This is a genomic window from Oceanospirillum multiglobuliferum, assembly GCF_900167095.1.
Lineage (GTDB): Bacteria > Pseudomonadota > Gammaproteobacteria > Pseudomonadales > Halomonadaceae > Oceanospirillum > Oceanospirillum multiglobuliferum.
Genome location: NZ_FUXG01000006.1, coordinates 57672 through 161423 on the forward strand (window position 1 = coordinate 57672; position 103752 = coordinate 161423).

Genomic DNA, 103752 nt, shown 5'->3' on the forward strand with positions numbered 1-103752 from the left:
ACTAAAATTGTTTTGCCAAACAGTGCGGGGGCACTAGATCCCACGCACTGTACCAAATTCTTCAGCGCATCAGAGCTGCTGATCATCACCACATCAAACTCAGCCTCTTGCAAGATTTCTCGCTCTGCCGCCAAGAGAGCAGGGCAAACGCGACGATACAAGGGCAGCAGCGTAACTTGAGCGCCTCGGGCGCACAGTTGCTCATGCAAGAGTTCACGGCCAGACTCACCTTTGCAAAGCAGTATCTTCTCACCACTGACCTTTTGCAGCGCAGGCAAATTGAGCATCGCTTCGCTGTTGTCGCCCTCTGTGGGATACACCACGGGCAGACCCCACTGTTCTAAGGCTTTGGCGCTGCCCTGACCCGGTGTCACCCATTGTATGCCAATGGGCGGTTGCGGCCAGTATTGATCCATACGTTCAAGAAACAATTGTGCCGCATTCGGGCTGATACAGATCACCTTGTGGAACAGGTCAAGGTTCAGCATTGTGGTGCGTTGCTCATGACTTTCCGGCAATGATTCAATCGCCAACAGCGGAATCGAAAAGGGCTGCGCACCCGCTTGCTGTAATAGGCTCATCAAAGGTGCAGCTTGGTTTTCTGGGCGAGTGACAATCACCTGCAACGGGCTACCATCCGTTTTGAGCAGCTTGACCGCTGGACTGAGTCTTTCAGACACGTTGATACACTCGGTCTAAAATGGCTTTGGCACCTTGGGCTATCAGCTCTTCTGCCACAGCCACACCCAGCGCTTCAGGGTCTTGAGCACTACCGATCCGTTCAGCACGTAGTAACAGAGTACCGTCAGGCTCGCCCACCAAGGCGCGTAAACGGATATTAGCCCCGTCATCCACCAACTCGGCAAAACCGCCAATCGGCACTTGGCAACCGCCTTCTAGATGACGGTTCATCGCACGCTCTGCACTGACAGTCAGCCAAGTGTCTTCATCACGTAAAGGCGCCAACAGTTTGATGATCTCCTCATCTCCGGCACGGGTTTCAATGCCTAATGCACCTTGACCTACTGCTGGCAGGCTTACTTCCGCTGGCAGTTCTTGACGAATACGGCTGTCCATCTCCATACGTTGCAAGCCAGAGGTCGCCAGAATGATGGCATCAAACTCACCGGCGTCTAATTTCGCCAAACGGGTTTGCACGTTGCCGCGCAGGCTTTTCACCACTAAATCAGGGCGCAGGGCGCGTAGTTGCAGCTCACGGCGCAAACTAGAAGTCCCCACTACAGCGCCTTGCGGCAGCTCATCAAATGCATTGTAGAGGTTCGACACAAACGCATCGGTTGGTGCATGACGCTTGCAAATCACTGGCAGCGCAAAACCCTCTGGCAGATTCATCGGCACATCTTTCATTGAGTGGACTGCGATATCCGCACGGCCTTCCATCATCGCCAACTCAAGCTCCTTCACAAACAAACCTTTGCCGCCAATTTTGGCCAAAGGCGTGTCGAGAATAATGTCACCTTGCGTGCTCATCGGTACCAACTCAACTTTCAGCGCTGGGTGCAGGGCTTCTAAGCGGGCTTGAATATGCTCAGCCTGCCACATGGCAAGTGGGCTTTTACGCGTGGCAATGCGGATGACTTGTTGGCTCATAAGTGGGTAACTCTGCATGAAAAAAGGTGGTTAGGTCAGTGAATTGACCCCTAAAAATGAATGCTTTCGATTCTAGCAGAGCTTGATCTTTTTAGGCACCGCCATAGGTCGGATGAAGGGGATTTGTTTCGTCAGCAAACCGCTCAGATTCAACAGGCTAGAAAAATAAAACATCTGTGCTTTCGCCTGTTTTCTCCATTAAAGCAATCCACCCCTCAAGGGCTTGCTGTTATAATGCCGCAATATTTTAGCTTAGCCATCCAGCCAATAGGCTGACACGCGAGAGGATTTGTCATGTCTGAGAAAGCCAGTACCAACCAGCAATGGGGTGGTCGTTTTAGTGAGCCAACTGATGCGTTTGTTGCACGTTTTACCGCTTCAGTTGATTTTGATCAGCGTATGTATCGCCAAGATATTCAAGGTTCTATTGCCCACGCCACCATGTTGGCCAAAGTTGGGGTGTTAACCGATGACGAGCGTGATCAGATTATTCAGGGTTTGACTGAAATTCGTGACGAGATCGAGCAAGGCCAGTTTGAATGGTCGGTGGCGCTTGAAGATGTTCACATGAACATTGAGGCGCGTTTAACGCAGAAGATCGGTATTACGGGTAAAAAACTGCACACAGGCCGTTCACGTAACGACCAAGTGGCAACCGATATTCGTTTGTACCTGCGTGATGAAGTGGATCATATCTCAGCAGAGCTGACCCGTTTACAACAAGGTTTGTTAGATCTGGCTGAACGCGAAGCCGACACTATTATGCCGGGCTTTACTCACCTGCAAACCGCTCAACCTGTAACCTTTGGCCATCACCTGATGGCATGGTTTGAGATGCTGGTGCGTGACTATGAGCGTCTGCAAGATTGCCGCAAGCGCATCAACATTCTGCCGCTAGGCGCTGCGGCACTGGCGGGCACAACCTATCCGATTGATCGTCATCTGACAGCCGAGCTGTTGGGCTTTGATCGTCCAACTGAGAACTCTTTGGATTCAGTTTCTGATCGTGACTTTGCCATCGAGTTTTCAGCCGCAGCCAGTCTGATCATGATGCACCTGTCGCGCATGTCAGAAGAGTTGGTGCTGTGGACCTCTGCCCAGTTCAACTTTATCAACCTGCCTGACCGCTTCTGTACTGGCTCGTCGATTATGCCGCAGAAGAAAAACCCAGACGTGCCTGAGTTGGTACGTGGTAAAAGCGGTCGTGTTTTTGGTCACCTGTTCTCATTGCTAACGCTGATGAAGTCTCAACCATTGGCATACAACAAAGACAACCAAGAAGACAAAGAGCCGATTTTTGATGTGGTGGATACACTGCAGGGTTCACTGCGTGCCTTTGCCGATATGATTCCGGCGCTACAACCGCGTAAAGAGGTGATGCGTGAGGCTGCATTGCGTGGTTTCTCAACCGCAACTGATTTGGCAGATTACCTTGTGCGTAAAGGCATCCCATTCCGTGACTCCCATGAAATTGTTGGTAAGTCTGTGGGTTATGGCGTGCAAACCGGAAAAGATCTGGGTGAGATGACGTTAGAAGAGCTACAACAGTTCTCAGATGTGATCACCGAAGATGTGTTTGAAGTGTTAACCCTAGAAGGCTCTGTGCGCGCCCGTAACCATATTGGTGGCACCGCGCCAGATCAAGTGCGCGCTGCGGTACAGCGTGGACGTGCGGCGTTGGCACAACTGGCAGCACAGCGCTAATGCAGCGCTTTAACCTGCTAAAAGTGCTGTTGCTGAGTGCCACGGTGGCACTGGTAGCTTGTGGGCAGAAAGGCCCACTCTACCTGCCCGACTCAGCACCCGCCGCCCAACAGGCACAGTGATTGATCCGTATAACAACAGACCCTTATTAATGCCGAGAGCACAGAATCATGGATTTTTTTAATTACCAAGGCCGTTCTTTATACGCCGAAGATGTTGCGGTTACCGCATTGGCTGAACAGTATGGCACCCCGCTTTATGTTTATTCCCGCGCAACCTTAGAGCGCCACTACCGCGCTTATGATGAGGCGTTGGGAGATCACCCGCACCTGATCTGCTATGCGGTAAAAGCCAACTCCAACTTGGCCGTGTTGAATGTATTGGCGCGCTTAGGCGCAGGTTTTGACATTGTATCAATTGGCGAACTTGAGCGCGTTCTGGCTGCGGGAGGCGATGCGGCTAAAGTCATTTTCTCAGGCGTGGGCAAACAAGCGCACGAGATGCGTCGTGCTTTAGAAGTAGGTATCAAGTGCTTTAACGTTGAGTCTGAGGCTGAGCTAGACCGCCTAAACGACGTGGCCGCAGAGATGGGCGTTAAAGCCGCTGTTTCGCTGCGAGTGAATCCTGATGTAGATGCACAAACCCACCCGTATATCTCAACTGGTTTAAAAGAGAACAAGTTTGGTATCGCCATCGACCGTGCAGAAGCGGTGTATCTGAAAGCGGCCAGCTTATCAAACTTAGATGTGCAAGGGGTTGATTGCCATATTGGTTCTCAGCTGACCCAAAGCACGCCTTTCTTAGATGCGCTGGATCGTTTGTTAGACTTGATTGCCCGTTTGGCCGAGCAAGGCGTGCAGATCAAACACCTTGATCTGGGCGGTGGTTTGGGTGTGCGTTACGATCAAGAAACACCACCAGAGCCTAGCGAATATGCCAGCAAAGTATTGGCACGCTTGGGCAATCAGCCTTTAACCTTGATTATGGAGCCGGGACGCTCTATTGCTGCGAATGCGGGGATTCTGGTCACTCGCGTTGAGTACTTGAAGCCGACAGAAGCGAAGAATTTCGCAGTGGTGGATGCGGCGATGAACGATCTGCTACGCCCGTCACTCTATGGTGCATGGCAGGCGATTATTCCAGTAGAGCAGGCCGACGAGTCGGTTAAAACTGAGACCTATGATCTGGTAGGCCCAATCTGTGAAACTGGCGACTTTATCGGTAAGAATCGTGAGCTGGCGCTACAACAGGGTGATCTGTTGGCGGTACGCTCTGCGGGCGCTTACGGTTTTGCCATGTCCTCTAACTACAACAGCCGTAACCGTGCGGCTGAAGTGATGGTGGATGGCGCAGCAAGTCATATCGTGCGTCAGCGTGAAACCTTTGCTCACCAAATTGCGGGTGAAGCGGTACTGCCGGAATAATCTCGGACTCAGCACAGATCAAGGGCGGCTGCGAGCAAAGTGGTCGCCCGAGGAGCGTTCAATGCTACTGAAATTTACCAAAATGCATGGGCTGGGCAACGACTTTATGGTGGTTGATCTGGTCTCTCAGCGCGCCAAACTGTTTCCTGATCAAGTACGCGCATTGGCTGATCGGAACTTTGGCATCGGCTTCGATCAACTCTTAGTTGTAGAAGCACCCAACAATCCTGAGATGGATTTCTGCTATCGTATTTTTAATGCCGATGGCAGCGAAGTGGAGCAATGTGGCAACGGTGCCCGTTGTTTTGCACGTTTTGTTTATGACAAACACCTGACCAACAAACAGATCATTAAAGTGGAAACCGCAGGCGGCAATATCGAACTGCGTTTAACCGAAGATGGTGGTGTGACGGTGGATATGGGCGCGCCTAAGCTGGTGCCAGAACAGATTCCGTTTCAAGCGCCAGAGCAAGCAGACAGCTACAGCCTTGAGGTTGACGGCCAAACCTATCAAATTGGTGCGGTGTCGATGGGCAACCCTCATGCGGTACTGGTGGTGGACGATGTTGACCAAGCGCCTGTTGAGCAGTTAGGGGCGAAGATCGAAGTGCATCCACGCTTTCCGAACCGGGTCAACGTGGGCTTTATGCAGATCATCAGCCGCAGCGAAGTGCGCCTGCGGGTGTTTGAACGGGGCGCTGGGGAAACTTTAGCCTGTGGCACAGGGGCTTGCGCTGCGGTTGTTGCGGGTCGGGTGCAAGGTCTGCTCGATGAGAACGTGCAAGTACACTTGCCCGGTGGCACCTTAAAAATCCATTGGCAGGGTAAAGGACAACCCGTCATGATGACAGGCCCCGCAACCCGTGTTTTTGAAGGACAGATCTATCTATGAGTGATATTCCAGACGATCTTCACAGTGCATCGAGTTTGCTGGGGGAGGGCGCTATTTCCTCTGCTCCCGTGAATGCCAAACAGGTGGCGCGCTATTTGGCGCAAAACCCCCACTTTTTTCAGCAGCATGAGGCGTTACTGCGTCAACTGACGTTGCCACACCCAACAGGTAAGGCGGTGTCGTTGGTTGAACGACAACTGGTGTTGTTACGTGAGCGTTTGGCTGACCGTGAAGATCATCTGGAAGACCTGTTAGACACCGCACGTCATAACGACATGCAACTCAGTCGCACCCGTCGTTTGATCATCGCACTGATGGACAGCCAAGACCTGCATGAACTGGCGGCGACTTTAAATGAGCAGCTCGTGAACAGCTTTGGCACTGAACATACCCGATTAGTGTTACTGGAATCGGCTGCCCAGACCGATTTTGTTAACACGTCAACACTGGTGATCAAGCCTGATTTTGAGTTACTGGTGCTGCTGCAAAACTTGGTCGGACGCAACCGTTCGTTCTGCTCCACCGTAAGCGCCAAGCAGTTAGAGCTGCTGTTTGAACACAGTGTGATTTCAGACGGTTCAGCGGCAGTAGTGCCGCTTAATCGAGGTGGCGTAAAAGGCTATCTGGTGTTGGGCAGTGAAAATCCCCAATATTTCCGTGCAGAGATGGGCACTGAGCTGACCGAATATGTGGCGGATGTCATTGTAAGGCTTCTACCACACCTCTCATCAGGCGCTTCCCCTGTCGTCTGACCAATGACCTCCCCCGAACGGGTGCAACTATTGCGCCCGTTTTTGTAAAACCACCACATCCTGATCGATCAACTCAAGCTGCAACCCGTAATGGTCAGCCATCCACTGGAAACTTTGGTCGGCATAAAAGCTGATATGGGTGGGGTCATTCTTATAATGCCAACCTGAAAAATGCGCTGGCGCAACCAAACGTTTGGTCATCACCCCCAAATAACCTTCGGGTTTTAATAAGCTCAGCAGTTGTTCTATGATCAGATGGGGGGCAGATAGGTGCTCGAACACCTCTGTACTGGTGATAAAGTCATAGGACTCTGTTAACACCTCTGGTTGATTGGCAAAGTAAGGGTCAAAGATCTTCATCTGATAGCCGCGCTCTTGCAACATCACCGAAAGTGTGGGGCCTGGCCCTGAGCCAAAATCTAAGCCTTTAGCCCCTTTGGCGACACGCTGCTGCATCGGCAATGCCATGCGATCTAGAAAGCGACGATAACCCTGATCATTAGGGTCGTTCTCGTGAAAACCATAAAAGGCTTTTTCCTCCTCATGGCTGAGCTGTTCCGCCTTTGCCACGAAGACCAGCGCACAGACGGCACATTGCCAGTAATGACGTTTTGGGTCTTTGAAAAAAAGAGTGGTGGCACTGTGCTGACACAATGGGCACTGAGGAGATAGAGATTGAGAAGACAAGCGCGATAACCTATTACTTAAAGGGTGGCTAAAATAATCAGGGATTCTGGCGTGTTGAATAAATATATCAACTCAATTGCAGCAAAAACCATGCTTCAGGTTGCAGCCCTAATCGCGGTCGTCATCGCTGTAGGTAGCAGCATTGCTTTTCTACACTTCAAAGAAAAGGCCGAAGTACTCTATCTTGCCCAAATAAAACAATATGTTGCTGAACGCAGTGCCAGAGAAAGACAAATATTTGAGCAGGTAGAGTCAAACCTGCATTTAGTAAAAGAACGTTTTTCTGTGCTGCTACAGCGTCCGAAACCACCTGAATATTTGCATAACTTTGAGCGCTACTTTTCTCGTTTAGAGGATGGTTCTTGGCGAAACAAAGCTGAATATTCTAACTGGCATGAGCATGCAGGAGTGTTTATTGATGATGAAACCGTGCTTACCGATGAGCTGAAATATCGTAGTTTACTATTCTTTGATCTGGCACGTCAGTTTGGTGCTGCATGGCATAAACAATCTCCTAACCTTTATTTGATTGGCCAAGAAAATTTTATCTCTGTGTATTGGCCGGAGGTCAGTTGGTCGAATTTTGTCGAGACCGATATCAAATTCATCGAACAACCTTATTACTTTCACCCAAGAGAAAACAACCCTGGGCTAAAGCCACAATGGAGCGAAGTCTATTTTGACCAAGTTTCTAAAAAATGGATGGTCAGCGGTATTGCACCTTTAATGCATGAGGGGCAACAGATCGGCACGGTCGGTCAGGATGTGCTGATCTATGACATAATACAACGCACTTTGAATGAACGTTTTACAGGCGCATTCAACTTTATTTTTTCCCGCAACGGCCACCTCATCGCACATCCCAAACTGATGAGAGAGATCTATGATTCCGGTGGACAGTTTAAAGTCTCTGACTCAGAAGATCAGATGCTAAGGCTTGCATTTGAGCAAGTGCAATATAAGCCCCTAGGGCACTATATTGTTGATATGCCAGAAAGTGACTTTTACCTCGCCATAAGCCATATACCAGAGCCTGACTGGTATATAGTCGCAGCCTATCCAAGACAATCTATCGAAGAGCAAGCCTTTAAAAGCTCTGAATTTGTTTTGCAGATCAGCTTTATTTCACTACTGCTTGAGCTAGCCATCGTTTATCTGCTGTTATCTTGGCAAGTTGGGAAGCCTTTGCGCGAGTTCACTTATGCGATTCACAAAGTAGCCGACGGTGAACGTAATATCTTTTTAGATACGCAACGCAAGGATGAGTTGGGAGGTTTAGCCAAAAGCTTTTTAAGTATGCAGCGAGTGATACAAGATCATGAGCACCTTCTTACCCAAGAGATTCGCCAGAAAGATAAAGCTCAAATAGAAGCTGAACAGGCCCGTGATGCACTTAAAGAAGCCAATGACAAACTTGAGCTTAGAGTACAGCAGCGTACAGAAACTTTACGTGCCACCAATATCGAGCTAGAAACAACTCTTACACAGTTGAAACAAGCTCAGCAGCAATTAGTTGAAGCTGAGAAAATGTCATCTCTTGGCGGCTTGGTAGCAGGGGTTGCCCATGAAATTAATACCCCAATCGGAGTTTGCTTAACTGCTGCTAGTAGTATGCAAGAAGAGCTAAAACGTTTACGCCAGCTTTATCAAAGCAAACAGATGACCGAGCAAGATTTCAACCACTTCCTAGATTACAACACCGATGCTTTAGAGATATTGGTGAGTAATAACCTCAGAGCCTCTAAACTGATCCAAAGCTTTAAACAAGTAGCGGTTGATCAGAGTAGTGAAGAGCGGCGACGCTTCACGCTATGCGCTTATATTCGAGAAATTTTGTTCTCATTGCAGCCCGTACTGAAAAAGTCTCAGCACCGTATCGAAGTAAAAGGTGATGAGCTGATTGAGCTAGAATCCTATCCGGGGGCACTAGCGCAGGTGATCACCAATCTGGTAATGAACGCGGTGATACATGCATTCGAAAAGGTCGACAAGGGCATAATCAAAATAGAGATCAGCTTGTTAGACTCAAACCAGATTCAGCTGGTGTTCAGCGACAACGGCTGCGGAATGAGCAAAGAAGGTGTACAGAAAATATTTGAGCCTTTCTATACCACTAAGCGCGGCGCTGGGGGCAGCGGGCTAGGCTCTCATCTGGTGTATAACTTAGTCACCGGACAGATGAAGGGCTTGATCCGTTGTGAAAGCGAACAAGGCAAAGGCACAACCTTTACGATCACCTTACCGCAGAAGGTATAGGCCGAGGTGGCTCAGCCTATACCTTTTACTCGCTTAACGTAAGGACTCTTCCATCTCTTGCTGCGCTTTGTAGGCGCGAAACTCTTCATACATTGCCCGTTCAGAAGTTGGACTCATCTCCGCTTTGGCGGCATTCATGGCGTTATCAAAAATCGCTTTGGTTTCTTGCTGACCAAAACCGACCATAACGCAGTATTGGTTTTTGTCATTAATCTTGAAGTAGCCGCTTTCCAGCACCTTAGTACCGCGCAGATTTTGTTCTGTGACCTGCTTTGAAACGCTCTCAAATGTAGAACCAGAGGTCATCTCTTGTTCGCTTTCTGTCACACGTTGATAGGTTTTATCCATCGCTTTAATACGTGACTCAATGGATTGGGCGATCATGGCACGGGCGTTGGCGGTGGCGCGTTTCTTATCCAGCGTCATGTTGCCACTGGAGCTGACGCAGGCACTTTCAGCAATGCCATCGGCCACAACAGGTTTATCAATCCATGAGGGGTAAGTCGGTACGGCAACTTGCTCTTCTTCAGGCGTGCTACTGCAAGCACTCAAACCCAATACTAAAACGCTTGTTAAAGCAGCAGTAGACAATAGATGCTTTTTCATAATGAACTCCAAATCCTTGATCTGTCATGGCTCTAATTGCAATCTGTTCAGGGTATCAAAAAAGCCAATCTGCCAACATAAAAAAACCCAGCGTTTGACGGCTGGGCTTTGATCGGTCAATAAAGACTCGGTTAGAACAGTACACGTACACGCAAGGTGTTTTTCACCGAGCGCAGTGCCTGTAGCGCTTGTGCGCTGTACTCTTTATCCACATCCACTACCACATAACCCACTTTCTCGTTGGTTTGCAGGTATTGGCCGATAATGTTCACACCGTTGTCTGACAATACTTTGTTCACATTAGACAATACACCCGGTACGTTTTCGTGCAGGTGCAGTAAACGATGCTTACCAGGGTGAGAAGGCAATGCCACTTCTGGGAAGTTCACTGCGCTGGTGGTGGTGCCGTTGTCACTGTACTTCACCAGCTTCTCAGCCACTTCAATACCTATATTCTCTTGCGCTTCCATCGTTGAACCACCTACGTGAGGGGTCAGGATGACGTTGTCAAAAGCGCGTAGCGGTGAGATGAACTCGTCATCGTTAGAGCGTGGCTCTACTGGGAATACGTCAATTGCCGCGCCCAATAGTTTGCCCGACTCTAAAGTCGCTGCTAAGGCGTCAATATCAACAACAGTGCCGCGTGCCGCGTTGATGAAGATTGAACCTTGTTTCATTTCAGCAAACTGCTCAGGGCCCATCATCCACTTAGTGGCTTCAGTCTCAGGTACGTGCAAAGACACGATATCGGCTCTGTTGAGCAGTTCGTTCATGGTGCCAACTTGAGAGGCATTGCCCAGTGGTAGTTTAGTGATCACATCAAAGTAGATCACTTTCATACCCAGAGATTCGGCTAGTACAGACAGTTGAGAACCGATACTGCCGTAACCAATGATACCCAGCGTTTTACCACGAATTTCGAAAGAATTTTTCGCAGTTTTCTGCCAGCCACCACGGTGACATACCGCGTTTTTCTCAGGCACGCCGCGCAATAACATGATGGACTCAGCCAATACCAACTCTGCAACTGAGCGAGTATTGGAGTAAGGCGCATTAAAGACCACTACACCGCGGATCATGGCCGCTTTCAGGTCAACTTGGTTGGTGCCGATGCAGAAGCAACCCACTGCAACCAGTTTCTCTGCTGCGTCGAAGATCTCTTCTGTCAGTTGAGTGCGCGAACGAATACCAACGAAGTGAGCGTCTTTGATCGACTCTTTTAACTCTGCTTCAGGTAGGGATGCGGTGTGATACTCGATATTGGTGTAACCCGCTGCTTTGAAACTGTCGACGGCAGACTGGTGCACACCTTCCAGTAACAGAATTTTGATCTTGCTCTTATCAAGAGACGTAGTAGCCATTTTGCTGGAATCCTCTAACGGTCACGGCCTGTTGCCGATCTGAGATGTAAGCTGTAGCGAACCATCTATTGTTGTTGGAGATTCACACCGCTTATCAATTCGATAAGCCGATGGGGTAGCCGTGCATCTTTTGCCTAATGGGTGGTTAGGCCGCACAAGCTGATGAATCTAAGGCCAAGTCACAACAGGGGCGCTATGGTAACACAACGAATTGTAATATCCGTTCCAGATTTACTCACTTTAAGATGAATAAGATTCATCAATTAAAGGGGTAAAAATGAAGTAATTTTCAATAAATGGCGTGTTTTTCATGCAAATAAAGCTTAAAAATCAATAAAGTAGACTTTTGTCTAGTGCGCTTTTGGCTTAAAAATTTCTGCCTGAAAATATGGCTTAAGTCTCTGAATTTGAAATTTTTTTACAAAATTTCTCAGGTTGTGTGTCGGTTGTTGAAAGAGACTCTGGCCAAACTTTGTCTTTGGGTAGACGGCCTTTTTGATCAAATAGCAAACCCTCTGCCCGTAAACGGGCTTGTTGTTCAGCACAGTGACCAAAAGTAGAGGCTTTAAATTGGCTATTCACGACCCGATGCCAAGGCAAAGTAGAACCTGCTGGCAGTTGTGCTAAGACTCTCGCCACTTGCCGCGCATGGGTTTCAGGAAGTAGCGCTGCGATACGTCCATAAGTGCTAAACCGCCCTTCGGGGATCTGCGCCACCATACTGGTGATTAAAACCTGCTTAGGTATTGGACTATCGTTCACGATTTCTCCAAAAAATTGTACTAACTTGGCCTATATTAGCAGGTTGAATTGTCGATATTGGCTGCTTATGCGGTATAGTTGCTCTTTTTTCGGGGGGATTTGTATGCTGTTCAATTCTAAACTGCGCCAGCTGTTGGCTGGCTCTGTACTTGCTGCGGCAAGTCTAACGGCTGCGCCATTGGTATTGGCGGCTGAAACCGTCTCTGTAGCGATCACTCAGATTGTAGAACACCCTGCATTGGATGCCATTCGCCAAGGGGTTAAAGATGAGTTAGCCGAGCGTGGTTATGTGGAAGGGCAAAACCTAAAATGGAACTACGAAAGCGCACAAGGCAGCCCTGCAACTGCGGCTCAGATTGCCAAAAAGTTTGCTGGTGATGCCCCTAATGTGATCGTGGCCATCACGACACCTTCTGCACAAACCGCAGTGTCAGCGGCCCGTGGTATTCCGGTGGTGTTCTCTGCGGTAACTGATCCTGTTGGTGCCAAACTGGTTAAAGGGTTAGATCAGCCGACACGCTGGGTAACGGGCACAACCGATATGCTGCCAATGGGCAAACATATGGATCTGGTCAAACAGATTGTACCCAGTGCCAAAACTGTGGGCGTGATCTTTAATCCGGGTGAAGCGAACTCGGTCAGCTCCGTACAACAAGTACATGACCAAGCCCCTGCCCGTGGTTTAAAAGTGGTTGAAGCTGCTGCGACAAAATCAGCCGATGTGTTGGCCGCTGCTCGTTCACTGGTCGGCAAAGTGGATGTGATCTATCTGCCGATCGACAACACCGTCATCTCTGCCCTTGAAGCGGTACTGAAAGTCGCAGAGCAAGCGGATATTCCAGTGATCGCAGGGGACACGGATTCTGTCAACCGTGGTGCAATCGCTGCGGTGGGCTTTAACTACTATCAAGTGGGTCGCCAAACCGGTGTGATGGTGGAACGCATTTTAAAAGGCGAATCCCCTAAAAATATGCCCGTTGAAGGCGTGGAAAAAATGGAGTTATTCCTAAACCCTAAAGCGGCAGAGCGTATGGGTATTACCTTATCTCCTGAACTGCTACAGCAAGCCAAGCAGATTGTTGACTAAACCCAGCCTAAACTTTGTGAGTGACGATCTGCGATTACCGTAGATTGTCCTTACACAGATCAACCCGATGACTGAAGTGAAATCATAGTGAGTGCAATAGCCTTTTTTGGTGCCATCGAATCTGGACTGCTGTTTGGTCTAGTGGCGTTTGGGGTGTTTATCGCCTTTCGCATCTTGGACTTTCCCGACCTGACCGTAGACGGTAGTTTCCCCCTTGGCGCTGCGGTAGCCGCGACTCTAATTGTATTGGGTTGGAATCCTTGGTTGGCCACTGCAATGGCCATTGCGGCAGGGTTTGCCGCGGGCGCACTCACCGCATGGTTGAACGTACGTTTGCAGATTATGAACTTGCTGGCGTCTATTCTGACGATGATAGCGCTTTACTCCATCAACCTACGCATTATGGGTAAACCCAACGTAGCCTTGTTAGGTGATGAAACCATCTTTACCCCGATGGACAACTGGGATCTACCTTATTATCTGTCAGCCCCGTTGCTGATCAGCGCGGTTGTATTGGTGGTGTTTGTTTTGCTGGTGCGCTTTATGACCTCTGAAACAGGTCTTGCCATGCGCGCCACCGGAGTGAACAGCAAAATGGCACGGGCGAACGGTATTCACACGGGGCGTTTAACCATTTTGGGCGTAGCACTGGCCAATGGTTTGGTTGGGTTAGCGGGTGCATTATTTGCCCAAAGCCAAGGCACGGCAGATGTGACGATGGGCGTAGGCACCATCGTCGTTGGCTTGGCAGCGGTGATTGGCGGCGAGGCAATTTTGTCGACTCGTACTATCGCCCGTTGGATTTTTGCCTGTTTAATTGGCGCAGTGTTATACCGCTTAGTAATCGCTTTAGCTCTGAATGCCGATTGGATTGGCCTAAAAGCGCAAGACCTTAACCTGATTACCGCCGTGTTAGTGACCTTAGCGATTGTGGCACCCAAGATGAAACAAAACTTATCTAAACGCCGCCGAGGTGCCCAATGATTCAAGTTGAACAGCTACACCTCACCTTTGGCGCAGGTACACCACTGGAAAATCACGCCCTTCGAGGGATAAACCTGAGTATTCCAGAAGGCCAGTTTGTTACTGTTATTGGGAGTAATGGCGCAGGTAAATCCACCTTCCTAAACTCGTTGGCGGGGGAGGTGATTGCAGACCAAGGCCAGATCTTTATCGATGAACAAGATGTAACCCTCTGGCCAACTAACAAGCGTGCGGGATTAGTGGCGCGGGTGTTTCAAGATCCCCTCGCGGGCACCTGCGAAGCGCTGAGCATTGAAGAGAACATGGCGCTGGCGCTGAAACGTGGGCAAAGCCGAGGCTTGAGTCGTTCCATTCGTAGCGAATATCGAGAATTATTCCGCGAGCGTCTCAGTCGTTTGGGTTTAGGTCTAGAACAGCGCTTGGGTGATCGCATGGGACTGCTGTCTGGCGGTCAACGTCAAGCAGTCAGCTTGCTAATGGCCACCCTACAGCCGATGAAAATTTTGCTACTAGATGAGCATACCGCTGCTCTTGATCCTAAAACAGCTGCCTTTGTTTTAGAGCTCACCCGCAGCATTATCGAAGAACAAAATCTAACGGCACTGATGGTGACACACTCTATGCGCCAAGCCTTAGACGTGGGCGATAGAACCCTGATGTTGCACGAAGGCAATATCGCGTTTGACGTGCAAGGCGACGAACGGAAAGGGCTAGACGTGCCGGACTTACTTGCGCTGTTCTCGCGCAACAAAGGCGAAGAGTTGAGTGACGACAGCTTGTTGCTTGGTTAATCACGAATAGATGAAATGCAGTATGTGCCTGTGACTATTAGGTTGATTGGCTTATTTTGAGCCAATCATCACCTTGATTAAATATTTTCAATTGAGTCCTCAAAATCACCTTGTTATTTTAAAACAAAGTCACTTAGTATAACCCATCACCTTTTTACGTTATAAGCCACTATATAGGCTCTCTACGAGAGAATAAAACTATGTTTTTTATGCCAAAACCTAACTTTTCTACTGCTTATCTATGGCGACCAGCACTACGCTGTGTAGCTGTAGCGTTATGGTATTGGCGATAAAACCTGAGTCATTGGTAACTCTTGAAAGGTCGCTCACTGTAGCGGCCTTTTTTATTAGGGCTGCTGCATTTTCAATGCTCGATAAGGAAATAAGAAATGTCTGTCCCTATAGCTTATGGATTAACGGTTTTAATCTGGTCAACGACACCACTTGCGATTGTGATTAGCAATGAGTCTTTACCACCGCTCATGGCGGCTTTTCTACGTATGGGGATTGCCGCACTGGCAGGTTTGGTTTTACTGCGCGTGATGCGCCTGCCGCTACATTGGCGCTGGCCGCAATTGCGTGCTTATTTAGCATCGGTTGTCGGGGTGTTTGGCGCCATGGGTGCGACTTATCTTGCCGCACAATGGATTCCATCGGGGCTAATCTCAGTTCTATTTGGTTTAACCACCATTATGACAGGCGCTTTAGGACACTTCTTTTTGCCTTCTGGAAAAATGAGTGTAAAACAGTGGCTTGCAGCACTCATGGGTGTAGGTGGACTAGCGGTAGTATTCACTGATCAACTGGTGATTACAGGGCAAGGTATTTACGGCATTTTGTTAGCATTATTCGCGGTATTACTATTTAGCATCAGTAATATTTTAATGAAGCACTTTGGTAATAATCTGCACCCATTACAGCAAACCGTTGGTACTTTAATCTGTTCTCTACCGCTTTATGCTCTTAGCATATTGTTGACGGGCACAACGCTGTACTGGGAAAACGTGGGCAGTCATAGCATTGCTGCCGTGCTTTACCTTGCGATATTAGGTTCACTGGTTGGCTTTATTGCCTACTTCCATTTAATTGCAAAACTACCCCCTGCAATTGTGGCGCTTATTACCCTAATTACTCCGGTAATGGCGCTATTTTTGGGTAGCCAGCTTTATGGTGAAACCGTGACCGCTGAAATGCTGATAGGCGCAGGCATTATTTTATTGAGCCTGCTGTTTTTCATGAGCGATCACTTTTTGCGCTTATGGAAAGAGTATTCAGCTGGTCGGAAGCTCACAAACCTAAATCCCTAGACCTGCTGTTAGTTTAAGTTTGAGCCTGTTTCAGGCTCAAACAACTTTCAAAAAAATAGTTAACTATTCAGTGCAGCGCGCAATTCGGCAATTACAAGTTGTGTATTTGGTTTCACTCCGCGCCAAATTTGAAAGGCTTCTGCGGCTTGCTCGACTAACATCCCCAAACCATCAATGGCTTGAACCGCACCATGCGCCACTGCCCAACGGTTGAATACGGTTTGCGCTTTGCCATACATCATGTCGTAACAAGCGGCACCTTGCGCCAACAGTTGATCCGGTAAAGGTGGCAGCTCTCCCGCAAGACTGGCAGCCGTACCGTTGATGACCAAATCAAACTGTTGGCCTTCTAGCTCATCAAAACCACAGGCGCTGATTGAGCCAAACTCAGCAAAGAGTGGCACCAGCTCCTGTGCTTTGCTGAGGGTACGGTTGGCGATCACCAGTTGCGCGGGATGCTCGGCCAAGATCGGTTCAATCACCCCTCGCACCGCGCCCCCAGCACCTAAAATTAAGATGCGTTTGTCTTTTAAGCTGAGGTTGTGGTTGTGGATAAGATCACGCACTAGGCCGATACCATCGGTTGTGTCGCCATGTACCACACCCTGCGCATCTTGCCATAGGGTATTCACCGCACCCGCCCGCTGCGCACGCGGAGTCAGTTGTTCTGCCAATGCAAAAGCCTCTTGCTTGAAGGGAACGGTGACATTCGCGCCACGCCCCTGCTGCTGCAAAAACTGCTGAAAACTCTCGGCAAATTGATCCACAGGCGCCAACAAAGCTTCATACGTCAGCGCTTGCTGAGTTTGTTCGGCAAAGCGCTGATGAATGGCGGGTGATTTACTATGGGCAATGGGATTGCCAAACACGGCATAACGGTCGGTCATCATCAGGCTCCTCGGTGGTGCGGTTACAAATCAGGGTGTGGATAACATAACGTGGAGGTTAATCGGCACAAATCTCCGCCACCAGCGGCGTAAGCTGTGCAATCAGCTGTTCGGGCTGTTGATAAAATTGTTCATGGGGTAGCTTTTGATAACGCCCACGATATTTTATCGCTAAGGTTGGATAACCTTGGCCTTCGGCGGCGGTCAGCATGTTGTGGCCTTGGAAGAATAAGCTTTCAGTTTCAGCACTCCAGTTTTCAGGCTGAGCCAGTAATGCCGCTAAAGATTGCGGATCATCCAGTAAGCCCTCTGCGGCACCGAGTAATACCTCAGGCTCAGTCAAGGTAAAGCCTTCAACGTAGTGTTGATGCTGTAAACGTTTGATCAAGTCTAAGGTTTTGTTCATGTCGCCCTGTAAGATCAGCTCGCGAATCGCAAGAGCGGCAGGACGAGAGTCTAGGGCGCTATCCGGTTGTTGAATCAGTGCCTTGAAACCATCACCAAACGGCTGCCCCGTGAGCTGCTCGATACGCTGACAAGCCGACAAGATATGCTCCCGAAAGCGAGGCCCTAACACCCGTGATTCTGGCATTAAGCCCCCCACATAGACTTGCCATTGTATCTGGTCGCCAAAAGCGTTTCGCATCTGGTCGATGATGGGTGCAGCGGCATAACACCAACCACACAGCGGGTCCATAATATAGGCGATCTGTACTTGAGCCATTGCGAGCCTCATACCAAAAAATTAATTCATTAAACCGCGTTAAACCCATTCACGATGGGGTAAAAATTTGTCATACAGCTCTGCCTCTGCGCTGCCAGACTCTGGCTGATACGCATAATCCCAGTGCACAACAGGTGGCAATGACATCAAAATCGACTCGGTACGGCCACCGGACTGCAAGCCAAACAGCGTGCCACGGTCAAACACCAAATTGAACTCCACATAACGACCACGACGGTAGCATTGGAATTTTTTCTCACGCTCACCAAAGGCGGTATCTTTGCGACGATTCACAATCGGTTGATAAGCCGACACATAGCTGTCGCCCACCGCACGGATAAACTCAAAGCAGCGCTCAAAGCCCCACTCGTTTAAATCATCAAAGAACAGGCCACCCACACCACGGGCTTCATCACGGTGTTTAAGATAGAAATACTCGTCACACCATTTTTTGTAACGCGGATACACTTCAGCACCAAAAGGCTCACAGGTGGCTTTGGCCACTTGGTGCCAGTCGATGCAGTCTTGTTCAAAACCGTAATAAGGGGTTAGGTCATAGCCACCCCCCACCCACCACACTGGAGCTTCGCCCTCTTTTTCAGCGACGAAAATGCGTACATTCATATGAGAGGTGGGCACATAAGGGTTATTGGGGTGCATCACCAGTGACACGCCAGCAGCTTGGAAGCTGCGACCTGCTAACTCTGGACGTACCGCGGTGGCGCTGGCTGGCAGTTGTCCACCAAACACATGGGAGAAGTTCACGCCCCCTTTTTCAAACACGGCACCGTTGGTGATCAAGCGTGTTCGGCCACCCCCGCCCTGCTCACGCTGCCAACTGTCTTCCACAAAATTTGCCTGACCATCTTCAGCAGCCAACGCTGCACAGATGCGATCTTGTAAGTCCAGCAGGTAGCGTTTTACCGCATCAAAATCCACTGTGTTCATTATTCGCTCCAGCTGTAGGCGAGAAAAAGCATCTATGACATCGCCTGAAAAAGTTGCGGCAAATACTAGGTTTTATTCAGGCCAGTGACAATGTTTTGATCAGGATGAGCGGCGTAAGAAAGGAGGGACTACTGAGCCAACAGCCCCTTAAGACGGTTATCAGGTGATTGGTGAAGGGGGGAGAGATCCTATTATGGTCGGATCACGTCACCGGTCAGCAGGTTGCGAATGGTGCTGGGTTGCGCAAGACCACCCAGTTCACCTGAGAGCACATAATCAAGCTGGTCAGGAAAATAACGTGCAATATCGGCTTCTGACAGCGCGGGCGGTTCTCCCGCAGGATTGGCAGAGGTGGAGATAATAGGGCCACCAAAAGCCTGACACAAAGCTTGCACCAGAGGATGTGCGGTCACTCGAATCGCCACAAGGGGATGCTGACCTTTCACCAAAGCAGGCACACGTTCAGAAGGCGGTACTAACCAAGTGTTCGGCCCCGGCCAAGTGTCGGCCAAGCGCTGCTGCTGTTCGGGGTTTAAAGGCGCAATCAGGTCTTGTACTTGAGAAAAGTCGGCGGCAATCAGAATCACCCCTTTATTGGGATGACGTGCCTTTATATTGAGCAATCGCTGCATTGCTTCCGCATTAAAAGGATCGCAACCTACTCCCCAAACCGCCTCAGTTGGATAAGCGATTACGCCGCCCTGTTGCAGGGATTGCACCGCGTGCTGAATGGAATCGTTTAACATTGGCTCTCTTCTGTCATGCTGATCAACGCTCTGCCTTGAGCCTGTGTGCTGTCAAATCCGCTCGGACGTTACCCAAGCCCGTTTTAAGATGCAAGGTGTAAGGAAAAGTTCAGTGGTAATGATTTCTAGGACTTGAATTGAAGATCATCTATGACCATCCAACTTTTATACTACAAAAGCCATTTGCTCATTTTTCTTGCATTCTCTCTTGAGAGGGACAGATGACCTATCCAGTTTCTCGATATCATTAAGCAAGTTAATTAAAGACCTACCAACTGCATAAGCTAAATTAACAGGAACCGCATTACCTATTTGCTTGTATTGAGCAGTAAGTGGGCCAGAAAACATCCAATCATCAGGGAACGTCTGAATTCTTGCATACTCTCTTACTGTGAGTGGCCGCGTTTCCTCTGGGTGACATCTTTCTGTTTGCTTCTGTGCAGGAGCACAAGTCAATGTAAGACTAGGTTCATCCCATGACAACCGCCTTGCCATTCCTGTTTTCCCTCCTCCTAGAAAATAGCTTTTCTTCATATACTCCCTTTGTAAATCATCAGGAAGGTCTCGCCAATATCCACCTTGAGGTACGTTAGAAAGAATTTCAGCTTTTCTTTGAGGATAAGTTTGGCCTGCTGACTTAGGGACATCGGTATCAAATAGATCACCTTTCTTTAGCGCATCCCGCATAGTCATTATTCTTGTGAACGGAGACGGCCAATTGAACTTCACAAAAGGTGCTAAATCTTTTCGAATACCTATCAAAAACAGCCTTTCTCTTTTTTGAGGGACTTGATAGAAAACAGCCTTGAGAACTCTAGGGTCGACAAGCTCATAGCCTATTTCATCTATAACATTGATGATAGATTCAAGTGTTTTACCATTTTCATGTTTGAGCAAACCTCGAACATTTTCAGCAATAATTACTTTTGGATTGGTTTCTTTTACTGCTCTAGCAAATTCAAAGAAGAGAGTACCGCGAGTATCCTCAAAACCTAGTTTTTTACCTGCATAAGAAAAAGCTTGGCAGGGGAAGCCTCCCGATAAAATATCAATCTTGTCTTTATATTCTGTAAAGTCAACATTCGTGATATCGCCTTCTACAACATTCCATTTTGGGCGATTATTGCGCAAGGTATTGCAAGCATGCTTATCAAACTCATTCAACAATACAGATTCAAATCCTGCCTTTTCCATACCAAGTGCTAATCCTCCTGCTCCTGCAAAAAGCTCAACCAATTTATACTTTCTCATTGCTTCTATTGAAGCTTCATCGTCCCATTTACTGTTAAATAAAACTTGAGCTTGTTCAAAACGCTCAATCTGTGATCGATGGTATACGCGATAGTTATTATCGGGATGCCTTTGCGGAACAAGAGTTCCGTTACTGTCCCAACGTCTTAAAGTCTCTTTAGAAATACTCAATATATCAGCCACTTGAGCTATAGAGTAATAATCAGGAATCATTTGCATACTGCCTTAAACATTGGTCATGGTTACAACTGTATGCAAAATCATATTTTCTGTCAAACCTTATTCATGGTTACTTATTGACTTAATTTCATCTGTTGCTGCTAACGCCTTGATGACATCATCAAACTCTTTACTAAAATCAGTTTCTGTGGCAACAGAAGCTATAGCCGCAAGTAAATCATCATAGAAGTTAAAATCACCTGTTAAGCGATGCCAAAAATCTTGACCTATATACACAGGGTAGTGGTAGTTTTTCGTTATTTTTTTATAGAAATTACTAAGATCATCAGGCTTTCCATAAATCACACCAACTATTAAATCCTGATGAGCTATACGAAGGTTATTCGTTCTTGATAGATGAATAACATCAGTAAAATGACCAGCTATAGTTTCGACATCATCCTTATTAATTGTGTTTGGCCCAGATTTTAATTGGCAGTATTTTCTATACCCATCTGTCTGATCAATAAATTCGATATCAATACCATTGGTCGTACTGCCAAACGTGCCTAGAACGTCACTCGTAAACTTTTGAATACCTGTGCCGAAAATCGTTGTAACTGAAGTACCTAAAACCCTAGGATATAACAACGCTTTAGCAATACTCTCTGGACTAGAGTTACCTGTCAAAAAATTGGCCAGATATACAGCCGTAAAATGGTTAATATTAAACTCTTTCGGATTTATAAGTTTCTCTGTATTTGCTATATGAGACTTAGCAAAACTATCTTTAAACCATTCCTTTGCATCCAAAAGAATTTTGTTCTTATCCAACATATTAATCATCCATAGTTAAATTTGTGCACTTTATCTGAAAATAATAGATAGTTAAATCCTAACTAAAACCAACTATTACCTCCTGATAAATTAAAGCATACTACTATTGCTTAAGTCGTTCACTGTAACTGATAACCCGTTGCCTTTTGCTGAATCACTCCTTGTAGCTCTAACAGCATCAGTTGCTGGCTAACGAAAGCTGCATCTAAGTTGGTGGCAAGAATAACAGTGTCCACACTGACTGCGCCTTCAAAGATCGCCTGCACGATTTGATACTGTTCTGGCGTCGCGAAGCGGCTTGGGTCAGGCTGCTGTGTTTTTTGTTTTTGTGCAGTTGCCTCGCCTAAAGCGGCAGTAGAAACGGCTGACTCGGATAGCAACGACAGCTGTTGACGCTTAGGAGTACTGGCTTTGGCTGTACTGCGGTTGTAGGTCGGTAGTTGCTGATCAATTTGTAACCAGTGCTGTAACTCTTCATGAATATCCATAATGGTTTCGGTCAGTTTTGCACCTTGTTTAATCAGTTGATGGCAGCCTTTGTTTTGCGCTTGATGAATAGAGCCGGGAATGGCGAATACTTCTCGCCCTTGCTCACTGGCCAAACGGGCACTGATTAAAGAGCCGCTTTTCAGTGCGGCTTCCACTACCAAAACCCCCACACTTAAACCGCTGACGATACGATTGCGACGCGGAAAGTGTGCCGCTTTAGGCGCAGTACCCAAAGGATACTCACTGATCAATAAGCCCTGCTCGGTAATGTGCTGAGCTAATCGGCTGTTTTTTGCGGGATAGATTTGATCTAAACCTGTCCCTAAAACAGCGATGGTATGACCTTGTGCATTCAACGCACCTTGATGAGCAGCGGCATCTATACCTTCAGCCAAGCCGCTGGTGATGGTCCAACCCAGTTCGGCCAACGCGCCAGCAAACTGGCTGGCATCGTTAAGCCCCATTGCTGTGGCATGACGCGCCCCCACTATGGCGATTTGCGGTTGTGATAACAGTGAGACATGACCCGCACCTTGCAACACAATGGGCGGATCTCCAATTTGAGTCAGCCAATCAGGGTAGTGCGCGCTGCCATAAGCAATCAGATGACGTTGTGGCTGCTCTAGCCAAAGTAAGAGCCGATCTCTTTCTGGCCAAGGGCAAGTGAGCGGCTGTTCAACTTGCTGTTGCAGCTTTTTAATATCCCCTAAGCGCGGGACGCGGGACAATAGGCTGAGCAGATCCGGCCAAAAATTCTTATCTGCCAAATCACACTGTTCCAGCACTTGCTGAAAGCGAACTGGGCCAAAGCCTGAAAGCTGCTGTAGGGCGAAGAGGCGCAATTGTTGTTCTAGGCTGTTGTGCATAAAAGGACTCCTTGTCCGCTGGGCTTATCCGTTAAGCTTGATTGCTATCAAGAAGATTACTCAGGGGAGATCAGCCAATCACCCACGGTAATAGGTTTACTGGCTTCTAGCACCAAGGCATAGCTGATCTGTTTAAAGGTGCGAAATACCATTACCGTGCCCGTTACTTCTGTAGGTAGTACTAGGTTTTCTTGTGTGTGTTCATCTTTAACGGGGATACGCTGCTGTTCAATTTTCAAGATATTACCCGGCACTAAACGCTGTAGTTTTCCTGCACTTAAGGCGATTACGCTGTTTTTACCGCCGTAACTCATCCCGCCCATAATGGAAACAATTTCAGCCTTTATCTGCCGAGAGGGGGCTTGTGGGTAGAAGGTTGCAGGGGTATTACCTTTGTCATTCAGAGTCAGTATATCGTTATTGCGAATCTCTTCTCTGGCTTGTAATACGCGCATGGCGGCAATACCTTCCGCAGCTTGAAAAGACTCTAACTGCGCGGCACCAATATATTGCATCTCAACGCCTAACCACTGTGTTGAGTTTTTTTGTTGAGACGTTGTTTTATATTCTTGCTGGCTGCGATAGATCAAATAACGACTACCCAGCTGTACGGATGTTAAACCTCGAACATAAACGAGGTTGCCAGTCCCCACCACCAAACGGTCATCCTCTGCACCCACCACATAAGCACTGGCCGCTAGCTCTTCTGGGCTGAATACTTGATGGCTTTCAATAAATGCGTCTATTTTTTGCTGGGGAATAGGTGGAATGGCTTGGCGCAATCCTGACACTCGCATACCGGGAGATAATTTAACCACGCCGCCTTCACCTTCTACTTGTAAGCGTGCTGTGCCCTTATCATCAAAGATCAGTCGCAGTTCATCACCGGGATAAATTTTGTCGGGATCAATAATCTGAGGGTTCTCATGCCATAGCTGCGGCCACAACCAAGGTTCGTTTAAAAAACGATTGGCTAAATCCCATAAGGTATCACCCGTTTGCACAAGATAGCGTTCAGGGGCATCTGCTTTTATGGTTAAAGACTGAGCATGTAGCGGTAACGCCACCATTGATAAAAGTGCCAGCAGCCCAACCAATGGTCGGCATTGTGCGAAATACTGAGCAAAGAAGCGCGGAATCATCGCGATATTTATCCCTAAACAAAGAAAACTAAGGCTAAGCACTCATGCAGCGTTTTTCTGCGGAAAATACCTAAATACTTTTGTTCAGGGGCTTAAAAACACCAGAGCTGTACCGATTGATGGACACAGAGTTGCATCTGAACATTGCCCCTATGGAACCTCCCCCCTACAATACCAGTCAAATTTTTTAGAACCCAGTTTTTTGAACTGAATTCTATTCGCTTAGAACCCGTACTTGATCGGTTAAAATAGATAGGGCAGCACGATGGCACTCCTTGAAATCCTTGAGTTTCCAGACTCACGCCTACGCACGGTAGCAAAACCCGTTGCGGAGGTTAACGACGACGTCCGTAAGATCGTCGATAACATGCTTGAAACGATGTACCACGCCCAAGGAATCGGTCTGGCTGCCACTCAGGTGAACATTCATCGCCGTATTGTGGTGATTGACGTGTCTGAAGATCGTAACCAACCGATGGTATTGATCAATCCTGAATACGTCCCTTTAGATAACGAACGAGAAATGATGTCAGAGGGCTGCTTGTCAGTGCCTGAGTACAACGCTGAAGTAGAGCGTGCACTACGTGTACGTTTGACCGCTCTGGATCGTGACGGAAAAGAGTACAGCTTAGAGGCCAACGATCTGCTGGCGCACTGTATTCAACATGAATGTGATCACCTGCAAGGCAAGCTATTCGTCGATTATCTATCGAGCATGAAGCGTGACCGTGTACGCAAACTGATGGAAAAGCGCCAGCGTGAATTGGCACAAGACCGTTAGTTTTTAATGTTTGTCTGCTCAGGCCAGCCTCATGCTGGCCTGAACTGTTTATGGAGCTTGAGATGTCTGCTACCACTAAGGCTGCCCCTTTGCGTATTATTTTTGCCGGAACCCCTGAGTTTGCGGCTCGCTCGTTAGAAGCCCTGTTGACCACTGAACATGAAGTGATCGCCGTATACAGTCAGCCCGATCGCCCAGCTGGCCGAGGACAAAAGCTGACACCAAGCCCCGTTAAAGTATTGGCAGAACAGCACAATATTCCAGTTTATCAGCCAGTGACTTTGCGTGATGCTGAAGCGCAGCAGCAGTTGGCGGATCTGAAAGCCGACCTGATGGTCGTAGTGGCCTATGGATTGATTCTGCCGCAAGTGGTGTTGGACACCCCGCGTTTAGGCTGCATCAACGTACATGGCTCTTTATTACCGCGCTGGCGTGGTGCGGCGCCCATTCAACGGGCGATCTATTTTGGCGATGCCGAGACTGGCATCACCATTATGCAGATGGAAGCCGGCTTAGATACAGGGCCTATGCTGCTGAAAACGCAGCTTGAGATTACCGCAACTGACACCGCTGAAACCTTACACGACAAACTGGCCCTGCAAGGGGGAGAAGCCCTAAAGCAAGCGGTTGATGCTTTATCACTGGGCACACTGGTAGCAGAAGTACAAGATGACAGTCTGAGCAACTACGCTGAAAAGCTCTCAAAAGCCGAAGGCGAATTGGACTGGAACCAAAGTGCCATACAATTGGATCGAGTGGTACGCGCCTTTAATCCTTGGCCTGTGGCTTGGACACTATTCAACGGCCAGCCGTTGCGTATTTGGCAAGCACAACCTGAAGCCACTCAATCTGACCTACCTGTAGGCACCGTGATCAGCAGCGACAAAACAGGGGTATTGGTGGCCTGCGGTGAAGGGGCTTTACGTTTAAAAACCCTGCAACTGCCAGGCAAAAAAGCCCTTGCGGTGGCCGATATTCTGAACAGTCGTAAAGATTTATTCATCAGCGCTGAAACCCGTTTCGGTCAATAAGGATTAAGCATGTCCAACCCCAATGTGCGTGTGGCGGCGGTGAAAGCCTTATTGCCTGTCGTTAACCAACAAGAGTCATTGTCTGGCACCCTGCCCGATCAACTGGATCAAGTGGCCGATCAAGATCGCGGCCTACTGCAAGAGCTGTGCTTTGGTACGTTACGCTGGTTGACGCGTTTAGAAGGTTTGCGCAATCAACTGATCACCAAACCTTTTAAAAGCAAAGACCGTGATATCGATTTGCTATTGTTGGTGGGGTTGTATCAACTGATCTATACCCGAATTCCCGCTCACGCGGCCATTAATGAAACCGTGCAAGGCGCAGTCACCCTGAAAAAAGACTGGGCCAAAGGCGTGTTAAATGGTTGTTTGCGCCGTTATCAACGGGAGTCAGAACCACTGACTGAGCATTTAAATCGCTCAGACGCGGCTCGATTGGCACACCCCAATTGGCTATTACAGCAACTTCAACAAGACTGGCCGGAACAATGGCAAGCGGTGGCTGAGGCTAATAATCAGCACCCACCGATGACCTTGCGGATCAACCGCAGCCAACAAAACAGAGATCAGTATTTAGCCGCCCTGAAGGCACAGGGCATCGAAGCAAAAGCCTCCGTCTATGCCGATGACGCTATCCTATTAGACAAAGCCTGTGATGTGACGCAACTGGCAGGCTTTACCAAAGGTCATGTCAGCGTGCAAGACGAAGCCGCACAACTGGCTGCCGATCTACTGCAGCTAGAGGCAGGGATGCGGGTGTTAGACGCCTGTGCCGCACCCGGTGGAAAAACCGCACACATGTTAGAGCGTGAGTCTAGTTTGTCAGTGGTGGCGGTCGACAGTGAAGCCAATCGTCTCAAACGGGTTGAGGAAAACTTTCAGCGTTTGCAGCTAAGTGCTGAACTGCACTGTTCTGATATTACCGATCTGGACAACTGGTGGGATGGCCAGCTTTTTGATCGCATCTTACTGGACGCCCCTTGCTCGGCCACAGGCGTGATTCGTCGTCATCCTGATATCAAATGGCTGCGCCGTAAAGCGGATATTCCCGCATTAGCTGCGCTGCAACAAAAGATGCTGCAACTGCTTTGGAAAACGCTTAAACCCAACGGCATCATGGTTTATGCTACCTGCTCTGTTTTATCCCTAGAAAATAAAAGGAATATCGAAACCTTTTTGGCTGAATCTAACGCCCAATTGATCGGGCCAAAGCAAGTGCCTTGGGGAATTGATACTGGATATGGACAGCAGCTGTTACCTCAAACTCAGGGACATGACGGTTTCTTTTATGCCGTGCTACAAAAGCCTGCTGCTTGATGAGGCCGCTGAGACACATTACCGCTGAGACAATGCGATGAAAATCATTATTCTAGGTGCGGGCCAAGTGGGCGGCACCTTGGCTGAAAACTTGGCCATTGAAGAAAACGACATTACCGTGGTGGATACCAACGGTGCCCGTTTAAGGGAGTTACAAAACCGCTTTGATATCCGCACCGTGCAAGGTAAAGGCTCTTATCCCAACGTGCTGCGTCAAGCGGGTGGTGAAGATTGCGACATGCTGATTGCAGTCACCAACAGTGACGAGGTGAACATGATCGCCTGTCAGATCGCATTTACCATGTTTCGTACCCCAACCAAAATTGCCCGTGTGCGCTCGAATGCTTATTCAGGTCGTAAAGGCTTATTTGGTGCAGAAGCAATCCCTATTGATGTGTTGATCAGCCCCGAGCAAGTGGTGACCAATCATGTGAAACGCCTGATTGAGTACCCAGGTGCATTACAGGTGCTCGATTTTGCAGGCGGGGTGGCTCAGTTGGTGGCGGTTCGGGCTTATTATGGCGGTCCCTTAGTTGGGCAAGAGTTAGGTTATCTGCGCCAACATATGCCGAACGTAGACACCCGCGTAGCGGCGATTTATCGTCGTAATCGTCCGATTATTCCGCAAGGTAATACCGTTATCGAAGCGGATGACGAGGTGTTTTTTATCGCGGCCCGTCACAATATTAAGGCGGTGATGAGTGAGCTGCGTAAGGTCGACCATCAGTACAAGCGTATTATGATTGCTGGCGGCGGTAACATCGGCGAACGCTTGGCCGAAGCACTTGAGCATGAATACCAAGTAAAAATTTTGGAATACAGCCTGCCACGCTGCCAAGAGCTGTCTGAACAATTGGATCGCACCATTGTGTTACACGGCAGCGCCACCAATAAAGACCTGTTGGTTGAAGAGAATATCGACGAAGTGGATATTTTCTGCGCGCTGACCAACGATGATGAAGTGAACATCATGTCGTCGATGCTGGCCAAACGTTTGGGCGCTAATAAAGTACTGACCCTTATCAACAACGCCGCTTATGTGGATCTGGTACAGGGCGGTGAAATTGATATCGCCATCTCCCCTCAGATGGCCACCATCGGCAGCTTGCTGACCCACGTGCGACGCGGTGACATTGTAAACGTGCACTCCTTACGCCGTGGCGCGGCAGAGGCCATCGAGGCTATTGCCCATGGGGATGAGCGCAGCTCTAAGGTGGTAGGTAAAACCATCGAAGAGATTGACCTGCCAGAGGGCAGCACTATTGGTGCCATTGTCCGTAATGGTGAGGTGATCATCGCCCATGATGATGTTGTCGTGCAACAGGATGATCACGTCATTATGTTCTTGGTTGATAAGCGTAAGATTCGTGAAGTTGAGCGTTTATTCCAAGTCGGCTTGACCTTCTTCTAATGGCTTTTGCCGCTTATTCGCTAACCGCTTTTGGGCAGATCATACTGATATGAATATTGTCACCACCATGCGAATTTTGGGGATCTTGCTGATGCTGTTCAGCATCACCATGATGCCCTCTATTCTAATCTCTGCACTTTATAAAGACGGTGCGCATGTCGCTTTTATTACGGGTATGGCGATCACCTTTATCACAGGCTTCGTCACTTGGTTGCCCGTTCGCAATGTGCGTAAGGAGCTGCGCACCCGCGATGGCTTCTTAGTCGTGGTACTGTTCTGGACGGTACTAGGCTTGTTCGGTGCCACGCCTTTATTCTTGGCAGAGCACCCTGCTCTGAGCTTTACCGACGCTGTTTTTGAGTCGGTATCAGGCTTAAGCACTACGGGAGCTACGGTGATCGTAGGTTTAGATAGCCTGCCCGAATCCATCCTTTTCTACCGACAGTTGCTGCAATGGTTGGGAGGAATGGGGATCATCGTATTAGCGGTAGCGATTCTGCCAATGCTGGGTATCGGGGGGATGCAGCTGTATCGAGCAGAAACCCCAGGGCCGGTTAAAGACAATAAGCTAACCCCTCGTATCACCGAGACAGCAAAAGCGCTTTGGTATATTTACCTATCGCTGACGGTTACCTGTGCCCTAGCCTATTGGTTTGCGGGTATGTCCGGCTTTGATGCCATCTCCCACAGTTTCGCAACAGTTGCCATTGGTGGTTTCTCCACCCACGATGCCAGCATCGGTTATTTTAACAGCCCCGCCATCGAGTTAATTGCCGTAGCCTTTATGTTGATCTCTGCCGTGAACTTTTCCCTACACTTTTTGGCTTGGCGTGAACGCTCAATACGCCATTATCTTCACGATCCAGAGTTCCGATTCTTTATCTTTTTGATCAGTACAACGGTGCTGGGTACTATCGCCGTTCTTTGGCTGACACAGACCTACGACATCGGTATTGCCATACGTCACGGCCTATTTGAAGTGGTGTCGGTGGCCACCACCACAGGTTTTGGCGTAGCCGACTTTTCGCAATGGCCAAGCGTTTTACCTTTTACACTTTTCTTAGCTGCTTTCGTGGGCGGCTGCGCAGGCTCTACGGGCGGTGGTATGAAAGTGATACGTATCTTGCTGATTTTGAAGCAAGGGGTACGTGAGATTAAACGTTTGGTTCACCCCAGTGCCATTATTCCCGTCAAACTGGGTGGCCGCAGTGTACCCGATCGAGTCATTGAGGCCGTTTGGGGCTTTTTCTCGGTTTACCTGATGCTGTTTGTGGCCATGTTGATCGGCTTGTTGGCCACCGGTTTAGATCAAGTAACGGCTTGGTCGGCGGTGGGATCAGCCCTTAACAACCTAGGCCCTGGATTAGGCGAGGTAGCAGCACACTATGGCAACATTCCAGACGTGGCTAAATGGATTCTAATTGTGGCAATGCTATTAGGACGCCTAGAAATTTTTACCTTGCTGGTACTGTTCACACCTATGTTCTGGCGGCGGTAACTCGCAAAAAAAACGCTGCAGGATAAGCAGCGTTTTTTACTTTAGGATACAGCAGGGCAAAATATAGACTAAGGATAAGGATCTTTACCTTCATTTGGTCGAGACTTAAAACGCTTATACTCCCACTGATACTGCTCAGGGGCTATAGCCACCAACTGTTCCACCATGCGATTCATCGCAGAAACGGCCTCTCTTTCATCTGCGCTATAAATAAAACTGTCGGCAGGAATGAGGTGTATCTCAAAACCTTCACCATTGGGTAAACGTTTGGCAAAACCTGCAACTACTTGCGCACCTGTTTTAGCAATTAAGCGCGTCACAAGCTTAGGCGACAATGCTTCTACTCCCATGAAAGGAGCAAATACCCCACCTGAGCGGTCATCAGGTTCTTGATCAGGCAGCACTCCTACCACGTCCCCCTGCTGGAGTTTTCTCAATAGTTGGGCTACACCTTTCAAGTTCGCTGGCACCATTTGCATATCCAGTCGACTACGCCCTTTGGTAATAATCTGATCCAACTCAGCAATTTTAGGTACAGCATACATTGCTGTCATTGGATAGTTAGCACTCATGAAAAGCCCAAATAACTCCCAGTTACCTAGGTGAGGCCCGAGCACAATAACGCCTTTCCCCTGCTGGTGTGCCATTTCCAAATGTTCTAAACCATATACTGTTTTAATAGAGCCTAAAACTTCTTTTACATCTGCCTGCCAACACCAACCAAACTCAAAACCAGTTCGCAGTGTTTCCTGTAAGCTAGTTGTGATCAACTGCTTTTTATCTTTGCTATTGAGCAAGGGATAACATAAATCAACATTAATTTTTGTCACTTCAACGCTACGCCCACCAAAGCGATAAAGAAGACGTCCTAACCAACTACCCATTTTATAAAGTCGACTTAAAGGTTGGCGAGCACAGAATGCCAACAGCTTCAATGTGAAAGTGTTTTTCAATTGCTGTTTCATTGGTTTAGTTTGCTGGCTCATTGACAACCTGTTTCTGCATACTATTTTTAATCAGCTGGAATTGTTTCTCCAATGCACCACGATTGTTGGATACAACCTGTAATGCGCGCTGCCCTAGATCTGTAATTTGAGCAGGATCTTGCCAAAGCCCAATAAGCTCATCGGCCAACGCATCAGCATTATCACAACGAATAAGCGCTTGCTCTTGATCAAACATCTCCGCAACATCTGCAAAGTTAAATAGATGAATACCTGAAAGTACCGGCTTACCTAAGCACGCAGGCTCTAATAAATTGTGCCCTCCGATAGGCATCATACTACCGCCCACAAAGGCAATATCAGCACAAGCGTACATCAGCATCAGTTCACCCATGGAGTCGACAAGATAAACGCTATCTTGTTCTGAAAGCACTTGGTTGCTTGAACGACGTACAAAAGGTAACTCTGCACTTTCAACTAGATGAGCGACAGCATCAAATCGCTGAGGATGACGAGGCACTATAATCAACACGGCATTAGGGTATTGCTCTAACACTTTTTTGTGGGCAAAAATAATTTTTTCGTCTTCACCATTATGTGTACTACCCGCCACCCAAACAGGACGCTCACCAAACTGTTCTGCACGAACAATCTTGGCGCTTTCAAGTAGACCTCTTTCAGGCGCAACATCGAATTTGATACTACCTGTTACTTTTACTCTGTCTGAAGGGACACCCAGATCAATAAAACCTTGGGCATCTTTAAGGGATTTGGCCGCTACGGCACTGATGCCTGCTAAAGCAGTTTCCAACACAGATTGCAATTTACGGTAGCTCTGTAAAGATTTATCTGACAAACGGCCATTGGCAATCACAAAAGGAATTTCACGCTCCTGGCAGCCGTAGATAAAATTAGGCCAAAGCTCAGTCTCCATAAAAATAGCAACTTTAGGTTTCAAGCGATCTAAAAAGCGAGCCGCAACCCAAGGTAGATCCAAAGGTAACATCAGTTGCACCCCTTTACCTTTTAAGGCTTTACGGGCTTGTCTTGCACCTGTTGCTGTCACTGTTGTGACCACCAATAGATGATCTTCAAACTCTTTCTGTAAGCGCGTAATGAGTGGTGTCGCGGCAATCACTTCACCAACAGAGGCTGCATGTAGCCAGATCACAGGTTTAATAGGTAAGCTTGGTGTATAACCCAAACGCTCAGAGAAATTATTTAACTCTGTTGTTTCTTTGCTGACCTTCCAGAGCAATACTGGGGATAACAAGGTGATTAGCGCATTGTAGATACCGCGTGTAATTTTCATTGCATCACTTCTATTCTTATTTTTTGATCGGCCTGAAGGCGTTCTATTTGTTGTAATACATCTGCGGTGCTCACAACCGCCATCGCTTCTTCAAAACGTACGCGTTGCCCCCACTTCACTTCATCAGAGGTTTTATTCATAAACTGCTGTAATGCTTTCGGGTAACAATCTACCACATAGTCACGCCATAAATAGGGCCCCGCTCGGCGAGGGTTAGTGGTGGCAAATATACCAATAACAGGCACCCCCACCGCATTGGCGATATGTACAGGGCCCGAGTCTGGCGCTACCACAAACTGAGCATTTTGAATCACCGCCAGTAAGCCTTTAACCGAGGTTTTACCTACCAGATCTAAAACAGGACTTTTCACACGCGCCATAATCCCTGCGGCATAAGCCAACTCTTGTTCGGTTGGCCCACCCGTTAAAATGCAGGGCTGTTGATACTTTTCATAAAACTGATCAATCAGTTCTGCATAACCTTCTATTGTCCAGCTGCGAAAATTTCGCGCCCTTTGTGTCGAACAAGGTGATAAGACCCAGTAGCTTGAAGCTCCTGCTAGGCCTAAGCCTGAAAAATCACAGTGACGTGCAGCCTCTTGTTTGGCTGCTTCTGGAATAGGAATCTCCCAGCATAATTCCGCAGGGTTTAAGGGTTCAGGTAATGGCACTCCCAAAGCCCTTGGAAAATCCATAAAGCTTTCCAATACATGATCTTGCGCTCTAGGTGCAAGCTGCTGATCTGTAAATAACCACTGCCAGTCTTTAGCACGCCCTTTGTCATAACCTAAACGCAGGTCTGCTTTCAAACCAAGTGACAGCAAAGAACCACGAAGGGCTTGCTGCATATGCAACAGCACATCAAAACGACTGTGCTTCAGTTGAGACCAGATCGCACGCATCCCCTTAAGGCCTGTTTTTTTGTCATACACAACAAACTCGACCCCAGACAATCCTAAAAGTAGACTGTGCTCCGCCTTTCCAGTGATCCAAGTAATTTTGGTTTCCGGCCAGTGCTGCTGAATAGCCCTGACCGCAGGTACTAAATTGCAGACGTCACCCAAGGCGGACAAACGTAAGATACAGATATGTTTTGGTGGATTGGTTAAAGGCAGCCTCATGGATATTCAACTTTACTCCAAAAATAAGCATCACATTCTATATGATGCTGAGCAGGTCCCACAAATCACAGAACAGTGGTTTGTGCCTGATTGGTGGCAAAAAGAGGCTCAAGTCTCAGAACCTTCCGGTGGGCGAGGACAGGCTTTTTTCATTCATCGCCATAATCCTCAAAGCGATCTGGTCTTGCGCCATTATCGCAGGGGTGGCTTGGCAGCAAAAATCAGTGCCGATTACTATCTGTTTTCAGGTCTCGAAAAGAGTCGAGCATGGCAAGAGTTTAAGCTGACCCAACAGCTATTTGAATCAGGCTTACCTGTTCCTAGGCCTATTGCCGCACATATTCAACGTGTTGGTTTATTTTATCAGGCTGACCTGCTCACCGAACGCTTACCAGACACTCAACCATTTGCCCGTTACTTGAATGACCATAATGAACTCGATGATCAACAACGGCAGCACCTTTGGCAACAGGTAGGAAAAACCATCGCTCTCTTTCATCGTGCAGGTTTAAATCATAGTGATCTGAATGCCAATAATATTCTAGTGAACACCCTCCAGCAGGTTTGGCTGATCGACTTTGATCGCTGCCAGCTACAACCCCCTAGCCCACAATGGCAGCGGAAAAATCTTGCTCGCTTACAGCGTTCGATTCTAAAACTCAGCCAAAAAAGTGAACTTCCCACAGCACTATGGGCTAAATTAGAGGCTGCATATCAATCTTAACAGTGTCATTTCGTGCAGATAATTAATCGTTTCTTAAGTGTTGATCAGTTAGTATTCAAGCTCATATTTTCGGGCTTGCTTCTTTCACTATTCATTAGAAATGATGTATTTATGCTTAAAAAACTCTCTCTTTTGCTAGTATCTCTTTGCTTATCAACAAGCTTATGGGCAGGCGAAAGCTTTTCATCTGATCTAAGCAAAGGTTACAGCAACTTTTACAACCAAGATAACCTGCCTTGGTTAGGTGCTACTTATCTGGCAGGCGGTATCTTAGCGAATACTTCGTTGGATCGTGATATCCAAGATGAATACAACCGCCGTTTCCACTCTCAAGCAACAGATGACTTTGCCGCCATCGCTAAAAAGACTGGTGATCAAAGCACTGCATTCGTCTTTCTAGGTATTGCTGCGCTCAACCGTTTGGCTTGTAATCAAAACTGTGGAGCTGTTGCTGAGTGGGGAGATCGTACCGCTCAAGCGCTTTTAGTAGGTTTACCTGCGGTTTGGGGTTCTCAGATGTTACTGGGTGGCAATCGTCCACATCGCGGTAAATCTGATTGGACGCCTTTGCAGTTTGATACCTTTAATGGTGTCAGCGGCCATGCCTTTACAGGTGCAGTGCCCTTTCTGACCGCCGCAGCGATGACCGATAATACCTATGCCAAAGGGATGTTTTATGGACTATCGACTCTCACAGCCTGGTCAAGACTGAACGACCAAAAGCACTATTTTTCACAAATTATGATGGGCTGGCTATTCGCAGCCAAAGTGACAGGGGCGGTGAATATGGACATTGGTTCAAATCAAGCCATGTTACTGCCTTATGCCGATGACAAAACCGTAGCTTTAACCTTTATCCAACCATTCTAATCCTCTAGCTCCCCTTTACTGCTTAAGCTATTAGCACGTTACAACGATAGGCCATGAGATTGACTCATGGCCTATAACGCTATTTTTGATTAGCGACTTCAGCCAAGCATCCTCGATAATAGCGGCTCACCTTTTAAGAAAAAGAGCGTCCCATGTCCCCTCTACGCAACATTCCCTCCGCAAGTCTTTGGCTGATTATCAGCGGCTGTGTGCTACTGATGCTCTCTTTTGGCCTGCGTTCCAGTTTTGGTCTGTTTATGCAGCCTATTCACGACGCCAATGGTTGGGGGCGTGATGTGATCGGTTTCGCTTTGGCGATCCAGAATCTGTCATGGGGACTTGTCTCTGTATTGGCAGGAGGGTTGGCTGATCGTTTTGGTAATATCAAAGTCATTCTGGCCGGAGCTGCACTCTACGCCCTTGGTATCTGGATGACCGCTGGTGTATCTGAAATATGGGCACTGAACCTAGGCCCAGGCCTACTGGTCGGCGCAGGTGTTGCGGGTACCGCTTTTGGCATTGTGCTACCTGCCATGGTCAAAGCAGTGGCAGTAGAACAGCGCCAGCTGGTATTGGGTATTGGAACCGCTGCAGGCTCAATGGGACAGTTTCTGTTGGTGCCCATCGTACAACAGCTGATCGAAGCCTTTGGTTGGATAGGTGCCTTAAATGCGATGGCACTCATGGCGTTGGGAATGGCGGCCTTGGCCATGCCTTTGGCGGCGCGTCATGTGAGCAATACCACAGCCAGTACCAATCAACAGCCCGAGCAAAATTTCTATGAGACCTTTTGCACTGCGCGCGGGCATCTGTCGTATTGGTTTTTAACCTTAGGTTTTTTTGTCTGCGGTTTTCATGTTGCGTTTATCACGGTACATATGCCTGCTTTCTTAACAGGCGCGGGTTTTGATCCCAGTATTGCCGCATGGTCAATCAGTCTGATCGGCCTTTGTAATATCGCAGGCTCTCTTTTATCAGGAGCACTATCAAGCCGCTGGCCCATGCGTCATGTTTTGATTGCAATCTATGCGGGGCGCGCCATCGCAATCACCCTGTTTATGTTACTCCCCCTCACACTGACCAGTGTTTTGCTGTTCAGTTGTAGTATGGGGTTACTCTGGTTGGCAACCGTGCCGCCCACCTCTGGTTTAGTGGCCACCATGTTTGGCACCCGCTACATGGCCACGCTATATGGCATCGTATTTCTCAGCCATCAAGTGGGCAGCTTCAGCGGCGTATGGCTGGGCGGCTGGTTATTTGAAAATATGGGCAGTTATGATGGGCTCTGGTGGAGCGGTGTTGCGCTTAGTCTGGTTGCGATGTTGCTGCACTGGCCGATCAAAGAGCAATCGGCCTTTGCTGCACAGCGTCAACCCCAATCCGCTTAAGAACAACGGGAATGACACAGATCCGGCATAGGGTCCATGAATCACGCAATAATCATGATCAATCGGGCTAAATCATCAAAATTAGCCCTCTCTTTCCGCAAAGACTCTACATAGTGCCGTCCACAGCAGGTATACTCGCTGGTTTCTGAATTCATTAGCTCATTGATGGTGGCTAACTGATGAACCAATCAACGCCAGACGTAAAAACTTTTCAGGGTCTGATTCTGACCCTGCAACAATATTGGGCTGAAAAAGGTTGCGTAATTTTGCAACCTTTGGACATGGAAGTGGGCGCGGGTACATTCCACCCAGCTACTTTCTTGCGTGCTATCGGGCCAGAAACTTGGAACACGGCTTACGTACAGCCGTCACGCCGCCCAACCGATGGCCGTTATGGTGAAAACCCTAACCGCCTGCAACACTACTACCAATTTCAAGTAGCTATGAAACCAGCCCCTGCCAATATTCAGGAGCTGTATCTGGATTCTTTGCGCCTGATGGGCATTAACCCAGAAGTGCATGATATTCGCTTTGTCGAAGACAACTGGGAATCTCCAACACTGGGCGCTTGGGGTCTAGGTTGGGAAGTTTGGCTGAATGGTATGGAAGTGACGCAGTTCACTTACTTCCAACAGGCCGGCGGTATTGAGTGCTACCCTGTTACCGGTGAAATCACTTACGGTCTTGAGCGTATCGCCATGTACCTGCAAGGGGTTGATAGCGTTTACGACCTGACTTGGGCGATTGGCCCGAATGGTGAGCGCGTCTCTTATGGTGATGTGTTCCACCAGAACGAAGTGGAAATGTCCGCATTCAACTTTGAACATGCTGATGTTGAGATGTTGTTCAAAAACTTTGATCACTACCAAACACAGTGCTCAAAGCTGCTAGAAGCCAACTTACCACTACCTGCTTACGAGATGGTACTGAAAGCCTCACACACCTTTAACTTACTGGATGCTCGTCACGCGATCTCTGTGACCGAACGCCAACGTTATATTCTGTGTGTACGTACTATGGCGCGTGACGTAGCCAATGCCTACTTCAACGCACGTAAAGCCTTAGGCTTCCCTCTGGCGCCAGAGGCGTTACGTGAAGAAGTTTTGGCTCAGTATAAAGAGGAAGAGGCATAAGATGGCTGAAGTCCGTGATTTTTTAGTTGAGCTGGGTGCTGAAGAGCTACCGCCAACCGCATTAAAACGTCTAGCCGACGCCTTTGCTGAAGGCATTCGTACTGGCTTAGAAAAAGCTGACATCCCTTTTGCTGAAGTTAAAGCGATGGCCAGCCCACGCCGTTTGGCTGTGTTGGTAAAGGATTTGGCAGTTGCCCAGCCAGATCGTGAGATCCAACGTAAAGGCCCTGCGCTACAAGCGGCTTATGACGCTGACGGTAATCCCACCAAAGCGGCTGAAGGTTTTGCTCGCTCTTGTGGCGCAGAGTTTAGCCAGTTAGAAAAACTGGAAACCGACAAAGGCAGTTGGCTGATTTTCAACACCATTGAAAAAGGTACTGAAACCGCCCAACTGTTGCCAGAGCTGATCAACAAGTCCGTGAACCAACTACCTGTACCTAAGCGTATGCGCTGGGGTTCTAGCCGTATTGAGTTCTCTCGTCCTGTACATTGGTTGGTGATGCTGTTCGGTTCTGAAGTGATCGACTGCGAAGTGCTAGGCTTGAAATCAGGTCGCAGTACGATGGGTCACCGCTATCACCACAACCAAGCCATTGAGCTAGCATCGACTGCAGACTATGTCCCTGCGCTAGAAAAAGCCTTTGTCTTGGTGGATATGGCACAGCGCCGTGAAGCGATTCGGGCACAAGTACTGGCAGAAGCTGAAAAGCTATCCGCAACTGCCGTAATCGACGAAGACCTGTTAGATGAAGTCAACGGCTTGGTTGAATGGCCTGTCGCCTTGACCGGAACCTTTGAAGAGCGCTTCTTAGAAGTGCCGTCAGAGTGTCTGATCTCATCTATGAAAGCAAACCAAAAGTATTTCCACCTGCTGGATGCGAATGGCAAGCTGAAACCGAACTTTATCACCATCTGCAACATCATCAGCCAAGATCCGGCTCAGGTGATTGCAGGTAATGAAAAAGTGATCCGTCCACGTTTAGCCGATGCTGCGTTTTTCTTCACCACCGACAAGAAGAAGACACTGGCAGACCGTATCGACTCGCTGAAAACCGTACTGTTCCAACAACAATTGGGGTCGGTTTACGCTAAGAGCCAGCGTGTCAGTGCCATTGCTCAGTACATTGCTGAACAGATCGGCGGTGATCAGGCGTTAGCCGCTCGTGCAGCAGATTTGAGCAAGTGCGATTTGGTCAGTGAAATGGTACTGGAGTTCCCTGAACTGCAAGGCATCATGGGTTACCACTACGCCTTGAACGACGGCGAAAATGCAGAAGTCGCACAAGCCCTGAACGAGCAATATATGCCGCGTTTTGCGGGTGATGAGCTGCCTGCAACCAAAACCGGTATGGCATTGGCATTGGCCGACCGTATCGACACCCTGACGGGTATTTTTGGTATTGGCCAACGCCCAACAGGGGACAAAGATCCATTTGCCCTACGTCGCGCTACTATTGGTGCATTGAGCATTCTAGTCAACAATCAGCTAGACCTTGACCTGAAAGCCTTGATCGCCTTGAGCATCGCTCAACATGGCGAACTGCCAAAAGCAGACGGCCTTGCAGATGATGTTTTGAACTACATGCTGGATCGTTTCCGTGCGTGGTATCAAACAGAAGGTATCCCTGCGGAGATTTTCCTAGCCGTTCGTGCGCGCCCAATCAGCAACGCCTATGACTTTGACCGTCGTGTGAAAGCCGTAGCTGCTTTTAAACAGTTGCCAGAAGCCGATGCCCTAGCTGCTGCCAATAAGCGCGTGAACAACATCCTAAGCAAGCAAAACTACCAAGGTGGCAACAGTGTGAACGAAGCACTGTTGAGCATTGAGGCAGAGAAAACCTTAGCCGCTCAAGTAGCTGCCAAACAGGTTGAGCTAGCACCATTGTTTGCTGCGGCAGATTACCAAGCTGCATTAAACAGCTTGGCAAGCTTACGCGGTGCTGTGGATAGCTTCTTTGATGATGTGATGGTGATGGCCGACGATGAGCAGGTTAAGAACAACCGCCTAGCTCTGTTAGCCTCTCTCAGCAGCTTATTCATGGAAGTGGCGGATATCGCCCAATTACAGCAGTAAGTTAGACCGCGTACAAACCCTGACAACAGAGTTACAGTAAAGCTTCAAAACTGTCACTGTGTTTTCAAATCAAAGAGCCGTATCATTACGGCTCTTTTTTTTACCCACTCACCTCAAACAGTACAACAGCACTCTAATGAACAAACTGGTTATTCTAGATCGAGACGGCGTGATCAACTTGGACTCCGATGCATTTGTAAAAAATGCCGACGAGTGGATCGAAATCCCTAGCAGTATCAGCGCCATTGCACGCTTATACAAAGCAGGCTATCAAATAGCCGTGGCCACCAACCAATCAGGGCTAGGAAGAGGCTATTTCAGCGCTGAAGATTTAGAGGCGATGCATGAGAAGATGGTTCGCTTAGTTGAGGCTGAAGGGGGGCAGTTTGCCAGCATTCGCTTTTGCCCGCACCATCCAGAAGCGGGCTGTGATTGTCGCAAACCGCTTTCAGGTTTGTTAGACCAGATTAAAGCTGAACTGAGCCTAGATAACTTTGATGGTGCCTATATGGTGGGTGATAGCCTACGAGACCTACAGGCAGGTGAAGGTAGAGGCTGTAAGGCAGTTCTGGTTAAAACGGGTAAAGGTGAAAAAACCTTAGCTAAAAACGAAGGCTTAGAGAACGCTTTAGTCTTTGAGAACCTTGCAGAGTTTACCGATTGGTTATTAGATCAAGCACAAAACGCTTAAGCATCATGCTTGTGTTTCACGTGAAACATTAAGTTGAAGATGCTTTTAAAGTTAAAAAAAATGCGCCTTGGTTTTATCACCAAGGCGCATTTTTCGTTTATAGCAGGTACAAACTTAAACGTCTAAGTTCGCCACTGTCAGAGCATTGGTTTCAATAAAGTCACGACGCGGCTCTACATCATCACCCATCAATGTGGTGAAGATCTGGTCGGCTGCAATCGCATCCTCAATGGTCACGCGCAACATACGACGAGACTCTTGATTCATGGTGGTTTCCCACAGCTGATCAGGGTTCATCTCGCCTAGACCTTTATAGCGCTGAATCGAGAAGCCTCGCTTCGCTTCATTTACCAACCAATCTAATACATCAGTAAAGTGTGCTACTTCTTTCTTACGCTCACCGCGCTGAATAAAGGCACCCTCTTCCAATAGGCCATCAAGATTACGAGCCAGTTTCGCTATCGCTTTATAGTCTTGAGATTTGAAGAAGTCTAAAGCAAAACGGTATTCAGTTGGCACGCCATGGGCAACTACCGTCACTTCTGGTAGATAAACACTGCGCTCTTGATCTAATACAACACGCCATTCAAAGCGCATCGCAGGGTGACGACCTGCACCCACTTCCAAGACAGATTGCAACTGATCAACCCAAGCTTGCACTTGATTTTGATCGGTTAATCCAGCCTCGTCCATCACAGGCATATCAATCAGCTGCTGCATAATAGTCACAGGATAAACGCGATTCAGACGCTGAATACGGCGCTGTACATCACGAAAATCTGATACCAACTGGCCTAAGCTTTCACCACCAATACCCGGTGCCTCAGGATTCACATAGAGTGCTGCACCATCTAAGGCTGTTTGCGTGAGATATTCGTCTAGAGCTGGCTCATCTTTTAAATACTGCTCATGCTTACCACGTTTAATTTTGTACAACGGTGGCTGTGCAATAAAGATATGACCGCGCTCAATCAACTCTGGCATCTGACGGAAGAAGAAGGTCAACAGCAGAGTACGGATGTGCGAACCATCCACATCAGCATCGGTCATGATGATGATGGAGTGATAACGCAACTTATCAGGATTGAACTCTTCACGACCAATGCCACAACCCATTGCAGTGATCAACGTGCCCACTTCCGCAGAGGACAACATCTTGTCAAAGCGCGCTTTCTCAACGTTTAGAATTTTACCTTTCAAAGGCAAAATTGCTTGGGTTTTGCGGTCACGGCCTTGCTTGGCAGAACCACCCGCAGAGTCACCCTCCACTAGGTAGAGTTCTGAAAGCGCAGGATCTTTCTCTTGGCAATCCGCCAGCTTACCCGGTAAGCCTGCAATATCTAACGCACCTTTACGACGGGTCATCTCACGGGCTTTACGTGCAGCTTCACGGGCGCGAGCCGCATCAATCATCTTATTGACGATTGCCTTAGCTTCATTCGGATTCTCTAGCAGATGGTCAGCAAATAAACGGCCCATCTCCTGTTCAACAGCCGATTTCACTTCTGAAGAAACCAACTTGTCTTTGGTTTGCGAAGAGAATTTAGGATCAGGTACTTTAACCGACACAATTGCGGTTAAACCTTCACGGGCATCATCACCTGTGGTGCTGACTTTCTCTTTTTTGTTTTTCGCTTCTTGCTCAATATAGCTGTTCAAAGTACGGGTTAATGCCGCACGGAAACCAGCCAAGTGAGTACCGCCATCACGCTGCGGAATATTGTTGGTGAAGCAAAAAATATTTTCTTGGTAAGTGTCATTCCACTGCAAAGCCACTTCAACACCCACGCCATCTTCCCGCTGTGCATTAAAGTGGAATACGGTATTCAGCGCAGTTTTATTTTGATTGAGATACTCAACAAATGCGCGCAGACCACCTTCATATTTGAAGTTGTCAGTACGACCAGAGCGCTCATCTAACAGCGTAATACTGACACCAGAGTTTAAAAACGACAGTTCACGCAAACGCTTGGCAAGAATATCGTAGTGGAACTCAATATTGGTGAAGGTTTCAGGAGAGGGACGAAAACGCGCTTCTGTACCCGTTTTGGTAGTTTCACCAATAATTTTTAAAGGCTCTTGTGGTACACCGTGACGATAGACCTGCTCATGCACCTTACCGTTACGCCAGATAGTCAGCGTCAACTCTTCTGACAGGGCGTTTACAACTGAAACCCCTACGCCGTGCAAACCACCCGACACTTTATAGGTGTTATCATCGAACTTACCGCCTGCGTGCAGTACGGTCATGATCACTTCTGCGGCTGATACCCCTTCCTCTTCATGGATATCAACAGGAATACCACGCCCATCATCTGAAACCGTTACCGACTCGTCTGGGTGAATCGTCACTTTAATATCGCTACAGTGTCCTGCTAAGGCTTCGTCGATGGAGTTATCGACTAGCTCAAACACCATGTGGTGTAAGCCACTGCCATCATCCGTATCGCCGATATACATCCCGGGACGCTTACGAACCGCATCTAGACCTTTTAAAACCTTAATGCTGGATGAATCGTATGATTGTTCGCTCATATCCTGTTCCTGTTTGTCACGACCTGTGTGTAGGCGTCACCTTGCCATGTTCCACGTGAAACAGGCTTAAAGGTGTGTGCTCTGACCAACATTCGGCTAAAGCGTCCTGATCCACACTGGTGATAAAAACCTGGCACTGCATCTTTTCCAGCACCCGGCATAAATATTTGCGGTGTTCTAAATCCAGTTCTGCGGGTAAATCATCCACTAGATAAACGCACTGTTTACCCGTGAGCTTTTGCAACAATTTACCTTGTGCCAGAAGTAGAGCGCATACCACTAATTTTTGCTGGCCTCGGGAGAGTACATCAACCGCCAGCAATTTATTAACTCTGATCCGAAGATCTGCCCGATGCGGGCCTGCCTGAGTAAACCCCAGCGCTAAATCTCGCGAACGGTTATCTTGCAAAGCGCTTAAGCAATCGGTCTGTCGATCCCAGCCCCGATAATAGCTGACACTGATTACATCGGAAAATGTCAGCTCGGCCAAGGTTTGCTCAAACTCAGGTATTAACTTTTCAACATAGGCTTGGCGAAGTTGGTCAATCTGCTCAGCGTAGCTCGCTAGGGCTTGATCCCAAATATCCAGTTGTTGAACGGCATGCATTTTACCATATTTCAGTAACTTATTCCGTTGTTTCAGTGCTTTTTGACTGGCTTGCCATAAGGAAAAAAACTGGGGTTCCACGTGAAACACACCCCAGTCTAAAAACTGTCGACGTACTTTAGGCGAGCCTTCAAGTAACTGAAAAGAATCAGAGTTAATAAGTTGAACAGGCAGCAACTCTGCTAGCTGCGCCGCAGATCGCGCCTGCTGACCTGAGATACGAATCTGTTGCTCGTTATCTTTATTTCTAGAGATACCAATAGGCACTATGGGTTGCAGCTGCGCCAGCGGATTAAACACCTCTGCAAACAAGGTGTAATGGGCTTGATCAAACTGAATAATGGCAGAGGTGCGACTGGCGCGAAATGAGCGACCAACGGATAAAACGCTGATCGCCTCTAGTACAGAAGTTTTGCCAGCACCATTATCGCCCGTCAGTAAATTCACCCCTGTGTTGGGTTTAATTTTGACACCAGAAAGGTTTCTGAATTGCGAAATATCTAAACGACGTAGGGTCATGGCAAAACTCAGAGGAGGCGCTGGTGAGCAGCCCTGATCAAATGGGATTCATAAGGATCACAACAGGCAACCATTGCAATGAAAGGGGTATCCACTGTCCTAGCACTAGCAGCTTTGACCAATTAATCCTTAGCTAAAAAAGACTCATGATAAGACACTTCACCCTGAGGCACATCACCTTGAATCACTAAAGCTTGAAAATACTCAGCAGGTACGCCTGAAAGCATGAGTCCCTCTTTAGGAGAAAATCCAAAGCGGTGATAGTAGCAAGGATCACCGAGTAACACGCAACCATACGCCCCTATTTGGTCTAGCGCTTGAATAGCCGCCTCCATGAGCTTTGACCCGATACCTTTATTTTGACAGTTTGGGAGAACAGAGAGTGGGCCTAAACCATACCAGTGATCTGAGCCATCAGAAATCACAACGGGAGATAGCGCAACATGACCAACGATATACCCGTTATCTTCCGCAATAAGAGAGACTGACAAAGCATTCGAGTTGCGAAGCGCTCTAACAATAAACTGTTCCGTATGATCCGTGTGTGGAGCTTCAAGAAATGCCGCAACAGTCAGCTCATCAATGCATTGAGCATCCTCAGGTTGTTCTGGTCTGATTTTGATATGCATTCTGAATGCTCCTAGTCGTTAAATATGATTAAGACTTTCCCATGTACATCTTTTTAGCCTCAATGGCACCATCAAGCCTCCGGTGAATCAAAGACACTGTAGATAAGATATCAAGTGCATCCTGTTCATCAATCTTCCAAATTATTTTCGGCATATGCGCTGTAGTATTTCTAAAGGTACCAAAGACTCCTTTGAGTAAGTTACAAAAGCCCTTCTGCTCACTTTGTTGGCTTTCTGTTTCAAGTGAACTCAATGCCAAGTGCGGTACTTTACCTTTAAAAGAAAAAGCCTCATCAACCAGTGCGGCTCCATCAAGCGTTAGGCCTGTTTTCTTTCGAATTTTATCCGCAATACTTTTAGTCGCTTCGAAAACTGCATGAAAGTAATTATCGACTAATAGCTCTTCCTTGCAGAACATGAGTACGTCTGAATGCACCTTTCTTACCAAGAGATTATTTTTTAGCTTTGTCGCACGCTCTGCCGCCTCAGATAAAGTACTGACCTTAGATACCTCTCGGACAACTCCATCTTCTTCAAGCTCCAAACCCTCAAAGCAGAGTACCTTATTAAGTTTCTGCCGAGTGACTTCAAACCAAGCGTGATTATCAAAATATCTTGCAGGCAGCATTACATGTTGGACGAATCCAATAACGTTATTTGCACAACGATCAGCTTCCTGTTTCATTCTAAGCGAGTCGTAGAGGCGTCGCCATTTTGTAGAGCTTAGGCAAGGATCGTCTATATCACACGCATCAAGAAATGTGGTTATTTCACTGCCAGTGATACCTTCGGACGTATCCCCTAAAATCTTAGATAACGACTCAATAGACCCCAGATTTAGCTTTGGTATAGGCACGAATCAATCCTTAACTCTAATATTATTACTAAACGGCAATAAAATAGCTGGCTAAAACAAAAATGAATGAGTAATAGCTAACCTTTTCAGCCACAGCTTTCATAATTCATTGATGTCTTAAATAAAAAAAAGGGCACCCATTCAATACGCTTGACCAATCAAAACGTAACACTGGATGCCCTCTTTGTTCTTAAAATAGCAGAGCGTCTACAAACGCATAGGCATCACGACATAGAGTGAATCACCCTTTTCACCAAACTCTTCTACCAACGCACTGCTATTCGGATCGGATACTGTAAGCTGTACTTGTTCGTTGCTCAGTACATCTAATACATCAATCATGTAGGTCACGTTGAAACCAATCTCTAACGCGGCACCCTGATACTCAATGCTGATATTTTCTTCAGCTTCTTCTTGCTCAGGGTTATTGGCCGTCACTTGTAAGTTGCCGTCACTTAAAGTCAAACGAACGCCACGGTATTTTTCATTGGAAAGAATAGAGGCACGGTGTAACACTTCACGCAGTTGTAAACGGTTGGTCACAATGACTTTATTACCGTTGCGTGGAATGACGCGTTCATATTCTGGAAACTTACCATCGACCAATTTCGAGGTGAAAATATAGTCTCCGGTTTTAATGCGGATGTGATTGCTACCTAACACCACCTGTACAGGGGTGTCGGAGTCATCAAACAAACGACCTAAGCCCACAATACCTTTGTGCGGTACGATGGCGCGAATAGTACTGGCAGATTCATGGGCTAGTGGCAAAGAGCAAGTCGCTAGGCGGTGCCCATCAGTGGCAACGCTACGTAACAAACCCGGTGAAAGCTCTAATAGCATACCGTTCAGATAATAACGTACATCTTGCTGCGCCATGGCAAATGCCGTGCGATCCAGTAGACGTTTAAACTGCCCCTGAGTCAGACTGAATGATAAATCTTGCTGGCTTTCTTCTACTTTAGGGAATTCTGCTGCGGGTAAGGTGGCTAATGAGAAACGGCTTCGACCTGCACGGATATGCACTTTTTGATCTTGAACCGAAAACTCAATCTGACTTTGATCAGGTAGTGATTTACAGATATCAAACAGTTTACGGGCAGGTACGGTGATTGCGCCTGCGGTTTCAATCTGTTCCAGTGCAAGGTGGCTGACAATCTCTACTTCTAAATCAGTACCTGTTAACGATAAACCTTGCTGATCTGCTACCACTAAAACATTGGATAAAACAGGTAAGGTTTGGCGACGTTCCACTACGCCATTCAAAAGCTGTAATGGACGTAATAAAGCCTCACGGGAGATAGAGAATTTCATGTGTTAATAATTCCGTAAACAGGTAACAAATTTCGTTTATAGGGTCACGCGTGAAGCGATCAATCAGCTGGTTAATGCCCGCAGTAGATTTTTATAATCTTCTCTAATTTCAGCATTCTCTTCCTGCAACTCTTTTACTTTTCGACAAGCGTGTAGCACTGTGGTGTGATCACGACCGCCAAAGGCATCTCCAATCTCTGGCAAGCTGTGATTCGTCAACTCTTTAGCCAGTGCCATCGCTACTTGTCGAGGCCTTGCCACCGAGCGGCTACGACGCTTTGAAAGCAGATCGGGTAGTTTGATGCTGTAATACTCGGCAACAGTACGCTGAATATTGTCGATACCCACTTGTTTATCTTGCACCGCAAATAAGTCACGCAGCGATTCACGAATAAACTCGGTGGTGATCGGTTGACCACGGAAGTGAGAATCTGCGATAACTTTTTTCAAAGCCCCCTCTAACTCTCGTACGTTAGAGCGCACTTTTTGGGCAATAAAGAAAGCGGCATCATCGGGTAATAATACCCGCGCTTGATCGGCTTTTTTCTTCAAAATAGCCACACGGGTTTCAAGCTCTGGTGGATCAATGGCAACAGTTAAGCCCCAACCAAAACGAGATTTTAAACGCTCTTCCATGCCGCTAATCTCTTTAGGGTAGCGGTCACTGGTTAGAATCATCTGCTGACCACCCTCAAGCAAGGCATTAAAGGTGTGGAAAAACTCTTCTTGTGAGCGTTCTTTACCCGCAAAAAACTGAATATCATCAATCAGTAAGGCATCTACGCTGCGATAAAGGCGCTTAAAGTCGTTAATCGCATTCAGTTGTAGTGCTTTTACCATATCGGCAACAAAGCGTTCAGAGTGCAAATACATCACTTTAGCATTTGGGTTTTGCTGTACGAGATAATTACCGACAGCATGCATTAAGTGCGTTTTACCCAAGCCCACACCACCATATAAAAAGAGAGGGTTATAGGCACCACCAGGGTTTTCAGCCACTTGTCGAGAGGCCGCACGTGCTAGCTGGTTTGATTTACCCTCAACAAAGGTTTCAAACGTGAAGTTGGAGTTTAAAGCGCGCTGATGTTTTAAAGCGCCATCAACCTGTACATTACGAGGTTCTGATTTGCCAGAATGAGTAATAATTGCAGGTGCATGGGTGATATGTACTTCAGGCTGTTCTATTACCCTTTCTTCAACTAACTCGCCTTGTTGTTCATTCTGATTTGAAGCTTGGTATTCAGGTTCAGAGATAAAATTCGGTTTTGGGGATGCTGTACGCACAATTACCCCTGGCGGAGTTACCGAGCGATTTAATACCTGTGGATTAGAAGCAGAACGTTTGCTGCCTATCTCTAGAATAAGTTGTGGTGGTTGCTGATTGCTCAGCTCATTTAGCAACTCTGCAATTCTAGTCAAATATTTATCTGACACCCACTGCAAAACAAACCGGTTCGGCGCCAACAGCTTTAAGCTTTGGCCTTCAGTCTCAACCTGAAGTGGCCGAATCCAAGTATTAAACTGTTGTGATGGTAGTTCATCTTGCAGATAGCCCAAACATTTCTGCCATAGAGTTACAGACACAGCACATCCCCGAAGAAAAAAGCAAAGACAGCATTTTAGCCCTTCACCCTTAAGTTATCCACATCCAGCCTGAGATTTATCGTTTTTTTGCTTAATTTTTACTGTGGATAACTAGGTCGTCCAGTCCAGTTGAACTACCCTTCAATTTCAGTGCATAATTTGCCCTGTGTATAAACTGCTTTTTTGTCCACAGCAGTTGCTCAGCAATCTGACAGTCTTATGGCAATTCATCCGATTATTTATACAATGCTGAAGAGCTTATTAATACTAGGCTCATTACACTTATCCACAGAATTAAGCTTATCCAATAAACATAACATCTATTATCTCTTTTTATATATTTAAGATCTTATTTCTTTTATTTATCTGTGGGTATAAGTTTGTCGATTGACCATTTCTGCTCAAAAATTTGATAGGTTTCTTCGTTGATCAAAAAAGCACCATTTCCAGTTATTTCACTTATTCACACCCTTTTTTCGAAGAATGGTTTGAAGTCTTGCAATTTATTCTCTAGAATTCCGCCCCTGATCTAAGACTAGGCGCACTTTCTGCGCCATTTCGTAAGTGAAAGTGTGGGATAAACAGTCATGAAAAGAACTTTTCAACCTAGCGTTCTAAAACGCAAACGTAATCACGGTTTCCGTGCTCGTATGGCAACAAAGAACGGTCGTAAGCTAATTGCACGTCGTCGTGCACGTGGTCGCGCTCGTCTTTCTGCTTAATAACTGGCTAGCTTAGGCTTAATGACCAGTTACGGGTTTCCTCGGCAGGTACGTTTGTTATCTGCTGGGGATTACCGATCCGTTTTTGACGACGCCCAGATCAAAGTACATGGTCGTTGTTTTCTGATTCTTGCTAGACCCAATGCCCTCCCTCATGCTCGTATCGGTTTAGTACTCGCGAAGAAAAATCTTCGTCGTGCGGTTGATCGTAATCGTATTCGTCGCCTAACCCGTGAAGCTTTCAGATTAAATCAGCATCAATTACCTGCACTTGATATCGTCTTGCTGACCAAAAAAGGTTTAGCAGAGGTCAGTTCAGAAGATTATGTTGAGCAACTGACTTACGCCTGGAAGCGTTTAGAGAAGCTAAGTCGCAAGTTTCAGACCAGTCATTCTGCTGAAAGCCAGACCAAAGACTAAGTAATAAAGACAAATCAACCGCTTATTTGGCAATATTTGCCAAGGTACGGGTTGCCACTTTGCTTATCCGCCCTCAAAATAGCATCTCTTTTTTTAACACGAATCCGGTAAGAGCATACCCATGGACGTGAAACGTTTAATTCTGATCGTCTCGCTGGCTTTAGTGTCTTATCTGATGGTGGTTCAATGGAATCAGGACTATGGTCCACAGGCAAATGCACCTGTGGCACAAAATGTTCTGCCTTCATCAGCACCTTCAGCCAATGGCACAGTATCCAGCGATGACATCCCAAAAAATGCAGTCGCCACTGAAGCAACCGAAAACACAGTAGTCAGCAAAAGTCTGATTGAAGTGCGTACAGATGTTTTAGATCTGCGTATTGATCCTAAAGGCGGTGATGTTGTTTATGCCGCACTGCCAGAACATAAATACCATGCTGATGTAGCTGATGTGCCTTTTGTTCTTCTGGAGCAAAATGCGAATCGAGTGTATGTGGCGCAAAGTGGTTTAGCAGGTACTAACGGCCCTGATGCCTCTAAACAAGGTCGTCCAGTTTATAGTGCTGATAAAACACTGTTTGAACTGGCGCAAGGACAAGATGAATTAAATGTTGATCTTGTTTTTGTACAAGACAGCGGTGCAGAGATTACTAAGCGTTTTACTTTCCAACGCGGCCAATATGCGGTGAAGGTCAGCTACCTGATCAACAACAAAGGCAGCGAGGTATGGAAAGGTTATCTTTTTGCTCAGCTCAAACGTGATAACACCCCTGATCCATCACAAAGTGAAGGTATGGGTATGCAGTCTTATCTGGGGGCTGCATTCTCTTCAACAGAAGAGAACTATGAAAAAATCACCTTTGATAATATTCAGGAAAAGCAGTACCGCCGTGAAACGATTGGTGGTTGGGCTGCTATTATCCAACACTACTTTGTCAGTGCTTGGGTACCTGAACAAGATAGCAAACAAGTGTTCAGTACCCGTGCTAACGCCCAACACCAAAATATTGTGGGCTTTACCAGCGGTGAAACCCTTGTACAGCCGGGTGAACAAGCAACAGTTTCAGCCAAGCTTTTTGTGGGGCCTAAATATAAAGATCAACTGGAAGCGACTGCACCACACCTTGAGTTAACTGTTGACTTCGGTTGGCTGTGGTTTATCGCACAACCTTTGTTCCTGCTGTTGGATCTGATTCATGGCTTTGTGGGCAACTGGGGTTGGTCGATTATCTTCTTGACCGTATTGGTGAAAGCCTCTTTCTTCCACCTGTCAGCTTCTTCTTATCGCTCAATGGCCAATATGCGCCGTGTGGGCCCAGAGCTACAACGCATGAAAGAGCGTTATGGTGATGATCGTCAGAAGATGTCTCAGGCGATGATGGAGCTGTACAAGAAAGAGAAGATCAACCCGATTGGTGGCTGTTTACCTATTCTGATCCAGATGCCCGTGTTTATCGCACTGTACTGGATGTTGATGGAAAGTGTTGAACTGCGCCATGCGCCATTTATGTTGTGGATCACTGACTTGTCAATGAAGGATCCTTACTTCGTGCTACCAATCATCATGGGCGCGTCGATGTTTGTTCAGCAACTGTTGAACCCAACACCGCCGGACCCAATGCAGGCTAAGCTGATGAAAGCACTGCCGCTGGTGTTCACGGTATTCTTCTTATGGTTCCCGTCTGGTCTGGTGATCTACTGGATTGTGAACAACGTGTTGTCGATTGCACAGCAGTACGTGATCACTAAAAACATTGAGAAAAATGCTGGGCCGATCAAGTCCTAACGGATCATTGGCCTAACAAAAAGCCCCTGCGGGGGCTTTTTGCGTTTTAACAGAAGCGACTATTATTTATTCAACTCACTCAGACCTTTTTCAGCCTAAGCAGGAGCCGACCATGACCAGTACTGATCTCGACACCATTGCAGCACAAGCCACCCCGACAGGTCGTGGCGGTGTCGGTATTGTGCGAGTGTCAGGCACAAAAGCCGCTGAAGTGGCTCGACAGATATTAGGCCATCTCCCTAAAGCTCGTTATGCCCACTATGGCCCTTTCTACGATGAAGAACAGAATGGCAGTAAGCCGGTTTTGGATGAGGGGATTGCGCTCTATTTTCCTGGCCCGAACTCCTTTACGGGTGAAGATGTTTTAGAGCTGCAAGGTCACGGTGGCCCAGTCATTATTGATCTATTACTGAAGCGGGTTTTAGCCTGCGGTGTGCGTATGGCGCGTCCAGGCGAGTTTTCAGAGCGCGCATTTCTGAACGATAAACTCGATTTGGCACAGGCTGAGGCCATTGCTGATCTGATCGACAGCGTGTCAGAACAAGCCGCGCGTAATGCTGTGCGCTCTTTGCAGGGCGAGTTTTCTAAACAAGTGCATCAACTGGTGGATCAACTTACCCACTTGCGCATCTATGTTGAGGCTGCAATCGATTTCCCAGAGGAGGAGATCGACTTTCTGGCCGATGGCAAAGTGCTGAATGACTTGGAACAGATTCAGCAACAGCTGAGTGCAGTGAGACAAAACGCCAGCCAAGGTGCCCTGATGCAAGAAGGGATGACCGTAGTGATTGCAGGTCGTCCTAACGCGGGTAAGTCGAGCTTATTGAACGCCCTTTCAGGTCGAGATAGCGCCATCGTCACCGATATAGCTGGTACAACCCGTGATGTGTTGCGTGAACATATCCACATCGACGGGATGCCACTGCATATTATTGATACCGCAGGTCTACGGGAAACCCCTGATCAGGTGGAACAGATCGGTGTACAGCGGGCATGGGATGAAATAAACAAAGCAGACCGTGTATTGCTCATGGTCGACAGCACCACAACCGAGGCCACAGATCCTCATCTCATTTGGCCTGACTTTGTTGATCGTTTGCCGCCTTCTGCGCGGATCAGCGTGATTCGTAATAAAATCGACCAAAGCCAAGAGCAAGCAGGTATTGATTTATCCACATCCACTCCCGTGGTTCGGCTTTGTGCGAAATCTGGGCTGGGTGTGGATAACCTAAAACAGCACCTTAAACAGGTGATGGGTTATACCGGAGGCACCGAAGGGGGCTTCAGTGCCCGCCGCCGACATATTGATGCCTTAGACCAAGCGGAAGAGTACCTCAACAACGGCCATTACCAACTGATGACAATGGGGGCGGGTGAGCTATTAGCAGAAGATCTGCGCATGGCACAAACTGCATTAGGCGAGATTACCGGACAGATCAGTGCTGATGATCTGCTAGGCAAGATTTTTGGCTCGTTCTGTATCGGTAAATGATGCCATCATTGGGATGTGGATAACATAAATATGAGATTTAGCGCACCAGTCACTGCGGCATTTTGGATGATAGGGGCACTGCTGTCGTTTATGGCAATGGCGGTGTCTGGTCGAGAGCTTTCAGCAGACTACACCACTTTCCAAATTCTATTTTTTCGCAGTGTTATCGGTGTGGTGCTGATCGGTATTTTGGTGGCACACAGTGGCGTTCATCTACTGAAAACCCAGCATCTCACACGGCATTGGTTGCGCAACATTGCTCACTTTGGCGGGCAGTATGGCTGGTTTTATGGTTTGGCTTATCTCTCCTTGGCTGAGGTGATTGCCATTGAGTTTACTACCCCGATCTGGACCGCTTTGTTTGCATTTTTTCTTTTAGGTGAAAAACTATCCACAGCTCGAATCACCGCTTTGGTTTTGGGCGTAATTGGCCTGTTACTGATCTTAAGACCTTCAACGGAGGCGCTTAACCCTGCGGCCTTGGCGGTATTAGCTGGTGCGCTTGGCTATGCCTTTTCTTATATTCAGACCAAATCCCTATCAGGCACTGATGCACCATTGACCATTTTATTTTATATGACGTTGATGCAGTTACCTTTTGGTTTAGTTCCAAGTTTGATGGACTGGAAAAGCCCCTCATGGGCGATGATGCCGTGGATACTCTTGGTAGGAATCACCGCCATGAGTGCACATTATTGTATGACCCGTGCGTTTAAACTGGCAGACGCCACCGTTGTCGTACCAATGGATTTTATGCGTTTGCCGTTGATTATGGTGGTGGGTTATCTGCTCTACCAAGAGTCGGTGGACATTTGGCTTTTGGCGGGCGCATTGCTGATGCTTGTGGGTAACTTAATCAATGTGCGTGCTGAGCAGAAAAAATTAAACAGTTGAGGCATTTTTCACCGCCTCAACTGCGAGGGAATCAAACCACTGCTAGAGTAACCGTTGCTTTTGCTACTAACGACCACTCGGTTTCTGGACTCTCTTCCTGTGGTAAGGCAAATAGCATCGATTCCGCAATAATCAGGGTGTTACCCGGTTTTAATACAGCGGATTGGCAGATTAAGCGCCGTCCTGAAGCGGGGCGTAGTAGGTTAATTTTAAACTCTGCGGTGAGCACTCTTTTACCTTCGGCAATCAAGGTTACGCCAGCGGCGCCTGCGGTATGATCACAAAGAGTCGCTTGTACACCCGCATGCACAAAACCGTCTTGTTGTTGGTGATCCTCCCGAATATCTAAACTGCTGTAGCACAATCCCGGGCTAATCTGTTGAGCTTTTAGGCCTAGCTGCTGAATAAAAGGCGCACTGGTGAGTACACGCTGTACTTCGACAACGTAGTCAGGGTTCTTCGGTTGAAAATTGCCAAAGGGTTGCATAGGTTTCCATCTCTTATTGTTGTTTTGCTTTTGATACTAAACCGCTTTGGTGTGTTAAACAGCCGAGTTGTGTGAATGGTCAGTTCTGTTCAATTTTTACCTTCGGGCTTTGATCAATATATTACGTGGGCTAAGTTGTTTATCACAAAAGGTTGAGAGTTCCACGTGAAACCCAGCTTCTTCCAGTACTAAAGCTCGATCTAACACCAGCCAAAGTTCTAGAGGGCGTCTGAATATATGTTGTACTAGCTCCATTCTACGCACTTGTTTTACTCGAATAGCACCCGCTTGTAATGCTTGTTCAAGCTTTGCTTTATCCACAACCTGATTAATCTTACGATTATGAAGAGCCCAAGTAGTAAACTCGCTAAAGTCTCCAGTTAGTAGTTTTTTGGGCAGCGTCGGCAACGGCATATACTGATTACTTTGAAGTAAAATCCTTTGTAGTTCGTCAAACGCCATGCGCCAGTGCAGCTCAGTATCTCTTAATTTGCTGATTCTATTGCCGCCTGTGACGGTTTCTTGCAAAGGGAGCTTTAAATCCTGTTTGCTGAGTTGAAGGGCAGAGTGTTGGGCTGCTTTTGATAAGGCTTGATAGGGTTCGTCTTGAGTGAGGTGATAACAGCATGGGCTAATTAGCAAACTTTCTATGTTGCTATGCACACTGTGTTGAATCAGAGTGTTATGCAGATCGCCGCAGGCATGCAGCGCCACCGCGCATTGATTGTGTTGCAGTAAATGCGCCGCATCATCCGAAAATGCATCTCCATGTATCAAACGTTGCGGCAGTTGCCAGTGATCGGCTTGTTGTTGGCCTTGCTCGCAAAGCTGCGCTTGCCATTCAAGGCTTTGTACTTTGCCCTTACCTTGAAAAGCCAATAATCGGCCAAGATGGCCTTTACCTGCACACCACTCTAATAGGGTATCTGTTTTGGGCACTTGTTGGGCAAACTGCTGAATTTGCTGCCATTTACGACCAGGAATACCTTGGGATAAACGCTTCTCTTCAGAATTTTCTGTTTGAGCTAGCAGAGGTTGAACGGTTAACTCAGTCAGTGAAACTAGATTTGGCGCATCTGGCAGCCAAGGGCTTAACCACTCTGCTAGTTGAGTAATGGGCTGTTGATAAAATGCTTGTAAGGCATCATCACCGAGCGCCAGCAGAGCCTCTGTTAACTCAGGGTGCTGAATCTTCCAGCCGATGTGGCGGTGATGAAAAGGTTGGAGCTGCCAATAGTGTTGATATTGCCAAAGTAGATCATCGATTTGTTGGAAGCGATCTAAAAGTACAGACATGGATGAGACATCACAATGAAGGGCTAAAACTGAATTATATCCACCTAGGTGCCACAAATAAGCTAATCTTTGAGAGGCGGTAGGATGTTACAACTAGAATCTAGGCAATTTAGCGTTTATTTACGAAACAAAATTGGATTTTATTGTCATTTACAGGCACAATGCTTGCCCCTCAGGGTAGAAGACAACTGCTTTTTCCGATTCTGTTCATGAATCTGCTCGGTGAAGAGCCCTTACGCACAGTGCGTCCCTGCCACACGGGATTAGGCTATAACAGCCTGAATGGAACCCTATATTTTGTATTGAAAGCCGTTCTTTATGGTTTCGGTAAGCAATGGATGAGATGTCTAGGGTTCCGTCATTTGAATATACTCCAACGACTCAGGTAACCCTTGAATGTCATCAGAAGAAATCGTACCTAGCTTTGAAGAGTTAGGTCTTCCTGCATCACTTGTTAAAAGTGTGAAGGACCTTGGCTATGAATCTCCATCTCCTATTCAAGCAGCCAGTATTCCGGTACTGCTAAATGGCGATAGTTTATTAGGCCAAGCACAAACAGGTACTGGTAAAACAGCTGCTTTTGCGCTGCCGCTATTGGCACGTATTGATATCAAACAGAAAAGCCCTCAAGTTTTGGTGTTAACACCAACGCGTGAACTGGCAATCCAAGTGGCTGAAGCTTTCCAAAGCTATGCCCGTGATATACCAGGCTTCCACGTACTGCCTATTTATGGCGGTCACAGCATGACACTTCAGTTAAAACAACTGAGCCGTGGACCACAAGTGATTGTGGGTACTCCGGGTCGTGTGATGGATCACTTGCGTCGTGAATCTCTCAATACCGCCACCATCAAAGCGATCGTTTTAGACGAAGCGGACGAAATGCTGAAGATGGGCTTTATTGATGATGTGGATTGGATTTTAGAAAAAGTCCCACATCCTCGTCAGGTTGCATTGTTCTCTGCGACGATGCCGGATGAGATCCGTAAAGTGGCGCGTCGTCACCTGCAAGGTGCACAAGAGATTCGCATTGCGGCTAAAACTTCAACCGTTGATACCATCAGCCAGCGTTACTGGATGGTGAGTGGCGTTCATAAAATGGACGCGCTGACTCGTATCATGGAAACCGAGCCTTTTGATGCGGCGATTATTTTCGTACGTACCAAAACAGCAACGGTTGAGTTGGCTGAGAAGTTAGAAGCGCGTGGTTACAGTGCTTCTGCTTTAAATGGCGACATGAACCAAGCCCTACGTGAGCGTACCGTTAATCAGCTTAAAAATCGTAAGCTGGATATCGTGATTGCAACAGACGTTGCGGCGCGTGGTTTAGATGTTGAGCGTATTACTCACGTAATTAACTACGACATTCCATACGATACAGAAGCTTATGTACACCGTATTGGCCGTACTGGCCGTGCAGGTCGTACAGGTGAAGCGATTCTGTTCGTGACACCACGTGAGCGTGGCCTGTTACGTGCCATTGAGCGCGCAACCCGTCAAGAAATTACCCGTATGGATCTGCCTACCCGTGAAATGGTAGCAGAGCAGCGAGTTAAACAGTTTAAAGAAAGTGTAGTTGAGATGATTGGCAGCGTTGGCGCTGACATGGATTTCTTCCGCAACATGGTACAAGAGTTAGCCAAAGAAAATGAGCTAAGCCTTGAAGATGTTGCTGCTGCACTGGCTTGGAAGGTTCAGAAGAAACGTCCATTGATTCTGCCGCCTGAAGAGATTGCCCCACGTCGTGAGCGCGATGACCGTCGTGATGACCGTTCAGACCGTGGTGGTGAGCGCGGGGGCGAACGTCGTCCTCGTCGTGAGCGCCCAACAGATGTGAACTTCGTTCGCTATCGTATCGAAGTAGGCCGTAATGAAGGCCTACAACCGGGTGATATCGTTGGCGCTATCGCAAACGAAGCCGGTATTGAAAGTAAGTATATCGGTAACATTCGTTTATACGACCAATTCAGTACGGTTGAACTGCCAGAAGGTATGCCTGCAGATGTGATGAATCATCTGCAAAAAACCCGTGTACGTCAGGTGCCGATGAATATCAGCATTGACAATGGTCCTGAGCAACCACGTGAGCAACGCCCACGCGGTGGAGACCGTCCTCGTGGTGACAAGCCGCGCGGTGATCGTCCAAGAGGCGACCGCCCTCGTGGTGATAGGCCTCGTGGAGACCGTCCTCGCTCTGATAAGCCTCGTGGAGAGCGTCCGCCTAAAGCGGATTAATCCCAGCAGGCTTTAAAAAAAACACCTCGCTGTTTTTTACAGCGAGGTTTTTTTACGCCTATCATTTCTATACTTCCTCTCTTGCTATGAATCTTCCTGCCTCTCCTAGTGCACCTGATTTACTCTCTTATCTTCAGGTTTTTTCTTTGAAAATGCGTCATGACTATTTTTGACCCGAAATTTTCACTTAATTTAAGAAAAATTTTCAATAAAATCAGTTGGTATAACAGCCGTATAATCTTAGCTAAAGGCTATGCATAACTTGGGCTTTATTTGCACTGTGTATAAGTCATGCCTTTATGCACAGCCTTTACCCTGCTTCTCCTAAGTTTTGTTACGGGTAGTTCAATGGGTTAGCCACAACTTGAAAGGTGTCTATAATCATGCTTTGAAGCAGTTATCCACACTTTTTATCCACACCATTAATAACAACAATATTTATCTTTAATAAAGATTATTAATTTAATTGTTATTGTTAGCCCTGTGTAAAAAATCTTCATGTTGGCAAGAAGTCTGCTACTTCTCATTTCAGACACTAGGTATATACTTGTGTCCTTTTTGCATGAACGGTTTGAAAGAGGTGTACTGTGGATTATCCAACCCGCTTTGATGTCATTGTGATTGGTGGAGGACACGCGGGAACGGAAGCTGCGCTAGCATCAGCCAGAATGGGCTGTCCGACGCTGTTACTGACTCATAACATTGAGACCCTAGGTCAAATGTCTTGTAACCCTGCCATTGGCGGTATTGGCAAAAGTCATCTGGTGAAAGAAATTGACGCCCTAGGTGGCGCAATGGCGCTGGCGACAGACAAAGGCGGTATCCAATTCCGTACACTGAATGGCCGAAAAGGCCCAGCGGTTCGTGCGACTCGCGCACAAGCAGATCGTATTTTGTACAAAGCCGCTATTCGACATATTCTGGAAAACCAAGACAATCTGACGATTTTCCAACAAGCGGCTGATGATCTCATTATGGAAGGCGATACCGTTGCGGGTGTGGTTACGCAATCTGGTATCCGTTTTCACAGCAAAACGGTTGTCTTAACCGCAGGCACATTCTTAGGCGGTGTGATCCACATCGGCTTGCAGCAACACTCCGGTGGCCGAGCAGGTGACCCTCCCTCAATCGCCTTGGCCAATCGGTTACGTGAGATGCCATTTCGTGTCGGTCGTTTAAAAACGGGCACACCACCACGTATTGATGCCAAAACGGTTGATTTTTCAGTGATGGAAGCGCAGCCGGGTGATACGCCCACACCTGTAATGTCGTTTATGGGCAAACTGGAAGATCATCCACGTCAGATCAATTGCTACATCACTCATACCAATGAGCGCACTCACGATATTATCCGTGCAGGGCTTGATCGCTCGCCAATGTATACCGGTGTGATTGAGGGCATTGGCCCACGTTATTGCCCATCCATTGAGGATAAAATCCATCGTTTTGCGGATAAAGACTCCCATCAGGTCTTTATTGAGCCTGAAGGCTTAACCACGCACGAACTCTATCCAAATGGTGTTTCAACCAGTTTGCCTTTTGATGTGCAGCTGAATTTGATCCGCTCTATTCGGGGTATGGAAAATGCTCATATTCTGCGTCCGGGTTATGCCATTGAATACGATTACTTTAATCCACAGGATCTGAAACACACGCTGGAAACTAAATTTGTCCACAACCTGTTTTTTGCAGGCCAAATTAATGGCACAACAGGTTATGAAGAAGCGGGTGCACAGGGCTTGTTAGCAGGTTTGAATGCGGGCTTACGTGCACAAGGCAAAGAGGGTTGGTATCCACGTCGCGATGAAGCCTATATCGGCGTATTGGTCGATGACCTCATCACACTAGGTACAAGTGAACCTTATCGAATGTTCACTAGTCGTGCGGAATACCGTTTGATTCTGCGTGAGGATAACGCTGATTTACGTTTGACGGAAAAAGGACGCGAGTTGGGTCTGATTGATGATCTACGTTGGGCGGCATTCTCTCGTAAGAAAGAGCAAATTGAAGCGGAAACCGCACGTTTGGCTAGCACTTGGATTCAGGCTGGCTCAGCTCAAGCACAACAGGTTGTGGATAAAACAGGTCATGTGATCTCTCGTGAGTACAGCTTGATGGATCTGTTGAAGCGTCCTGAGTTGGAATATCAAGATGTAGCCTCACTGAAAGGTGAAGCAGTATCTGATCCACAAGTTGCAGAACAAGTGCAAATTCAGGTGAAATACGCAGGGTATATCACCCGTCAGCAGGAAGAGATCGACAAACTGCGTCGCCATGAAAACACTAAGCTACCGGACGATTTAGATTATGCGCACATTGATGGCATGTCGAATGAGATCCGACAAAAGCTCAGTCAGGCGCGTCCTGAAACCTTGGCGGCAGCCGGGCGTATTCCAGGGGTCACACCCGCAGCAGTTTCGTTACTGCTGATTCATATTAAAAAACGTGCAATGGCCAAAGCTGCCGAAGTATAAGGAATCAACTGATGTTAGAGCGGCAGCTTGCCCAAGGCATTGAACAAATGGGTTTATCCGTTACTGTAGCGCAACAGGCACTACTGATGGATTATCTACGACTGATGGAAAAGTGGAATAAAGCGATTAATCTTACCGCAGTGCGCGATCCGGCAGAGATGGTAACAAAACACCTCTTAGACAGCCTAAGTATTCTGCCTTATGTGCAAGCTGAACGCTGTATTGATGTTGGCTCAGGTGGTGGCTTGCCGGGTATTCCCCTTGCAATTGTACGTCCAGACTTAGCTGTGACATTACTTGACAGTAATGGCAAGAAAAGCCGTTTTCAGTTTCAGGCGGCGACAGCGTTAAAGCTGAACAATATCACAGTTGTGAATAAGCGTGTTGAACAGTTCCTGCCCGAACAGTTATTTGATCAGATCATCAGCCGAGCTTTTAGCTCGATTGAAGATATGGTGCATTGGACAGAACATTTAGGTACTAAAGATGCACAGTGGTTAGCCATGAAAGGGGTTTATCCTGAGGCTGAACTGACTGCACTACCTGCTAGCCTAACTTGTTCAGCTGTGCATCACCTTGCTGTACCAGGCTCTGATGGTGAGCGTCATTTGGTGGTATTAGAACGAGCGGTGGCTCATTAAGGATTTTGTCATGGCCAAAATATTAGCAGTAACCAATCAGAAAGGGGGGGTGGGTAAAACCACAACCTGCGTAAACTTGGCGGCATCCCTTGTTGCCACTAAGCGTCGAGTGCTGTTAATTGATTTAGATCCACAAGGCAATGCCACAATGGGTAGCGGTGTGGATAAGAATAGCTGTGAATACTCTGTTTGTGATTTATTGCTAGGAGAGGCAGAGTTTCAGCAGGTCTGTGTTACAACAGACCCTGCAGGTTATGATCTACTGCCTGCTAATGCAGATCTCACCACTGCCGAAGTGCAGTTACTACAGCACCCTAACGGCAAGTTCAGTTTAAAGACCACGCTGTCACAATTATCAGAGCAATATGAGTACATATTGATTGACTGCCCACCTTCACTCAATATGCTGACGGTCAATGCATTGACTGCTGCGCAAGGGGTTGTGATACCGGTACAGTGTGAATACTATGCGCTAGAGGGGCTATCATCACTGATACAAACCATCGAGCAGATTAAAGAAACAGTGAACCCAACGCTTAAGATCGAAGGGTTAATTCGTACCATGTACGATCCACGCAATAGTTTAACTCGCGATGTCTCTCAGCAGTTACTCAGCCACTTTGGCGATAAAGTATACAACACTGTGATTCCACGTAATGTTCGCTTAGCTGAAGCGCCTAGCCATGGCTTACCTGTACTTATTTATGATGAAAAGTCTAAAGGTAGTCTTGCTTATTTGGCTTTAGCAGGGGAAATGATTCGTAAAACAGCGACTTCCGAAGCAGTGTAATCAGTCTTTAGGCTGATTTTATCCAATAGCGAAATCATGAATACTCAGCAAACTCCAAGCTTTGCTGAGGCTGTCTTTAAATTGACAATCCAATAGCAAAATTTTGGGAGCACCCATGTCGGTAAAGAAACGGGGTTTAGGACGCGGATTAGATGCGTTATTAGGTACAAGTAAAACTACAGAGCTGAATGCTGGCGCAGTGGTACCTATCGCATTAGAGAAGGCTTCTTCAATCCCAAATAATGCTGACAATTTAAGTCTTGATAATACACAAGACACGAGCGCTCAAAATGCAAAGCCTAAAGATGGCGAGATGAAATATCTGCCTGTTGAGTTTCTACGTCGTGGTCGTTATCAGCCTAGGCGAGATATGGACCCAGAGGCATTAGAAGATTTAGCTAGCTCAATTCGTGTTCAAGGCATCATGCAACCGATAGTGGTACGGATGATTGAGCAAGACCAATTTGAGATCATTGCAGGTGAGCGGCGTTGGCGTGCAGCTCAGTTAGCAGAGCTAGAGCAAGTACCCGTAATTATTCGTGAAGTTGCTGATGACGCAGCTATTGCTATGGCGTTAATTGAAAATATTCAGCGGGAAAATTTAAACCCGGTTGAAGAGGCTTTTGCGCTTCAGCGCTTACAGCAAGAGTTTGAGCTAACCCAGCAACAAGTAGCTGATGCTGTTGGTAAATCACGTTCAACGGTGACTAATCTGTTGCGGCTGTTGGCGCTGCCAGATGATGTACGCAGAATGTTAGAGTATGGCGATATTGAGATGGGGCATGCAAGGGCTCTACTGGCTTTAGACAGTGAAGCTCAGAGCGAGGCTGCACGGCAAGTAGCTGCAAGAGGCATGTCTGTACGCCAAACAGAAGCTTTTGTGAAAAAAGTTCAGCAACCTTCTGCAGAAAAAGCAGAAAAGAGCGAACTAAAATACAATCCTGATATCGAACACCTGCAAAAAAAATTAGGTGCTTGTTTAGGGGCTTCGGTTGAAATACGTCATCATCCGAAAGGCAAGGGTAAATTGATTATCAGTTATACCAATCTAGACGAGTTAGATGGGATTTTATCTCACATTCGTTGAATCTAATTTTATCTGGGCGCAGAACATATTGTATTTCAACACTTATCTATTGGTCTTATATCAATGTTTGAGTGAGTAATTCAGTTGAATGGGGCAGGCATTGCCCCTATAATCCTGCGGTCACATTTTGTCTGGTATGGCGATTAGATTTTAATTGATCAAATTGCTAATCTGGATCAACGCAGTTCAGGAGCGAAGATGGGCGCCAAAAGCGCACAGTTAAAACGACCCAAAGTTATTCGAGTTGTGGGATTACAGGTCATCGTCGCTATTGTGGTTTCAGTGTTGTGCTGGGGCTTTCTGGACAGCGTTGCAGCCTACTCTGCGCTATTGGGCGGGTTGGTTTGTGCAATGCCGAATTTATATTTCGCCTGGAAAGCGTTTAGCTACCAAGGTGCTCAGGCCGCAAGAGAGATCGTGCGGTCTTTTTATAAAGCGGAAGCCGTGAAGTTTGGTTTAACGGCCGTATTATTTGCCTTAGTGTTTGCATTAGTACGCCCCTTAAACCCAATTTCTTTCTTTTTAACTTATGCAGTGGTTCAAGCGATGCACTGGTTGGCACCGATGGTGTTGAAACGCTAGTGCAAAGTAGCAAGCCACAATGGAAAATTCGAGGAAGACTATGGCAGGCGCTAATCCAACACCTTCCGAGTACATACAACACCACCTTCAAAACTTAACTTTTGGTATGCATCCTGAAAACGGCTTGGGCTTTGCTCATGGCGCTAAGGAAGCGGCTGAAATGGGTTTCTGGGCGATTCATGTAGATACTCTAGGTTGGTCGATCTTTTTAGGTTTAATTTTCATCACGTTATTCCGTTCGGCAGCTAAGAAAGCTACCACGGGCGTACCGGGTGGACTGCAAAACTTTGTTGAAATTCTGGTTGAATTCGTTGATCAGAGTGTAAAGGATACTTTCCACGGTCGTAGTAGTCTGATTGCGCCTTTGGCGTTGACGATTTTCGTGTGGATATTCCTAATGAACCTGATGGATTTGGTTCCGGTTGATTTCTTACCTGCGCTATTTATGGCATTAGGCGTTGATTATATGAAGGTTGTACCTACAACTGACGTAAACGCAACGCTGGGTATGTCGCTATCGGTCTTCTGCCTAATCATCTTCTATAGCATTAAGGTGAAAGGCGTAGGCGGATTCGTTGGTGAGCTGACTTTACAGCCTTTCGGTAAGTGGATGATGCCTTTCAACTTCCTGCTGGAAGGTGTAGGTCTGATTGCAAAACCGATTTCTCTTGCACTGCGTCTATTCGGTAACTTATACGCAGGTGAGCTGATCTTCATCCTGATCGCAATTATGCCGTTCTGGGTTCAGTGGGCGCTTTCTGTGCCTTGGGCTATCTTCCACATTCTGGTAATCGTTCTGCAAGCATTCATCTTCATGATGTTGACAATTGTTTACCTGAGTATGGCGTGCGAAGATCACTAAGATTTTGCTTTAACTTTAAAACCTTAAACTGAAATTTAATTTCTTAAACTTCAACTTGAGAAAAACTGGGAGAAAAAAATGGAACAAGTACTGGGTTTAACCGCCGTTGCTGTTGCTCTGCTAATCGGTCTAGGTGCTCTAGGTACCGCGATTGGTTTTGGTCTGCTAGGTGGTAAATTCCTGGAGGGCGCTGCTCGTCAACCAGAAATGGTTCCAATGCTGCAGGTTAAAATGTTCATCGTTGCAGGTCTTCTTGACGCCGTAACAATGATCGGCGTTGGTATCGCACTGTTCTTCACCTTTGCGAATCCATTCGTAGCTCAACTTGCTGGTTAATCATTAAGCTGGTTTTTTTAACCCTTAATAGATCAACACTGGAAAGCAAGGGGTGATGGCGTGAATCTGAACTTAACACTGGTAGGACAAGCCATCTCGTTTGCGATCTTTGTCTGGTTCTGCATGAAGTATGTTTGGCCTCCGGTAACGGAAGCAATGCATGCTCGCCAGAAAAAGATTGCGGATGGTTTGGACGCTGCAAGTCGTGCAACACGTGACCTTGAATTAGCTCGTGAAAAAGCGGGTCAACAGTTACGTGAAGGCAAAGAACAAGCAGCTCTAATTATTGAGCAAGCTAACAAGCGTGCTAACCAAATCGTTGAAGAAGCGAAAGAGAACGCACGTTCTGAAGGCGCGCGCTTACTTGCTGCTGCTCAGGCAGAAGTCGAGCAAGAAGTTAACCGTGCTAAAGAAGAACTTCGTGCACAAGTTGCTAGCTTAGCGCTAGCGGGTGCAGAACGTGTTCTTGGCGCATCAATTGATGAAAAAGCACACGCTGAGCTTGTAGAGAAACTCGCGGCTGAGCTTTAAGCGAGGTGACCTATGGCTGAACTAAGCACCGTTGCCAGACCTTATGCAAAAGCTGCGTTTGAGTATGCTTTTAGCCAAGGTCAATTGGCCGAATGGTCTAACATGCTGAGTCTTGCGGCAACTGCCGTATCAGACAAAGCCGTTCAGAATGTACTGAGTAATCCAGGTATTTCTCAACAGCAAAAAGCAGAGGTGGTTTTAGACATCTGTGCTGCTGTGATGAATGAAAATGGTAAGAACTTTGTCCAGACGCTGAGCGAAGTTGGCCGTTTGTCTTTGTTCCCTCAAATTGCAGCGCAATTTGAAGTTTTAAAAGCGGAACAAGAAAAGACGGTTGAGGTGGAAATTTTCTCCGCCTATGAGCTGACGAATGAACAGCAGACCAAGTTGGCACAAGCTCTGCAAAAACGTCTGAATCGTGAAATTAAAATCCAGACTCAGGTCGACAAAAGCCTGATTGGCGGTGTTTTGATCCATGCTGGTGACACCGTAATTGACGGTTCAGTGCGTGGAAAGCTTGCAAAACTGGCCGAGGCAATGAATTCCTGAGTTTGAGGGACATGGCATGCAGCAACTGAATCCATCTGAGATCAGCGAAATTATCAAGAAGCGCATCACTAGTACTGATGTTTCTTCTGAAGCCCGCACACAGGGCACAATTGTAAGCGTATCTGACGGTATCGTGACGATTCATGGTCTGGCTGACGTGATGTACGGGGAAATGATTGAATTCCCAGGTAACATCTACGGTATGGCGATGAACCTTGAGCGTGATGCTGTTGGTGCTGTAGTGCTAGGTGACTACCTACCACTACAGGAAGGCATGACTGCTAAATGTACAGGTCGCATTCTGGAAGTTCCAGTGGGTCCTGAACTGAAAGGTCGTGTTGTAGACGCATTAGGTAACCCAATCGACGGTAAAGGCCCAATCGACGCGAAAGAAACTGACGCGGTTGAGAAGGTTGCTCCGGGCGTACTGTGGCGTAAATCGGTAGATCAACCAGTACAGACTGGTTATAAAGCGATTGATGCGATGGTACCAGTAGGTCGTGGTCAGCGTGAGCTGATTATCGGTGACCGTCAGATCGGTAAAACCGCAATTGCAATTGACGCAATTATTAACCAGAAAAACACAGGTATTACTTGTGTTTATGTGGCGATTGGTCAGAAGCAATCAACGATTGCTAACGTAGTACGTAAGCTAGAAGAGCATGGCGCAATGAACCACACTATCGTGGTTAACGCAGGTGCATCTGATCCTGCATCTATGCAGTTCTTGGCGCCGTACTCCGGTTGTACAATGGGTGAATACTTCCGTGACCGCGGTGAAGACGCTCTAATCATCTATGATGATTTGACTAAACAAGCATGGGCATATCGTCAGATTTCCCTGTTGTTGCGTCGTCCACCAGGACGTGAAGCATACCCAGGTGACGTGTTCTATTTACACTCACGTTTGCTAGAACGTGCCTCTCGCGTAAGCGAAGAGTACGTTGAGAAGTTTACCGAAGGTAAAGTGACAGGTAAGACTGGTTCTCTAACCGCTCTACCTATCATTGAAACTCAGGGCGGCGACGTATCTGCATTCGTACCAACCAACGTAATTTCGATTACAGACGGTCAGATTTTCGTAGAAACAAGTGCATTCAACGCAGGTATCCGTCCTGCAATGAACGCTGGTATCTCGGTATCTCGTGTTGGTGGTGCTGCGCAGACTAAGATCATTAAGAAACTGGGTGGCGGTATTCGTCTAGCTCTTGCTCAATATCGTGAGCTGGCAGCATTCTCTCAGTTTGCTTCTGATCTTGACGAAGCAACTCGTAAGCAGCTTGAGCATGGTCAGCGCGTTACTGAGCTGATGAAGCAAAAGCAGTACTCTCCAATGTCTATCGCTGAGATGGGTATTGTTCTGTACGCTGCTAACGAAGGTTTCCTGGATGATGTTCCGGTAAACAAGATTGGTGACTTTGAAGCAGCGCTGCTGTCTTTCATGAACAGTGAAAAAGCAGAGCTGATGACCAAGATCAATCAGACAGGCAACTACAACGACGAAATCGAAGCTGGCTTTAAAGCAGGTATTGAGCAGTTCAAAGCTACTCAGACTTGGTAAGCCGTTTACCCGCAGCTTAGCTGCGGGTAGGCTCTGCCCAGAGTCGTTTTTTGAATAAGGCATGATGCTATGGCAGTCGGAAAAGAGATTAAAAACCAGATCGCGAGCATCGGTAACACGCGCAAGATTACTAGCGCGATGGAGATGGTTGCCGCGAGCAAGATGCGCCGTGCGCAAGATCGCATGGCCGCCAGCCAGCCTTATGCCAATCAGATTCGTAAAGTTGTAGGTCATATTGCCAATGCAACGCCTGAGTATCGTCATCATTATTTAGATGACCGCGATGTTAAACGTGTAGGTTACGTTGTTGTTGCGTCTGACCGTGGTTTGTGTGGTGGCTTGAACGTGAACATGTTCAAAGCATTACTGAAAAACATGGCAGAGTGGCGTGCTAAAGGTGCAGAGTTCAAGTTCTGCGCTATCGGCAGTAAAGCTGTAGGTTTCTTCCGTTCCAATGGTGGTCAGGTTCTGGCCTCAAAAACTGGTCTGGGGGATGCACCTGTAGCTAGCGATCTGATTGGTAGTGTCAAGGTGGTACTTGATGCGTATGACGCCGGTGAGTTGGATCGTGTTTATGTGGTGTATAACCAATTCGTAAATACGATGACCCAAAAACCCGTTGTACAGCAATTGCTGCCTTTACAGGCTGAAGATAAAACCGGCCCCGATCACTGGGACTACTTGTATGAGCCAGATGCAAAAGAGCTTCTGGACAAGTTACTGGTACGTTATGTGGAGTCACAAACTTACCAAGCAGTGGTCGAGAACAATGCTTGTGAGCAGTCCGCGCGTATGTTGGCGATGAAAAACGCCACCGATAACGCAGGTGATCTGATTAAGAGTCTACAGTTGATTTACAACAAGGCTCGTCAGGCTGCGATTACGCAGGAAATTTCTGAGATCGTGAGCGGTGCATCTGCGGTTTAATACGCAGGCACAAGCATGCAGGGTTCAATTGCAGGTTTAAGAGGAACCAAAATGAGTAGCGGACGTCTCGTTCAGATTATCGGTGCTGTAATCGACGTGGAATTCCCACGTGATTCAGTACCCAAAGTATACGACGCGCTGAGGGTGACCAACACCGAAATTACTCTGGAAGTTCAGCAACAGCTGGGTGACGGTGTGGTGCGTACCATCGCGATGGGCTCGACAGAGGGTCTGAAGCGTGGTCTTGAAGCAGTCAATACAAACTCTCCGATTTCTGTACCTGTAGGTACTGAAACTCTGGGTCGCATTATGGACGTTCTGGGTCGCCCAATCGACGAAAAAGGTCCGATTGGCGAGCAAGAGCGTATGCCTATCCACCGTTCTGCTCCAACTTATGCAGAGCAGTCAAACAGCACTGAGCTGCTAGAAACTGGTATTAAGGTTATTGACCTTGTTTGCCCGTTTGCTAAAGGTGGTAAAGTAGGTCTGTTCGGTGGTGCGGGTGTAGGTAAAACTGTAAACATGATGGAGCTGATCCGTAACATCGCGATCGAGCACTCAGGTTTCTCAGTATTTGCTGGTGTAGGTGAGCGTACTCGTGAGGGTAACGACTTCTACCACGAAATGTCAGAATCAAATGTACTGGACAAAGTATCTCTAGTATATGGTCAGATGAATGAGCCACCAGGTAACCGTCTACGTGTTGCTTTGACTGGTCTGACTATGGCTGAGAAGTTCCGTGACGAAGGTCGTGACGTACTGTTCTTCGTAGACAACATCTATCGTTATACACTGGCTGGTACTGAAGTATCAGCACTGCTAGGTCGTATGCCTTCTGCAGTAGGTTATCAGCCTACACTTGCGGAAGAGATGGGTGTACTACAAGAGCGTATTACGTCGACTAAAGTGGGCTCTATTACTTCTATCCAAGCGGTATACGTACCTGCGGATGACTTAACTGACCCATCTCCAGCGACTACGTTCTCGCACTTGGATGCAACCGTTGTATTGTCTCGTGATATCGCTTCTTTGGGTATTTACCCTGCGGTAGATCCTCTGGACTCAACTTCTCGTCAGTTGGATCCACTGGTGATCGGTCAAGAGCACTATGATGTTGCACGTGGTGTACAAGGTACTCTGCAGCGTTATAAAGAGCTGAAAGATATTATTGCGATTTTAGGTATGGACGAGCTGTCTGATGAAGATAAGCAAACTGTATCTCGTGCACGTAAAATTCAGCGTTTCTTGTCGCAGCCATTCTTCGTAGCTGAAATCTTTACTGGTTCTCCTGGTAAATACGTTTCACTGAAGGACACTATCCGTGGTTTCCAAGGCATTCTGAACGGTGAGTTTGATAACCTACCAGAGCAGGCCTTCTACATGGTAGGTGGTATCGACGAAGCTGTAGAAAAAGCTGGCAAGATGTAATCTAGCTTTTTCCGGAAGTAAATGAGGCAAAACCATGGCTATGACCGTCCACTGCGATATCGTAAGTGCCGAGGAGTCAATTTACTCCGGCCGTGTGGAGCTGGTTGTTGCCGCCGGTGTGCTGGGTGACTTGGGTATTGCCCCAGGTCACGCACCATTACTGTCGGAATTACAACCGGGCCCTGTCCGGATTATTAAGCAGAATGGCGAAGAAGAGATCTTCTTTGTGTCAGGCGGTTTTATCGAAGTTCAACCGAACTTGGTAACCTTGTTGGCTGATTCTGCTGTTCGTGCAAAAGAGATTGATGAAGCGCAAGCTGCGCAAGCAAAAGCTGAAGCTGAGCGTTTGTTGGTAAATCAATCCTCTGAGTTCGAGTACTCTAAAGCAGCAGCAGAGCTTGCTCAGGCTGCAGCTCGCTTACGCACAGTACAGCAACTGCGTCGTAAGTTAGGTGCATAACGCACCGCTGTAAAAAGGCGGCTTATTATTAAGCCGCCTTTTTTTTGTCTGAAATTTGGGAATAGGCAAGAAAATAGATGATTACAGATATTGTTATTTTAGCTGCTGGACAAGGCACCAGAATGCGTTCAGCTAAACCAAAGGTTTTACACCCAATCGCAGGTAAACCTATGGTGCAGCATGTTCTTGATCAAGTTCAGACAATTCCAAACACTCGAATCCATTTGGTTGTGGGTCATGGTGCCGAGCAGGTACAGTCCGCTTTGCAAGGTTATGATATCAATTATGTTTATCAGCATGAGCAACTTGGAACCGGTCATGCTGTTGCACAAGCACTGCCGTTTTTAACAGAAAATAGCCGAGTGTTAATTCTATACGGTGATGTGCCTTTAACGCCTGCTGCTTTGATGGCTACTCTTCTAGAGCCCGTAAGTGAACAAAGCATGTCGTTGTTGACTGTCACTCTGAATAATCCACAAGGTTACGGTCGCATTGTTCGCCAAAACGGTAACATTGCTGCAATTGTTGAACAAAAAGATGCTTCTACAGAGCAATTGGCTATTACAGAAGTGAATACAGGCATAATGGCAGTAAGCCAAGTCTTATTAGCCAAATGGTTGCCTCAATTATCCAGCAATAATGCCCAAGGTGAATATTATCTGACGGATATTATTGCAATGGCTGCAGCCGAAGGTGTTGTGATTCAGGGTTTTCAGCCTGAATATGAACAACAAGTACAGGGTGTGAATAACCGGGTTCAACAAGCTGAGCTAGAGCGTTGGTATCAATTACAACAAGCGCATGAGTTGATGTTAGCAGGTGTGACTTTAGCTGACCCTAATCGTGTTGATATCCGTGGGCAGGTTCAGATTGGTAGTGACTGTAATATTGATATTAATGTGATTTTTGAGGGCACAGTCGTGTTGGGAGACCGAGTAAGTGTCGGCCCTAACTGTGTCCTGAAGAATTGTACCATTGCGTCAGGTACGAGTATTGAAGCCAATAGCCTGATTGATCAGTCAATTATTGCAGAAAACTGTCAAATAGGTCCTTTTGCGCGCCTCAGACCGCAGACTGAGCTTTTAGCAGGGGCTAAAATTGGTAACTTTGTTGAGACCAAGAAAAGTACTATTGGTGTAGGTGCAAAAGTGAATCATCTCACCTATATTGGCGATGCTGATATTGGTGCAAAGGCAAATATTGGTGCAGGCACTATTACTTGTAATTATGATGGTGTTAATAAATTTAAGACCGTGATTGGTGCCGGTGCATTTATTGGCTCCAACAGCTCGTTAGTTGCCCCTGTGACGATTGGTGAAGGGGCAGTGATTGGTGCAGGTTCTACAATTTCAAAAAATGTTGATGCCAACGCTTTGGCGGTAGGGCGTGCGCGCCAAATCAGTAAAGCTGACTGGAAAAAATAACTCGATTTAGGAGAGTACAAACTATGTGTGGCATCGTCGGAGCAGTAGCTGCAAGGCCTGTGACCGCCATTCTATTGGAGGGCTTACGTCGTTTAGAGTATCGCGGATATGACTCTGCAGGTTTGGCTGTTTTTGATGGTGAGCAACTTCAGCGTTTACGTCGCATAGGCAAAGTGAATATTTTAGCTGAGGCAGAGCAGCAAGCGCCTCTTAAAGGTGTTATGGGAATTGCTCATACGCGTTGGGCTACACATGGTAAGCCTACAGAATACAACGCACACCCCCATATGTCTGGTGATAAATTAGCGGTAGTACATAATGGTATTATCGAGAACTTTGAGCCGTTAAAGGCTGCTTTGATAGCAGATGGTTTTGAGTTTACATCTGATACTGATACTGAAGTTATTGCTCACTTGATTGCGCAGGCTTTGCGCGTCAAGAATGACCTTCAAACTGCATTTCTAAGTACAGTCTCACAGCTAGAAGGTGCTTTTGCACTGGGCGTCGTACATACGGATTATCCGAATCAAATTTTGGCTTCTCGCAAGGGTAGTCCGTTGGTTTTAGGGGTCGGTATGGGAGAGAACTTTATCGCCTCTGACCAAATGGCTTTACTGCAAGTAACCGACCGTTTCATCTACTTAGAAGAGGGTGATTTTGCTCAAGTTACAGCAGATGTAATTACCATATGGGATAAAAATCTCGATAAGGTTGAGCGAGAAATTAAGGTTTTCGAGCATGGCCTTTCAGTTGCTGAAAAAGGTGAGTTTCGCCACTTTATGCTGAAAGAGATTTATGAACAGCCTGAGGTGGTTAAAGCAACCTTACAAGGTCGTATTTCGGCAACTAAGTTATTGGAACAGGCCTTTGGCAATGGCGCTAGTGCTATTTTTGATCAAACTAAGCAAGTGCAAATTATCGCCTGTGGTACTAGCTATCATGCGGGTATGATTGCTAAGTATTGGTTAGAAGATATCGCGGGTATTCCTTGTGCGGTAGAAGTCGCTAGTGAATATCGTTATCGCAAGCATGTAGTGCCTGAAAACACCCTATTCCTAACGATCTCCCAGTCCGGTGAGACCGCCGACACTTTGGCTGCACTGCGAGAGGTGCAAGATAAGGTCTTAGCCAGTTTAACAATTTGCAATGTACCAGGTAGTTCTCTGGTGCGGGAGTCAGACTTGTCGCTGATGACCAATGCAGGGCCAGAAATCGGTGTTGCTTCAACCAAGGCGTTTACAACACAGCTTGTCGCATTGCTTCTATTCACTTTAGCACTGGCACGTCGCTCTGGTTTATCTGAGGCTAGAGAGGCAGAAATTGTGGGTGCTTTGCATCAACTGCCAGAGTTACTGCTGGCAGCTGTCAAACTGGATGCAAGTATTGAAAGCTTGTCACGAGCTTTTGCGGAAAAGAACCACACACTATTTCTAGGCAGAGGTCCACTCTATCCTGTTGCAATGGAAGGTGCGTTAAAACTAAAAGAGATCTCTTATATTCACGCAGAAGCTTATCCTGCGGGTGAACTGAAGCACGGCCCGTTAGCGCTGGTTGATAAAGACATGCCAGTAGTTGCAGTAGCACCTAACAATGCATTGTTAGACAAGCTCAAAGCAAATCTACAGGAGGTGAAAGCCCGTGGCGGTGAGCTGTTTGTGTTTGCAGGTGCTGATCATATTAAACCTGAAGAAGGTTTAAGAGTAGAACAGATGCCGGATGTACCAGAGATTTTAGAACCAATTGTTTACACCGTACCGCTACAGCTATTGAGCTATCATGTTGCAGTGTTGAAAGGCACAGATGTTGATCAGCCAAGAAACTTAGCAAAATCAGTTACGGTTGAGTAGTTACTAAATGATAGAAGGCTGCTAGATAGCGGCCTTCTATGATGGCTGGCCTAAATTAATAATGTTACAAGATCTCTACTACAGCGCAAAAAGCGATGTAGCTAAAATATAGAAGAGTAGCTGTTTGAGAGCAGCCCTACCTGCTAGGTTGTGTGACCTAGGTGTTTTTAATTTTCAATATCAAAGTCGGAGTAGTCATCCAGCGACTTAATTAACTGCTTCTCTTCAAAGTGTTTCTCTATGCCTCGCCGAGCTTCCAAATGCTTTAGAGCCTCACTCTTTTTGCGCTCTTGGTGCTGCTCAACTTCAATATTCATGAAAATATCAAAGATCTGCTCTTTCACTTGTTCTGTGGATGGGTTGTTTTTCATGACAGCTTACCCCTCAGTGCTTGAGGTTTGGAATCAAATATAAAACCTACCAGAGTTTAATATAGCCTGTATGAAAATCATGTGACAAGGCTTAGCCGATAAACTCTTCAATAAAAAATGACGCTTTTAGACAGATATAGGTAAAATAAAGAGATATTCGACTTTGGTAACCAGTGGTAAACCGGTGAAAGAAAACATTCTCGAAAAGATTCGTCACTCTAAAACGCAGTTCCGACGCTCAGAGCAAAAAGTGGCTGATTATGTGTTGAGCTACGCAAAAGAAGTGATTCATATGCGTATCGTTGATCTAGCAACAGAAGCTAATGTCAGCGAGCCTACGGTTGTGCGTTTCTGCCGTGCTTTAGGTTGTGATGGTTTTCAAGACTTTAAGTTGCGCTTGGCACAAGTATTGGCGAAAGAAACCCGCTTTGCACAGTTCTCTATGAATGAAGATGACTCTGTTGGTGATTTTACCAATAGTATTTTTGATACTACGGCCAGTGCATTGCTAGCGGTGAAGAATCGTATTGATGTTGAAATGCTACAACGGGCGATTAGAGTGTTAAGCATCTCTCAGCGTGTTGAGTTTTTTGGTTTTGGTGCGTCTGGTGCGGTGGCAACAGATGCACAGCATAAGTTTTTCCGTCTGCAAATGTCGACAGCAGCTTACTCAGATCCGCACATGCAGAATATGTCAGCCGTTACTTTATCTGATACCGATGTGGTGGTGGCAATATCTCAAACTGGCCGGACTAAAGCCCTGATGCAAAGTATTCAATTGGTACGTGAAGCAGGCGCTCATGTCATTGCACTTTGCCCAAGCGGTTCTCCTCTTGCGGAAATGGCAACGATACCGCTCTATATTGATGTGCCGGAAGATACTGAAATTTATACTCCAATGACCTCTCGCATTGCGCATTTAGTGGTTATTGATGTACTGGCCGTAGGTGTCGCGAAAATGCGAGGTCCTAGGCTGGCAGAACATCTGAAGGCAGTAAAACGCAGTTTACATTCTTTAAGAATGCCTGAAGGTTGATATAAAGCTTACCAAGAGTTAGCACAACTAACTCTTGGTAAAACAGCTTAAGCGTTATAGCGTTCAACCAGTTCAAAGAAGGTCTGTGCAGGTACTGGCGGGCTGATTAAAAAACCTTGAGCATAATCACAGTGTTGATACTTTAAGAAATCAAGCTGTGCTCTAGTTTCCACTCCCTCTGCAACAATTTTCATATCAAGATTATGTCCCAAAGCGATAATTGCTTTCGTCAGCGTTGCTTGTTGAGGGTCTGCGCTGGTGACTTCTTTCAAGAAACTGCGGTCTATTTTTAGGATATCTAAGGGAAAACGCTGTAAATAGCTGAGAGAAGAGTAACCTGTGCCAAAATCATCAATGGCAAGGGTAACGCCTAGGGCTTTAATCTGTTCTAGAATCTCCACAGTTCGTTCTGGGTCTTCAATTAAAGAGCTTTCAGTTAGCTCTAGTTCGATCAAATGGGCGGGTACCTTATGTGCTTTTATCGTATCACCAATAAATGAAACTAGATCATTATGTAGCAACTGTTGAGCCGATAGGTTGACCGATACTTTGATGGATAAACCTTTGTTGAGCCAAGCACTAATCTGTTGGCAGGACTGCACGAACACTTGTTCACCTACCGCAGATATTAAGCCTGTTTCTTCTGCAATAGGGATAAATGAACCAGGGGATACTAAGCCTGATTCTGGGTGGTTCCAGCGTACAAGGGCTTCTGCCTCGTAGATTTTATTTTCTTTTAAGCAAACTTTTGGTTGGTAATATACGCATAGCTCATCTCGTTGTAGTGCTTTGCGTAGATCATTCTCCATTTTTAGGCGCTCAAGTGAGCCAGTTTGCATCTCTTCTGAATAGAACTCGAAACCTGCGCCTCCAAGTTGTTTAACCTTATTCCGTGCTAGGTCAGCTTGGTTAACTAAGATGTTTAAGCCTCGGGTATGCTTTGGAAATAGGCTGATGCCTATGCTACTTGAGACGATAAGCTCATGTTCTTCAATCATGAATGGAGTGTGTATTGTCGCAGCAACTTGCTCTGCAAGGGTGCTCACCTGATCAATATTGGTGTATTGATCAAAAATTAGGGCGAACTCATCAGCCCCTAAGCGTGCGATGGTGTCTACATTATGAATATGAGTGGTGAGACGTTCGGCAAGCTCTTGTAATAGCTGGTCGCCTACGTCGTGCCCTAATGTGTTGTTGATAGCTTTAAAGCGGTCAATATCGACTAACAGAAGTGCGACATTGGTTTTGTTCAGTCGTGCTTGGCTGATAGCGATATGAAGCCGGTCTTTGAATAGATTACGGTTTGCAACCCCTGTTAACTCATCATAGTTGGCAAGGTAACTGAGCTTTTCTTCCGCTTTCTTGCGTTGCGTAAGGTCTGTAAACATGCCCACAAAGTGAGAGTGCCCAGCTTGTTGCGATAGTACCCTATATATTTTCAACCATTCGGGAAAGCTTTCACCATTTTTTCGCTTTTCAATCAGCTCACCTTCCCAAACGCCAAACTGCATCAGCTGTTCTTTTATCTGGATGTTGAGCTTTAAATCCTGTCTCCACAGAGGGCTGTTCTCAAAGTGAATACCTAGCAACTCATCACTTTGATAGCCTGTAATCTGACATAGTGCTTGGTTTAAAGTCGTGATTGTGAAGTTTTCATCCAGAATAAAAATGGCTTCATTGGAGCTTTCAAAAGCTTGCCAGACCAGTTTGAGTTTTTCATCTTTTAGAAACTGTTCTGTAATATCCCTGCGTGTACCTATCATCTTCAAGGCTATTTGTGACTTTTGATCACGCTCTATAACGCGCCCAGTATCTTCTAGCCAGCGCCATTGCCCCGATTTGTGTTGAATACGAAACTGTACTTTGAACTGGTCGGTAATGCCTTTTAAGTTATCCACAAGGGCAGAGCGTAGGATTGGATAGTCTTGAGGGTGTACTAAAGGCTTTAAGTGTCCCATAAAGTGGGGCATTTCATCGAATGAGTAACCGAAAAGCTGTTCGAAATGAGAGTGGAAAATCTCATCGGTTTGCAGGTTCCACTCCCATAAACCCAGTTCACTGGCTTCAACGGCCTTGCTATAACGTAGGCGGCTGCGCTCTAGCTCTAAGCCTGCAATATGCTGACGGTTAATCGCTTCTTGCAGCTGCTGGTTGCTGGTGCTGAGTGCTTGAGTACGTTCAACAACTTGCTGCTCTAGTAATACCTGTGCTTGTTGCAATTTGTGCTCTGCCGCCGTGCGAATGGCGACTTCATCTGCAAGTTGTGCATTCAGTTTTTGACTCTGTGCTTGTGCTTCTTGCATTTGCGTAAGTAAAAACTGGTTTTTAACTTTTGCAGTCAAAGAGTCGACTAAGAATCGTTGGTTACGCCATGCACCGTATAATAAGAAGCAGAGAAAAATGGCAATGATATAAGGCGATATTAAAGGGTGCTCAAGCTGTGCTTGATTGAGTAGTAGCGGTAAAAAAGCAGGTAAAATAAAGGCAAGGTAAGTGGTTAAAACCGCTGAAAAAACGGCAGTGGCATAGATTGCAAGCCCTGTCATACAAATGATTACTGCAGACTCATGCAGCAAGCTTTCCGGAGTAAGTGTACTGACTAACACTCCCCAGCAGCTGCCCACTAATAATCCTCCCAGTGAAAATAGATGTTTCCAGCGCGATAAATTCTCGCAGGATGTTTGCTGTACAAATGCTTTGTTCAGATGAATACCGCCATAAGTTAAACCTGCATAAACTAGCAGCCACAGCAGTAACAAAGGTTGAGCTTGGTAAGTCCAAAGCAAAGTGCAGCAAACCAGCGCGCAAGCCATGCCCAGCTGGTAGTAAGTCGTGGAATCTCGATACAGTAAGGTGATCTTTTCAGCCTGTAATGACTGAGCTATCGTTTTTGTGTCGTCGATAGCTATTTGTGCGGCTGATCCCGATGAATTGGGTTGGGTCATATCAGATATAGACTCAAAATAGTGTTGTTATTGTTAGAGTACTCTATTTGGAGGCCTACCATAGCAGATGCTTGTCAGACTAAGAACAGCTAGGAGACAGTTTTCAGTAACATATTATGATAGAGTTTCGCCTCAGTCTTACAGCGCAATAGTTGGAAAATGATGGACGTTACACACCTGATTGACTCTCTTAATGATGCCCAGCGTGAAGCGGTTACCGCACCTTCACAGCACTTGCTTGTACTGGCAGGGGCTGGCAGCGGCAAAACTCGTGTTTTAGTCCACCGTATTGGCTGGTTAATTCAAGTTGAACATTGTTCACCGCATAGCATTATGGCCGTGACCTTTACCAATAAAGCAGCAGCAGAAATGCGAGCGCGGTTAGAGGCTCTACTTGGGTTACCCATGCGCCAATTTTGGGTAGGTACCTTTCATGGTATTGCCCATCGCTTATTACGGACACACTGGAAAGATGCACGTTTGCCAGAGCACTTTCAAATTTTAGACTCTGATGATCAGTTGCGTCTAATCAAACGCCTAATGAAAGATCACAATATTGATGATGAGCGCTGGCCCGCTAGGCAAGTGCAGGGCTATATCAATGGTCAGAAAGATGAAGGTCGCCGAGCCACCTACTTCACTGATACGGGTGACCCTTATCTTCGAGTGATGAATCAGCTTTATAGCCTGTATGAAGAGCACTGCCAGCGCCTTGGTCTTGTGGATTTTGGTGAGCTTCTACTACGTGCCCATGAACTATTACGTGATAATCCCCTGCTATTACGCCACTACCAAGAGCGTTTCCGTCATATTTTAGTAGATGAGTTTCAAGACACTAATACAGTGCAGTATGCATGGCTGCGTCTGCTGACTAGTGGCGATAATATCCTGACCGTTGTGGGCGATGACGATCAGTCGATTTATGGCTGGCGAGGTGCGAAGGTTGAAAATATCCATCAGTTCAACCGAGACTTTTCTGGCAGCAAGATGGTGCGCTTGGAGCAGAACTATCGCTCGACCAAAACCATTCTTGATGCGGCTAACGGCCTGATTGCCAACAATTATGACCGCTTAGGTAAAGCGTTATGGACAGAGGGCGACTCAGGTGAGCCGATCTCCCTTTATGCAGGGTTCAATGAGCAAGATGAGGCTCGCTTTATCGTCGATAGTATCAAACGCTGGGTACAAGAGGGTAATGCCCGTAGTCAAGCGGCTGTTTTATATCGCTCTAATGCACAGTCTCGGGTGTTAGAAGAAGCCCTCATACGTTCAGGTATGCCTTATCGCATTTATGGCGGTCAGCGCTTTTATGAGCGTTTAGAGATTAAAAATGCTTTGGCTTATTTACGCTTGATACTGAACCGAAATGATGATGCTGCGGTCGAACGAGTGATTAACACGCCGACACGTGGCATCGGTGCCAAAACCTTAGACTTGATGCGAGAGCTGGCGCGCAATGAAGGCTGCTCCTTATGGGAGGCTGCGGTTCACAGTATCAATAATAAGCTCCTGACCGCTCGTGCTGTAGGTGCGCTAATGGGTTTTATGAGTTTGATTGACGAGCTTGAAGATCAAGCCCATGAACTCCCACTGTATGAACTGGTAGATCATGTGATTGAGCGTTCAGGTCTGATTCCTTTTCATCAACAAGAGAAAGGCGAAAAGGGCCAAGCACGAGTAGAAAACTTAGAAGAGCTTGTCACCGCTGCCCGCAGCTATAATCCAGAGCCTCAAACTGAAACCGGATTTGAGGATGAGGACGAAGGGGTTGATACCGCCAGTTTGCTACAAAGCTTTTTGGCTGAAGCGGCACTGGACGCAGGCGAACAACAAGCAGATGAGTATGAAGATGCTGTGCAGCTGATGACATTGCACTCTGCAAAAGGCTTAGAGTTTCCACTGGTATTTTTAGCTGGCGTTGAAGAGGGATTATTCCCGCATAAAATGTCGATGGAAGATCCGAGCCGGTTACAAGAAGAGCGGAGGCTTTGTTATGTAGGGGTAACCCGTGCAATGCAAAAACTCTATATCACTTATGCAGAGATGCGTCGCTTGCATGGTAAAGAAACCTACAACAGCCCTTCGCGTTTTGTGCGTGAAATTCCAGCAGAGTTAGTGGAAGAAGTGCGCCTGAGAGGCCAAGTTTCAAGACCTGTTAGCAGCAGCTACAACCGTCAGCCGAGCCGTTGGGCACAAACTGAACCTGTTGATAGTGGCGATGGAGTAGTCTTAATGGTGGGGCAAAGAGTACAACATGCTGTTTTTGGTGAGGGTGTTGTACTAAATTATGAGGGTCAAGGGCCAAAAGCCCGTATTCAGGTGGCCTTCGAGTCTGAAGGTGAGAAGTGGTTGATGGCAGGTTTTGCTAAACTTGAAGCGCTGTAAAAAATGCTTCACAGGCAGATTTGTTTATCAGCAAGCAAGATAGTGTATGCGCTCTAAAAATCTGATAGTGTCAGACGCGGATAGACATCAAGCGATTAAAATACAACAAGAAATATACGCAACAGGAGCTACCTAGCATGAAGCGTCGTGAATTTGTAACCGCCCTAGGGCTTGGTGCCGCAGGTGCCGTACTAGCAGGTTGTACTGGTTCTGAGTCTGGTGCAGAAAAGCAGCAGGCAACAGTTAAGCAAGAAGCGATTAAATGGAAAATGGTCACCACTTGGCCAAAGAATTTCCCAGGGTTGGGTACAGCTGCTAATAGTTTGGCTGAAAAAATCACCAAAATGAGTGGTGGTCGTTTAGAAGTTAAAGTGTTTGGTGCAGGTGAGTTAGTTCCTGCATTTGGTGTCTTTGATGCTGTATCTAGTGGTACTGCACAAATGGGACATGGCGCTTCTTATTACTGGAAAGGTAAAGCCGCAGCTGCACAATTCTTTGCTGCCGTACCTTTTGGCTTGAACGCGCAAGAGATCTCTAGCTGGATCTATTACGGCGGTGGTATCGAACTGTGGAAAGAGGTGTATGCGCCCTTTGGTTTGATCCCAACAGCTGTAGGTAATACAGGCGTACAGATGGCGGGTTGGTTCAACAAAGAGATCAACTCGATGAAAGACCTGCAAGGTCTGAAAATGCGTATTCCAGGCCTAGGCGGTGAAGTAATCAACCGTGCAGGCGGTACAGCGGTAAGTCTGCCGGGTTCTGAGTTGTTCACAGCACTTCAAACTGGTGCGATTGATGCAACAGAGTGGGTTGGCCCTTATAACGACAAAGCCTTTGGCCTTTATAAAGCCGCGAAATACTATTATTACCCAGGTTGGCATGAGCCAGGTACTGTTCTAGAAGGCATGATTAACCAGAAAGCCTTCGAAGCGCTGCCTGCTGATCTGCAAGACATCGTGATGGTGGCCACGCGCGCAGCAAACCAAGACATGATGGATGAACTGACTTACCGCAACGCTTTGGCATTGAAAGAGTTGGTTACCGATCATGGCACTGAGTTGCGTAAGCTGCCTGATGAAGTGTTCAGTAAACTACGTAGTTTGTCTGACGAAGTGGTATTTGATGAAGCGAAGAAAGACGATCTAACCCGTCGTATCTATGACTCGTTCATGAACTTCCGCAGCTTGGCAGATGAGTATCAGAAAATTTCTGAATACGCTTATCTGCATGGTCGTATTCAAACGGGCGCATAACATTATTGAATAGGCAATAAAGTAAAAGAGAGGTCAGTCGACCTCTCTTTTTTAGCTTTCAGAACTGATTTCTAGCGAGCTTCTGATTTGCTTCACTTCACTTTAAGGCTAGTAGTCAGTGGAAGGTACTGCGCGAATACGGCCATTATCATCAATAGCGACCATTACAAAGCGAGCCTCAGAGACTTTATATAACTCTTGCTCATCTGCTTCAAACGGTGGCTGAATCCAAGCCTCGACCAAAATATTCATTGAGCTATGACCCACATCTTCAATCAAGGTGTAGATTGAAACGGTAGAGCCTATACGAATAGGGCAAAGAAAGTCCATTTCGCTAATAGCAACGGTTGCAGTACGGCCTTTGGCAAGCTTGCCTGCGCTAATTTCTGCGGCTAGATCCATCTGTGATACTAACCAGCCCCCCGCAATATCACCATAAATATTAGTATCTTGCGGAGTTGCAGCGATCTTAAGGGTCAGTTCACCAGTGGGTGAGGGAATATCTTCTAAATTATTATCAATGCTACTCATATTATTTTTTCTTATTGGTTTGATTGCACGCAAATAGCGATTATTTTGCAGTTCTATAAGCTGTCAAAGACGACTTGTCGCCATTCATCAATTGGCCTCACCGCTATTGTAGGGGGAATAGCAGAGGATAGGCAGCAAAAAATTGACTGAATCAAAATCGTCATATTCATATAACTGTCATAAAGCCCCCCTATATTAACCAGCAACTGATTAAGTAAGTGTAATAATTCACAGAAGTGACAAGTCGAACTGACCAAATGTTCAGGAGATAAGATGAAGCTGAATAAAATGATGGCAGCGGTTTCTATTGTAGCTGCAAGTACTTTGACTGCAGGCATTGCCAATGCTGCTGCAGAACTAGATCCAAAGCTACCGACTTATGAAAAATCAAGTGGTGTGTCTGGTAACCTATCTTCTGTAGGTTCTGATACCTTAGCGAACTTGATGACGTTATGGGCAGAAGAGTACAAGCGTGCTTATCCAAACGTGAATATTCAAATTCAAGCCGCAGGTTCTTCTACAGCGCCACCAGCTCTGACCGAAGGTACAGCAAACTTAGGCCCAATGAGCCGTAAGATGAAAGACAAAGAGCTGGAAGCCTTTGAAAACAAACATGGTTACAAGCCAGTGGCTGTACCTGTAGCGATTGATGCGCTTGCAGTGTTTGTACACAAAGATAACCCAATTCAAGGTATGAGCATTGACCAAGTTGATGCAATCTTCTCTTCGACTCGTAAATGCGGATTGGCACAAGATGTCTCTACTTGGGGTGATATTGGTTTAACTGGCTCATGGCAGAATCGCACCGTGCAACTGTTTGGCCGTAACTCAGTATCAGGTACTTACGGTTACTTCAAGAGTAAAGCGCTGTGTAAAGGTGATTTTAAGAACAGTGTAAACGAGCAGCCTGGATCAGCTTCTGTAGTTCAGTCTGTTAGTACATCCGTGAATGCAATTGGTTACTCGGGCATTGGTTATAAAACCTCTAGTGTTCGTGCAATACCGTTAGCGAAAAAAGCGGGCCAGCCTTTTGTTGAAGCTTCTCCAGAAAACGCAGTGTCTGGTAAGTATCCACTGTCTCGCTTCCTGTACGTTTACATCAACAAGAAGCCTAACCAGCCTTTACAGCCACTTGAGCGTGAATTCATCAAGATGGTAATGTCTAAGCAAGGTCAGGAAGTGGTTGTGAAAGATGGCTACATCCCACTGCCACACTCTGTTGTAGAAAAGACTCTACAAGCTCTAGATATCAAGTAATCCGTACTAGATAAGCGTACAAGGATGTACAGCAAGCTAAAAAGGGTGGGCCGTTCGCCTACCCTTTTTGCTGTCTCTATTATCGCCTGTCTGGTGTCATACAACTGTCATATAAGTGCAGTATTTTTCCCGCTATGAAACAGAATAGCTCATCCGCCCCAGTGATCGATTTTGATACTCCGGCACTTCGTATGCACAGGAAGATCAGATCGTATAAAGACAAAGCCGCCGAAGTTGGAGTCGGTGTTGGTGGTATCAGTGTAATCGTTGCGATTTTACTGATCTTCCTCTACCTGATGTATGAGGTTGTACCTCTATTCAAATCGGCAAGTGTTGAACCTATTGCAGAATATCAGGTGCCAAAAACTACGGTTGCTCCTGATAATGCAAAAACCCTTTACCTTGCTGTTGAGGAGCAAGGCGAAGTTGCGATGCGTATTACCAATGTTGGAGAGGTTATCTTCTTCAATGTGGCTGACGGTCAAGTTGTGAAGCGTGAACAATTGGTGCTGCCACAAGGTGTTGACTTGGTGTCTGTTGCAAGCGAGGGGCCAGGCTCTGCGATTTTAGCATTAGGTCTATCTAACGGCACTGCATTGATTGTTCGTGACCGCTATCGTGTGACTTATCCTGGTGATAAACGTCTTATTACACCTTCTGTTGAGTACCCGTTTGGTTCTGAGCCAATGGTAATCAGTGAATCAGGTGGTTTAATTGAAAAACTAGCTGTGAACAATGCAGAGCAGAATCTGCTTGTTTCAGCGGTGACTAATGATAAAAAGGCACACTTAGTTCAATTTGCTAAAGAGGAGTCTCTTTTTGGTGATGAGATCACATTGGTGCGCAGTGAGATCACTTTGCCTGTTTTAGACAGCAAAGTACACAGCATCCTAATTGCTCCTGATCAGCGCTGGATGTACCTAGCCAGTCAGCAAGGTCAGGTTGATGTGGTTGATCTACGTGATCCTGATAACGCTAAATTGAATGCACGTTTAAAGGTTACTGAGAAGAACAGCGCAATTGCTGATGTCAAATTCCAGTTGGGTGGAATATCTCTATTGGTCGGTGATATGACAGGTGCGGTATCTCAGTGGTTTTTGGTACGTGATGACCAAAGTGAATGGGCGCTGAAAAAAATCCGTAGTTTTGAGCATGACTCATCGCCTGTAGTTGTGATGCTGCCTGAGCATCGCCGTAAAGGCTTTTTGATGATTGATGCGAAGGGCGAGCTGGATATTTTTAGTACCACTGCACATCGCACCATGTTGACCGAAAATATTTTGGAAATACAGCCTCGCATCGCAACTATTAGCCCTCGTGCAGATGTGTTGCTAATTGAGCGTGTGGATGGTGTTGTACAGACTTTTGCGGTTCATAACGAACACCCTGAGGTGTCTTGGAGTGCGCTGTGGCAGAAAGTTTGGTACGAGAGCTATGAAGAGCCGCAGTACACTTGGCAGTCTTCAGCATCTACCAATGATTTTGAGCCTAAGTTCAGTTTAATGCCTTTGGCCTTTGGTACTTTAAAAGCGGCTTTTTACGCCATGATCGTGGCAACACCTCTTGCTATTGGTGGTGCAATCTTTACGGCCTACTTCATGGCACCTGCCATGCGTCGTAAGATCAAACCGATCATTGAGTTAATGGAAGCACTACCAACGGTAATTCTAGGTTTCTTAGCAGGTTTGTTCTTAGCGCCTTTCGTTGAACACAACTTACCCGGCATCTTTGCCTTATTGATCCTGTTGCCTATTGGTATGGTGGCTTTCGGCTTTGCTTGGGCGCAGATGCCAGACAAAGTGCGCCACGCGGTGCCTGATGGTTGGCAAGCTGCCTTGATGATTCCCGTTGTGCTATTGGTCAGCTGGTTTGCTCTTGGCATGAGTCAGCCAATGGAAGCGATGTTCTTCGACAGTGATATGCGTAGCTGGTTGAGCAATGATCTGGGCATTCCTTTCGATCAACGTAATGCGTTGGTAGTAGGTTTAGCGATGGGCTTTGCAGTGATTCCAACGATCTTCTCGATCACTGAAGATGCGATCTTTGCGGTGCCTAAACACTTGAGTTATGGCTCGCTGGCGCTGGGTGCAACGCCTTGGCAAACGCTTACTCGTGTTGTGCTACCTACGGCTAGCCCCGGTATTTTCTCTGCGGTGATGATTGGTATGGGGCGTGCTGTAGGTGAAACCATGATCGTACTGATGGCCACAGGCAACACACCTATTATGGATGCCAATATCTTCGAAGGTATGAGAACACTGGCCGCGAATATTGCGGTGGAAGTACCTGAATCAGAAGTGGGCAGCTCACATTATCGCATATTGTTCTTAGCCGCCTTCGTGCTGTTCACCTTTACCTTTGTGGTGAACACTGCTGCCGAGGTAATTCGTCAGCGTCTGCGTAAGAAATATGGTGCGCTGTAATGGCTAAGGTGAAAAAGGAAGGAATTATGCGTGAATCATTTGGCAGCTGGACTCGTACTGGCTCACCTTGGGTGTGGCTAAATGCGGGTGCGGTAGCAATCAGCGTGGTAATGGTTATCGGCTTACTGGCTTTGATTGCAGTACGAGGTTTAGGCCACTTTTGGCCTGCCTCTATCATTGAAGCTGATGTACGTGCCGCTGATGGTAGTCTTCATCACATTACAGGTGAGCTCACCGATAGCTTAACCGTACCTGCTGAGCAGGTGCGGGCTTCAGGTGTTGCCATTCCGGCAGATCAGGAAACAGTTACTCGCTATTTAGTGAAAATTGGTAACCGTGATGTTTACGGCACTGACTTTCGCTGGGTGCTGAAAGATCAGATCGAGAATGCCGATTATCCAGAAGCATTAATGGCGGTTGAGCGTCGTGAATGGGGTAATTTTTACGGTTATCTTATTTCTGTAAAGCAAGATGGTCAGGTTATTGCCCAGCAAGCAGTGGGGGAAAACAGCATTTGGCCTGAGTTTGAAAAGCGTATTGCGCGTGCGTTGACCATTCATGAAGAGATCTATCAGATCGAGAAACATGAAATTGGGCGTATCAACTATGCGATGGAGCGTCTGCGCCTAAAACAGCGTAGTTTAGAGCTGAAAGGCAAAGATACACCACAAGCAATCACCGAAATTCAAACTGAACGTCGAGTGTTAGATGCTGAATATAAAGTACTACAGCAAAAGCTGGGTGATCTTTATGTTGAAGCTAACCGTGATAGCTTTGTCGCACAAGCGATGGACGGCCAACAGATCGAAGTCTCTGTCAGCAAAGTGGTACGTGCTTTTCAGCCAAACATGATGCACTTGGGTAACAAGATTGTGTTTTATGGCGAGAAGCTATGGGAATTCATGACGGATGAACCACGTGAGGCTAATACTGAAGGCGGTATTTTCCCCGCTATTTTCGGTACGGTCATGATGGTACTACTGATGTCTGTAATGGTGACGCCATTTGGAGTAATTGCAGCGGTTTATCTGCGTGAATACGCTAAGCAAGGCTTTGTCACCCGCATGATCCGCATCGCGGTGAATAACTTGGCAGGCGTACCTTCTATTGTGTATGGCGTATTTGGTTTGGGCTTCTTTGTTTACTTCTTGGGCGGTCATATTGATGATCTATTTTTCCCAGAAGCACTGCCAGCTCCAACCTTTGGAACACCAGGCTTAATGTGGGCCTCAATTACCCTTGCTCTATTAACCGTGCCAGTGGTGATTGTAGCAACAGAAGAAGGCTTAGCGCGGATTCCACGCTCTGTACGTGAAGGTTCTTTGGCTTTAGGTGCAACCAAAGCTGAAACCCTATGGCGTGTGGTATTACCTATGGCAAGTCCTGCAATGATGACAGGGGTGATCTTGGCGGTAGCTCGTGCAGCGGGTGAGGTAGCACCGTTAATGCTAGTGGGGGTGGTCAAACTTGCGCCAAGCTTACCGCTAGATGGTAACTACCCATTTATTCACTTAGACCAGAAGTTCATGCATTTAGGCTTCCATATCTATGATGTTGGCTTCCAAAGTCCAAACGTAGAAGCTGCACGACCTCTGGTTTATGCCACGGCACTGCTTCTGGTGATTGTGATTGCGCTTTTGAATATGAGTGCCGTTGCGATTCGTAACCATCTGCGTGAAAAGTATAAGTCATTAGAGATGTAGAGCGGTTGTATTGCTGGGATGTGCTGCCGAAAGTTTCGGCAGCCTTCTTTAATCGCAGATAGACTGTTATCAACGAACTCAGAACAAATTAAAGAGAGTATTCCCATGGAAGCTCAAGCTGAAATGAAAAATACAGACGCAAAAACTAAAAGTGATTCAAAATCGCATGGCATTGATATCAGCGCCATGAATCGTGGTGCAGGGCAAGAGCTGTCTCTAGACAATGAGACCACCTGCATTGATGTACGTAATATGAACCTGTTTTACGGTGAAAAGCAGGCGCTTTTTGATGTCAATATGACGATTCCAAAACAGCGTGTAACGGCTTTTATTGGTCCTTCAGGTTGCGGTAAATCGACGTTATTACGTAGCTTTAACCGTATGAACGATCTTGTTGATGGTTGTAGCATCACAGGTGAGATCAATATGGAGGGTCAAAACATCTACCAAAAGAACGTAGATGTTGCTGAGCTACGTCGTAAAGTGGGCATGGTATTTCAAAAACCAAACCCATTCCCTAAGTCAATCTACGAAAACGTTGCTTATGGCCTGCGTATTCAGGGTATTAACAACAAGCGCGTACTAGACGAAGCGGTTGAATGGTCTCTGCGTTCAGCTGCATTATGGGACGAGGTAAAAGACCGTCTACATGAAAGTGCGCTGGGTATGTCCGGTGGTCAGCAGCAGCGTTTGGTGATTGCGCGTACCATCGCGGTAAAACCTGAAGTTTTGTTATTGGATGAGCCAGCATCAGCACTAGATCCAATCTCGACGCTAAAAATTGAAGAATTAATCTACGAGCTTAAAGATCGCTTCACTATTGTAATCGTGACCCACAACATGCAGCAGGCTGCGCGTGTATCTGACTATACCGCCTTCATGTACATGGGGAATCTGATTGAGTTTGGTAACACTGATATGTTGTTTACCAATCCAAAAGAGAAGAAAACCGAAGACTATATTACAGGTCGCTATGGTTGATTGTGCCTGAGCATTCAACAGAGTTTGCTTTGGCAATGCTAAAGCAAACTGACAGACTTACGTTATGGCTTTAGGTTTAATATCACGAGGTACAACCATGGAAATCACAACAGATACGCATAGCCACCATATCTCTCAACAGTTCAATAATGAACTGGAAGATTTGAAAACCCACTTATTAGCAATGGGTGGCTTAGTTGAGAAACAGGTACAAGATGCAATTTACGCTTTAACTGAAGGCGACAGTGCCGTTGCTGAAGAAGTACGTGTAAATGACCGTGCAATTAATGATATGCAGATCAGCATTGATGAAGAGTGCACGCGCATATTGGCACGTCGTCAGCCAGCGGCAAGCGATCTACGTTTAGTGATGGCCGTTACTCGCGCCACATCTGATTTAGAGCGTATCGGCGATGAAGCCTCTAAAATTGCACGCCATGCAATTCAGTTAGCCGAAGAGGGTGAGTCGCCTCGCGGTTATATTGAAACTCGTCACATAGGCAACCATGTGCGTAATATGGTGAAAGATGCATTGACCGCATTTGCCCGTTTTGATACTGAGCTTGCGCTTTCTGTAGCACAGGAAGATAAGTCTGTTGATTTAGAATACCGTTCAGCGATGCGTGCGTTAGTCACCTTTATGATGGAAGATCCTCGTTCAATCAGCCGCGTATTGAACGTAATTTGGGTTCTACGGTCTTTAGAGCGTATTGGTGATCATGCGAACAACATCTCTGAATATGTTATTTATCTGGTGAAAGGTATGGATGTACGTCACTCTTCACCGGAAAGTATCGAAGAGCGTTTACACCGTAATTGATCAAATTAAGGTGTAAGTTAAAAAAAGGGCGTTGTTGATTACGCCCTTTTTTTATGACCATAAAAAGGTACTTTAAATATTTTATTAGAGCTTCATCGCCGCATTACCTTACAATATAGGACTCTATTTTTTGATACGCTGAAGATCGCGTCATTTTAGTGTTAAAGAACTCAGCAAGTACTCTCAGGAGTTGTTATGAACACTTTATTTGCTGGCCCGTTAGCGATGCTGGCAGGCTTAAGAATTATCTTTACCCCCGGCTTAAAACGCTTTGTATTAGTACCGCTGTTGAGCAATATCTTACTGCTGGGCTTTTGCATATGGTTTGGTATTAAGCTGTTTGACAGTTGGCTTGATAGCTTTGTGCAGAGCTTACCAAGCTATTTACAATTTCTAGAATGGCTGATTTGGCCTTTGGTGTTAATAGGTACATTGGGTTTTATTATCTACGGTTTCAATGCACTAACCGCCCTAATTGCAGCACCTTTTAATGGTTTATTAGCGGAAAAAGTAGAGCAACATCTACGAGCAGAGATCGTTCAGTTTCCGGATGAGACCCTTGGGCAAATGGTAAAACGCTCATTGCACCGTGAGCTACAAAAGCAATGGTTTTTCTTAAAACGGGTGTTGCTACTGATTATCATCAGTTTTATTCCCGGCCTTAATTTACTCAGCCCTATCCTATGGTTGCTCTTTTCTATTTGGATGCTATCGGTACAATATATTGATTACCCAATGGATAACCATCAGATTAACTTCCATGACATGCAGGCACGTTTAAAACAGAAGTGGTGGCATACCTTTGGTTTTGGCTTCAGTGCTTACTGGTGCATGTTAATTCCTGGCATTAACTTACTGTTAATGCCAGCTGCTGTGGCTGGCGCAACTTGGCTTTGGGTGCATCAATACTCAGAAACGCTTACTAGCGTTGCCATAGAAGATCGTTCAATCAACCGCGTAAAGGATATCTAAAAAGTTATGAAATCAGCTCGCTTACTGGTTGTTGATGACGCAAAGTTTACTCGTGACTTAATGATTAAAGCCGTTAAGTCTGAATATACAGGCTTAGAGGTTGATTCTGCACAGGATGGCAGAAAGGCTCAGGTACTATTGACCAAGAACCGCTATGACTTAGTGCTCTGTGACTGGGAAATGCCAGAGATGTCTGGTATTGAGTTACTGACATGGTTGCGTGAGCAAGAGGACTGTCGTAATAAAGATATTCCTTTTGTGATGGTCACAAGCTTGGGCGATAAAGAGTATATCTTACAAGCTGCTGAACATGGTGTGACAGACTATGTGACTAAGCCGTTTAATAATGAGCAGTTGGTGAATAAAGTCACTAAACAGTTCTTACGGCAAGGGGTGATCTCCCGCGAAGAACTAGCAGAGCTGATGAAAAAACGTACACGTATGCTAGGTGGCGGCAGTACTGCCAATGTATTAACAAGCAAAATCGGTATGAATACAGCAGGTAGTGCTGTAGGTAACGGCATTAATACAGGCCCTAGAAAAGTACGTGGTCGAGCTATGTTGCTGTTTGCTGAACAGCAAGCCCCTACTTTAATTCGTGAATTGAGCACGCAGGAAGTGGTGTTGGTATTGAAACGTGAAGAAGTACCTAATATACCAACTCTCTTTGATGCTGTTTCTGTTGGCCTGTTGGCAGGACAAGGAGACGATCAGATGCGCTTCACAACTAAAGGCAAAGTGATATTTTTACAGGCACAAGAAAAACGAGTGGATGCAGAAGCGGTTTACGTGGGCATCCGCTTTGTTGAGCAGGATGCCAAAGCACAACAAATGCTATCTAAGTTGATCGCTCGTTTGAGTAGCTAAATCAGCCAGCTCAGGGGCGGTATAGGCAGGTGGTTGTATATAATCGGCCTGCTGAAACTTCAGGCGAGCGAGAGGGAAATGGCAATGAAACTGCGACCCCTCACCTTTTATGCTTTTTATCTCTAGTTTAGCGTTGTGACGTAACAGTACATGTTTCACAATTGCCAAACCTAGCCCTGTTCCACCTGTATCAGCAGAACGACCTTTATCTACGCGATAAAAACGCTCAGTTAATCTAGGGAGGTGGCGTGCATCAATACCTTCACCATTATCTTCTACGGTTAGTGTTGCACCTATAGGCGTTTCTTGCCAGCGCATGAGAATGGTCGACTCAGAAGGTGTATATTTTACTGCGTTGAAGACAAGGTTGGAAAATGCACTGCGTAGCTCATTTTCTGAACCTAATATTGCAGCCGTGCAGTTATTCTCAATTTTGATCAGATGTTTTTTCTCACTACTGAGTAACAAAGCATCTTGGCGGATACTTGTCATCATCTTTTCAATATCAATCGTTTGCTGCTGACCTTCAATATCAGTGGTTTCTAAACGAGAGAGTAGCAATAGATCATTGATGATATTTTGCATTCGGCGTGATTGCTGTTGCATCTGCTGTGTTGCTCGACTCCAACGTGGTGGCAATTGATCGCTATAGTCAGCAAAGGTCTCTAAGTAGCCGTTGATTACCGTCAGTGGGGTACGTAATTCATGGGAAACGTTCGCAACAAAGTCCTTACGCATCTGTTCCAAGCGATGCAGTCGCGTAATGTCTCTGACTAGCATCAAGCGCTCATTACGGCCAAAAATTGTGATTTGATACTCAAGTGTGATGTTGTCATCGACAGGGGAGGTCAGTGACAAAGGCTCTTGGTAAGCTTGGCGCTCGTAGTAGCTGATAAAGCGAGGGTCACGCAGCAGGTTCGTAATCACTTGGCCTTTATCGCTAGGGGAGCGAAAGCCTAATAACGACTCAGAGGCTTTATTCCACCATTCTAAACCACCGGATTGATCAATCATGACAACTGCATCACGTAAAGCACCGCTTGAACGCTGTACTTTGTCTATGACATCTTTTAAACGCTGCTGACTGGCCTGTTGGCGTTTCTGATGGTGGTATATTTTGTCAAATAAATAACCTCTAATGCCTTTGCTTTCAGGTGTAGGGTCATTAGGATTTTTATCAAGCCAGTTATCAAGTGCCAGCATAAAGCGCGCAGCTTGTACTAAATAGTAAGCCAGCACAAAAATGATAGGCCAGGCGATAGAGCCTGACCACCAGCCAACAAAAGCCGCGATGACGATGATATAACTTACGCGGGTAAATTCAGTTTGCCAGATAGGCTTCACGGTTACACCTTTGTCGAAAAACGATATCCGGTGCCACGTACAGTCTGAATCAGATGTTCATGTTTCTCGCCTAAAGCTTTACGTAGGCGACGGATATGTACATCCACTGTACGCTCTTCTACATAAACGTTGCCGCCCCATACTTGGTCTAACAACTGATTACGAGTATAAGCACGTTCTTGGTGGGTCATAAAAAACTGCAACAAGCGAAACTCTGTAGGCCCGACATCCAAAGGTTCATCCATTGAGGTGACACGGTGGCTGGCTGGATCTAGCAATAAGCCATCTACTTCTACAGGGTCTTCAATACCTTTAGGTGTGGTACGACGTAATACCGCTTTAAGGCGTGCCACCAATTCACGAGGAGAGAAGGGCTTGGTGATATAATCATCCGCACCTGCTTCTAAACCTTGTACTTTATTATCTTCCTCGCCTTTTGCCGTTAACATAATCACAGGTGTTTCCGCTGTGACTGGATCTCTTTTCAAACGACGCGCCAGCTCTACACCACTAGTCCCTGGCATCATCCAATCAAGTAGAATCAAATCTGGGCGTTTGTCTATTACCAAAGCATGAGCCTGCTGAGCATTCTCAGCCTCTAAGCATGTATAGTCTGCCATCTCTAGTGCTACGGCGATCATTTCCCGGATTGGAGCTTCATCATCTACAATCAGGACAGTTTTTCCTGTCATTGCTCTATCCCGTCAGTTCGGTTGAATCATCAATTATGGCATTATTAGACTCAGTAAATATGACAATAAGATGACATCTTAGAAAAGAGTATAGTCTGCAATAATTCCGATCAGGATGAATAAGCCTGCCCAGTGATTGTTTAAAAAAGCTTGGAAACAGGCTTGGCGCTCACGCTGCCAAGTTAAGCGCCCTTGATAGATGAATAGAGCAATAGCTACAGCTAGTCCAAAATAAAATAATAGTCCCAGTGATTTGTTAATAGCGACAATTAACAGTGCTGTAACCGCAAGTGCTTGCAGTAATATGATGATATGGCGGTCAAGTTCACCAAATAAAATTGCAGTTGATTTAATGCCGATTTTGACATCATCATTACGATCAACCATCGCATACTGAGTATCGTAAGCGACAGTCCATAATAAATTTGCGCAGAACAGCAACCAAGCTTCAATTGGCACTGTTCCAGTTTGTGCTGCATAGGCCATTGGAATAGCCCAAGAAAAAGCAGCACCTAATACCACTTGAGGCAGGTGTGTATAACGCTTCATAAAAGGATATAAAGCGGCTAAAAGTACGCCGCCGAAAGAGAGCATAATGGTCAGTGAGTTGGTTAGTAGAACCAATAAAAAAGCTATGAAGCAGAGTATAAAAAAGAGTGTTAACGCTTCTTTTGCACTCACTGCGCCAGTGGCTAATGGGCGGTTTCTAGTGCGTTCTACTTTGCCGTCAAAGTTACGGTCAGCATAATCATTAATCACACAGCCCGCAGCCCGCATGACGATCACGCCTAAAATAAAAATCAGCAGAACATCCCATTTAGGAAAGCCCTCTGCAGCAATCCACAAAGCCCATAATGTTGGCCATAACAATAGATAAGTACCAATAGGGCGGTCGACTCGCATCAATTGTAGATAGAGTGGTAGTTGCTTTTTGATCTGCTTGAAAGAGGCTGAAGCTGACATTAAATAAACCTCTACTGTGCCACAAATAAAGAAGGCGAGTGATTGGAAGCAAGTGGTGTTTCTGTCGGTAGCGCTAGACTGCGCTGAAAATCATCTAGGAAAAACTCACTGACAAGCAAAGGCGCATGCTTAATCTGAAACACAGAGCGTCGACCCCACCAAAAATGAGGTAGGGTAGCGCCAATAGATGTAGCCTGAAAGCCCTCTTGTCGGCGTCGATCATAGGTAATTTCAATTGGTGCTCTATGAGTATGGGCATGGCGAAATAGCACTGAGCCTAATGATCGGTTACCAAGTTTCAATAAATAGCGATTACCCGCTGCCAAGGTGGATAAAGGAATAACTGTCCGTGCAAAAACCCAAGGCTGATCATGACCGCGTAAACAGACTTGGCGCACAAGGGCATAAGCTTGGCTATGTAAACCCAATAGAGCCGCTTCATTGAGTGCCGGTTTAACAATGGCCTGGTTTAATAATTCGACCTGAAAATGGCCGTTACTAGCCTGCTGTAATCGACGAGTTAAGGAGCTAGGGTCCATCAACCAGTCATACCATTGTGCATTGGGTAAGGTTTGATTAGGCATCTGCGGCCTTGCCCAATGCAGACTATTCCAAACCGATCTATGCGTGGCATCCTGACGATTCAAATCTAACCTCGGTGATGATTCTTTAAAGACAAGCGCGGATTCTAGCACAAGCCCTAAAAAACCTTTGCATCCCCTAATGTTGACTGCTTAAATAAGCCCAGTCATACGGATTTTAACAGTCATAATAAAGAGGAAAACGCAGATGCGTAAGCCTGAATTAGCCGCAGCTATCGCAGCAAAAGCGGAGTTGTCGAAAGATAAAGCAAATTTGGCACTGAATGCTATTTTGGAAGAGATCACTGCGGCAGTTGCAAAAGGTGACACGGTTTCTTTGATTGGTTTTGGCACATTCTCAGTACGTGAGCGTAGTGCGCGTAAAGGTAAGAATCCTCAAACTGGTGAGCCGATGGATATAGCGGCAAGCAAAACAGTTGGCTTTAAAGTGGGTAAGAAGTTGAAAGATGCTGTGGACAACTAAGTACTGGCTTACTTAGTCACCATAGAGTTGCAAAAAGCCGGTTTAATCCGGCTTTTTGTTTTTGTTCAACATATCGGCTAAAAAGTTAAGCTCTTCCGCAAAATCACTGACACTATCAATGGCTTCTTGAATCGCTTGGCGGTCAATATGCAATCGACCCAGCAATGATTCGGGTAGTTTGCCTAGCTTAATTTCCCCGTCACTTTGCACCAGCTGGTCAACCACATACAGCATATTGGCGTAAGTATAGTGTGAGCCTTCATAAGCAGCATTATGCAGATGGCGCACGGCGCTACAGACTTCTTCAGGAATTCCCCATGAATGAAACAGAAAACTTGCAATCTGCTCTCGGGTAATACCAAACAAAAAGCGTTCAATATACATGGCGGGTACATGTGGGTTTGCTTCTTGATAGCGGCAATATAGCGAGAAGTAAGGTGGGAACACCTCTGCAATCACTAAATAGCCAAAATTATGTACTAAACCTGAAAGATAAGACAAACCTGCTAGTGGTCGATGTTGTGCAGGTATTTTCCGGATTAGTTTTTCCATCAATAAAGCTTTTAGTACCGACTCACGCCAGTAGTTTTGGTAGCCAAATATCCCATCACTTGGCATTTTTAGATTTTTACCTAGAGATAGACCTAAAGATAGGTTCATCGTTAGATCAAAGCCTAAAACACGGATCACGGCATCTTGAATAGATTGAATCTGCCCTGGCAATCCATAATAAGGTGAGTTAGCCCAACTGATTACTTGAGAGGCTAAACTTGGATCTGCCTCAACAATTTTTGCCAGTTCATCTGCATCTGAGTTGTCGTTATTACGCAGCTGGATAATATTGTGCGCACTTAAAGGTAGTGGCGGAATAGCGATATTTTCAGCTAAACGTGTGCGAATACGTCGAGAAGTAATAGTCTCAATTGCCGATTTGATCTCATTTTCATCTTGATCAACTGCGGTCATATTCGGACGAATGGCAAGCAATGGGATGCTAAAAGCTTCAATCTTACTATTACTGCCTTCTGCTGTTAGCAGTGCTCTATATTCCTCTGCACTGAATTCTAGTAGCCACTGTGGGTCACCCGACTCTGTAAAAAGCTGTTCATTGTCAAAACAGCGTTGATCAACAATGAGATTGTAAGCAATGGTATTGGGCAGTGCAGGTACGGAGCGTAAGTGATAGCGCCTTAAAACTAAGCTTTTTTGCTCTGGAGTGATCGCTCTGTAATCTTGATACAGTTTCAAGTCCAGCATGCAGTGGGCAGGAAATGCAAATAGATATCGAACACCGTTGCGATCTTCTAATATAGACGAGCGCACCAGTTGCTTAGCCGTAGCCTGATTGCGTGGTACTAAGTGGCGCTTCAATAGTTCAGGATAAGCATCAATTGACACACCCTGCTTGATGCAGTCCATTAGCACATTAACAATTTCCTGAGCAGACATGACACTCTCCGGCAAAAAAACTGGCCTAAGTATACCTAAAAGTTTTTATTATAGTTTGATCTAACAACATGTTTTTTAAGATGTATTAAAATTATACCTGAGCATATTGCTCTGCACCGCCCAGCCATCGCTCAACAATAGGCTCTAAGTGTTCAGGGTAGTGCTGAATCAGTTTGTTCGCGGCTTGATTGACCATCTCTAGCAAGTATTGATCTCGTACTAGATCAGCAATTTTCATCTGAGCGAGTCCGGTTTGTTTTGTACCTAGCACTTCACCGGGGCCACGTAGCTCTAAATCCTTTTCCGCAATGCAAAAACCATCTTGGGTTTCTCTCATAACGCTAATGCGTGCTTTACCATTGCGAGATAATGGCGTGTGGTAAAGCAATACGCAGTAGCTTTGTTGTGCGCCTCGTCCTACGCGCCCTCTTAACTGGTGTAACTGCGACAGGCCAAGTCGCTCAGGATTTTCAATTACCATCATTGTGGCATTGGGTACATCAACGCCTACCTCTATTACCGTGGTAGCCACTAAGAGCTGTAATTTATTGGCTTTGAACTGAGCCATAATATCTGCTTTTTCTTTGGGCTTCATACGGCCATGTACTAATCCTATTTGGAGCTCTTTTAGTCGAAGTTGTAAGTCGGCAAAAGTGGTTTCTGCTGCTTGGCACTGTAAAGTTTCAGAGTCTTCAATCAAGGTGCAGACCCAGTAAGCCTGCTTTCCTTGTTGACAGGCATGGGCGATACGTTGAATCACTTCGTCACGGCGACTATCAGCCAGCGCAACAGTTTCAATAGGAGTGCGCCCCGGTGGTAGCTCATCAATTATTGAGGTATCAAGATCAGCATAGGCGCTCATTGCTAAGGTACGAGGAATCGGGGTTGCGGTCATAATCAATTGATGAGGATACTGATCACCCATCCGCCCCTTTTCTCTCAGACTTAAACGCTGGTGTACGCCAAAGCGATGCTGCTCATCAATAATGGCTAGTCCTAAGCGTTGAAACTGTACCTGCTCTTGAAATAGTGCATGAGTACCCACCACCATTGCTGCACCATTGGCAATTTGATCAAGCTGTTTTTGTCGCGCTTTGCCTTTTAGTTTGCCCGCTAGCCAAGCGGTTTCAAGTCCTAGCGGTGTTAACCACTGAGTAAAATTATTAAAGTGCTGTTCGGCCAGAATTTCTGTTGGTGCCATCACCGCTACTTGATAACCCGCTTCAATAGCTGTAAGCGCCGCCACGGCGGCAACAAGGGTTTTACCAGCACCAACATCGCCTTGCACTAAACGTAGCATCGGTTTAGCAAGCGCCATATCTCTTTGAATCTCGCTGATCACACGCCCTTGCGCCCCAGTTAGCGGGAAAGGTAGTTGATCTAAAAGCTGCTGCTGTAATGAGCCCGATACTTGGAAAATAGGCGCAAGGTGGGCTTGATGTTGTTGGCGCAGCTTTAAAAGACTGAGCTGCTGCGCGATCAACTCCTCCATAATTAAACGGTGCTGACTAGGGTGCTTATATTCTTGCAGTTCATAGACAGGCGCATCAGGTGGAGGTTGATGCAGTAGTAATAAAGAGTCTTTCAGCGAGGGTAAGTGAGGAAATAGCGCTGAGGGTAACCAATCGGTAACAGTGGTGTTTTTCAACTGCGCTAAAGCCAGATCAATCAACTGGCGCATTCGGTTTTGAGTCAAACCTTCAGCTAATGGGTAAACAGGGGTCAGATAGTCTTCAACGGTTAAAGGTTGGTCAGGTTTTACAATTCTATATTCGGGGTGATACAACTCTAAACCGTTGGCTCCAGGGCGAGCCTCACCATAACAGCGTACCCATAGCCCATTTTTAAATTGGTTTTGTTGTGCAGCGTTAAAATGGAAAAACCTTAGACTGATAGAGCCAGTACCATCTTGTAGCCGTACAATAAGTGCGCGCCGTTGACCTTTTACCACATCGGCCAACATCACCTGTCCAACGACAACTACCTCATCACCACGACGTATCGCGCCAATAGGGGTAACACGGGTTCGGTCTTGATAACGCGCGGGTAAATGAAACAGCAAATCTTCAATACTGCTAATCCCTAGCTTGTCGAGCTTAGCCGCAAGCGCAGCCCCAACACCTTTTAACTCGGTCACAGGTTTTTGTAGGCTGGCATCGGTCAAAGCAGACATAAAAGCTCCATACGGAATGTATACAATATTGTTGTCGTATGTTGCCGCAAGCTGTGGCAGATTGAATGACTCATGATAATAGAGATTAGCAGCGAGATAAGAAAGATGGCAGATCAGCAGATTTTAATCGTCGGTTGTGGCGATATTGGCAGCAGAACAGCAGTCGGACTTGTTGCTAGGGGTTATCAAGTGTTTGGCGCACGTCGTAGTGTGGCGGCACTGCCAGATGGTGTACAGGCCTTGCGTTTGGACGTATCTGACTTGAACTCATGGTTTGATCTTACTCTTCAACCTGATTACATCGTTTACTCGGTTGCCGCAGGAGGTTTTACCGAAGCCTCTTATCAGGCGGCCTATGCCGATGGTGTACGTAATATGCTGACTTGGTTAACTGAGCAGCGTATTCAACCCAAGCGTATCTTTTTTGTCTCCAGTACCAGCGTTTATGGGCAAAATGAAGGTGAAACAGTCGACGAGAATACACCCACGCAACCACAAGGTTTTGCGGGACGCATAATGTTAGAAGCTGAAGAGGCGCTTAGAAATTCGGTCTTCAGCCATACGGTTTTGCGCTTTTCTGGTATTTATGGTCCAGGGCGAGACTTATTGATTCGACAGGTTAAGCAAGGTCGCATCGCGCCTGAAGTACCTGTGATGTACTCCAACCGTATTCACAGCGAAGATTGTGCAGGGGTTATCAATCACTTGCTGGTAATGGATCATGCAGAAGAAGCCATCGACTCACTTTATTTGGCAACCGACAAAGGTTCGGTGCCTATTTATGAAGTGATGCGCTGGATGGCTGATGAGCTAGAAGTAACACCAACAGAGATTGTAGAGGCACCGACCAAGCGTCGAGCTAGTAAATGCTGCTTAAATCAGCGCTTGTTAGCGACAGGCTATATCTTTCAATACCCAACTTACCGTGAAGGTTATGCGCCTGCTCTCGCAGCGATTAAGGCGCAGTCGTAACAATTGTTGTCAAAATCAGGGTGCCTTGTATACAAGTTACCCTGATTATATAAGTTAATGACTAACAGGGCTTAGCTCAGTACTGCAACGCCTTCTACTTCAATTAACGAGCCTTTTGGTAGCTCACTAATACCAACGGCCGCGCGAGCAGGGTAAGGCTGTTGAAAATGGCGACCCATTACCTCGTTCACCAGCGGGAAATTGCTTAAGTCAGTTAAATAGATATTTAACTTAACTACATCTGACAGTTCCGCGCCTGCAGCTTTAATCACTGCGGATAGATTTTTGAATACTTGTTCTGCCTGAGCTTCAAAGCCGCCCTCAACAATGGTCATTGACACTGGATCAAGAGGAATTTGGCCAGACATATAAATAGTATTGCCTGCTTTTACAGCTTGAGAGTAAGTACCAATGGCTGCAGGTGCTAAGTCAGTATGAATCACAGCTTTATTGCTCATGATTGTTTCCTTATTATGCTTATTATTAAATTATTTTAGATGAGTAGTTAACGTTGTTTAACGACGCGCACGTACCAGTCGGCTGATATTGCTTAATGAGCGCATACGACGCATTACTCGTGCCAGATGGACGCGATTTTGTACGCCTAGCTCAATATTCACCATCACGACCTTGGCATCGCGTTCTTCCGTGGTGATCTTTTCAATATTGGCGTCTGCTTCGGTTATCAAACTTGCCAGTTCAGCAATAAAGCCTTTTTGATGCTCTGCTTCAACCCGCAATACAACGGTGAAGTCTCCCTTAACGCTTTCAGTCCATTCCAATGCAATACAACGGTCGCTATCATTACGTAATTCAGCAATATTTCGACAATTGTCCATATGGATCACAATACCTCGACCACTGCTGATATGACCCAGTACGGGATCACCTGGAATAGGGTGACAGCAGCGCGCGTAAGAGATCACCATACCTTCTGTGCCACTAATCGCTAGCTTACTGTTAGAGGATTCGTTTTCTAGAGGTGTTTCGCTTGTTTCACTCTCATTGATCAATGCACGAGCAATCCCGAAGGCGACACGATTTCCAAGACCTATGGCTTCAAGCAGATCCTGCTCATTCTGATATTGGAACTCGGTCAATAACGCCTGTATGTTAGGTTTTGCAATATCATCATATTGCTTACCGTAATTATCCAAGGCTTTATTCAGTAGACGTTTACCTAGTGACACAGACTCAGTACGATGCTGGCTTTTAACATAGTGGCGAATAGCGCTACGTGCTTTGGCGGTAGTCACAAAGCTTAGCCATGCCAAGCTGGGTCTTGCACTGGGTGCTGTAATAATTTCAACAGATTGGCCACTTTCTAATACGGTGCTTAGAGGTGATAGACGGCGATTGATACGTGCTGCCACGCAGCTATTGCCTACATCGGTGTGTACTGCGTAGGCAAAATCAACGGGAGTTGCTCCAGACGGCATCTCCATAATCGCACCTTTAGGGGTGAAGACATAAACCTCATCTGGGAACAAATCGAGCTTTACGTTCTCGATAAATTCAAGAGAGTCTCCAGCGCGCTGCTGCATCTCTAGCAGACCTTTAACCCATTGACGTGCGCGGGCATGGCTTGCGCCTGTCATTCCAGAGCTAGGTTCTTTCTGTCGGCTTGATTTTTTGTACAACCAATGAGCAGCGATACCGTTATTGGCCATCGACTCCATCTCTCGGGTACGAATTTGTACTTCAATTGGCAGGCCGTTCATACCAATCAAAGAGGTGTGCAAAGATTGATAGCCGTTAGCCTTTGGAATTGCGATATAGTCTTTGAAACGTCCCGGAATCGGTTTGTACAGATTGTGAATGGCGCCAAGGATTCGGTAACAGCTGTCTACCTTATCGGTCACAATGCGAAAACCGTAAACATCCATAATGTCGGAGAATGATTTGCGGCGTTCTTTCATTTTTCGATAAAGGCTGAGCAAATGTTTCTCACGGCCAATCACTTTGCCAGGCAGCTCATCCGTTTCAAGGCAAGCCTGTAAAGCTTGCTGAATCTCACGAATAACCTGCTTACGATTTCCCTTTCCACTTTGTACCGCTCGTTTTAAGCGCTCGTAGCGCATCGGGTGCATACCCGCAAAGCCTAAATCCTCTAGCTCTGTTCGAATGGTATTAATACCCAAGCGTCCAGCAATAGGGGCGTAAATATCAAGAGTTTCACGTGCAATGCGGCGCTTTTTATCCGGGCGCAGTGCGCCGAGTGTGCGCATATTGTGCAAGCGGTCAGCAAGCTTAACCAAAATTACACGAATATCACGTGCCATGGCCAAAGCCATTTTCTGGAAGTTTTCAGCTTGTGCTAAGGCTTTGTCTTCAAAGTGAATTTGTGTCAGCTTTGAAACACCATCAACAAGATCTGCAACGGTATCACCAAATTGTTTGGCTAAAGCCTCTTTCGTGACCGGAGTATCTTCAATCACATCATGCAGCATAGCAGCCATCAAGCTGTGATGGTCCATGTGCATATTGGCAAGAATAGTGGCAACAGCCAGAGGGTGAGTTACATAATGTTCACCGCTACGACGGCGCTGCCCATCATGGGCTTGCTCTGCAAAATAGTATGCGCGACGAACCTGCTGAACTTCTTCAGGCTCTAAATAGCCGCGCATACGATCAATAAGATCTTCAATTGTCGACACGGTTACTCCTTAGCGTTCAAGGGCTGAAATGGAAAAAGTGCCGACATATAAAGTTATCTCCTAGTTTTCGCCCTGGTGTTCACGACCAATTGCCGTAGAGTCACGTAGCAGCTTGCTAGTGATATGGCCTTCAGCAATCTCACGTAGGGCAACAACCGTTGGCTTATCATTTTCCCAAGGTACTAGAGGATCTTTGCCGCCAGTGCTAAGTTGGTGCGCACGTTTGCTGGCAACCATCACCAGTTCAAAGCGGTTTTCTACATTATCAAGACAGTCTTCAACAGTTACGCGTGCCATTTGGAATCCCCAAATTAAATTTACAATCAGCAAAGAATCGCCCAGTTTACTGAATTCATTGATTCTCTGACAAGAGATCAGCCAATAGTTTAGCATGTCGGGCTTGTTGAATGGCTAGCTTTTGCCGCTGTGCAATAATAACCGCGCGCATTTCACCTAAAGCTTGCTCAAATTGATCATTGATAATCACATAATCATACTCATTATAATGTGACATTTCGCTGACAGCTTCAGCCATCCTGCCCGCAATAATTTCAGCTGAATCTTGGCCACGGCTATCTAGGCGTTTCTGTAGTGCTGCTTGGCTTGGCGGTAGGATGAAAATGCCAACAGCATTAGGCATCAGCTTGCGTACTTGCTGCGCACCCTGCCAATCAATTTCTAGAATAATGTCTGTACCAGCATTTAGCTGGTCGTCAAGCCATAGCTTAGAAGTGCCATAACAATTGCCAAATACTTCAGCGTGTTCAAGAAAAGCATTGTCCGTTACTAAATTCTTGAACTGTTCCATCGAAACAAAGTTGTAGTTGATGCCGTCGACTTCACCGGGTCTTGCTGCGCGAGTCGTATGAGACACTGAAACTTTAATATCGTCGGTTTGGCTTAGTAAAGCAGAAACCAGACTAGACTTACCTGCTCCGGAAGGGGCAGAAATAATATAGAGTGTACCTTGAGACATGGTCATAACCTGAATAACAAAGAGCTTGGAATGATTTTATAGGGAAGTAAGCGTGCTGACCAACCTAGAAATACAGTTGCTATATAAAGCAGCAATAAGCCCGACTCACCTAGTTTTGAAATAAAACTACAAAAGTTCAATAAAACAGTTGCTTAGTGCTCAGAGGTGCGTATAATTCGCCCTCGTTGTCAGGCAGAGATGTTCGGCAGCTTGTGTAACCGCTTGTTTTCTTTAAGTTTTCGAAATGATCACTGAAAAGAAAGTTGAAAAAAGTGGTTGACAATACGAGGTTCGGTTCTGTAGAATACGCAGCCTCAGTTGAGCGAAGTGATCGAGATTCTGTCTCTCCTTCGATTAACTAAATTGCTCTTTAAAAATTCAATCAGATAATTCGTGTGGGCGCTTGCTTCGATGGTCTTGGAAAGTCACAAGATTATCAAGGTAAGCAAACTCGAATCAATTCAAAATTTGTTA

The 103752-nt window shown here is 46.5% G+C and carries 92 protein-coding genes (1 of these 92 cut by a window edge); 54 read left to right on the plus strand and 38 right to left on the minus strand.

Translation table 11 applies throughout. The features are described from left to right. Both B5D26_RS05910 and hemC read right to left on the minus strand, forming a co-directional pair. On the minus strand, positions 1 to 680 hold the 5' portion of the coding sequence (locus tag B5D26_RS05910) for a uroporphyrinogen-III synthase (RefSeq protein WP_078744809.1). The gene continues 121 nt to the left of window position 1, outside the view; 680 of the gene's 801 nt are visible here — the first part of the coding sequence; the start codon lies at positions 678 to 680; its stop codon lies beyond the left edge, outside the window. Next, the gene (gene hemC, locus B5D26_RS05915) at positions 673 to 1611 is read right to left on the minus strand and encodes a hydroxymethylbilane synthase (protein WP_078744897.1); all 939 of its coding nucleotides are present in this window, start codon (positions 1609 to 1611) and stop codon (positions 673 to 675) included. Before hemC ends, B5D26_RS05910 begins: the two co-directional genes overlap by 8 nt. A gap of 294 nt (positions 1612 to 1905) precedes the next feature. Here hemC and argH point away from each other — a divergent pair, with 294 nt between their 5' ends. From argH to B5D26_RS05945, 5 genes are all read left to right on the plus strand, one after another. Continuing rightward, a complete protein-coding gene (argH, locus tag B5D26_RS05925) occupies positions 1906 to 3315 on the plus strand; it encodes an argininosuccinate lyase (RefSeq protein ID WP_078744811.1) in 1410 nt (469 codons plus the stop codon). After that, positions 3315 to 3437 carry an LPS translocon maturation chaperone LptM gene (lptM, locus tag B5D26_RS05930; protein ID WP_078744812.1) on the plus strand — a complete coding sequence of 41 codons (123 nt, stop codon included), beginning with the start codon at positions 3315 to 3317 and terminating at the stop codon, positions 3435 to 3437. The genes argH and lptM overlap by 1 nt, the downstream gene beginning before the upstream one ends. 48 nt (positions 3438 to 3485) lie before the next feature. Continuing rightward, entirely contained in the window at positions 3486 to 4739 is a 1254-nt protein-coding gene (lysA, locus tag B5D26_RS05935) for a diaminopimelate decarboxylase (RefSeq protein ID WP_078744813.1), read from the plus strand. Between the two features lie 61 nt (positions 4740 to 4800). Then, complete coding sequence (gene dapF / locus B5D26_RS05940; protein ID WP_078744814.1) at positions 4801 to 5631, plus strand: diaminopimelate epimerase; 831 nt, start codon at positions 4801 to 4803, stop codon at positions 5629 to 5631. Next, the gene (locus B5D26_RS05945; protein ID WP_078744815.1) at positions 5628 to 6383 is read left to right on the plus strand and encodes a DUF484 family protein; all 756 of its coding nucleotides are present in this window, start codon (positions 5628 to 5630) and stop codon (positions 6381 to 6383) included. Before dapF ends, B5D26_RS05945 begins: the two co-directional genes overlap by 4 nt. A gap of 27 nt (positions 6384 to 6410) precedes the next feature. Here B5D26_RS05945 and B5D26_RS05950 read toward each other — a convergent pair whose 3' ends face one another. Continuing rightward, positions 6411 to 7070, minus strand: a complete 660-nt coding sequence (locus B5D26_RS05950; RefSeq protein ID WP_078744816.1) for a class I SAM-dependent methyltransferase — start codon at positions 7068 to 7070, stop codon at positions 6411 to 6413. 51 nt (positions 7071 to 7121) lie between these two features. Between B5D26_RS05950 and B5D26_RS05955 the strand changes: the two genes are divergently transcribed. Further along, positions 7122 to 9326, plus strand: coding sequence for a sensor histidine kinase (locus B5D26_RS05955; protein ID WP_078744817.1), 2205 nt, complete (start codon positions 7122 to 7124; stop codon positions 9324 to 9326). 33 nt (positions 9327 to 9359) lie between these two features. Here B5D26_RS05955 and B5D26_RS05960 read toward each other — a convergent pair whose 3' ends face one another. From B5D26_RS05960 to B5D26_RS05970, 3 genes are all read right to left on the minus strand, one after another. Continuing rightward, on the minus strand, positions 9360 to 9932 hold the full coding sequence (locus tag B5D26_RS05960; protein ID WP_078744818.1) for an LPP20 family lipoprotein: 573 nt from the start codon (positions 9930 to 9932) through the stop codon (positions 9360 to 9362). Positions 9933 to 10063: 131 nt separating this feature from the next. After that, positions 10064 to 11293: a phosphoglycerate dehydrogenase gene (gene serA / locus B5D26_RS05965; protein ID WP_078744819.1), complete on the minus strand. Its 1230-nt coding sequence runs from the start codon at positions 11291 to 11293 to the stop codon at positions 10064 to 10066. A gap of 393 nt (positions 11294 to 11686) precedes the next feature. Next, positions 11687 to 12055, minus strand: a complete 369-nt coding sequence (locus B5D26_RS05970) for an MGMT family protein (RefSeq protein WP_200810621.1) — start codon at positions 12053 to 12055, stop codon at positions 11687 to 11689. Positions 12056 to 12158: 103 nt separating this feature from the next. Here B5D26_RS05970 and B5D26_RS05975 point away from each other — a divergent pair, with 103 nt between their 5' ends. The 4 genes from B5D26_RS05975 (at position 12159) to B5D26_RS05990 (ending at position 16224) form a co-directional block, all read left to right on the plus strand. Then, positions 12159 to 13142, plus strand: coding sequence for an ABC transporter substrate-binding protein (locus B5D26_RS05975; protein WP_078744820.1), 984 nt, complete (start codon positions 12159 to 12161; stop codon positions 13140 to 13142). Between the two features lie 87 nt (positions 13143 to 13229). Beyond that, positions 13230 to 14126 (plus strand): ABC transporter permease, encoded by an 897-nt coding sequence (locus B5D26_RS05980; protein WP_200810622.1) that lies wholly within the window; start codon positions 13230 to 13232, stop codon positions 14124 to 14126. After that, positions 14123 to 14917, plus strand: a complete 795-nt coding sequence (locus tag B5D26_RS05985; protein ID WP_078744822.1) for an ABC transporter ATP-binding protein — start codon at positions 14123 to 14125, stop codon at positions 14915 to 14917. Before B5D26_RS05980 ends, B5D26_RS05985 begins: the two co-directional genes overlap by 4 nt. Positions 14918 to 15306: 389 nt before the next feature. Then, positions 15307 to 16224, plus strand: coding sequence for a DMT family transporter (locus B5D26_RS05990; protein WP_078744823.1), 918 nt, complete (start codon positions 15307 to 15309; stop codon positions 16222 to 16224). Between the two features lie 59 nt (positions 16225 to 16283). On the opposite strand, the gene aroE is transcribed toward B5D26_RS05990, so the two are convergent. The 8 genes from aroE to B5D26_RS06030 form a co-directional block, all read right to left on the minus strand. After that, positions 16284 to 17114, minus strand: coding sequence for a shikimate dehydrogenase (gene aroE, locus B5D26_RS05995; RefSeq protein WP_327196250.1), 831 nt, complete (start codon positions 17112 to 17114; stop codon positions 16284 to 16286). A gap of 55 nt (positions 17115 to 17169) precedes the next feature. Beyond that, complete coding sequence (locus tag B5D26_RS06000; protein ID WP_078744825.1) at positions 17170 to 17835, minus strand: DsbA family protein; 666 nt, start codon at positions 17833 to 17835, stop codon at positions 17170 to 17172. A gap of 39 nt (positions 17836 to 17874) precedes the next feature. Next, positions 17875 to 18783, minus strand: a complete 909-nt coding sequence (gene hemF / locus B5D26_RS06005) for an oxygen-dependent coproporphyrinogen oxidase (RefSeq protein WP_078744826.1) — start codon at positions 18781 to 18783, stop codon at positions 17875 to 17877. A 191-nt stretch (positions 18784 to 18974) separates the two neighbouring features. After that, positions 18975 to 19529, minus strand: a complete 555-nt coding sequence (locus B5D26_RS06010; RefSeq protein WP_078744827.1) for an L-threonylcarbamoyladenylate synthase type 1 TsaC — start codon at positions 19527 to 19529, stop codon at positions 18975 to 18977. A gap of 165 nt (positions 19530 to 19694) precedes the next feature. Then, entirely contained in the window at positions 19695 to 20993 is a 1299-nt protein-coding gene (gene dcm / locus B5D26_RS06015) for a DNA (cytosine-5-)-methyltransferase (protein ID WP_078744828.1), read from the minus strand. 66 nt (positions 20994 to 21059) lie between these two features. Beyond that, positions 21060 to 21776 (minus strand): PmeII family type II restriction endonuclease, encoded by a 717-nt coding sequence (locus B5D26_RS06020; RefSeq protein WP_200810623.1) that lies wholly within the window; start codon positions 21774 to 21776, stop codon positions 21060 to 21062. 119 nt (positions 21777 to 21895) lie between these two features. Beyond that, positions 21896 to 23131: a DNA-processing protein DprA gene (dprA, locus tag B5D26_RS06025; protein WP_078744829.1), complete on the minus strand. Its 1236-nt coding sequence runs from the start codon at positions 23129 to 23131 to the stop codon at positions 21896 to 21898. A 56-nt stretch (positions 23132 to 23187) separates the two neighbouring features. Further along, positions 23188 to 24273: a LysM peptidoglycan-binding domain-containing protein gene (locus tag B5D26_RS06030; RefSeq protein WP_078744830.1), complete on the minus strand. Its 1086-nt coding sequence runs from the start codon at positions 24271 to 24273 to the stop codon at positions 23188 to 23190. Between the two features lie 265 nt (positions 24274 to 24538). Between B5D26_RS06030 and def the strand changes: the two genes are divergently transcribed. From def to B5D26_RS06055, 5 genes are all read left to right on the plus strand, one after another. After that, positions 24539 to 25054 (plus strand): peptide deformylase, encoded by a 516-nt coding sequence (def, locus tag B5D26_RS06035; protein ID WP_078744831.1) that lies wholly within the window; start codon positions 24539 to 24541, stop codon positions 25052 to 25054. Positions 25055 to 25116: 62 nt separating this feature from the next. Beyond that, complete coding sequence (gene fmt, locus B5D26_RS06040) at positions 25117 to 26085, plus strand: methionyl-tRNA formyltransferase (RefSeq protein ID WP_078744832.1); 969 nt, start codon at positions 25117 to 25119, stop codon at positions 26083 to 26085. A gap of 9 nt (positions 26086 to 26094) precedes the next feature. Next, on the plus strand, positions 26095 to 27402 hold the full coding sequence (gene rsmB / locus B5D26_RS06045) for a 16S rRNA (cytosine(967)-C(5))-methyltransferase RsmB (protein WP_078744833.1): 1308 nt from the start codon (positions 26095 to 26097) through the stop codon (positions 27400 to 27402). Between the two features lie 37 nt (positions 27403 to 27439). Then, positions 27440 to 28813, plus strand: a complete 1374-nt coding sequence (gene trkA / locus B5D26_RS06050) for a Trk system potassium transporter TrkA (protein WP_078744834.1) — start codon at positions 27440 to 27442, stop codon at positions 28811 to 28813. A 49-nt stretch (positions 28814 to 28862) separates the two neighbouring features. Further along, on the plus strand, positions 28863 to 30311 hold the full coding sequence (locus B5D26_RS06055) for a TrkH family potassium uptake protein (protein ID WP_078744835.1): 1449 nt from the start codon (positions 28863 to 28865) through the stop codon (positions 30309 to 30311). Positions 30312 to 30379: 68 nt separating this feature from the next. Here B5D26_RS06055 and B5D26_RS06060 read toward each other — a convergent pair whose 3' ends face one another. The 3 genes from B5D26_RS06060 to B5D26_RS06070 are packed head-to-tail and all read right to left on the minus strand — an operon-like array spanning position 30380 to position 33688. Next, entirely contained in the window at positions 30380 to 31297 is a 918-nt protein-coding gene (locus B5D26_RS06060) for a lysophospholipid acyltransferase family protein (RefSeq protein ID WP_078744836.1), read from the minus strand. Next, a complete protein-coding gene (gene waaA / locus B5D26_RS06065; protein WP_078744837.1) occupies positions 31281 to 32567 on the minus strand; it encodes a lipid IV(A) 3-deoxy-D-manno-octulosonic acid transferase in 1287 nt (428 codons plus the stop codon). Before waaA ends, B5D26_RS06060 begins: the two co-directional genes overlap by 17 nt. Further along, complete coding sequence (locus B5D26_RS06070; protein ID WP_078744838.1) at positions 32564 to 33688, minus strand: glycosyltransferase family 9 protein; 1125 nt, start codon at positions 33686 to 33688, stop codon at positions 32564 to 32566. The genes waaA and B5D26_RS06070 overlap by 4 nt, the downstream gene beginning before the upstream one ends. Here B5D26_RS06070 and B5D26_RS06075 point away from each other — a divergent pair. From B5D26_RS06075 to gmhB, 6 genes are all read left to right on the plus strand, one after another. Beyond that, positions 33687 to 34412 carry a 3-deoxy-D-manno-octulosonic acid kinase gene (locus tag B5D26_RS06075; protein ID WP_078744839.1) on the plus strand — a complete coding sequence of 242 codons (726 nt, stop codon included), beginning with the start codon at positions 33687 to 33689 and terminating at the stop codon, positions 34410 to 34412. The genes B5D26_RS06070 and B5D26_RS06075 overlap by 2 nt on opposite strands. A gap of 111 nt (positions 34413 to 34523) precedes the next feature. Then, complete coding sequence (locus tag B5D26_RS06080; RefSeq protein WP_078744840.1) at positions 34524 to 35282, plus strand: phosphatase PAP2 family protein; 759 nt, start codon at positions 34524 to 34526, stop codon at positions 35280 to 35282. A gap of 152 nt (positions 35283 to 35434) precedes the next feature. Next, positions 35435 to 36670, plus strand: a complete 1236-nt coding sequence (locus tag B5D26_RS06085; protein ID WP_078744841.1) for an MFS transporter — start codon at positions 35435 to 35437, stop codon at positions 36668 to 36670. A gap of 179 nt (positions 36671 to 36849) precedes the next feature. Beyond that, entirely contained in the window at positions 36850 to 37803 is a 954-nt protein-coding gene (gene glyQ / locus B5D26_RS06090) for a glycine--tRNA ligase subunit alpha (protein ID WP_078744842.1), read from the plus strand. Position 37804: 1 nt separating this feature from the next. Next, on the plus strand, positions 37805 to 39877 hold the full coding sequence (glyS, locus tag B5D26_RS06095) for a glycine--tRNA ligase subunit beta (protein WP_078744843.1): 2073 nt from the start codon (positions 37805 to 37807) through the stop codon (positions 39875 to 39877). 136 nt (positions 39878 to 40013) lie between these two features. Then, positions 40014 to 40568: a D-glycero-beta-D-manno-heptose 1,7-bisphosphate 7-phosphatase gene (gene gmhB, locus B5D26_RS06100; RefSeq protein WP_078744844.1), complete on the plus strand. Its 555-nt coding sequence runs from the start codon at positions 40014 to 40016 to the stop codon at positions 40566 to 40568. Positions 40569 to 40682: 114 nt separating this feature from the next. Here the strand turns inward: gmhB and gyrB are convergent, their stop codons facing one another. From gyrB to dnaA, 6 genes are all read right to left on the minus strand, one after another. Beyond that, entirely contained in the window at positions 40683 to 43103 is a 2421-nt protein-coding gene (gene gyrB, locus B5D26_RS06105; protein WP_078744845.1) for a DNA topoisomerase (ATP-hydrolyzing) subunit B, read from the minus strand. A gap of 16 nt (positions 43104 to 43119) precedes the next feature. Next, on the minus strand, positions 43120 to 44229 hold the full coding sequence (gene recF, locus B5D26_RS06110) for a DNA replication/repair protein RecF (protein WP_078744846.1): 1110 nt from the start codon (positions 44227 to 44229) through the stop codon (positions 43120 to 43122). A gap of 122 nt (positions 44230 to 44351) precedes the next feature. After that, positions 44352 to 44858 carry a GNAT family N-acetyltransferase gene (locus B5D26_RS06115; protein WP_078744847.1) on the minus strand — a complete coding sequence of 169 codons (507 nt, stop codon included), beginning with the start codon at positions 44856 to 44858 and terminating at the stop codon, positions 44352 to 44354. A gap of 28 nt (positions 44859 to 44886) precedes the next feature. After that, positions 44887 to 45714: a TIGR02391 family protein gene (locus tag B5D26_RS06120; protein ID WP_078744848.1), complete on the minus strand. Its 828-nt coding sequence runs from the start codon at positions 45712 to 45714 to the stop codon at positions 44887 to 44889. A gap of 207 nt (positions 45715 to 45921) precedes the next feature. Further along, complete coding sequence (dnaN, locus tag B5D26_RS06125; protein ID WP_078744849.1) at positions 45922 to 47028, minus strand: DNA polymerase III subunit beta; 1107 nt, start codon at positions 47026 to 47028, stop codon at positions 45922 to 45924. Between the two features lie 63 nt (positions 47029 to 47091). After that, positions 47092 to 48612 (minus strand): chromosomal replication initiator protein DnaA, encoded by a 1521-nt coding sequence (gene dnaA / locus B5D26_RS06130; protein WP_078744850.1) that lies wholly within the window; start codon positions 48610 to 48612, stop codon positions 47092 to 47094. 587 nt (positions 48613 to 49199) lie between these two features. Here dnaA and rpmH point away from each other — a divergent pair. The 5 genes from rpmH to B5D26_RS06155 all read left to right on the plus strand — a co-directional run bounded on the left by rpmH (position 49200) and on the right by B5D26_RS06155 (position 53926). Then, the gene (gene rpmH, locus B5D26_RS06135) at positions 49200 to 49334 is read left to right on the plus strand and encodes a 50S ribosomal protein L34 (RefSeq protein WP_078744851.1); all 135 of its coding nucleotides are present in this window, start codon (positions 49200 to 49202) and stop codon (positions 49332 to 49334) included. 21 nt (positions 49335 to 49355) lie between these two features. Next, positions 49356 to 49754 carry a ribonuclease P protein component gene (gene rnpA, locus B5D26_RS06140; protein WP_078744852.1) on the plus strand — a complete coding sequence of 133 codons (399 nt, stop codon included), beginning with the start codon at positions 49356 to 49358 and terminating at the stop codon, positions 49752 to 49754. 121 nt (positions 49755 to 49875) lie between these two features. Continuing rightward, complete coding sequence (yidC, locus tag B5D26_RS06145) at positions 49876 to 51540, plus strand: membrane protein insertase YidC (protein WP_078744853.1); 1665 nt, start codon at positions 49876 to 49878, stop codon at positions 51538 to 51540. Positions 51541 to 51652: 112 nt separating this feature from the next. Next, positions 51653 to 53032, plus strand: coding sequence for a tRNA uridine-5-carboxymethylaminomethyl(34) synthesis GTPase MnmE (gene mnmE, locus B5D26_RS06150; RefSeq protein WP_078744854.1), 1380 nt, complete (start codon positions 51653 to 51655; stop codon positions 53030 to 53032). A 30-nt stretch (positions 53033 to 53062) separates the two neighbouring features. Next, positions 53063 to 53926, plus strand: coding sequence for a DMT family transporter (locus B5D26_RS06155; protein WP_139776619.1), 864 nt, complete (start codon positions 53063 to 53065; stop codon positions 53924 to 53926). A gap of 31 nt (positions 53927 to 53957) precedes the next feature. Here the strand turns inward: B5D26_RS06155 and B5D26_RS06160 are convergent, their stop codons facing one another. Next, the gene (locus B5D26_RS06160) at positions 53958 to 54413 is read right to left on the minus strand and encodes a PaaI family thioesterase (RefSeq protein ID WP_078744856.1); all 456 of its coding nucleotides are present in this window, start codon (positions 54411 to 54413) and stop codon (positions 53958 to 53960) included. A 96-nt stretch (positions 54414 to 54509) separates the two neighbouring features. Then, the gene (locus B5D26_RS06165) at positions 54510 to 55709 is read right to left on the minus strand and encodes a methyltransferase (protein ID WP_078744857.1); all 1200 of its coding nucleotides are present in this window, start codon (positions 55707 to 55709) and stop codon (positions 54510 to 54512) included. Between the two features lie 396 nt (positions 55710 to 56105). Between B5D26_RS06165 and B5D26_RS06170 the strand changes: the two genes are divergently transcribed. From B5D26_RS06170 to glmS, 16 genes are all read left to right on the plus strand, one after another. Beyond that, positions 56106 to 57944 carry a DEAD/DEAH box helicase gene (locus tag B5D26_RS06170; RefSeq protein WP_078744858.1) on the plus strand — a complete coding sequence of 613 codons (1839 nt, stop codon included), beginning with the start codon at positions 56106 to 56108 and terminating at the stop codon, positions 57942 to 57944. A 587-nt stretch (positions 57945 to 58531) separates the two neighbouring features. Further along, positions 58532 to 60418, plus strand: a complete 1887-nt coding sequence (gene mnmG / locus B5D26_RS06175; RefSeq protein WP_078744859.1) for a tRNA uridine-5-carboxymethylaminomethyl(34) synthesis enzyme MnmG — start codon at positions 58532 to 58534, stop codon at positions 60416 to 60418. 11 nt (positions 60419 to 60429) lie between these two features. Beyond that, on the plus strand, positions 60430 to 61059 hold the full coding sequence (gene rsmG, locus B5D26_RS06180; RefSeq protein WP_078744860.1) for a 16S rRNA (guanine(527)-N(7))-methyltransferase RsmG: 630 nt from the start codon (positions 60430 to 60432) through the stop codon (positions 61057 to 61059). 10 nt (positions 61060 to 61069) lie between these two features. Continuing rightward, positions 61070 to 61849 (plus strand): ParA family protein, encoded by a 780-nt coding sequence (locus B5D26_RS06185; protein ID WP_078744861.1) that lies wholly within the window; start codon positions 61070 to 61072, stop codon positions 61847 to 61849. A gap of 115 nt (positions 61850 to 61964) precedes the next feature. Next, positions 61965 to 62936: a ParB/RepB/Spo0J family partition protein gene (locus B5D26_RS06190; RefSeq protein ID WP_078744862.1), complete on the plus strand. Its 972-nt coding sequence runs from the start codon at positions 61965 to 61967 to the stop codon at positions 62934 to 62936. A gap of 198 nt (positions 62937 to 63134) precedes the next feature. Beyond that, positions 63135 to 63518 carry a F0F1 ATP synthase subunit I gene (locus tag B5D26_RS06195; RefSeq protein WP_078744863.1) on the plus strand — a complete coding sequence of 128 codons (384 nt, stop codon included), beginning with the start codon at positions 63135 to 63137 and terminating at the stop codon, positions 63516 to 63518. Positions 63519 to 63558: 40 nt separating this feature from the next. Further along, positions 63559 to 64380, plus strand: a complete 822-nt coding sequence (gene atpB / locus B5D26_RS06200) for a F0F1 ATP synthase subunit A (RefSeq protein WP_078744864.1) — start codon at positions 63559 to 63561, stop codon at positions 64378 to 64380. Positions 64381 to 64458: 78 nt separating this feature from the next. Beyond that, positions 64459 to 64716, plus strand: coding sequence for a F0F1 ATP synthase subunit C (gene atpE / locus B5D26_RS06205; RefSeq protein WP_028299499.1), 258 nt, complete (start codon positions 64459 to 64461; stop codon positions 64714 to 64716). 60 nt (positions 64717 to 64776) lie between these two features. Then, entirely contained in the window at positions 64777 to 65247 is a 471-nt protein-coding gene (locus B5D26_RS06210) for a F0F1 ATP synthase subunit B (protein WP_078744865.1), read from the plus strand. Between the two features lie 12 nt (positions 65248 to 65259). Next, a complete protein-coding gene (locus tag B5D26_RS06215) occupies positions 65260 to 65796 on the plus strand; it encodes a F0F1 ATP synthase subunit delta (RefSeq protein WP_078744866.1) in 537 nt (178 codons plus the stop codon). A 16-nt stretch (positions 65797 to 65812) separates the two neighbouring features. After that, positions 65813 to 67357, plus strand: coding sequence for a F0F1 ATP synthase subunit alpha (gene atpA, locus B5D26_RS06220; RefSeq protein WP_078744867.1), 1545 nt, complete (start codon positions 65813 to 65815; stop codon positions 67355 to 67357). Positions 67358 to 67426: 69 nt separating this feature from the next. Further along, the gene (atpG, locus tag B5D26_RS06225; RefSeq protein WP_078744868.1) at positions 67427 to 68284 is read left to right on the plus strand and encodes a F0F1 ATP synthase subunit gamma; all 858 of its coding nucleotides are present in this window, start codon (positions 67427 to 67429) and stop codon (positions 68282 to 68284) included. Positions 68285 to 68335: 51 nt separating this feature from the next. Continuing rightward, on the plus strand, positions 68336 to 69712 hold the full coding sequence (gene atpD / locus B5D26_RS06230) for a F0F1 ATP synthase subunit beta (protein WP_078744900.1): 1377 nt from the start codon (positions 68336 to 68338) through the stop codon (positions 69710 to 69712). A gap of 34 nt (positions 69713 to 69746) precedes the next feature. Then, a complete protein-coding gene (locus B5D26_RS06235) occupies positions 69747 to 70172 on the plus strand; it encodes a F0F1 ATP synthase subunit epsilon (protein WP_078744869.1) in 426 nt (141 codons plus the stop codon). Between the two features lie 77 nt (positions 70173 to 70249). Continuing rightward, positions 70250 to 71596 (plus strand): bifunctional UDP-N-acetylglucosamine diphosphorylase/glucosamine-1-phosphate N-acetyltransferase GlmU, encoded by a 1347-nt coding sequence (gene glmU / locus B5D26_RS06240; RefSeq protein ID WP_078744870.1) that lies wholly within the window; start codon positions 70250 to 70252, stop codon positions 71594 to 71596. 23 nt (positions 71597 to 71619) lie between these two features. Then, positions 71620 to 73443, plus strand: a complete 1824-nt coding sequence (gene glmS / locus B5D26_RS06245) for a glutamine--fructose-6-phosphate transaminase (isomerizing) (protein ID WP_078744871.1) — start codon at positions 71620 to 71622, stop codon at positions 73441 to 73443. A 167-nt stretch (positions 73444 to 73610) separates the two neighbouring features. On the opposite strand, the gene B5D26_RS06250 is transcribed toward glmS, so the two are convergent. Next, entirely contained in the window at positions 73611 to 73814 is a 204-nt protein-coding gene (locus B5D26_RS06250) for a PA3496 family putative envelope integrity protein (protein WP_078744872.1), read from the minus strand. A 184-nt stretch (positions 73815 to 73998) separates the two neighbouring features. On the opposite strand from B5D26_RS06250, the gene hexR reads away from it, so the two are divergent. Further along, entirely contained in the window at positions 73999 to 74850 is an 852-nt protein-coding gene (gene hexR / locus B5D26_RS06255; protein WP_078744901.1) for a transcriptional regulator HexR, read from the plus strand. 47 nt (positions 74851 to 74897) lie between these two features. Here hexR and B5D26_RS06260 read toward each other — a convergent pair whose 3' ends face one another. Beyond that, positions 74898 to 77795, minus strand: coding sequence for a bifunctional diguanylate cyclase/phosphodiesterase (locus B5D26_RS06260; RefSeq protein ID WP_078744873.1), 2898 nt, complete (start codon positions 77793 to 77795; stop codon positions 74898 to 74900). Between the two features lie 159 nt (positions 77796 to 77954). Between B5D26_RS06260 and uvrD the strand changes: the two genes are divergently transcribed. Both uvrD and B5D26_RS06270 read left to right on the plus strand, forming a co-directional pair. Further along, entirely contained in the window at positions 77955 to 80180 is a 2226-nt protein-coding gene (uvrD, locus tag B5D26_RS06265; protein ID WP_078744874.1) for a DNA helicase II, read from the plus strand. A 137-nt stretch (positions 80181 to 80317) separates the two neighbouring features. Then, entirely contained in the window at positions 80318 to 81433 is a 1116-nt protein-coding gene (locus B5D26_RS06270) for a TRAP transporter substrate-binding protein (RefSeq protein ID WP_078744875.1), read from the plus strand. A 108-nt stretch (positions 81434 to 81541) separates the two neighbouring features. Here B5D26_RS06270 and B5D26_RS06275 read toward each other — a convergent pair whose 3' ends face one another. After that, positions 81542 to 81964, minus strand: coding sequence for an acyl-CoA thioesterase (locus B5D26_RS06275; protein ID WP_078744876.1), 423 nt, complete (start codon positions 81962 to 81964; stop codon positions 81542 to 81544). A gap of 273 nt (positions 81965 to 82237) precedes the next feature. Between B5D26_RS06275 and B5D26_RS06280 the strand changes: the two genes are divergently transcribed. The 7 genes from B5D26_RS06280 (at position 82238) to B5D26_RS06310 (ending at position 90987) form a co-directional block, all read left to right on the plus strand. Further along, a complete protein-coding gene (locus B5D26_RS06280; protein ID WP_078744877.1) occupies positions 82238 to 83221 on the plus strand; it encodes a PstS family phosphate ABC transporter substrate-binding protein in 984 nt (327 codons plus the stop codon). 191 nt (positions 83222 to 83412) lie between these two features. Next, positions 83413 to 85644 (plus strand): ABC transporter permease subunit, encoded by a 2232-nt coding sequence (locus tag B5D26_RS06285; RefSeq protein WP_234985203.1) that lies wholly within the window; start codon positions 83413 to 83415, stop codon positions 85642 to 85644. 26 nt (positions 85645 to 85670) lie between these two features. Continuing rightward, positions 85671 to 87347, plus strand: coding sequence for a phosphate ABC transporter permease PstA (gene pstA / locus B5D26_RS06290; protein ID WP_078744902.1), 1677 nt, complete (start codon positions 85671 to 85673; stop codon positions 87345 to 87347). A gap of 105 nt (positions 87348 to 87452) precedes the next feature. After that, positions 87453 to 88328 carry a phosphate ABC transporter ATP-binding protein PstB gene (pstB, locus tag B5D26_RS06295; protein ID WP_327196251.1) on the plus strand — a complete coding sequence of 292 codons (876 nt, stop codon included), beginning with the start codon at positions 87453 to 87455 and terminating at the stop codon, positions 88326 to 88328. A 97-nt stretch (positions 88329 to 88425) separates the two neighbouring features. Then, entirely contained in the window at positions 88426 to 89148 is a 723-nt protein-coding gene (gene phoU / locus B5D26_RS06300; RefSeq protein ID WP_078744879.1) for a phosphate signaling complex protein PhoU, read from the plus strand. Between the two features lie 195 nt (positions 89149 to 89343). Continuing rightward, entirely contained in the window at positions 89344 to 90120 is a 777-nt protein-coding gene (gene cysZ, locus B5D26_RS06305; RefSeq protein WP_078744880.1) for a sulfate transporter CysZ, read from the plus strand. A 6-nt stretch (positions 90121 to 90126) separates the two neighbouring features. Further along, the gene (locus B5D26_RS06310) at positions 90127 to 90987 is read left to right on the plus strand and encodes a response regulator (protein WP_078744881.1); all 861 of its coding nucleotides are present in this window, start codon (positions 90127 to 90129) and stop codon (positions 90985 to 90987) included. Here the strand turns inward: B5D26_RS06310 and phoR are convergent. From phoR to B5D26_RS06330, 4 genes are all read right to left on the minus strand, one after another. Next, a complete protein-coding gene (phoR, locus tag B5D26_RS06315; RefSeq protein WP_078744882.1) occupies positions 90955 to 92331 on the minus strand; it encodes a phosphate regulon sensor histidine kinase PhoR in 1377 nt (458 codons plus the stop codon). The genes B5D26_RS06310 and phoR overlap by 33 nt on opposite strands. Before the next feature lie 2 nt (positions 92332 to 92333). Continuing rightward, entirely contained in the window at positions 92334 to 93023 is a 690-nt protein-coding gene (gene phoB, locus B5D26_RS06320) for a phosphate regulon transcriptional regulator PhoB (RefSeq protein ID WP_078744883.1), read from the minus strand. 78 nt (positions 93024 to 93101) lie between these two features. Next, positions 93102 to 93986, minus strand: coding sequence for a 4-hydroxybenzoate octaprenyltransferase (gene ubiA, locus B5D26_RS06325; protein ID WP_078744884.1), 885 nt, complete (start codon positions 93984 to 93986; stop codon positions 93102 to 93104). A gap of 11 nt (positions 93987 to 93997) precedes the next feature. Further along, positions 93998 to 94570, minus strand: coding sequence for a chorismate--pyruvate lyase family protein (locus B5D26_RS06330; RefSeq protein ID WP_078744885.1), 573 nt, complete (start codon positions 94568 to 94570; stop codon positions 93998 to 94000). A gap of 187 nt (positions 94571 to 94757) precedes the next feature. On the opposite strand from B5D26_RS06330, the gene B5D26_RS06335 reads away from it, so the two are divergent. Then, positions 94758 to 95051, plus strand: a complete 294-nt coding sequence (locus B5D26_RS06335) for an HU family DNA-binding protein (protein WP_268808393.1) — start codon at positions 94758 to 94760, stop codon at positions 95049 to 95051. Between the two features lie 42 nt (positions 95052 to 95093). Here the strand turns inward: B5D26_RS06335 and B5D26_RS06340 are convergent, their stop codons facing one another. After that, positions 95094 to 96500 carry an HDOD domain-containing protein gene (locus tag B5D26_RS06340; protein ID WP_078744887.1) on the minus strand — a complete coding sequence of 469 codons (1407 nt, stop codon included), beginning with the start codon at positions 96498 to 96500 and terminating at the stop codon, positions 95094 to 95096. Between the two features lie 91 nt (positions 96501 to 96591). Then, complete coding sequence (gene recG / locus B5D26_RS06345) at positions 96592 to 98673, minus strand: ATP-dependent DNA helicase RecG (protein ID WP_078744888.1); 2082 nt, start codon at positions 98671 to 98673, stop codon at positions 96592 to 96594. A gap of 105 nt (positions 98674 to 98778) precedes the next feature. On the opposite strand from recG, the gene B5D26_RS06350 reads away from it, so the two are divergent. Further along, the gene (locus B5D26_RS06350) at positions 98779 to 99645 is read left to right on the plus strand and encodes an NAD-dependent epimerase/dehydratase family protein (protein WP_078744889.1); all 867 of its coding nucleotides are present in this window, start codon (positions 98779 to 98781) and stop codon (positions 99643 to 99645) included. A gap of 71 nt (positions 99646 to 99716) precedes the next feature. Here B5D26_RS06350 and B5D26_RS06355 read toward each other — a convergent pair whose 3' ends face one another. The 4 genes from B5D26_RS06355 to gmk are packed head-to-tail and all read right to left on the minus strand — an operon-like array spanning position 99717 to position 103278. After that, entirely contained in the window at positions 99717 to 100103 is a 387-nt protein-coding gene (locus tag B5D26_RS06355) for a RidA family protein (RefSeq protein WP_078744890.1), read from the minus strand. A gap of 57 nt (positions 100104 to 100160) precedes the next feature. Further along, positions 100161 to 102302, minus strand: a complete 2142-nt coding sequence (spoT, locus tag B5D26_RS06360; RefSeq protein ID WP_078744891.1) for a bifunctional GTP diphosphokinase/guanosine-3',5'-bis pyrophosphate 3'-pyrophosphohydrolase — start codon at positions 102300 to 102302, stop codon at positions 100161 to 100163. A gap of 60 nt (positions 102303 to 102362) precedes the next feature. Continuing rightward, the gene (gene rpoZ, locus B5D26_RS06365; protein WP_078744892.1) at positions 102363 to 102599 is read right to left on the minus strand and encodes a DNA-directed RNA polymerase subunit omega; all 237 of its coding nucleotides are present in this window, start codon (positions 102597 to 102599) and stop codon (positions 102363 to 102365) included. Positions 102600 to 102654: 55 nt separating this feature from the next. Continuing rightward, a complete protein-coding gene (gene gmk / locus B5D26_RS06370) occupies positions 102655 to 103278 on the minus strand; it encodes a guanylate kinase (protein ID WP_200810624.1) in 624 nt (207 codons plus the stop codon). Positions 103279 to 103752: the final 474 nt, after the last annotated feature.

Excerpts from the sequence above, each read along its gene's own strand:
- hemC (WP_078744897.1), bottom strand. The coding sequence starts at position 1,611 with ATGAGCCAACAAGTCATCCGCATTGCCACGCGTAAAAGCCCACTTGCC.
- argH (WP_078744811.1), top strand. The coding sequence starts at position 1,906 with ATGTCTGAGAAAGCCAGTACCAACCAGCAATGGGGTGGTCGTTTTAGT.
- lptM (WP_078744812.1), top strand. The coding sequence starts at position 3,315 with ATGCAGCGCTTTAACCTGCTAAAAGTGCTGTTGCTGAGTGCCACGGTG.
- lysA (WP_078744813.1), top strand. The coding sequence starts at position 3,486 with ATGGATTTTTTTAATTACCAAGGCCGTTCTTTATACGCCGAAGATGTT.
- dapF (WP_078744814.1), top strand. The coding sequence starts at position 4,801 with ATGCTACTGAAATTTACCAAAATGCATGGGCTGGGCAACGACTTTATG.
- B5D26_RS05945 (WP_078744815.1), top strand. The coding sequence starts at position 5,628 with ATGAGTGATATTCCAGACGATCTTCACAGTGCATCGAGTTTGCTGGGG.
- B5D26_RS05960 (WP_078744818.1), bottom strand. The coding sequence starts at position 9,932 with ATGAAAAAGCATCTATTGTCTACTGCTGCTTTAACAAGCGTTTTAGTA.
- serA (WP_078744819.1), bottom strand. The coding sequence starts at position 11,293 with ATGGCTACTACGTCTCTTGATAAGAGCAAGATCAAAATTCTGTTACTG.
- B5D26_RS05975 (WP_078744820.1), top strand. The coding sequence starts at position 12,159 with ATGCTGTTCAATTCTAAACTGCGCCAGCTGTTGGCTGGCTCTGTACTT.
- B5D26_RS05985 (WP_078744822.1), top strand. The coding sequence starts at position 14,123 with ATGATTCAAGTTGAACAGCTACACCTCACCTTTGGCGCAGGTACACCA.
- B5D26_RS05990 (WP_078744823.1), top strand. The coding sequence starts at position 15,307 with ATGTCTGTCCCTATAGCTTATGGATTAACGGTTTTAATCTGGTCAACG.
- aroE (WP_327196250.1), bottom strand. The coding sequence starts at position 17,114 with ATGATGACCGACCGTTATGCCGTGTTTGGCAATCCCATTGCCCATAGT.
- B5D26_RS06000 (WP_078744825.1), bottom strand. The coding sequence starts at position 17,835 with ATGGCTCAAGTACAGATCGCCTATATTATGGACCCGCTGTGTGGTTGG.
- hemF (WP_078744826.1), bottom strand. The coding sequence starts at position 18,783 with ATGAACACAGTGGATTTTGATGCGGTAAAACGCTACCTGCTGGACTTA.
- B5D26_RS06010 (WP_078744827.1), bottom strand. The coding sequence starts at position 19,529 with ATGTTAAACGATTCCATTCAGCACGCGGTGCAATCCCTGCAACAGGGC.
- dcm (WP_078744828.1), bottom strand. The coding sequence starts at position 20,993 with ATGATTCCTGATTATTACTCTATAGCTCAAGTGGCTGATATATTGAGT.
- B5D26_RS06020 (WP_200810623.1), bottom strand. The coding sequence starts at position 21,776 with ATGTTGGATAAGAACAAAATTCTTTTGGATGCAAAGGAATGGTTTAAA.
- dprA (WP_078744829.1), bottom strand. The coding sequence starts at position 23,131 with ATGCACAACAGCCTAGAACAACAATTGCGCCTCTTCGCCCTACAGCAG.
- B5D26_RS06030 (WP_078744830.1), bottom strand. The coding sequence starts at position 24,273 with ATGATTCCGCGCTTCTTTGCTCAGTATTTCGCACAATGCCGACCATTG.
- def (WP_078744831.1), top strand. The coding sequence starts at position 24,539 with ATGGCACTCCTTGAAATCCTTGAGTTTCCAGACTCACGCCTACGCACG.
- fmt (WP_078744832.1), top strand. The coding sequence starts at position 25,117 with ATGTCTGCTACCACTAAGGCTGCCCCTTTGCGTATTATTTTTGCCGGA.
- rsmB (WP_078744833.1), top strand. The coding sequence starts at position 26,095 with ATGTCCAACCCCAATGTGCGTGTGGCGGCGGTGAAAGCCTTATTGCCT.
- trkA (WP_078744834.1), top strand. The coding sequence starts at position 27,440 with ATGAAAATCATTATTCTAGGTGCGGGCCAAGTGGGCGGCACCTTGGCT.
- B5D26_RS06055 (WP_078744835.1), top strand. The coding sequence starts at position 28,863 with ATGAATATTGTCACCACCATGCGAATTTTGGGGATCTTGCTGATGCTG.
- B5D26_RS06060 (WP_078744836.1), bottom strand. The coding sequence starts at position 31,297 with ATGAGCCAGCAAACTAAACCAATGAAACAGCAATTGAAAAACACTTTC.
- waaA (WP_078744837.1), bottom strand. The coding sequence starts at position 32,567 with ATGAAAATTACACGCGGTATCTACAATGCGCTAATCACCTTGTTATCC.
- B5D26_RS06075 (WP_078744839.1), top strand. The coding sequence starts at position 33,687 with ATGGATATTCAACTTTACTCCAAAAATAAGCATCACATTCTATATGAT.
- B5D26_RS06070 (WP_078744838.1), bottom strand. The coding sequence starts at position 33,688 with ATGAGGCTGCCTTTAACCAATCCACCAAAACATATCTGTATCTTACGT.
- B5D26_RS06080 (WP_078744840.1), top strand. The coding sequence starts at position 34,524 with ATGCTTAAAAAACTCTCTCTTTTGCTAGTATCTCTTTGCTTATCAACA.
- B5D26_RS06085 (WP_078744841.1), top strand. The coding sequence starts at position 35,435 with ATGTCCCCTCTACGCAACATTCCCTCCGCAAGTCTTTGGCTGATTATC.
- glyQ (WP_078744842.1), top strand. The coding sequence starts at position 36,850 with ATGAACCAATCAACGCCAGACGTAAAAACTTTTCAGGGTCTGATTCTG.
- glyS (WP_078744843.1), top strand. The coding sequence starts at position 37,805 with ATGGCTGAAGTCCGTGATTTTTTAGTTGAGCTGGGTGCTGAAGAGCTA.
- gmhB (WP_078744844.1), top strand. The coding sequence starts at position 40,014 with ATGAACAAACTGGTTATTCTAGATCGAGACGGCGTGATCAACTTGGAC.
- gyrB (WP_078744845.1), bottom strand. The coding sequence starts at position 43,103 with ATGAGCGAACAATCATACGATTCATCCAGCATTAAGGTTTTAAAAGGT.
- recF (WP_078744846.1), bottom strand. The coding sequence starts at position 44,229 with ATGACCCTACGTCGTTTAGATATTTCGCAATTCAGAAACCTTTCTGGT.
- B5D26_RS06115 (WP_078744847.1), bottom strand. The coding sequence starts at position 44,858 with ATGCATATCAAAATCAGACCAGAACAACCTGAGGATGCTCAATGCATT.
- dnaN (WP_078744849.1), bottom strand. The coding sequence starts at position 47,028 with ATGAAATTCTCTATCTCCCGTGAGGCTTTATTACGTCCATTACAGCTT.
- rpmH (WP_078744851.1), top strand. The coding sequence starts at position 49,200 with ATGAAAAGAACTTTTCAACCTAGCGTTCTAAAACGCAAACGTAATCAC.
- rnpA (WP_078744852.1), top strand. The coding sequence starts at position 49,356 with ATGACCAGTTACGGGTTTCCTCGGCAGGTACGTTTGTTATCTGCTGGG.
- yidC (WP_078744853.1), top strand. The coding sequence starts at position 49,876 with ATGGACGTGAAACGTTTAATTCTGATCGTCTCGCTGGCTTTAGTGTCT.
- mnmE (WP_078744854.1), top strand. The coding sequence starts at position 51,653 with ATGACCAGTACTGATCTCGACACCATTGCAGCACAAGCCACCCCGACA.
- B5D26_RS06155 (WP_139776619.1), top strand. The coding sequence starts at position 53,063 with ATGAGATTTAGCGCACCAGTCACTGCGGCATTTTGGATGATAGGGGCA.
- B5D26_RS06160 (WP_078744856.1), bottom strand. The coding sequence starts at position 54,413 with ATGCAACCCTTTGGCAATTTTCAACCGAAGAACCCTGACTACGTTGTC.
- B5D26_RS06165 (WP_078744857.1), bottom strand. The coding sequence starts at position 55,709 with ATGTCTGTACTTTTAGATCGCTTCCAACAAATCGATGATCTACTTTGG.
- B5D26_RS06170 (WP_078744858.1), top strand. The coding sequence starts at position 56,106 with ATGTCATCAGAAGAAATCGTACCTAGCTTTGAAGAGTTAGGTCTTCCT.
- rsmG (WP_078744860.1), top strand. The coding sequence starts at position 60,430 with ATGTTAGAGCGGCAGCTTGCCCAAGGCATTGAACAAATGGGTTTATCC.
- B5D26_RS06185 (WP_078744861.1), top strand. The coding sequence starts at position 61,070 with ATGGCCAAAATATTAGCAGTAACCAATCAGAAAGGGGGGGTGGGTAAA.
- B5D26_RS06190 (WP_078744862.1), top strand. The coding sequence starts at position 61,965 with ATGTCGGTAAAGAAACGGGGTTTAGGACGCGGATTAGATGCGTTATTA.
- B5D26_RS06195 (WP_078744863.1), top strand. The coding sequence starts at position 63,135 with ATGGGCGCCAAAAGCGCACAGTTAAAACGACCCAAAGTTATTCGAGTT.
- atpB (WP_078744864.1), top strand. The coding sequence starts at position 63,559 with ATGGCAGGCGCTAATCCAACACCTTCCGAGTACATACAACACCACCTT.
- atpE (WP_028299499.1), top strand. The coding sequence starts at position 64,459 with ATGGAACAAGTACTGGGTTTAACCGCCGTTGCTGTTGCTCTGCTAATC.
- B5D26_RS06215 (WP_078744866.1), top strand. The coding sequence starts at position 65,260 with ATGGCTGAACTAAGCACCGTTGCCAGACCTTATGCAAAAGCTGCGTTT.
- atpA (WP_078744867.1), top strand. The coding sequence starts at position 65,813 with ATGCAGCAACTGAATCCATCTGAGATCAGCGAAATTATCAAGAAGCGC.
- atpG (WP_078744868.1), top strand. The coding sequence starts at position 67,427 with ATGGCAGTCGGAAAAGAGATTAAAAACCAGATCGCGAGCATCGGTAAC.
- atpD (WP_078744900.1), top strand. The coding sequence starts at position 68,336 with ATGAGTAGCGGACGTCTCGTTCAGATTATCGGTGCTGTAATCGACGTG.
- B5D26_RS06235 (WP_078744869.1), top strand. The coding sequence starts at position 69,747 with ATGGCTATGACCGTCCACTGCGATATCGTAAGTGCCGAGGAGTCAATT.
- glmU (WP_078744870.1), top strand. The coding sequence starts at position 70,250 with ATGATTACAGATATTGTTATTTTAGCTGCTGGACAAGGCACCAGAATG.
- glmS (WP_078744871.1), top strand. The coding sequence starts at position 71,620 with ATGTGTGGCATCGTCGGAGCAGTAGCTGCAAGGCCTGTGACCGCCATT.
- B5D26_RS06250 (WP_078744872.1), bottom strand. The coding sequence starts at position 73,814 with ATGAAAAACAACCCATCCACAGAACAAGTGAAAGAGCAGATCTTTGAT.
- B5D26_RS06260 (WP_078744873.1), bottom strand. The coding sequence starts at position 77,795 with ATGACCCAACCCAATTCATCGGGATCAGCCGCACAAATAGCTATCGAC.
- uvrD (WP_078744874.1), top strand. The coding sequence starts at position 77,955 with ATGATGGACGTTACACACCTGATTGACTCTCTTAATGATGCCCAGCGT.
- B5D26_RS06270 (WP_078744875.1), top strand. The coding sequence starts at position 80,318 with ATGAAGCGTCGTGAATTTGTAACCGCCCTAGGGCTTGGTGCCGCAGGT.
- B5D26_RS06275 (WP_078744876.1), bottom strand. The coding sequence starts at position 81,964 with ATGAGTAGCATTGATAATAATTTAGAAGATATTCCCTCACCCACTGGT.
- B5D26_RS06280 (WP_078744877.1), top strand. The coding sequence starts at position 82,238 with ATGAAGCTGAATAAAATGATGGCAGCGGTTTCTATTGTAGCTGCAAGT.
- B5D26_RS06285 (WP_234985203.1), top strand. The coding sequence starts at position 83,413 with ATGCACAGGAAGATCAGATCGTATAAAGACAAAGCCGCCGAAGTTGGA.
- pstA (WP_078744902.1), top strand. The coding sequence starts at position 85,671 with ATGCGTGAATCATTTGGCAGCTGGACTCGTACTGGCTCACCTTGGGTG.
- pstB (WP_327196251.1), top strand. The coding sequence starts at position 87,453 with ATGGAAGCTCAAGCTGAAATGAAAAATACAGACGCAAAAACTAAAAGT.
- phoU (WP_078744879.1), top strand. The coding sequence starts at position 88,426 with ATGGAAATCACAACAGATACGCATAGCCACCATATCTCTCAACAGTTC.
- cysZ (WP_078744880.1), top strand. The coding sequence starts at position 89,344 with ATGAACACTTTATTTGCTGGCCCGTTAGCGATGCTGGCAGGCTTAAGA.
- B5D26_RS06310 (WP_078744881.1), top strand. The coding sequence starts at position 90,127 with ATGAAATCAGCTCGCTTACTGGTTGTTGATGACGCAAAGTTTACTCGT.
- phoB (WP_078744883.1), bottom strand. The coding sequence starts at position 93,023 with ATGACAGGAAAAACTGTCCTGATTGTAGATGATGAAGCTCCAATCCGG.
- ubiA (WP_078744884.1), bottom strand. The coding sequence starts at position 93,986 with ATGTCAGCTTCAGCCTCTTTCAAGCAGATCAAAAAGCAACTACCACTC.
- B5D26_RS06330 (WP_078744885.1), bottom strand. The coding sequence starts at position 94,570 with ATGCCTAATCAAACCTTACCCAATGCACAATGGTATGACTGGTTGATG.
- B5D26_RS06340 (WP_078744887.1), bottom strand. The coding sequence starts at position 96,500 with ATGTCTGCTCAGGAAATTGTTAATGTGCTAATGGACTGCATCAAGCAG.
- recG (WP_078744888.1), bottom strand. The coding sequence starts at position 98,673 with ATGTCTGCTTTGACCGATGCCAGCCTACAAAAACCTGTGACCGAGTTA.
- B5D26_RS06350 (WP_078744889.1), top strand. The coding sequence starts at position 98,779 with ATGGCAGATCAGCAGATTTTAATCGTCGGTTGTGGCGATATTGGCAGC.
- B5D26_RS06355 (WP_078744890.1), bottom strand. The coding sequence starts at position 100,103 with ATGAGCAATAAAGCTGTGATTCATACTGACTTAGCACCTGCAGCCATT.
- rpoZ (WP_078744892.1), bottom strand. The coding sequence starts at position 102,599 with ATGGCACGCGTAACTGTTGAAGACTGTCTTGATAATGTAGAAAACCGC.
- gmk (WP_200810624.1), bottom strand. The coding sequence starts at position 103,278 with ATGTCTCAAGGTACACTCTATATTATTTCTGCCCCTTCCGGAGCAGGT.